The sequence below is a fragment of the Streptomyces sp. NPDC056224 genome, from assembly GCF_042267665.1.
In the GTDB taxonomy this organism is placed as follows: domain Bacteria; phylum Actinomycetota; class Actinomycetes; order Streptomycetales; family Streptomycetaceae; genus Streptomyces.
Genome location: NZ_JBHJTK010000002.1, coordinates 1 through 115,343 on the forward strand (window position 1 = coordinate 1; position 115,343 = coordinate 115,343).

Here is a 115,343-nt window from a genome sequence, read left to right on the forward strand (position 1 = left end):
CCGGCCACCGACCTGGCAGCCATCGCAGCGGCGACCTCACCCCTCAACACCCCTGCCAGCCCGCCGTCAACAGGACGGAACCCCAGCCGCCAAAAATCATGACACGCCCGGTCGATCCGATCCGCGAACTCCGGAGTCGGGTCCGCACCGCTGCCTTGCAGGCACGACGTCAGCGTGGTCAAGGCGATCTTGGGTTCTCCAACCCCGCGCCCTGCGTTGAGTTCCCCGACCACGGAGGCCAGAGTTCCCGCCACTTGGACCAGGTAACGCACCCTGGCCGTCAGGTCATACGCGGGCACAGCAGCGACAGCGGCGGACACCTCGGCACGCGTCGGGAGGGGGCCCCCGACTCTCGCGCTGAGCAGGCGCTCCAGGGCCCTGATCCGGTCGCCGATCTTCTTGCGCGGCCTCTGGAAGCCCGATCGCATATACCGCACCGATGAAACGTTCACACCGAGCAGGTCTGACAGGGTCGCGGCCCCTCCCACACCGTCCAGCAGGGACACCATCGTTTTCTGGAGCGGAGTCCAGCGGGCACGGACGCGCTCGGCCACCGCCTCCGCGGTCACCGCGGCCCCCTCCTCGAGCAGGCCGTACGCCGCATCGATCCGCTCGACGACCTTCGTGTCCGGAGCCTTCACCCGGCCGCTCAGGATGGACGAAACCTCCTGCGCGGTTACCTCCAGCAATCGGGGCAGCTCTCCTTCCCCCAGACTTTCCCGCAGACAGCCTGTCTTGACCTGGACCGCGCTCAGCGTGCCGCCCGTGGGAAGCCCGGCCTTCTCAGCCACGTCGTCCAGTTCCCGATACAACACGTACAGGTCGTCCACCCGTTCGACGACATCCATCGGCGGGTTCGCGTCATAGTCCGGGTCCTCATACCTGCGCACCGACCTGCTTGAAATGTTGAGCGTGGCGTCTGAGGCTGTGATCTCATCAACCAGCGCCTCCACTCCCCCCAGCTTCCCTCGCAGATAGGCCAGCTTGCCCGCGAAGTCCACCCCCTCCGCGCCGCGGTACCGGGTGACCTCGGCGTCCACCCGAGCGGGGGTCAACCCGCCCTCTCCCGCCTCGAACAGACGCTTGAGCGCATTGATCCTGTCACCGACCTTCATGGTCGGCGTCATCGCGCCCCATCGGTACCTATAGACCGATGCGTCCTGACGCAGGCCATGGAGCAGGTCGGACAACCGCACTCCCTCGGCTGTTCTGCCGGGTACTCCCGCCTGCTCCATCAGATACACCATCGTGGCCTGGAGAGGAGTCCAGCGGGCACGGACACGCTCGTCCACCGCCTCCGCGGTCAGCGCCGCACCCTCGTTGAGCAGGCCGAAGGCCGCATCGATCCGTTCGCGGTGCTCCCCGGTCACGCCGGTCTGCTTCACGCCGCCCACCATGCCCCGCACCCGGCCTGCGGGGATCTGCACCACCTCGGCCAGCCTCTCGACCGGGTCCACACCATCGACCGACCCCAGAGCGTCCCGCACCCGCTCCAACTTCAACTGAAGAAGCGACCTGGCAGGACCCCCGTCCTGGGCAGCGCCGGCTCCGGCGGCAACCTCACCCCCGGCAGCCTGCACGGCAGCAGCCGCCTCCACCACCGGCCGGCCACCATTCAGCCGACGACGCTTCACCCCACGCGCCGCCACTACATCCGCATCCGCCCCACCACGACCACCACCGGCAACGGCCCCGTCCTGAGAACCAGCGTCACCCACTACGAAAGCGCGCGCCATGGGTACGCCCTCCAAAGACAGCGCCCCCTCCTCGCCCCCGGCTCCCTCATCCGACGCGACCGGCTCCACCTCAGACTCCGAAGCAGAATCCGACTCCAGCGCCGACGACACCCCCGCCCACTCATCCGCATCCAGCTCCGAAACCACTCCACCCCACGGCACCGGCTCCGCCACAGCCTCCGAGGCAGAATCCGACTCCAGCGCCTCGAGCACCCCCGCCCACTCATCCGCATCCAGCCCCGAAACCACCTCATCCGACGCGACCGGCTCCACCCCGGATTCCAGAGCAGGATCCGACTCCAGTGCCTCGGACAGGTACCTCAACTCATCCGGGTCCAGACCCTCCGCCAGGTAGTTCACCGCGGGCGCCACCTCGGACATCCCCCGGCCCCCGGGCGCAGGGCCGGACACAGCACCCCTGGCGTTCACGGCGTCATCCACATCGGCCGAGGTCAGGCCGGTACGTCCTGCCTGCAGCAGCCGCCACACCACGTCGATCCGCTCACCGACGGCCTCCGACGGCACCCTCACACCCCTGCGGAACCCATCCACCTCCGCAACACCAACACCCAGCAGGTCCGCCACCGAACCATCCCCCGGCCCCACCGGAAGCCGGTCCAGCAAGTACCGCACCTTCACCCCAGACCGAACCCGACCATACGGAATCCACCGGTCGGAATCCGCCTGGCCCGACCCCAGCAACGCCTGCTCAGCGCTCACGCCGAAGCCGCCCGCAACACCACTCACCACGGATTCGCCCACAGCCCCGGCCGGCGCAGAAGCCGAGTCGGTGGACCACACCGCGTCGACACCGTTCCGGCCCTGAACAGCCGTATCCATCGGGCCGTCACCGGCAGAAGAGCCGGACACCGTGCCGAATCGGCCCGGCCGCCGAGCCTCCTCCTGCCCGTCGAGCTCGTCCTGCTCGTCCTGCTCATCGTGCGCGTCGTGCGCGCCACTGGTGGCGTGCGTGGTCGCGCCGCCGGACTCGGTGGAGATCCGGCCGGGGGACGCAGACGGCTGACTCGCCGTCCGGCCAGAAACGGAGACCTGATCAGCCGACTGACCCGAGGCCCCGTCCGCTTGATACGCCGAACGGCCAGGCAGCGCAGCCGGGCTGACCGTTTGCGAGGCCACCGCCGAAGGCGCGGCCACACCCTGGAACGGAACAGCCCCCACGGACTCGCTCCCCCTCCAGGCCGGCTCCACCGACTGCTGGACCGCCACACCGCCCTCGCCTGTCACCGGATCCCCCGAGACAGCCCCAACAGGCCGCGAAGCAGAATCCGAGACAGCCGTGGCGGACCCCGGGACAACCGTGTCCGAACGAGGTGCCGCAGCGGCAGAGGACTGCCCCTCCACCAGACCCCGCCCCGGGAAAACCGACGGCTGATTCGTCGTAGCCACGGCATCCGGAACCTGCCCGGCGACCTGCCCGGGGGTCTGCCCGGAAACAGCCGCGGACCGGTCCGCCACCACCTCCGCAGGAACCGCCTCACTCAGGTCCGCCGCATCAGCGAAGGCAAAGCGCGAGGGGGTCGACGGCGCCGTCGCCGCCGTGGCTGTCTCCACCGTCCGCACCTGCTCCGCAGCCGGCCCGGCCGCAGCCACCAGGTCCTGCTCCCCACGCCTCCCATGATCTGGCGTCAGGTCACTTGAGGTGGTCTGCGCAAGCCGCGACGGAGCAGACGAGTCCAGTCCCATGCCGGATCGCGGCCCGGCAGCCATAGAGGTCTCGGCGGGAGCGGCCGCCACGGTCGCGGCCCGGACCGCACCGGTGTCCTCCGCTCCAACCGCAGAACCGGCCTGCCCGGTACGGATGTCCGGCACACTGCCTGCCGTACCCACCGTGGATCGCGGAACCGACGCCCCAGAGATGGTTTCACCAGCCACCGGGCCCACCACGGCCACGCCGGACGACACACCATTGGCGCCAGATACCACAACTACCCCAGGGACACCCGGTGCGGCAGCGGCCCCGTGCCCGTCACCCAGGCCCACCACGGGGGCCGGAACAGCGCCCGCGTCGGCGGCCTGGTGTTCCAGGGCATCGCTCTGCCGGCCTTCCGCATCAGAGCGTCCCGTGTCCGAACTGCTCACGGTCGCGGCCGGCGGAGCCAATGCCGGACCGGTCACCTGCCCGCCGCCCCCGCCATCACGGACACCGGGCGCGAAGGCACCAGACACGCCCTGCCCGGCCCGCTCCTGCCCGGCATCCGCCGTATCCGCGGTGTCCGGGGCCGGGCCGGTGTCCGCCACACCATCCGCGACAGACGGGCCCTGCACCGAGAACGTCGTGTTGATCCACGTCCCCGAAGCCACCGCACCACTGTGAAGCTTCTGCGTGACCTGACCACTGATACCCGCACCGAAGAACGTCGCGGCAGAAGAACTCCAGTTGCCGTGGAAGAGCCCACCGCTCAACACCTCGGCCAAAGACTCCGAACCACCCTCGGCCAGGAACCCACTCACCACCCCAGGACGCTGATACCCACGCCCCGCCACCGCGACGTCCCCCGCACCGCCCTTACCGCCGGGCACATGGTTCACACCCGCCCGATCCACCGCAGCCCCGACCTTCGAGGAGACATCACCCGCGACGTCCTTGACCACAGCACCCCGCCCCAGACCACCCCGGATCGCGGCGAAAGACCCCTGGCTGCCCTTCGCGATGACCGGGAAGAACGCCCCCATGAACGCACCCGTCGCCGCGTCCTGCGCGATCTGCGTCCAGTCGAAACCCTTCGGACTGAACTCACCAGACGTGAACGCGATCATCCCCAGCCGGACCGCGAACGACTGGAAGGCCTCCTCGAACGCCTCACTCAAAACAGGCAGCGCGTGCATGCTCTTGAACAGCCTGTCCATCACCGTCAGCACCACCACACGGCTACGCGCCCTCGCCACCGCAGCCCGGCCCGCAGCCGCCCCGGCACTGAACACCGACAACGCGAAAACAGCCAGCAACTCCATCATCAGCCGGATCACCTCGGCCAGGATCTGCCACTTCGCTTCCATCACCTGATACGAAGTCTTGACCCGACCGTCCGCGACAACATCCAACTGCCCCGCGAACTGCTTGAGATGGCCACCCTCACCCACGAACGGACTCATCGCCCGCGCGTAATCGTCCCCCACCCGAGGCGGCAGCGCATTACGAGCACGGACAATCGATTCCTCCGTCAGCTCCGACAACTCCCGGAGCTCCCTGCTCATCTGCCGAAACGGCTTGTGACTGCCATGAGCCAGGTCCTCGTTAGCCTCAATCAGCTTCTCGCCGACCAAGACGAACAGCATGTCATTGACGTGCCCCGGGGCCTGAATCGCCATGAGAGATCAGTGCTTCTTCCTCGTACCGTCACTGCTGGTGGCGCCATGAACCGCGCTGCAGAGAAAGGTTGGCACGAGCTTATGGCTCACATTCCTCGGCAGCACTCAGTCGAGGAACATCTGAGCAAAAGGTCCCTGGAAATGTGCCCGTTCGTACATCACTCCGCGCCGGATCCCCCGATCCTCACCCGGACCCGGGAGACGGGGACTTGCTCCCTTCCCCCGGAGCCTTCCCGGAGGGCAACGAAGGGCCGTTCGCCCCTCCAGAGGTCTTCCCGCAGGTCGGGGGCGTGATCGTCGGAGTGCCGCCGCCCGCGGCCGCGCCCGGGTCCAGGTCCGGTCCCGACCGCAGCATGGACAGCAGCGGCGAGGGCAGCTTCACCACGTCCGAGTCCGCGTACCCCAGTGCCTTCAGCGCGCCGCCGGAGGGCACGCGGTACTTCACGCCGTCCTCGGCCACGAAATAGGTCGTGTCGCCCACCGCCGTACCGCCCGCGCCCAGTGCCCCCACCAGGGCACCCCGGCCCGGCCGGACCACGACGGCGTCCACCGGCAGGCATGCCTCCGCCGATTCCCCGGGCGTCGCCTGGGTCACCGGGGTCAGCGAACCGCTGGGCACCAGCACGGTGCTGATGCGGACCAGTCCGTCCACGGAGCGCACGTGGGCGCAGGCCTGCATGCCCTCTGGCACGCCGACCGCCCCGGGCGGGGAGTCCGGGAGAGCCGCGGAGGCGGCGGACCCGGTCCGGTCCCCCGGGGCCAGGTGTTTTCCGAGGACGTCGGCGCCCAGCGGCTCGGCCTCGGGCGAGCGGCCGCCGTAGGCGTTCTCGCGGGTGGCTGGGTCGCCGAGGACGAGGGCCGCCGCGGTGGCCGAGAGAGGCTCCAGGCCCTCCTTCTGGAGCAGGTAGTACTTCGGGGCGGAGCCGGGCACCCTCACCGCGTACACACGGCCCACCGTGCCGCGTACGTCGCCCAGCGAGGGCCCGGCAGTGCCCCGGTCCGGCACGGCGGGCGGTGCGAGGTCCGTACCGGGGGCCAGGGCGTCCAGGAACGCGGCGGACACCGGGCGCGGGGTCACGGAGCTGTAGCCGAGGGAGACGGCCGCGCCGGAGGCCGTGTCGAGCCGGAGCCGGCTGCCCTGCCAGACCAGGTACGCGGTCTTGTCGGGGCCGGTCACGACGATCGCCTGGTCGGCGGCCATCGCCCGACCGTCCGAGGGGGCTCCGGCGACGAGCGTGGTGGCAGCGGTCCCCGCGGAGCCGAGGGCGGAGCAGACCTGCCAGGCACCGCCGTCCAGGTCCTTCGCCACCGGTACGGAGTCCGGGGCGCCGGGTATGCCGACCGGGGTCCCGACGGGCGTGCCGCGCAGTGAGGCGCTGCGCACATCGGTGGTCTTCAGCTTCCGCCCCCCGATCAGCAGGGCGGAGGCGTAGTTGCGCACCGGCCTGAGGCGGCCGTCGAGGTACAGGTACCGGCCGCCGGTGTCCCTGTTGACGATCAGGGTGTCCGAGGTCCGCCACGAGGTGTTGCCGCCGGGCGAGACCAGCCCGTACACCGCCGCGCCCGCCCCGATGATCACGGCGATGACGACACCGATGACCGTACCCCGGGTGGTGCGCGCCAGCGGGCTCTCCGGGGCGTCGGGGTCGGCGAGCAGCATGCCGGAGGTGAGCCTGCCCATGGCGAAGGTATGGGCCTGGACCTGGTCGCGTTTGGACTGCATGGGATCGTGTTTCCTTCCGGTTCTCTGGGCCGGTCAGCCGTTGATCGCCCGGAGGGCGCCGAAGACGCCGAGCACCCACAGCGTCAGCGACAGCAGGCCGATCGCCAGAGTTGAGTGCAGCAGTTCGGCAGCCCGGCCCCAGTACGGCACCATCCGCCGGCCGGGCACCGTCCAGGAGGCGACGGCCAGGGCGGCGGCCAGGGCCAGCAGCGTCATGACGAGCGCCGGACGGTCGGCGGGAGACAGCCGGGCCCCGGTGGCGACAGCCAGCAGCACCGCCCCCCACAGGCCCGGAAGCACCAGGGCCAGACGCTGCCACACGTTGACCATGCCGCGACCGTGCAGCAACAACAGCAGCGACAGTGTGCCTGCGGTCAGCGCCTGGGGAAGACCGGGCGCTTGGACGAGGGCCGTCAGGCAGCCGGCGCAGACGGCGCCGGTCGCCCCGTACAGGGCCGTCATCCAGTTGCCGGCGAGTTCGGTCCGGGTGGCAACGTCGCTGCCGCTGTAGGGGTCGATGCCCTCCTGCAGCTGCTGGGGGCTCGTGGGCAAGGGGGGCATCCGCATGCCGGCGAGTTTGAAGGACAGGGCCGGTACGAAACCGCCGAGGACGACGGCTGCCGCGGCTGCCGCGGCGCCGGCGCCGTCCTCCCGCACATCGAAGACACTCATCAGGGCTCCGGCGGCGGCCGAGGCGATCGCGACCGTTGCGGTGGCGACGAAGAGCGGCGTGTACACAGCCGCCGCGGCCACCGCCAGCGCGGCCCCTCCGGCGGCTGCCGCTCCCGCGGCCAGCAGCCGGGCGCCCAGGACATGGTGGGCGTCGGGGCCGGAGATCGCGCCGCCGGGCAGCAGCCAGCCGGCCAGCGCCAGGCAGGGCACCGCCAGGAAGCCGAGGGTCGCGCCGGCTGCCGCGTCCCCCACCGCCCGGCTGGCCGTGGCCGCCCCGGCCAGCAGCAGCAGTCCGGCCACTGCCGCCATCACGGAGCGGGGAAGAACGGTGCCTCCCGGCCAGGCCAGAACCACCAGGGAGGTCAGCACGCAGACCGCCACGGCGCCGAGGAGCAGGCGGCGGCCGGCCTGCGGACTCCAGCCGTGCAGCCGCTCGCGTGTGACCTCGGCGATCCCGTCGACCAGGTCGTCGAGCCGCACCTCGGGTATCGCATCGGCGGGAGGACGCAGGTAGAGGACCTCGCCGTCCTTGAGGTCGAGCGACTCCAGGGTGCCTTCGTCGTCCAGGGGGCGCTCGCCCAGTCGTTGCAGCACCCAGCCGCCGTGGTCCAGGCCGTTCTCCTCCAAATCCTCGCCGGAGTAGCGCAGCAGGGTCGGCAGGAGGTCAGCGACGGGCACGTCGGCGGGAACCGCCAGGTCCACGGTCTTGGCGGGGGTACGGACGGTGACATTGCACAGGGCCGTCCCCGAGCTGTCAGTCATTGCAGAGACCACACTTTCCCGGGAATTTCATCCGCGAGCTTGGTATTGGGAGTTGTACGCATGCAGACTACTGACACCCCGAAGTATTGCTGAACGCACGGGGATTATTGCTCTTGGCCCGACTCATGGTCGTGTGCCACGGTTAGGGAGCCCATTTCTTGAGTGCCGTCCTCTTCCGCCGCCCTGCCCGCAGGCGCGGGCCAGAAATGCCCGAGGGTGAATTGGCCCTCCAGGAACCACCGACGCTGCAGGAAGTAGTTCCGGACAGTTCGGCGGTGTGGACCTATCTGCCGATGGCGATGATGTCCGGCTCGATGATGCTGGCGTACATCCGGCCCGGAGGCGGCGGAGGGGCACTGACGTACGTGGCGATGGGCGTGATGGTCCTGGGGTCGGCGGTCATGATCGTCGGCCAGGTGATACGCAAGAGCGGCGAGCGGAAACAGCGCCTGCGCGGCGAGCGTCGGGACTATCTGCGCTACCTGTCGCAGACCCGCCGGAAGGTCCACCGGGCGGTGATCGAGCAGCAGTTGGCGCTCGCCTGGCGCCATCCCGCGCCTCACACCCTGCGTTCGATGGTGCGGACGACACGGCTGTGGGAGCGGCGCACCAAGGACGACGACTTCGCCGAGGTGCGGGTGGCCGTCGGGGATCAGCAACTGGCGATGCAGCTGTCCCCGGTGTCGGCCAAGCCGGTGGAGGACCTCGACCCCCTGTGCGCACACGCGCTGCGCCGGTTCATGCGGGCCTACAGCGCGGTGCCTGATCAGCCGATCGCAATGTACCTGCGGTCCTGGGCCCGGGTGCTGCTGCGCGGCGACGAGGCGGCGGTCCGCGCCCTGGTGCGGGCGGCGCTGTGCCAACTGTCCGTTTTCCACGCCCCGGAGGACCTGTGGATCGCGCTGTGCGTGAGCGACGAGCGCCGGGCGGAGTGGGACTGGGTCAAGTGGTTGCCGCACAACCTGCACCCGCACGAGCAGGACGGCGCCGGACCGGTCCGCAGGGTGGCGTCCGACCTGGACGCCCTGCAGGGTCTGCTCGGCGCGGAGTTCACCGAGCGGCCGGGGTTCGACCCCGAGGCCGTGCCCGGCCGTGAGGAGCCGTTCACCGTGATCGTGGTGGACGGAGGCCAGGTGCCCGCCGGTCACCGGCTCGACGGCGCGGGCTTCCGCAACGTGGTCGTACTCGACCTGTCGGAGGCCCTGCGCTGGCGTCCGGGCCGTACCACCCTGCGGCTGGACGTGCGGCCGGACGGGGTGCGGCTGGTGCGCACCGACCGCAGCCGCAAGGAACAGTCGACCCTGCTGGGCCGCCCCGACTCGGTCGGCCCGGCCGGAGCCGAGGCACTGGCCAGGATGCTCGCGCCGTTCCGGATGAGTCTGACCGCCGACGCCGTGGAGCCGCTGACCACGGACATGGAGCTGACGACCTTGCTGGGGATCTCCGACCTGCACCGCCACGAACCGGACGCGTTGTGGCGGCGCAACACGGGCGCGGCCCGGCTGCGGGTTCCGGTCGCGGTGGGCGCCGACGGGGCCCCGGTCGAAGTGGACATCAAGGAGGCGGCGCAGGGCGGCATGGGACCGCACGGCATGCTGATCGGAGCGACCGGCTCGGGCAAGAGCGAGTTGCTGCGCACCCTCGTGGTGGCTCTCGCGCTGACCAACTCCTCGGAGACGCTGAACTTCGTCCTGGTGGACTTCAAGGGCGGGGCCACCTTCCTGGGTCTTGACGGCCTGCCGCACACCTCGGCGGTCATCACCAACCTGGCGGACGAGGCGGCCCTGGTGGAGCGCATGCGGGACGCCCTCCACGGCGAGCTGATGCGCCGCCAGGAGCTGCTGCGAGCGGCCGGCAACTACTCCTCCACCCTCGAGTACGAGAAGGCTCGTGCTGCGGGAACGCCGCTGGCGCCGCTGCCGAGCCTGTTCATCGTGGTCGACGAGTTCAGTGAACTGCTGGCCGCGCACCGGGACTTCATGGAGCTCTTCGTGATGATCGGCCGGCTGGGCCGGTCCCTCGGTGTGCATCTGCTGCTCGCCTCGCAGCGTCTGGACGAGGGGCGCATGCACCAGCTGGAGAGCCATCTGTCGTACCGCATCGGTCTGCGCACTTTCTCGGCCATGGAGAGCCGCGGCGTGCTGGGGGTCCCGGACGCCTACCAGCTGCCGTCGCAGCCGGGCGCCGGCTTCCTGAAGAGCGGCGTGGAGGAACTCACCCGGTTCCGGGCGGCGTATGTGTCGGGCGTCTACCGGTCACGCCGGGGCGCGGTGGTCCAGGCGCGGGTCGCCAGCCAGGTGGTGCCGTGGACGGCGGACTTCGTAGTTCCCCGGGCACCGGCCGCGCAGCCCGACCCGGAGCCGGAGACGGAAGCGGAGGAGGAGAACGCGGCCACCCTGCTGTCGCTGGCCGTGGAGCGCCTGTGCGACGCCGGACCGCCGGCCCTCCAGGTGTGGCTGCCGCCGCTCGACCTGCCGCCCACCCTCGACGGGCTGCTGCCCGGCCTGTCCGAGGACCCGGAACGCGGACTCGCCAGCGCCGGCTGGCCGGGGACCGGTCGGCTGAAGGTGCCGGTGGGTCTGGTGGACAAGCCGTTCGAACAACGCCGCGAGCCGCTCGTGGTGGACCTCTCGGGCAGTGGTGGGCACATCGCGGTCGCGGGTGGCTCGCAGAGCGGAAAGTCGACGGTGCTGCGCACCCTGATCACCGCCCTCGCGCTCACCCACACCCCTCGCGAGGTGCAGTTCTACTGCCTGGACCTCGGAGGCGGAACGCTGGCCTCGCTGGCCGGGCTGCCTCACGTCGGTGGCGTGGCGAACCGGCTCGACGCCGAGCGGATCAACCGTACGGTGACCGAGGTGAACACCCTCCTCAACCAGCGTGAGCAGCTCTTCCTGAGCCACAACATCGACTCGATGGCGACCTACCGCAGGCGTCGCGCGGCCGGCGAGTTCCAGGACGAGCCCCACGGTGACATCTTCCTGGTCGTGGACGGGTGGGCCACCCTCCGCCAGGACTTCGACGCGCTGGTGCCCGCCATCAACCAGCTCGCCGCCCGGGGTCTGAACTTCGGTGTCCACCTGGTGGTCGCCACGGCACGCTGGATGGAGCTGTCCAGCCAGGTGCGTGACCAGGTGGCCACCCGGCTGGAGTTGCGGCTGGGCGACGCCATGGACTCGGTGGTCGACATCCGCAAGGCGAAGACGGTGCCGCGCAGTCCGGGCCGTGGCCTGACGGTGGACGGCAAACTGCATTTCCTGGCGGCGCTGCCCCGCATCGACGGCCGGGAGAGCGCCGACGACCTCACCGAGGGCGTGGCCGATCTGGTGGAGAGGGTCGCCGGGTGCTGGTCGGGCCCCTACGCGCCGCCCGTGCGGACGCTGCCGCAACGGCTGCCGGTCTCGGACCTGCCGGAACCGGAACTGGCGGACGGGCTGCGGGTTCCGCTGGGTCTCGACGAGGAGACCCTCTCGCCGGTGTGGCACGACTTCAGCCGTACGCCTCACCTGATCGCCGTCGGCGACACGGAGAGCGGCAAGACCAACCTGCTGCGGCTGGTCGCCTCGGCGATCACCGCCCGTTACAGCCCCAGCGAGGCCCGCATCCTGGTGGTGGACTACCGTCGCACGCTGGTCGAGGCGATACCGGAGGCGTACCGGATCGGGCACGCGGTGTCGCTCGACGCCCTGCGGGAGCTGGTGAGCGGTTCCATTCGGGCCATCAAGACCCGGGTGCCGGGGCCGGACATCGCTCCGTCCCGGATGCGCCTCGCGGACTGGTGGAAGGGGCCGAGGCTGTTCGTGCTCGTCGACGACTACGACATGGTCGGCGGCGGCCTCGCCGCAGCCCACCCCTTCGACGCGTTCTTCGACCATCTCGCCCTGGGGCACGAGGTGGGGCTGCACATGGTGGTGATGCGGTCCGCGACCGGTGCCGCCCGGGGTATGAACGACCAGCTGCTCAGGCGCCTCGACGAGGTCAACACCCCAGGCGTGCTGATGTCCTGCCCGTCCTCGGAGGGTTACGTCTTCGGCAACATCAAGCCGCGCAACCTGCCGCCCGGCCGGGCGCAGTACATCGCCCGACGCAAGGCCGTGCTCATGCAGACCGCCCTGCTGGACGAGCCGGACGTGGACGAGCCGGGCGGGCGGTAACCGGGCGGGAGGAACAAGGCGCACAGAAGCCGGGCGGCAGTGGCCTCCCGCTCGGCGGGAGCGGCCCGGCGGAGTTCCGCCGGGCCGTGGGGGACGCCCTCTTGTCCGGCCGCGGTGGGGCCGCGGCGTCCTCGCCCGTCCCGGACGCGCGGCGCCTCCGCCCCGCCGGGCGCGTTCCTCGCCGTACAGCCGCCTCGCCCGGCACGGACCTGTGGACGGGAATCCAAGCGGGCGCGGAGCCGGCGCCGAGCGCGAAGGGGCCGCCCCGTCCGGTGGTAGTCGCCCTACCCCTCAGCGGGCGGCGACGCCTCGTTCCCGGCCGGACGCCACCTGCGGGCACGGCCCTTCGGGACGACAACGGCTGCCCAGGAGACCACCAGGAGCAGTCCGACGCCCGCACCCGCCGACACGAGGGCGCGTCGCGTCGCGCGGGCGCCCACCTGGTCCGTCTCCAGGCGCACCGGCCGGGAACCGCCGGCCTGCGCCGCGGGGTCGGAGGACGCGCCCGGCACCGTGGTCAGCGCACCGTACGGGTCGAGGCGGGGCACGCCCGCCGGGTACGCGGTGGTGATCAGTCTGCGTGCCGTCTCAGCGGCTGAGAGGCCGGGGTGGGCGGACCGCACCATGGCGGCTGCCGCAGCGGTGTAACCGGCGGCGAGAGACGCTCCGGAGCCGATGAAGTGGCCCTGGCCGCTGGGACCGATACTCAGCACGCCGTCGCCCGGGGCTGCGAGGTCGGCGTGCCGGGGCGGGTACGCGCCCAGCGGGCGCTGCCCCCGCACGTCGACGTCGACGACGGACAGGACGCCTGATTCGGCCGCCGGCCAGTAGTCGGCCGGCGGCGGGGCGGAGGACGTGGCATCCCCGGCGGCGTCCGGCACCGCGGCCGCCACGATCAGCGCGTCGTGCCGGGCCGCGTAGGCGACGGCGTCGTGGAGGCCGGAGGAAGTCTGCGTCAGGGCCGGGGAGACCGCGATGACCCGGGCCCCGGCGTCCACCGCCGCGCTGATGCCGGCCGCGACCGTGGCGGCGGTCGCCGTACCCCGTTCGTCCGTGCCCCGCACGGCCACGACGTGTGCCTGCCGGGCCGCTCCGGAGAAGCCGACCCCGTCCACGGGGGCGGCGGCGATCAGCCCGGCTACGAAAGTGCCGTGGCCCACGCAGTCGTCGCCCGCCCCGCCCAGGGCGGTGACCCGGCCCGCCAGAGCGGGCGCCTTGAGCGACACGCCGGTGTCCACGACGGCCACCGTCACCCCGGCACCGGTGCCGAACCGCCGGCTCCGGGTCAGCTGCAGGTTCTGCTGCTCCCAGGGCACGGCCTCGGCCACCGTGTCGGAGCCACCGGTGCAGGAGGCGCCGGACGCCAGCCGGGACGGCAGCACGGGCAGTCGTACGGGGTCCCCCGGCGCGGCGCCGGCCTGGGGTGCCGCCCCGATCACCACCATGGGCGCGCAGAGCACGGTGACAAGGGCCGGCAACGCGTGGTGGAGCCTGGGGCGGCGCATCGTGTTCATCCTCGGAACGGAACGGGCGTGGAACGACCCCCACGGGGCCCGCTCCGGGGCCGGGGCGGGAACGGAGGCTGTTCCAGGACTCGGGTCACCGGGACACCGCTTCCCCGAACAGCGCTTCCCCGAACAGCGCATCCTGGGGAAGCAGCAGACGCAGGTCCTCCAGTCCGGGGGCGGCCATCGCGCTCAGCCGGCCGGCCTGACGCGTCATCATGCCTTCCAGTACCTGGCGGGCGAGTCGCGCGTTGCCGAAGGCCCGGTCACGCGGAAGCGACTCGAAGTACGTGCGCAGCGCCTGGCCGGTGCCCGGCCCACACTCGTATCCGGCGGTGACCGCGTGCTGGCGCACGATGGTGACCAGTTCGTCCGAGGAGTAGTCGGCGAACTCCACCCGCCGCGAGAAGCGGGAGGAAAGGCCCGGGTTGGAGGTCAGGAAGCGCTCCATCTCCTCCGTGTAGCCCGCGACGATGACCACCACCTCGTCGCGGTGGTCCTCCATGAGCTTCAGGAGCGTGTCCACCGCCTCCTGCCCGAAGTCCGATCCGGAACCCGGACCGGTGGGAGTGAGTGTGTATGCCTCGTCGATGAACAGCACTCCGCCCAAGGCTCGTTCGAAGACCTCCCGGGTGAGCTGCGCCGTGTGACCGACATACCGGCCGACGAGGTCGGCACGGGCCACCTCCACGAGCTGGCCCCGTGGCAGCACGCCCAGCGAGACCAGCAGCTCGCCGTAGAGCCGCGCCACCGTGGTCTTTCCGGTGCCCGGCGGACCGGTGAAGACCAGGTGGTTGCTGATGCGCGGTGCGGGCAGCCCCACGGCCTCCCGGTGACGGGTGACGGACAACAGGTTGACGAGGTCCGTGACGTCGCGCTTGACGGCCGCCAGGCCCACCAGGTCACCCAGCCGCGCCAGCGGGTCATCGTCCGGACTGCCGGCGTCAGCGGTGACCTCACGAGCGGCTTCCTCCCCGATGTCCTCGGGAAGCAGTAGCCGGAGGTCCTGGTCGGTCATGTCCGTGAGCGTGGACAGCCGGGACGCCTGGCGGTCGACCATCTGCTCGAACACCTGGCGGGCCGCGCGGCCGTTGCCGAAGGTCGCGTCCTTGGGTATCCGCTCGAAGTGCACGGCGAGGGCCTTGCGGGCGGTGTCCCCGAGTTCGTACTGGTGACCGGCGCACATGCTCTCGACGATCGCCACCAGTTCGGACACCGCGTAGTTCTCGAACTCCACTGTCCGGGAGAACCGCGATGCCAGGCCGGGGTTGGACGCCAGGAACGCCTCCATCTCGGCGGAGTAGCCCGCCGCGACGACGACCACGTCGTCGCGGTGGTCCTCCATGAGCTTGAGGAGGGTGTCGACGGCTTCCCTGCCGAAGTCGGCGCCGGAGCCGCGGCCGTCGGAGAGCAGGGTGTACGCCTCGTCGATGAACAGCACGCCCCCGAGGGCCCGGTTGAACGCCTCCGTGGTCTTGATGGCCGTTCCACCGATGACCTGCGCCACCAGATCGGCCCGCGAGACCTCGACGAGGTGTCCCGAGCGCAGAGCGCCGAGTTCGGCCAGGATCGCCCCGTACAGCCGGGAGACGGTGGTCTTGCCGGTGCCGGGTGGGCCCGCGAACACCAGGTGCCGGCCCATCGGCGGGGCGGGCATGCCCAGTTTGGCGCGGCGCTGGGCCATCCGGGTGAGGTTGACCAGCGTACGCACCTGTTGTTTGACGTTGTCCAGGCCGATGAGGGCGTCAAGGGCGGCGAGGGGCCCGTCCGCTCTGCCGAGCCGGGCGTCCTCGCCCTCGGCGCCACCCTGCCCGGCGGCGCCCGCGCCGTCGGAACCGGAGGAGCCCCAGGCGTCCCGCTTGCCGTTGCCGGTGCTGGTCAGTCCGTCGACGGCCAGCCGGTCACCGGGCCGGGACTGGACCAGGCCCCCGCCGCCGCTGTCCCGGACAGTGCAGTTGACCACGGATACCGGGTCGGTGGAGTCGACGCGCAGGCCGTCGTCCGCGCTCCCGCCGATCTCGCAGGAGTTGAACGAGCCGCGTCCGCCGTCCGAGACCAGGACACCGTGGCGCCCGCTGCGAGCTACCCGGAGCCGGGTGGCGGTCATCTCCCCGCCTCCCTCGACGGTCACGCCCGACTCGACGGCCTCGGTGATCTCCAGGTCCCGCACCGTCATGATGCCGTCGTCGCCGACCGACAGGCCGCTCGCGCCGGGCGAGAGGACGGCTCCGCCCCCGATGTATACGTTGCCGTCGTCCTCGGCCCTGATGCCACAGCCGCCGGCCCGCTCCACGGTGCTGTCCTCCAGACGGCCCCGGCCGTCCTTCACCACCTCCACGCCGTGGCCGCGCGGCGCGTTGATACGGGCACGCCTGACCAGCGGGTTGGCTCCGGTGCGGATGGAGATGCCGGCGCCCAGGGCGTCGGTGACATCGAGCCGGTCCAGTTCGGCGGCCGACTCCTCCTCCAGCAGTACCGCGGTCGTCGCGCAGTCGCGGACGGTCAGGCCGACCAGGACCGGAGAGGCGTGTCCGTTCACCCGGAGGGCGGGGGCCTCGGCCGCGTCCAGCCAGCAGTCCTCGTATGTCCCCCGGGAGCGGTCGGTGACCAGGAGGCCATGGCTCTTGGTGCGTGCCGTACGGCAACGCCGGACCACCGGGTCGCTGCCGCCATTGACCACGATGCCGACGCCGGTGGTACCGGTGACGCGCACGTCCTCAAGTTCCGTGGCGGCCTGGCTGGCCAGCTGGACTCCCGTGCTGGTGTCGTGCACCACGGTACGCAGCACCCGGATCGAACTGTGCTCCTCCAGAGCGATCGCGGGCTTGTCGGTCGAGGAGATGTCACACTCCTCGACCGATCCCTGGGCCTCTCCGTTGGCAAGGACACCGTTGCCGCGGGCGTCGCGGACGACGCAGCCGCGCAGGGTGATCCGGCCGCGTTCGCCGATGACCACACCGGAGGTGCCGAGGTGTTCGATGGTGCAGGACTCCAGGGAACTCTCCACGGTGGACGTCACCACCACTCCGGCGCCGCCCGGATTACTGACCCGGCAGTCCCGAAGGGCCAGCGAGCCGCCGGCCCGGGCGAGCAGAGCCGTCCAGGCAGAGCCGGTTATCTCGCAGCCTTGCATGGCCATCTGGCCGCGCGGCGCGTCGATGACCGGCAGTTCCTCGTCGCGTCCGCGCAACACCAGGTCGGTGAGCATGACCGCTTCGGCCTTGAGCACCAGCGCACTTCCACGGCGTGGGGTTATCTGCACACTACCGCGAGCCTGTGCCGCCACGATGGTGACCGGGGTGGTGATGGTCAGGCTCTCCGCGTACGTCCCTGGAGCCACACTGACCACCGCGCCACTACGCGCCCTGGTCAACGCCTCACCGATCGTCCGAAAGCCGTCGGGTCCCTCCGGGCTGACCGTAAGTACCTGGCGTGACAAGCGTGTTCCTCCTTACATGTGGCCCCGCAGGACCACGAGCCCCCGATTGCCTGGCGGCGCCGTCACGCAACGCTCAGCCCCTCGCATCGGACCGGTGCGCCACCGACCACCAGCACCGCACGGCCTTCGGCGTCCGGTCCGACATCGTGGCACCGGGACCCGTTTTCGGCACCGAGTTCACACAACACCGCCTCGTAGTTCCGCAAGCCGCTGATATTGGAGGACGGCCGAAGAGCACCACTACGGCACGCAGGACTGCCTGCCTGTGCCACGCAGCACAAGTCGGGCATGCGGCGCGGGCTCTTTGAGGGTTCGAGGGTGGACCCGGGATGCCGACCAACAACGGCCGCCCTGGGACCGGGGGAATAGCCTGGGGCGACCGACGAACAACACCGTACGGTGCCCATCAGGGACTCATGGGCAACCGGCCCCAAGAGGGGTCAGAGGGGCAAGCTGATCGTCCCTTCCGGACATGATCGGACCTGACAATCCCCTCGAACTGTGGAGTCCTTCCTATGCGGCCAGTCTCACGACGGTTGAACCGAGCTTGCATCGCGTGAGCGGCGGCGACGCCTGATGGCCGCCACCGCCGCGCAGGCCCCCGCGCCGTCCTGCGTGAATCCCCGCCGGAGGCCCCGCGGCACCTGGCCGGCCGAGGAGTACGCCTCCGACGCGCCCGGGGAACGCGGGCGCAGGGCTGCTCACGGGGTGGCTGGCAGTTCAGCGCTTGGGGTAGACGCTGAGGACGGCGTGATGGGCGAGGTCAGCCGCAGGGTCTTTGTCGTTCTGCGGCGCCGACTCGTACAGGGCCACATCGCCGGATACACGGGTTGGAAGGGTGACGCCACTGAGTTCGGCGTGGCTTCCGGTGGCGATGTCGACCGAGACGGGTATGCCCGTTCCGCTCGGTGTCCTGGCCTTGCCGTATGCGGTGCCGGCGTTGTCCACCCCCACGAAGTCCACCCGGGCGGTCTCCTGGGTGCCCCCGAAGCAGTAGCCCTTCTTGGCCTGGAGGTCGAAGGCCGTGTAGGCGGTGACGAGATAGCGCCCGTTGTCACTGAGTACGGCCTGGTTCTCCGAGCCGACCGCACTCTCGTTCAGGCCGTTGCATGGCAGCGCGTACACAGGGTTGCCCCGGCTTTCGTCATGCAGTGCCCACACATAGTTCATGGGCAGTCCGAGCGCGGAGTGTGCTTCGTCCTTGGACGGCCACTGGGCCACGACATATCCGCCGCGTACACCGTGCGATGTTCCGCTTTCGATCCCGCTCGACTCTTGCGCTCCAGCTGGGACGATTGCCTGCCCTGGCCACGCGTCGGTCAGCTGGAAGGTTCCGTTCACGGACCCGGTGATCCTAAGCAGGTAGTCCCGACTGCGTGAGTCCTGGGGTGCGGCAAGCACTCCGGTTGTCACGTCGACCAGTGTGACTTCCTTATCGTTGCCGAACGCGAGAGTGCCGTTCGCGTCATGAGGGCGGGCGCTGCTCCCAGCCCCGGGGATGCTCACCTGCCGTGCCGGAGCCACGTCCTTGCCAGAGGAATCGGCCGCGAAGACCGAGGCCTTGGCGATGCTGGTGCCGCGCGAAATCGCATCCTTCCCCTCTTGGAGCGCGGCCACGAGGACCGCATAGTCCTTGCCGTCTTTGCTGGTCACGAAGAGTTTCACGTCATCTTCCTGGAAGTCGGCCGTGCGCTCACTCGGCTTCCAGGGTGCACTCGACCAGCGGACGGCTCCGGTGGTGGCGTCGCGGGCTTCCACACCAAACGCGGTGCCGTCCTCGTAGGCCTTGCGGAACAGCACCAGCTGAGAGTGGGGGGCAACGGTCGGCTGCGTTAACCGCTCCGCCTGCACCACGGCCCACCCTTTACTGCCGTCGAACGCGGGCGGAACCTTTGCCTGCTCGGCCCTGTGCGCCGAAGACGCCGGTTCACCAGTTGCGGACGGTATGCCGTCCCGGGGCTGGGGTGCGCTGTTCTTCTGCGACGAGCCGCAGGCTCCTAACGCCGCCATGACCGCTGCCGCCAGCACAACACTCTGGAACTTCTTCATCTTGGCCTTCGCTCTCCGGATACGGCATGTCCTCGCAAGCTATCCGTCTACCGCGCCCCGCACACAACCCTTATGAAACTCAAGTAGGCAAGGTCGTAGACGCCCACCTGCACATCCATCTGCCGCGCGTCCTTCAGCCTCCTCGCGCAGTCGGCGGGCCCACACGGTGCGCGTGCGGCACGCCCTGCTCCGCGTCGCGGAGACGGTCCTCCCCGCCGTCCCGGGGTGGCCCCCGGCCGGCTCACGCGGCGGCCCGAGTCGGGCGCGGGCCCGGTCGCCGGCCAGGGCCGGCGGGCGGGCCCGCGCCGTCGCTCTCAGCGGCCCGGGGCCGCGGGGGTCAGAGCATGTTCTTGTAGATGTTCCACCCGGTGCCGAACTTCACCCGGGGGGCGAAGGTCGCGGTGCCGGTCTTGCCCGTCGAGGTGTACGTGTACACGTCGCCTCCCGGGAGCCGGGCCATCAGGTCGCCCTTGCTGTCGCCGTTGATGTCGCCCGGGACGAACAGCGTGTCGTACTGGTTGAAGCCGCTGCCGACCTGCTCCCGGGCGGCGAACGGCGCGCTGGCCGTGCCGGTGCCCTTGTAGAGGAAGAGACCGCCGGCGGTGTCCCGGGCGAGCAGGTCGGGCCGCCCGTCCCCGGAGTAGTCGCCCGCGCCGACGAGGGTGTTGTAGCCGTTCCAGCCGGTGCCGACCTTGATGCGCGTGCCGAACTTCGTGTACAGCAGGCCGTCGCCGGGGTGCAGCCACAGGACGCCGGCGGAGTCACGGCTGACCAGGTCGCCCTTCCCGTCGCCGGTGAGGTCGCCGGGGCCGGCCATCATGGTGTAGTTCCACGACGTACTGACCTTCACGCCGCGGACGTAGAGGTCGGTGCCGATGTTCTGCACGTAGCTGGCGTGGTTGTGGCTGTTGAGGCCCGTGGCGTACGTGTTGCGGGAGCCGGGCGTCTCCTTGCCGGCCGCGACCGGCGGCGACAGGTAGTCGCCGTTGGCCAGGGCGTAGTACTTGGCCAGGACGTTGTCGGCCTGGGTCATCACGTTCTGGCCCTTGCCGAAGAGCGATGTGGTGCCCGCGCCGACGATGAACTTGTTGAGTTCGTAGCCGCTGCCGAAGTAGGCGGGGGCGGCGAACTTGCCGCCGCCGATCGACTTGAACCAGTACTCCACGCCGTCGTGGTTGCGGGCGAGCAGATCGCTGCGGCCGTCGCCGTCGCCGTCGTCCGAGCCGGTGATCACGTTGTACGTGTTCCAGCCGGTGCCGACCTTGACGCCGGGCTTGAGCGGGGCGGTGGCGCTGCCGGCTCCCTTGTGGAACCACAGCTCGCCGGCCAGGGTACGGGTGAGGACGTCGCCGATGCCGTCGCCGTCGACGTCGTTGGCGCCCACGACCTGGTCGTAGATCCCCCAGCCGGAGCCGACCTTGACCCGGGAGTTGAAGGGCTTGCTGACCGTCCCCGTTCCGGTGTACAGCCACAGGTCACCGGCGGGGTCCCGGGCCAGCAGATCGGGGCGGCGGTCGCCGGTCAGATCACCGGTGGCGATGAGCCGGTTGTAGATCTGCCAGCCGCGGCCCGACCACAGAGGCGCCGAGGTGCTCTTCACACCCGCCTCATAGAGCGTGAGCACGCCGTCGAAGGTGAGTGAGAGGAGTTCGGGCTTGGTGGTGCCGCCGACGTCGCCAACCGGCAGCAGGTCCTTGAACGAGGCCTCGGGGTCGGGATCCGTCTTGTAGATCGTGTAGTCGCTCCAGGCCTTGATCGACGACAGGTAGACGGCCGTGACCTGGTCGTACTCCATGACGATCATGTCGCTGACGCCGTCGCCGTCGACGTCGTGCCGCGGCTTGGCGGCAGCGGCCACCTGGGCCGGGACCCTGGTCGGCATGACGACGGTCGGGAGCCCTTGGCCTCCGGCCGTTCCGGTCACGGCCGACGGCCCCGGCGCCGGCACGGCCGGGCTCGGCACGGCCAAGCTCGGCGCGGCGACGCTCGGTGCGGCGGCCAGAGCGCCGACGGCCAGGATGAGAACGCTCCCGGCGGCCAGGGCGCGCAGCCGTCTGCACTGCGGTGACGTGCGGTGCGATGTAGTCAAGATCCCCCCTGAGGATCGAGCCGTGGGGCTCTGCCCTGGCACACGTCATGTGTGTGTCCGGGATCATGCATCCGTGCGTGAACGGCCCCCCGCTTCCGTCCGTGCACGCTAAGCCCCGTCACCGACGTTCACGTCGGCACGATCACTCCGGTTCCCGTTCCCCGCACATCAGTTGGGCTTCCGGCACCGGGCGAGTGAGGACGACGTGCCGGCGCGTCCCCTGCTCAGGGCCGGCGGTCAGGTGCAAGTGGACGGTCTTGCCGCTCTCGGCGACCGGCCGGACCTCCACCGCGTCGGCCAGCCGGTTGATCAGCGGCCAGCCGTACCCCTCCCCGCCGTCGGCCGGCCGGCGCCGGCGCGGCGGGTCGGGCCGGCGTCTCTGGCGTCGACGCCGCGCAAGACCAGGCCTTCTTCACCACCCACTTCACCGGCGCCCGAGCCGCCGCCGACGAACCCGACCAGGCCGCCATCACCGCTTCGGCGAACGGATCGACTGCGGGCTTGGACGGGACGGGCGTCATGCGCGGTACCCCGGTAACGGCCGCTGGCCCGACCGGGCCACGGGCCGCCGCCCGCGGCGTTGCGGTGCGTGCGGTGCGCGCCGGGCCCGACCGGGCGGCGGTGCGCCGGCCGCAAGGGCCGCCGGGCGCAGCAGCGCAGATCAGCGATGGCGACGAGGTGGTCGCCCACGGGGACTTGGTCCCCGACTCGCAGTTCGGTGGGCGGGCAGTCCACCGCCACATGCCCCGGCGGCACCCGCACCGCATCCCGCCCCGCCCCAGCTCCCGCACCGCTGCTGCCGGCCGTTCTCCGCCCTTTGACACGCCACGGTGCGCGCGATCCAGTGGAACCCGCCCGCGTCCGCGAGGCGGACCACGAGCGGGGACGGATAGAGCCCGACGACCTCACCGTTGGCCTCCCGGTCACGGTCGAACACTGCATCTCCGACCGTGAACCGGCCGCCCGTCACCGGTGGCCTTCCTGCGCGCAGCGCTTCATGAGCACCTGCATGTCGGACCCAGGCCCGATGGCGCGCGATCACCGGCGCCCACCTCGTCCCGCTGGTCCGCGCCGGGGCCCGCTTCGAACGCGGTCAGCTCGTCGAACGCCCCAAAGACCTCGCAGCATGAACGTGCTCGGCTGACACACTGAGGCCGAAGCGCAGAACCGCACAGAGGACCCGGACGCCCGTGCTGAACCCGTTCGAGTCACCACAAGCCTGGCGGGACATTCTCCGCCGACAGGTGACCGACGGCATCATGCAGCCCGCCAACAGGTGGCCGGACGCCAACCTGCGCACGCCCGCCGAGATCCGGCAGGCAGGCGAACTCGCCGAGCGACGTCCCGTGGGACGAGGCCGAAGGGTACGCCCTGCCAGGGATGCGCGACGCGGACCTGATCGCCGAGCTCACGGCGGTCCACGGCGGGAAGGTGGCAGCGGGATGAGGGAGGAGAGCGCGGGGAAGGCCGCAGAGGCAGGGCGTCGAACCGGTGGTGGCGCAGGTCCGGTACCGCCCGGGCGTCCGGCGCTGAGCTTCTCGCCGCGCGGGGTGAGGGCATCACGGACCTGTTTGTTCAGTGCACTGAACTCTGCGGCGGAAACCTTGGGCACGGCGGAAGGGTCGTACACGCCGGATGCCACCGCTGTGGCAGCGGCCTGCCGGTGAGTCCCTCTGGGACTGCGAGGAACGGGTCCGGCTCCTGGGCATGGCCCAGGAGCCGGACCACCCCGAAACCCTGGAGCGGATCACGGCGCTGCGCGACGGCCCGATGGATACCCCTGATGTACGGGCTGGCGCCGAAGCACGGCTGGCCGCCACGACCACCCCGTGCTTGCCCTGGCCCGATCTGGACAGTCAGGAGCCGCGGTGCCTCCCGTTCTCGCGAACATCGGCCGCGGACGACGACGGAGAGGACTGAGCCAGGCCAAAATCGGCTGGTTCCGTCCACAGCCGCAGGGGGTGGCGTGGCAATGGCTGCTCCTTCGGCGGCTCGTACACGAGACGGGAGTGACAGGACGTCTCCGAACTCACCATGGGGTCCAAGGACACCCTCAGCGAGGCAGCGTGACGAGCCCCATTTCATAGGCGGTGATCACGAGCTGGACCCGGTCCCGGGCGCCCAGTTTGGTGAGCAGCCGTGACACGTGCGACTTGGCGGTGGCCACGGTGATGAAGAGGTCTTCCGCGATCTCGGTGTTCGACCTGCCGCGTCCGACCAGGGTCAGCACTTCCCGTTCCCGTTCAGTGATGCCCTCGATTGGCCGTGGGGGGCGCTCCGGGACAGCTTCGGGGCGCCCGACGAAGTCGGCGATCAGACGGCGCGTCACGCCCGGCGCGATCAGTGCGTCGCCGGCGGCGACCACGCGCACCGCCGCGAGAATGTCGTCCAGCGCCATGTCCTTGACCATGAAGCCGCTCGCGCCGGCCCGGAGCGCGCCGTAGACGTAGTCGTCCTCGTCGAAGGTGGTCAGGACGAGAACACGGGTCGTCGCCGGGCCAGCCATGATCAGGCGGGTGGCCTCGATCCCGTCCATGCCGGGCATCCGGATGTCCATCACCACGACGTCGGGGCTGACATCTTGGACCAGCTGGACCGCCTCAGCACCGGTGCAGGCCTCACCGACGACCTCCAGGTCGGGGTGATCGGCCATGAGTACGCGCAGGCCGGACCGCACCAGCGGCTGGTCGTCGGCGAGCACCACCCGGACGGTCATCGGGCCTCCACCGGAATTCCGACGCGTGCGGCCAGTGGCAGCCTGGCCGCCACCCGGAAGCCGCCCTCGGTCCGCGGCCCGGCGCTGAGGTCACCGCCCAGCAGGGCGACCCGCTCCCGCATCCCGATGATGCCGAAGCCGCGGGCCGAGCCGTCCTCGGTGGCGCCGCGCCCGTCGTCGACGACCTCCAGGGACAGCTCCTCCGCCTTGTAGTCGATGGCCACCCGGCAACGCCCGGTGCCCGCGTGACGGACGACGTTGGTCAGCGCCTCCTGCACGATCCGATAGGCGGACAGATCGATGTCGGCGGGCAAAGGACGCTGCTCCCCGCTGCGGCGCACGTCAACGCGTACCCCCGCATCTGCGGTCGCTGCCGCCAGCTGTTCGACGTCCGCCAGCCCCGGCGAAGGTGCGAGCGGTGAGTGCTCCGATACGGTCGCGCCCAGGTCGGCCTGACGGAGCGAGACCAGCGTGCGCCGAAGACCCGACAGAGTCTGCCTGCTGGTGGTCTCGATGGCGCGCAGGGCCTCGCGGGCCTCGGCGGGCTGGGTCTGGATGACCCGGCTGCCCACACCGGCCTGGATGGCGATGATGCCGATACTGTGCGCGACCATGTCGTGCAGCTCCCGTGCGATCCGCAGCCTTTCGGCGGTCACGGCCTTGGCCACCTCCTGCGAACGTAGCGCCACCGCGTGCTCGCGGCGCTCGCGACTCAGCAGACCGACCGTGCAGGATGCGGCCATCGCCAAAAGGGCGATCACGACGTTGACGGTCAGGTTGTCCCCGTGCGCGAAGACGCCGATGACCAGGAGCTGCACGGCGAAAGACACAGCCACGGCGGCGAGCGAGGCTCGCCGAGTGCAGGTGGCGACGATGAAGCCCAGGACGAGATCCACCGCCAGAAACGACAGGAACTGGCCCTGATAACCCACCGACATGTCCGCATGGACGGAGCTTGGAGTGCCCACCACCACGGCGGTGGATCCGAAGAGTGCCATGGCCAGGGCCGGCAGCGGCCTCCGTCGCACCACGCCGACGAGCAGGCTCACGGCCAGCAGCGACCCGACACCGTGGACCGTGCTCGATGCCCGCGGGGCGCCTCCCACCAGCAGACCCACCATGAGGAGGTAGAGGGCACCCCCCGCCCAGGCCACCGTCTTGGTTCTCGTCATCGGCGGCGTGCCCCCGTCTCGGGAGCAAGGCCGCGGTGCGCGACACGCACAGGCAAGGGGGTGATCGTTATGAGGTCCACGCCGCGAGACTAACCGGCCCGCCGCCCGCGCGGCATCAGCCCCGGGACGTACGCCCACGGGCCAACCCGGCCGCACGATTGCCTCCCACGGCCCCATGTCCGGACGGGGTCCTCTCGGCAGTGTGGGTGCCGTGATCGAAGTCAACGAACTCACCAAGCGCTACGGCAGCAAGACGGCCGTCGACCATCTGTCCTTCACCGTGCGGCCGGGCCAGGTCACCGGATTCCTCGGCCCCAACGGAGCCGGCAAGTCCACCACCCTGCGGATGATCCTCGGCCTGGACGCGCCCACCACCGGCTCCGCCACTGTCAGCGGCGTCCCGTTCCACCACCACCCGCGCGGACTGCGGCACGTCGGCGCCCTCCTCGACGCCGGACAGGTCCACGGCGGCCGCAGCGCCGCCGCCCACCTGTCCGCCCTGGCCCGCAGCAACGGCATCCCGCGGCGCCGGGTGGACGAGGTGCTCCAGGAAGTGGGGCTGGCCGGGGCGGCGGGCCGTCGCATCGGCGGATTCTCCCTCGGCATGAAGCAGCGGCTGGGGATCGCCACCGCCCTGCTCGGCGACCCGCCCGTGCTCATGTTCGACGAGCCGATCAACGGCATGGACCCGGAGGGCGTGCTCTGGGTACGCCGGCTCTTCCGGCGCCTGGCCGCCGAGGGGCGTACGGTCTTCCTCTCCAGCCACCTGATGTCGGAGATGGAGAACACCGCCGACCAGCTGGTAGTCATCGGCCGGGGCCGCCTCATCGCCGCCGAGTCGCTACGGGACTTCGCGGCCCGCGGCACCCGCCGCAGCGTCGTGGTCGCGACACCACAGGCCGCCGAGCTGGCAGCCGTGCTGACCGCGGCGGGCGCCACGGTCGAGCCGGAAGGCTCGGCGGGCGCCGAGAAACTCGCCGTGACCGGGCTCCCGGCGGACCGCATCGGAGCGCTCGCCTTCGAGAACCGCATCCGCGTGGACGAGCTGACCACCCACACCGCCTCACTGGAGGCGGCCTTCATGGAACTCACCGCCGACAGCGTCGAATACCAGGCAGGACAGCCCCGATGACCACACTCGCCTCCGTCTCCCCGACCGCCTCGGCCGCGCCCCTCGCCGGGCCACCCGCCCGCTTCCGCGACCTGCTCGCCTCCGAGTGGATCAAGATGCGGTCCCTGCGCTCCACGCCATGGACGATCGCCCTCACCGTCCTGTTCGTCATCGGGTCCTCCGCCGTGGCCACGCTCGCGGACAACGCCGCCCGTTCCGGCCCCGCTGACTTCCTGCCCTACGACGCCTATCCGCCGGCCGGCTACTGGACGCTGATGCTCGTCGCCGGCACCATGGGCGCCCTCACCGTGGTGAGCGAGTACAGCAGCGGCCTGATCCGCACCACCACCGTGGCCGTCCCCGCCCGCGGCTCGGTGGTGCTGGCCAAGGCGGCCGTCACCGCCGCGCTGTGGACCGCGGTCGGCACGGTCATCTCCACCGGTTCCTTCCTGGTCTCCCAGGCCATCCTCAGCGGTCGGCACGCCGGGGTCCCACTCACTCACCCCGGGGTGTTCCGGGCGCTGGTGGCATCCGCCCTGCTGGCCCCGGTCTGCGCACTGATCGGGCTGGGCTTCGGCGTCCTGCTCCGGCACAGCGCTGCGACCATGGTCACCAGCGTCTTGACCCTGCTCATGCTGCCGCCCATGTTCTCGGAGAGCGATCGCTGGTCGGCGGACATCAACCACGCGATGGTGTCGGCGGCCTGGAAGCGCCTGGTCCAGAGCTGGGAGCCGGATCCCGGTTCTCTGGGCTACACCGCCACGGTCCCCGGCTCCTGGATCGTGTACGCGCTCTGGCCGCTGATCACGGTCGCACTCGCCGTGCTCGTCGTCAGGCGCCGCGACGTGTGAGCGTGCCTCCAGGACGCGTACATCGTGCCGTGAAGGCATTCTCCGGAAGCAAGGCCCCGGTAGGACCATCGGAACCGAAGCCGGCGACAGCCTCCGTCGGCCCTGGCAGGCGGCTGACGGAGCGTCGACTGCGGTGCGATGCGCTCAGTCTCTGAGGCAGGCAGCTTCGCGGCAGACGAAGACGTAGCCCAGCTGGCCGCCGAGGTTCACCGCGGTCTGCGCGCAGATTCCAGCATCGTGCGGTCCACTCGGTGGACGATGTTCTGCATCGTCACCACAGCCAGGGCGCGCGCATCGCGGCGGAGGCCGTCGACAACTTCACCGCTGTGAAGGCCGACAATGCCCGCCTGCGCCGCGACAAACGCGAGCTCGCCGAGCCGCTCGAACTCGCCATCGCCGCCATTCAGCGCCTCACCGTGGACAACGACCGGTTGCGAACCGCACTGCACGAAGCACGCTCCATCGCCCCACTACCCCGGCGGCCACGCTGACCGCTCAGTTTGCCGTTTGACCGGCTGCCCATCCTCACCGAGGGATTGCAGGTCCCCGATCCACTCGAAGCGTGGTACTCAGGCTGGGCCCGCCGAGCCTCGTTCGTCCTCAACGTGGACGACGTGAAGCTCGGTGCCGTCCCGGTGGCGCTTGGAACGTCCGAACAGCCCTACAGCGATGTGTGACTGGTCCTGCGGCTCATCGGGGCCGACATAGGTAAGGACGTCGCTGTGATGACCGGTGACGACCCATCCCGCGACGTCCTTGAGGTCGATCACCTCAAAGTCTCCTGCCGAAGATCCGGCGTGCGCCGGGCCGAACTTCTTCAGGAGGTCGGTGGCGTGTTCGGCAAGCTGCCCGTCCGGAGCGGTCAGCACGACACAGGTGCCATGCTCGAACAGCACCAACGACTTGCGAGGGTCGGCGAGAAGCTGCTGCCAGACATCCAGTCTCTCGGTGCTCACGCCGATCATCATGCCGCAGGGCATCGACACAGGGTGACGATCGGCCGACAGCTCCTGCGCATACGCGACTCCTGACCATGCGGGCCTACCAGTCCCAGGCCGGGATGGCGCCCCGCAATCGGCTGAACCCGGTCAAGCGGTCAGCCGCGAACCCTGTCCACAAGATCCCTTGTCGCTAGTTGTCGTCGGTTGTCCTCCCTAAGGGGGAGGGGACTACGAGTGGACGGGCGGGTCCGTCCCGGAAGCCCCGGCGGATACGGGGATCTTGAGGATGAGTCTCGGCCACGTGTCCGGATTTCAGGTGGTACGCGCGGGGGACGGAAGATCCGTTCTTGGGAGGGATCCGGTCTGACCTGCTCGTCCAACACAGTGGAGGCGCAAGCGATTTCACCCGACGAAGGAACGTGACCACGCGCATGAAACGTCTCCCACGGCTGCTCTCCACCGCCGGACTCCTCGCCGCCGCCCTTCCCGGGCTGGCGACGCCATCGGCCTCCGCCGCCCCGACCCCCGCGTACCTGCGACAGACGCCGGCCTGGCACCGCTGCAGCCCCGATCGGCCGGCGGCGTACGAGTGCGCCACCCTCAAGGTGCCGCTCGACTACCAGCGTCCCGAAGGGCGCACCCTGAACCTCGCCATATCCCGGATGAAGAGCGAGAACCCCGCCAAGCGGCGTGGCGTCCTCCTCCTCAACCCCGGCGGCCCCGGGACCTCGGGGCTCTACCGGCCGATACGGACGAATGCCGAGATGCCCAAGGACGTCCGCGACCGCTACGACCTCGTCGGCTTCGACCCGCGCGGCGTCGGCGAGAGCAGCCCGATCGGCTGTGGTGATCTGAGTGAAGCGGAGGTGGGCGTCGGCGGGGCCTACCGGCCCGAGACCTTCGCCTCGGACGTGTCCTGGGCGCGCGGAATCGCCGACAAGTGCCGTGAGAAGTCGGGCGATGTGATTCCGTACATCACCACCCGCAACACGGCGCGCGACATGGACGTCATCCGCGCCGCACTGGGGGAGCGGACGGTCTCGTACCTGGGCTACTCATACGGGACGTACCTCGGCGCGGTGTACTCCCAGATGTTCCCGGAGCGCACCGACCGGTTCGTCCTGGACAGCGGCGTGGACCCGGGGCGCGTCTGGCGCGGCATGATCCAGGCGTGGGGGACCGGAGCCGAGCCCGCCTTCGAGCGGTGGACGCGGTGGGCGGCGGAGCGCTCGGACACTTATGGGCTCGGCGCCACACCCGAGGCGGTCTCGGCCACCTTCTGGGCGCTGGTGGCGCGGGCCGACCGGGACCCGATCATCCACTACGGGGAGAAGGTGACGGGTGACTACATCAGGGCCGACCCGTCGCTCTTCTTCGATCCCCACGGTGCCTCGGTCGTCGTCAAGTCCATCAAGGCATCGGCCGACAAGGCGCCCCAGCCGCCGGGTGGCACCGCTCCGGGCGGCATGGCTCCGGGTGGCACCGCTCCGGGCGCGAGCGGGAAGGGCGCCGACAGGAAGGGGCCCGGCGCGCAGTCACCGCTCGGCGGCGTCCGGGCCGCCGGCCCGGACGTCGACGCGGGAGGGGCGTCGGAAGGTCCGGACGCCGTTCCCGCCAGCAACGCCACCGCCGTGTACTGGGCCGTGGTGTGCGGGGACACGGACAGCTGGCCCCGCGATCCGGAGCAGTACGCGCGGGACGCGGCGCGGGACAAGGTGAAGCACCCCCTGTACGGGGACTTCGCGTCGAACATCAAACCGTGCGCCTTCTGGCAGCGGCCGCTGGAGCCCGCCACGCCCATGAAGACCCGGGCCGATGTCCTGACCGTGCAGAACGAGTGGGATCCGATGACCCCGCTCAGCACCGGCCAGGGGCTGCACCAGGCGCTCAAGGGGTCGCGGATGGTGCTGGCGCTGGGGGGTGAGGGGCATGGTGTGTATCTCTCCAACCCCACGGCCTGCGCCAACATACCCGTCAACGCGTACCTGTCGACGGGACGACTGCCCGCGAAGGACGTGACCTGCCACAACCCGCCGCCCACCCCGGATCCGGAGGGTGCCGGAGCCCGCTGACGACAGGGCCCGGCCGCCCGGCCCCGCTGCAATCGGCTGAACCCGGTCAAGCGGTCAGCCGCGAACCCTGTCCACAACAGGCCCTCGACGCCGGACACCTCGGTCCAGGACTCCAGCCACTCCCGGGCCTTGGCCAGGTCTGTCGTCATGGGGCAGAGCATCCAAGGGGCCGTCAGCCGGTGATCGGTGAACAGGCCCTCCAGCCGGGCGCGGCGTTCGGCGTAGGGGCGGTTCAGCTGCTCTTCTCCGTCTTGTTGCAGGACGTCGAACGCGACGAGGTAGGCCGGCCAGCGGGCGGCCAGGGCGGGGGCGCCGCGGCGGGCGGCGGCCCGGCGCTGCAGCGACTCAAACGACAGCCGGCCCGCCTCGGCATCCCAGACCAGTAGCTCGCCGTCGAGGACCAGGCCGTGCGGCAGCTGCTCGGCAGCTGCTCGGCAGCTGCTCGGCGGCCGCCACCAGGTCGGGGAACCGGTCCTGGATCATCGACCCGCGCCGGGTCTGCAACAGCACCCGGCCGCCCGGCCCGGCCGGGGTGAACAACAGCGCCCTGGGGCCTCACCCCGATCCCGAAACGCTGGGCAGTCGAACGGAACTACGGCTGGCTCATGCTCCGCCACCGCCTGGCCCGGGACTACGAGACCCTTCCAGCCCTCTCCGAAGCCGCGATCCACGTTGCCATGACCGCCTGATGGCACGCCGCCTCACCGGCGAGCACCGTCACTGACGCGATCCGACACCACAGGCCAAACACCTGATTCCGCGATAAAGCACTGGGAGAAAGCGACCTCTCACTCCTCGACGTACAGGAACTCCGGCCCGTATGTCTTCCCGCTGCCGTCGGGCAGCTCCAGCTGAACGAGCTTCCGCGCCTCGGTGCGCATCCCGCCCATGTGGCCGATCGCCGGGAACAGCATGTCCGAGTCACCCGTCAGCCAGGCTGCCTCCAGCGCCCGCAGCATTTCGCTGAAATGTGTGTTGAACGCTGCGAGCACCTGCTGAACCTCGGGCGTGGGCGCGTTCAGCCCGCCGTTGACCCAACCGCCCTCGGGCACCCGCCCCATGGGGAAGGCCGGGGGCAGCGGGACATCGTCGCCCTTGAAGTCCCAGACGGCCGGATTCTCCGACACCTTGATCAGCTTCTTGCCGCGGAACATCTCCCGGAACACATAGAAGTGCGCCAGCTCGCCGGGCTTGCCGGGGAAGGGGTTCTCGGGTGAGGCGGAGGTGCCCTCGCCCTGCTCCCTGATGATCTCGATCGCGGCTCGCACCTTCTCGATGCTGTCGAGCGGAACGATCTTGTTGCCCTGGCCGTGGCTCTCGAGGGAGAAGTCGATCTGCCGGTCGCCGCTGATCAGGTGCTGGTGCGCCTCGAAGGCCTCTTCGATCGCGGTATAGAAGGCCCCGATGGTGGCGAAGGTCCCGAACTGGGCGACCGGGTGATCCGGGCGCTCGATCTCGGAGAACATTTCGACCGAGTCCTTGGTCAACCCCTCCAGGAAGACGATGAGTTCGGGCCGCACGCCCCCCGGCAGCGCGTGCTCGTACTTCGGCACCACCTTGGGATCGGCGAGGACCGGCGTCCCTCCGATGGCGGTGAGCATGTTGCACACCAGTCCCATATGGGTCATCTCATCGAAGATGATCTCCCGGATGCTCTTGGCAACCGTCGCGTTCGATTCCTTGATCGACCACAGGGCACTCGCGTACGGACCGATGGTCGCGATCTCCACCATGATCGCCTGCTGAAGGGAGTTCTTCAGCCACTCCGCATCGCGGTCCGCCGGGAGAACGCCCAGCAGCTCGACGATGGCGTTGCTCTCATACTCAAGGACCTGGGTCATGCCACACCTGCCTCATTTGTATACAGACAGGATGAAACGCTATCCGTCCGGCACGCCGGGCGGGCGAGGTGCGGGCGAGCCCCCGGACGGTTCACCCGATCGGGGCAGGCCGCCTCGAAGCCCGCGACCACGAACCCACCTTGGCTCGCCCCCCCGTTACCGTCTTCGTTGGCTCCGCAACGGGGCTACCAGCTCCCGGGCCCGGCATAACTCCCCCCTCGTTAACCATGGTCCGGGGGACGGCGGCAAGGGCGAACACCACGCCACCACCGTCACACCGGCGGGCAAAAGCGCGTTCGACAAACTCCTGCCCGACACCGAGCCCAAACTCCGTGAGCTCTTTGCGAAGTTCCAGGCCACGCACGGAACCGCACTGGTCGTCGTCGACCAGCTAGCCTCGATCGGGGCCCTGCCCCTGGCAGTGGCCCGGGACATGGGCTGCCCGGTCGCCTACCTGCCCGGACTAACGAGGGGCAGATCGCCGACCTCTCCCCCGGCGAGGCCAAGACTGACGCGAAGGACGCGTTCATCATCGCGGACGCCGCCCGCGCGATGCCCCACACGCTGCGGGCCACCGCTCTCGAAGACGAAGCGGTCGCCGAGCTGGAGATGATCGTCGGGTTCGACGACGACCTGACCGGCGAAGCCACCCGGGTCGCGAACCACCTCCACCGGCCTGCTCACCCAGATCCATCCGTTCCTGGAACGAGTACTGCAGCTGCGGTTGCAGCACCCCGCCGTCCTGGCCCTGCTCGAACGGTTCGGGTCACCGGCCCAGATCCGCAAAGCTGGCCGACGCCAGCTGGTCACGCTGCTGCGGACGAAAGCACCGCGGATGGCCGAGCGCCTGATCGAAGACATCTCCACCGCCCTGGACGAACAAACCGTGGAATTGCCTGGCACCGAGAGCAGCCGCCCTGATCGTCCCGAGCCTGGTCGGATCCCTCGCCGCCGTCCTTGACCAGCGCAAACTCCTGGCTGGGCGCATCGAGGAATGGCTGGAGAGGCCCACCCTCTTTCCAAAATCCTGAAAGAGCGCCCGTTCGAGTGCTTTTCTCCTCGCCGGTTCGCTGCGGATCGCGGTCCGCCTTCGCCGCCCTCGCCGACCCTTCCTCCAGGGCCTACTACGACAAGAAGATCAGCCGGGGCAAGCACCACACCCGAGCCCTGCTCTGCCTCGCCCGCCGCAGGGCCGGCGTGACCACCCGAACAGCTTGACCAAACTCATAGGGCCACAGCCCCCGACACCTCTCCACACGGACACACCACAACTGTGACGCGCGCCACAGCGCTCCTGCTGATACGTATAGGGAGAGCCGAACCGAAGGTGGAGCGATGGTCAGAAGCCGACGGGACATCAACTCCCTGAGCCCGAGCGAGCTGAGCGACTACATCCATGCGATCGACATCCTGCGCGCACGCTCGGCCGCCGATCCGGACGACGTGAGCGGGTACGACTTCCAGGCCGCGCTCCACAACGACGGGTCCGTCGGCCCGTGCGAACACGGCAGCGACCTGTTCCTGCCGTGGCACCGGGCTCACCTGCACTACTACGAGCAGCTGCTGCAGGCGGCGGACCCACCGAGAACGGCGAATGTCACCGTGCCGTACTGGGACTGGATCCACCCACAGGCGACGGGCAAGTTCCCGGCCGCGTTCTCGCAGCCCGGCCTGGACTCCGGTCGTAACGAGAACCTGTCGACGCCGCTGCCGGCGAACACCCTCGACATCGTGCTCCACGAGAGCATCCCGGCCGAGTTCGCCGGCTACGTGAAGGGCTCGCCGATCGGCAACAAGGGCCGGCTGGAGCGGGGCCCGCACGACTACATGCATCCCAACTTCATCGGCGGCCTGATGTCGAACCCGACCACGGCCGCGATGGACCCGATCTACTTCAGCTTCCACTGCTTCATCGACCTGCTCTGGGCCGAATGGCAGCGGCGCCACGCCATGCCCGCCCCCACCTCTCCGCAGAGCAAGCTGCGCGGCTTCCTGACGCAGCCCAAACACAAGGTCGCGGACTTCGCCGACACGCTGGCGCTGGGCTACCGGTACGAGTACACCGCTCAGCTCAACGCCGCGTTCGACGTACTCGCTCCGCCCACCCCGCTCCCCCTCCCGCCTCCGATCCTGGAGACGGTCCCGCTCACTCCGGTGTCCGACGCCGGGCTCGTAACAGAGCTGCGCGAGAAGGGACAGGTGCAGTTCGGCGTCGCTGCGGCCGCGTCGCACGCGGCACGGGGCGGGCGCGTGGGCCTGCGCCTGGAGGGGGTGAAGATCCCCCTGACGGGGAGCTATGTGCTACGGGCGTTCTTCCATCCGGTCGACGTCCCATACCGGCGCGACGACGAGGAGTTCGCAAAGCGCTTCGACATCGGGTACCTGGCGATGTGGCAGGCCCACCCGCACGGCGCAGGCACCGGACACCCCGGACACGACCACAGCCACCCCGGGACGGACACGCACGACCACGGCCACGCGGGACACGGAACGGAGCCGCACGACCACACGACCGTGGTCACCGCACGCTTCGACGTGACGACCGTGCTCGCCACCACGGCCGAAGCCGAGGAGCACCTGCTGACGCTCCAGTACATGGCCTCCCCCACGCCGGAGGGTGAGCCACAGCAGCCACCCGAGCTGATCGGGGAGATCACACTCAACAGCGTTCTGATGGAGGTGTACGGCTAGCATGCGCACTCCCGTGTTCGAGCTCCACATCCGGCCGATGTTCCGCGCCACCGACAAGGCCCACATGGGCTTCGCATTCGATCTGTGGGACTACAACGACGTCGTGGCGAATGCCGACACCATCCTGGCGCGGCTGCAGAGCGACATGCCGCCCACAGCGACCGGCGGCCCATGGCCGGAGGAGTGGATCACGCTCTTCCAGCGCTGGAAGGACGGCGCCCGCAAGCGTCTGGACCTCGGCACGGCCGCCTTCGCCCTCCAGCAGGGCACCACGAAGACCACCATCACCGCGACCGGTACCTTTCCGGCTGCCGGGGTCGTGGGCTGGCTGCAGCTGGAGAGCGAGACGGCCACCTCCAAGACCTACGTCCTGTACTTCGAAGCCCCGGACACCCCCGCGGGCGGCACGCCCCAGGCCTTCACCCTGAAGGAGAGCTACCCTTCCACCGACAGCCGGTCCGTCTTCGTCCATGACAGCGTTGGCACCCAGCAGCTTCACTGAGAGGTCGTTTTCACCTGTGCTGCCCGTGTATGCGGTGATTCCCGAAGTGCGGGATTGTGGTACGGAAGCGGCTGCAGATGTGGTTGGGGCCTGCGGGTCGGGTGGGGTGACAGGCGGGGCGGGATGCAGCTTGCGCCCGTCTCATCCCAGGACGCCCCACCCTCGCGGCTGTGTGCCTCCGTTGTCGTTGTCGTTGTCGTTGCCGTGCGCCTGGGCGCACTCGGCCCGGAGCGGTACGTCAAGATCATGCCGACGCGACGCCCGTATCCGAGTGATCTGTCCGATGCGCGCTGGGAGTTGATCGAGCCGATCCTCTCGGCCTGGCGCTTCGAGCGCCGCGGCAGAGCCCTGGACTTCGGCCGTCCGCCCGAGCACGACCTGCGCATCATGGACGCGATCTTGTATGTGGACCGCACCGGCGTCCAGTGGCGCTACCTCCCGCACGACTTCCCGCACTGGAACACGGTCTACGGATACTTCGCGAAGTGGCAGCAGGAAGGTGTGTTCGCACAGCTCAATGGCCTGCTCAGGCGACTCCTGCGGCAGAGGGAAGGGCGGGAGGCCGAACCTTCGGCCTGTGTGATCGACGCGCAGAGCGTCAAGACATCCTCCAGCGTCCCCGCCTCCAGCCAGGGCATCGACGCCGGAAAGAAGATCGTTGGACGGAAGCGGAGCATTGTCACCGACACGATCGGCCTCCTGCTCGCGATGCTGGTCACCGCGGCCAGCGTGCAGGACTCCGTCGCCGGCACCCAGCTCCTCGACCAGGTCGCCGCCGAACACCCAGGCATCCGCAAGGTCTGGGTCGACGGCGGCTACCGCCAACACCTCGTCGAGCACGCCGCCACCCTCGGCATCGACATGGAGGTCACCGCCCGCAAGCCCGGGACCAGGGGATCCACCCCCATCCCGAAGCGGTGGGCAGTCGAACGGACCTACGGCTGGCTCATGCTCCACCGCCGCCTGGCCCGCGACTACGAAACCCTGCCCGCCCGCTTCGAAGCCATGATCCACCTCGCCATGACCGACCTCATGGCACGCCGCCTCACCGGCGAGAACACCATCTCGTGGCGCGATCCGACACCAGCGCATCAAAGCCGCATCCAGGGATGAAACAACAGGATGAAATGACCTCTAAGAAGCACCGTTCGCCATGACAGTCCGCTCTCCGGAGGTGGACCGCCCCATGACAGTGACAACACGCCTGGACACCACCCACATGTCAGAGACGAACCTGCCTCCTGGTCATACAACCAGCACAGACGTGCCTGACTGACGACCTGCCACTGCCGGCAGCCCACTGACATCAAACCGGAATATCACACGAAGCTGGTCGGCTCATGTGTGAGCCCGGCCGCATTGAGGTCGGCCGGGCTCGGTGGTCACCCCTTGTACGGAAACGGGGGCGGCGGCTACCAGCTCCGCCACGCCGGGGCGGGGTAGCGGGGTGCGCGCCGCTTGCGGGCTTCGAGCCCGAGGAACGTGGCTCCCGAGGCGAGGGTCGCGAGGAACGACACCAACATGGCCAGCGGGAGCAGGACGCTGGCGGGTTCCCCCAGGCCCAGCCACAGCGCCGCCGTACCCATCGCCAGGGCCACCAGCAACGAAACCCTCGCCGTGAGCGACAGCCTGCCGCTCACCGCGACGAACGCGTACCCGACGAGCAGGCCCGGCGCGACGGCCACTATCAGGCCCAGGAACAACAGGAACAAGAAGACGAGCAAGGCGATGATCATGTCGTACCGACCTCCGGATCTCATGGCCAACTCGTGCCGAAAGCAGACGAATCGACGTCCCCCCGGTCCGGCAGGCCCTTCCGGACGCCATGCTGTCAGATTTTCTGAACACGTTCAACGCAGCTCGTGGACGGTGTCAACGAAGGCGCGGATCCGGGCGGTCTCGCCGGCCTTCGGCCCCAAGAACCCGTACTCGACGGGAGGGGCGTCAATGAAGGCGGACCCAGGCGATGTCGGGGCGACCGTAGTAGCGCTCCGCGCACTCGCTCGCCGGGGAGACGCCCTCGCCGACGCCGATGAGGTTCAGCAGTTCCGCCCAGTACGAACTGGCCCGGCCGAGCGGGACAGGCCTGCCCAGCGGGCCTGCCGGGGGTAGTGGTGGTCCAGCCAGTACCGCGGCACGGCCCCGACGACGGGGAGCAGCGTCGCCTCCGCGAGGTCCCCCAGTGACACGGCCGCGCGCCGACCGAGGGGGTGCCCTGCGGGAACCATCAGCACGCGGCGCTGGGTGAGCACGAGGGGGCCGCACCATGTCCGGTTCGATCACCGGGTGCTCGCGACCTGGAGGTGGACCTGGCCGCGCCGGATCGGCCCGAACGGATCGGAGACCCGACGGATCGGAGAGCTGCACCTCCTGGATCTCGACCTCGCAGTCTGGATAGCAGGTACGGAACGTCTCGGTCCCCTCGCACCACCCACCCGGTCACTCTCCCGCCGCCGCCCCCCGAGCGGGCCGCGGCCGACCGAGGGCCCCCGACCTGCGCTTGCGCTGGTCGGGCGGCCTTCGATCGTCAGGCGTCGTTGCGCTTGAGGGTGTAGTAGCCGCCGGCCAGGGAGGCCGTCGCCCAGAGCGCCATGATGGCGAGGCCTGCCCATGGGCCGTACGGCGGCCCGTCCGCTTGCTGCACCACTTGCATGACGCTCGTGCCCGCCTGGTCGGGAAAGAAGTAGCCGACCTTCCTGGTCGCGGGCACGAAGTTGAAGATCGGCGCGATCATGAAGAAGTAGGCCATCAGGACGCTGAGGGAGAGCACCGCCTTGCGCAGCATCGTGGCGACTCCGACTGCGAACAGCAGCATGAGCGTCAGGTACACCCCGGCGCCGGTGACCGCCCGCAGCACCCCGGGGTCGCCGAGGGAGGCGCCGTGGTCGCCGAGGAGCGCCTGGCCGACGAAGAACGTCGTGATGCTGGTGGCCATGCCCACGGCCAGCCCCGGTAGGGCGGCGGCCGCGGCCTTGGCGAAGTACATCAGGCCGCGCTGCGGCACGGCGGCGAGCGTGGTGCGGATCATCCCCGTGCCGTACTCGCTGGTGACCACCAGCACGCCGAAGGTGATCACCGCTAGCTGACCGAGGCCCATGCCGATGAAGCTGGTCATCACCGGGTCGAAGGCGGCCTGTTCCGCGGCGTTGAGGGTGTCGAACTCGCCGCCCAGGATGACGCTCAGGAGCGCACCGAGGCCGATGGTCGAGAAGAACGCGGCCGTCAGCGTCCACATCGATGAGCTGATGGTCCGGATCTTCGTCCACTCCGCCCAGAGGACGGCAGTGGTTGCGGCCATGGTCATGACTCCTTCCCGGTGCGGGAGAGGGCGAGGGGGGCGTCCGTAGTGGCGCCGGCCCGGTACTCGAGCGAACCCGCGGTGAGCCGCATGAACGCCTCCTCCAGCGAGGCGCGCTGCGAGCCGATCTCGAGCAGCGGGATCCGGTGGGCGGCGGCGAGTTCGGCCAGCACCTCGGCGTTGCCGTCCTGGATCTCGAAGGCCCCGTCCCCGGTGAGGACCGGCACGATCCCCTCGTCGGCGAGGACGTCGAGCAGCCGCTCCGGCTGGGTGGTGCGCAGCCGGACGACGGAACGGGAGTTGTTCTCGATGAAGTCCGCCGTGGAGGTGTCGGCGAGCAGCCGGCCGCGGCCGATGACGATCAGGTGGTCGGCCGTCAACGCCATCTCGCTCATGAGATGGCTGGAGACGAAGACCGTACGACCCTGGGCCGCCAGTTGTTTCATCAGGTTGCGGATCCAGAGAATGCCCTCGGGGTCGAGTCCGTTGACGGGCTCGTCGAGCACGAGCGTCTCGGGGTCACCGAGCAGTGCGGCGGCGATGCCGAGGCGCTGGCCCATGCCGAGGGAGAAGGCGCCCGCGCGCTGGTGGGCCACGTCGGCGAGTCCGACTGTCTCCAGGATCTCTCCGACCCTGCGGTCGGGGATCCTGTTGGAGCGCGCCAGCCACAGCAGGTGGTGATAGGCCGTGCGGGCGGGGTGAAGGGCCTTCGCGTCCAGCAGCGCGCCGATCTGCTTCATCGGCTCGCGCAGGTCGCTGTAGCGCTTGCCGCCGATGGTGACGCTGCCACCGGTCGGTCGGTCCAGGTCCAGCATCATGCGCATGGTCGTCGTCTTGCCCGCGCCGTTCGGGCCCAGGAAGCCGGTCACCGCGCCGGGGCGCACGGTGAACGTCAGGTGGTCGACGGCGATTTTGTCCCCGTACCGCTTGGTAAGCCCACATAACTGGATCACACGCCGCAATATATTTCGCGTGCGTGCCGTGAATGAGATCTATGTGGATGTCTATCCAGAGATGCTCCCCGGGTGACAGGGGTGAGAGGAGGGGGATCCCTCACGGGCGGTTTCCTCAGCAGGGGGCGCGCAAGGGTTTGTGACGGCACGTCGGCGGCCGTGGCGAGTCGGCGGGTGTGCGCTTCACACTCCCTTCCACGCACGCGCCGTCGTGCGGCTTCCGTGAAGCCGTCGTGAGGAACTCTGCGTGCGAGAGGCCCGCGGCACAGCCTGGCCGTGCCCCCCACACAGCTCCAGCAGGGCCCGCCGCTGCTGACAATTTCGCGGCGGCCGACCATGCCCAGGATGTCGCCAGCGGGACCCACTCGATCCGGTCCCGCCCCAAGATCTGTGCCTACACATCCCGCCCTGGGCGGCGGGCCTATCCACCTCGGCTACAACGCCACCACGCCCGTCGATCCCCGAGTCGCCGACACGGCACTCCCCTACCTCGGCGCCCAGTTCGGCAACCCCTCCGGCGCATCGTCACGCAGAGCGCCGAACACCCCGGCGTCCTGGAAACCTGCCGCGCACTGGAACGCCTCCATGGCATGGACGTCACCCACCTCCCGGTCGACCACGAAGGCCGAGTCCACCCGGCCACCCTGGCCGCCGCCCTCACCGAGCACCCCGTGCTCGTCTCCGTCATGGCGGCCGACAACGAGACCGGCGCCCTCCAGCCGATCACGGAACTGGCCCGGATCACCCGGGCTCACGGCGCGCTCTTCCACTGCGACGCGGCCCAGGCCATCGGCAAGATCCGCACGAACGTCGCTGAGCTGGGCGTAGACCTGCTGACCGTCGTCGGCCGCAAGATGTATGCGCCCAAAGGCGTCGCCGCCCTCTACATCCGCACCGGCACCCCCCTCGAACCCCTCGTCTACGGAGGCGGCCAAGAGCACGGCCTGCGCGTCGGCACCCGAAGCAACCCGGCAGGCGAGGCCGGACTCTTCACTACAGCGCGCGCTCGTAGGAGACCGTGGTTTCCGGGCAGTCTTCCACCAGCCCCAGCAGCGCTTCGCGCTCCTCCTCGTCCGCGGCCAGGTCCCAGCGCAGCGTGGTCGCCACCCGTTCCGCGGCGTACTGGCAGTGGTAGCCCCCGGCCGGCGGCAGCCACTGCGCCGGGTCCTTGTCCGCCTTGCTCCGGTTCGACTTCGCCGTGACCGCGATCAGCGTCAGCGGGGACGCCTGGTCATTCGCGTACGCCTCCCGGCGGAAAGCGTCCCAGGCGCAGCCGCCGGCACACCCGTCAATGGAGCTCGGGAGGTAGTGCGGTCAGCGCCTTCCTGGAGGTGCGCTGCTTAGTCGCAGGACGGGGATGCCAGCGATGTCTTCCATGGTCAGGTGGATGCGCCCGCTCCCTCACCCATCGCCGGCCGGGTTGGGTGAGCCGTGCCGGCTGGTGGGGGCGGGGGTGTGGGGCGGGTCGTGAGGGAGGAGCACCGCGGCGGTGAGGCCGATGAGTCCGACGGCTGCGAGGGTGATCATCGCGGCGGCGTACGCGTGGCTGGTGAGGCCGGCGACGAGGATGGTGCCGGCGATCGCCGTGCCGAGGGAGGAGCCGAGGTTGGAGATGCTGCGGGACAGGCCGGAGATCTCGCCCTGCTGGTCCTCGGCGAAGCTCGACTGGACGATGTTGACCGAGGGGGTGAGCATCACGCCGAGTCCGAGGCCGATGAGGAGCAGTCCGGGTGCGAAGGCCCAGGGGCTGGGGGAACCGCCGACCACGAGGATCAGGACGACGATGCCGGCGATGGTGGTGGCGAATCCCGTGAGGATGAGGGTGCGCTGGGCTCGGCGTTTGGCGAGGCTTTCGGCTGCGAGGGAGGACACGAGGATTCCGAGGGTGGCGGCGGTGAAGATCACGCCGGTCTGGATCGCGTCGTAGCCGCGGACGACCTGCAGGTATGAGGCCACCGTGAAGGACACGCCCATGAGGAGCAGCCACTGGGTGTTCTGGGTGACGAGTCCGAGGTTGGAGGTGCGGATGCGGAACAGACTGGTGGAGAGCAGCGGTTCCTTGCCCGCACGTTCCCTGGCGCGGACCCAGCGGAAGAAGGCGAACAGGAAGAGCGCGCCGAGGACGAGAAGGGCGAGCATCAGCCAGCCGTTGTCGTCGGCGGCCAGGATGCCGGTGACGACCAGGACGAGGCCCACGGCGGACAGGACGGTGCCGACGGTGTCGAACGGGCGGGTCGGGTCCGGCGGGAGGGGGTCCTCGATGCGGCGGCTGAGGACGATGATCACGACGATCACCAGGGCCTGGAACACGAAGGCGGCCCGCCAGCCGATCGCGGAGGTGATGAGTCCGCCGATCAGCGGGCCTGCCGCGGCGCCGATGCCTCCGAGCGCCATGATCGTCCCGAATGCGCGGGCGCGTGAGGTCATGTCCGTGAAGAGCAGCGTGGTGAGGATGTAGACGGGCGGGATGAGCAGGGCCGTGCCGACGCCTTCGAGGATCGAGTTGCCCAGGATGAGGACGCCCAGGCCCGGTGCGGCGGCGCTGAGCAGTGCGCCGACGCCGTAGATGACGAGGCCGGTGAGCAGGCACCGTTTGCGGCCGTAGCGGTCGGTCAGTTTGCCGCCGGGGATCATCAGGGCGGCCATCACCAACAGGAAGATCGTGATGGCGACCTGGACACCCTGCACGGTCGTGTCGAGGTCCTCGCTGATGTCGTTGATCATCACGTTCATGTTGGAGCCGGCGAAGCTGCAGATGAACTGGGCGAGGGCGAGCGGGGCGATGACCCGTCGCAGGGCGGCAGGTGTGGCCGGGGCGGGATCAGCCATCGGTGCCGCCGCGTTCCGTCTTGTCGAGCTGCTCGTCGAGGGCGATGGCCGCGGCCACCAGGGCGAGGTGCGTGAACGCCTGGGGGAAGTTGCCGATCTGTTCGCCGGACGGGCCGATCTCCTCGGCGAACAGGCCGACGTGGTTGGCGTAGGTCAGCATCTTGTCGAAGGCGTAGCGGGCCTGGTGGAGGCGACCCGAACGGGCCAGTGCCTCGACGTAGAGGAAGCTGCAGAGGTTGAAGGTGCCCTCGGAGCCGCGCAGTCCGTCCGGGGAGGCCTCGGGGTTGTACCGGTAGACGAGGCTGTCGCTGACGAGCTCCTGATCCATGGCGTCCAGGGTGCTGAGCCAGGCCGGGTCCGTGGGAGAGAGGAATCCGACGCGGGGCATCAGCAGCAAGGAGGCGTCCAGGACGTCCGTGGCGTAGTGCTGGACGAAGGCCTGCCGCTGCTCGTTCCAGCCGCGTTCGACGATCTGCCGGAACACGGCGTCGCGCGCCTGCGCCCAGCGGGCGGTGTCGCCGGGCCGGGAGTGGAGGGTCGCGAGTTTGATGCCGCGGTCGAAGGCGACCCAGGTCATGAGGCGGCTGTAGGTGAATTCCTGCTGCCCGCCGCGGGTCTCCCAGATGCCCTCGTCGGGCCGGTCCCAGTGGTCGGCGAGCCAGTCCAGCACGTCGGCGAACGTCTTCCAGCCGCGGATTCCTCCCATCTCGCCGGCCTGGGCCAGGGCGTCGGCGGCCTCGCCGTAGATGTCGAGCTGGATCTGGTCGGCGGCCGCGTTGCCCGCCCGCACGGGCGCCGAGCCCTCGTAGCCCTCCAGGTGGTCCAGGACTTCCTCGGTCAGGTGGGGGTCCCCGTCGATGCGGTACATGATCTGAAGGGGCTCGCCCGAGGCGGTGCCGCCGGCCTCCAGGCGATCGCGCAGCCATCGGCGGAAAGCTGCGGCCTCTTCGGTGAACCCGAGGTCGGACAGTGCCCTGACGGCCAGGGAGGAGTCACGGACCCACGTGTAGCGGTAGTCCCAGTTGCGTTCGCCGCCGATCTGCTCGGGCAGCCCCATGGTGGCGGCGGCGATGGGCGCGCCGGTGGGGGCGTAGGTGAGCAGCTTGAGGGTGATCGCGGAGCGGTTGACGATGTCGCGCCACCGGCCGCGGTAGGTGGAGGAGCGCAGCCACCCGTGCCAGAACGTCCGGCACGCCTCCAGCTCCGCCCGGATGTCCTCGGGTGCCGACTCCGCCGGGGCCGCGGCGCCGCTCGCATCGGAGGTCAGGACCACGGCGGCGGTCTGCCCTGCGGTGAGGGTGCAGCGGGCGGTGAGGTCGTCATCATCCGGGTGGAGCACGAAGGGGCCGGTGACCTGCAGGTGCAGGTCGGTGCCGGGGCCGTGGAAGACCGCGGCCGCCTCCCCGGTCCGCTCCAGGGTGTGCGAGGCGCGGCCGTAGTCGAACCGCGGCCGGCAGGTCAGGCGGAAGTCCATGCTGCCCCGCACCACCCGCACCACCCTGACCAGGCGGTGCCGGTCCGTCGGGGTTCCGGTGGTCAGGGGGGTCATGAAGTCGGCGACCTCACCGACGCCGCCCGGCGCCATGAAGCGGGTGACCAGGACGGCGGTATCGGAAAGGTAGAGCTGGCGGACCACCGGCTCCTGCCCGCCGGGGAGGTGCGCGGCCAGCCGGCAGTACCCCCCGCGCTCGCTGTCGAGCAGCGACGCGAACACGCTGGGGGAATCGAACCGTGGCGTGCACCACCAGTCGATCGTCCCGTCGGAGGACACCAACGCGGCCGTCTGGAGGTCACCGACCATCCCGTGATCGGCGATCGCCGGGTAGGCGCTCAAAAGAATCTCCCGTCGTCCGTTGAAGCCGTGGCGGCGTCCGACGCCTGGACGGGAACTTCAGGGTGCGCCTGCGGGAATCATCCGGACCCGAGAGATCCGGACGCAACACACGTCCTCGCGCCCCGAGTCGGGCCCGCCTATCCGGCCGCCCGATCACACCTCCCACGAGATGCGACTCCGGCTCGTCACGCCCGCAGGCGCATTCTGCCCCGAGATGTCCGGCAAAAGCCGGATGCCGCGCGGTGAGCACACGGGATGACTCTGCGCGAGAGCCGCCGGCCGCCGCCCCCACCCGTGGCCGGGGTGGCGGACACCCCCATCGCGGCCAGTCCAGAGATCATCCGGGCCGCCCGCGACCTGGTGCCCGGCAATCTCGCGCAGCTGTCGGGCGTGACGGTGGCGGTGTCGTCCCTAGGCGCAAGGCGCAACGCGTCCAGGGGTGCGGTCCACGAGCTGCAGCCCGGTTCCAGTGCGCAGATGATCGAGCAGGGCCACCCGGGAGCAGGCCGGAGGTTTTTGAGCCTTTCGAGCCTCTTGAGGATCCCGGGTCGGCAGTCATGTACCCACGGCCGCCGGCCCGGCTCACAGGCCGTCCGGAGGGCCCCGCAGGCGCCCTCAACCGGCGACGGCACGGTGATCCGTACCCTTACCGAAGCCCTCCGGCGTGAGAGCACCACCGACCGCGAGCGCGTCCAAGGACTCGCACAACGACTGGCCGTCGCGCACGGCGAGATCCTGCGCCTACAACGCGTGATCCAGTCACAAAACCCGAGGCCGTGACGGCACTCGCCCGGCAGAGCTCACGATCCAGAACGCAATCCCAGGACACTGTGCTGCACCACACCCGAGGGAAGATCGCTCCTTCCTGAAGCCCGAGCAGTCAGCTCCACGAGACCGGCCCGGAGGTCGGCAGCTGGCTCACCAAGGACAATCGCACTGATGATCAGCTCCATCATCAGACGGTCGTACTCGTCGCCCATGTTCCGATAGCGTTCCCCATCGGCCTCCACCACAGCAGAGGCGATCCTCCTTCCACCACCAGTCACGGGGGCAAAGGACGCCTCATAGACGCCGTGACCGGTCCAACTCCGGTGCATGAAAAGGACATTGCCTTCGGCGAAGATGTTCCACTTCTCGTCCATGTCTCGGGCTCGATATCCGCGCTGGATCCGGTCCCAGTCCTCGTCAGTCCAGAGACGATCGGGCAACTGAGACACCGGCCTGGGCGTGGTAATCGGCTGGAGGCGCCGGAACGACTCTCGGGTGAGCGGGGCATCGGCAGTCATGACGTGATCCTACGGATGAACCACTCCAACAGGACAGCGGGTTGTCTCCAACAGCAACCCAGGCTGCGTCGGGCAGCGCCGGCGGCATGAACCCGGTGAGCCCGTCCTCGGCGGCCAGTTCCCTCAGCCAGTCGGTCTCCGCGGACGCGGCGAGCGGCCGGCGGACGGTCGCCAGAGCGGCGGAGGTCTCGTGCATCAGCTCAGGATATGAGCGCAGATCCGGTGCTGCTCAGGCGCCTGCACGCGTCCAGGCCAGGCAACTTCCGTGCAGCCGTCTGAGCAGTGCAGGGCTCTCCGCGCGCACAGCCCTCGGAGGGACGGCAAGCGGGTTGTCACAGAAGCGCAGTCAGAACCAACTGCGGCGCTCGCTCAAGTGGCCCCAGCCCGGCCGTCATGGCGTCGAGGTGTTATCGCTGTCCGACATGCCGTGGTCCGACAGGGCTCTCCGGGTTTTGACATCGCGGTAGCGATACGTCGCGATGGTCAGGACACACACCGCGTGGAAGAGCAACTGGAGCGTGTAGTGGCTGCGGTACATGACGCCGTCGAACCAGCCATCCCCAGCCCACGAGCCTTGTTTGTCGATCACATCCACCACGAGACCCACCACGATGACCGCTGCGGCCGCGTACCCCGTCCCGCGCGTCAGCTTTGTGGACCGCGATGTGAGTACTGCCGTCAACACCGAGATGACCGCCATGGCGACGGACAAGCCGAATCTGTTCTCGGCAGCGATCAGCCAGTTGAAGAGCAAGAACAGGACTGCGGGAAGGACGAACCGCGTCGCGATGTCCAGGCCCACAAGCAGTACGCGAAGGCGTGCCGGAGACGCCGATGTCGCACCCGGCCGTGGGGGGACCTTGTTCGCGCCGGGGGTCGAGACCACTGGCGGTGGCGGAGTCGTGCCGGGCCCTGTGGGCAGGTGGGGGCGGTCGGGTTCTGGCGGCGCGAGCTCGGGTGCGTGGTCGAGTCGTCGCAGTGCCCGGGAAAGGTCGGCGGCGTTCGGGTACCGCTTGTCGGGGTCTTTGTCCAGCAGGGTCAGCAGGAGCTCGTCCCAGGCGGACGGGATGCCGGTGGTGAGCGAACTGGGTGCGGGCGGCTCCTGGGTGAGGTGTGCGGAGAGGTAGCCCACCGTGTCGGGGGCTTGGAACGGCAGTCGGCCCGTGATCAACTCGAAGAGCAGACAGCCGAGCGCGTACTGGTCGCTGCGCGGTTCCGGGAAGCCACGCGCCTGTTCGGGCGCCATGTAAGGAGGCGTGCCCACGATGAAGCCCGTCTGCGTGAGGCGGTCCGCGGTCGCATAGGGGTCGGCCGCCCTCGCGATACCGAAATCGAGGACCTTCACCAGGCCAGAGGCAGTGATGAGGATGTTGGACGGCTTGATGTCCCGGTGCATGACTCCCATGTCGTGCGCCGCGGCCAGAGCGTCGCATATCTGCGCGCCCCATCGGGCCGTGTCCGGCAAGGGGACGGCGCCTCGGCGCAGCATCGCGTCCAGGCCCTCGCCCCGGATCAGCTCCATCACCAGGAACGGCGCCTTGTTGTCCTCAGTGCCGGCTTCGCCGAGGTCGTGGATGGTCACGATGTTGGGATGCTGCAACTGGGCGGTGATCCGTGCCTCTCGCAGGAACCTGGCGCGCGCCTCGTTGCCGCGGCTTCCACCGCCGGCGAGCAGGGAGATCACCTTGACCGCGACAGGCCGGCACAGCGTCTCGTCCAGCGCCTCCCACACTTGCCCCATGGCGCCCTCGCCGAGCTGTCGCACCAGCCGGTAACGACCTCCGAGAAGCTGGTCTCGCACCGCCGCGCCTCCCCGTCCCGAACCTTCCTGTCCCTCCCGCCGACGAACCGGCGTGATAGGGATCATGACGTGATCCCGAAGGAGATACCCCCGATACGCGGAAACCCGACACAGGGCAGGGCGATCGCCACGGCGGTCCCCCGGTCCGGATCATCCTTCCCGCCCAACTGACCGCTCTTCTGCGAAGGCCCAGACTGCCGTCCGTTCCGAGGGCTGTGCGCGGCGGAGCCCTGCACTGCTCTGACGGCTCCACGGAGGCTGCCTGACCCGGACACGGCCCGCCCTTCTGGCGTAGCCGTCTGGGCTTGATCCGCTTTGACGGACATCTGAGATCAGGGCTTCGGTCCTGGAAGGATGATGTTCATCATGGAGAGCATGGGGAAGAGGAAGGCGCGTCCTCGGCGCTCGTTCACGTCGGAGTTCAAGGCCGAGATCGTCGAGCTGTGCCGGCGGGGTGACCGGTCGGTCGGTCAGGTCGCCAAGGACTTCGATCTGACCGAGACCGCGGTCCGCGACTGGGTGAAGCAGGCCGAGGTCGACGCGGGCGAGAGGGACGGCCTGACCAGCAGTGAACGCGAGGAGCTGGCCGCACTGCGGCGGGAGAATCGCAGGCTGCGGGAGGACGTGGAGGTCCTCAAGCGTGCGACGGCTTTCTTCGCGAAGGAGACCCGGTGACGGTGCACCCGTTCATCGAGGTGGAGAAACTCGCAGGTCACAGCGTCAAACGAGCGTGTGAACTGCTCCAGGTCTCCCGGACCGCCTACTACACCCGCTGCACCGGTGCTCTTGGCCCCCGGGCGGTGCGGGATGCCGAGCTGACCGAACAGATCACGGCCGTCCATGAGCGGTCCCGCGGTACCTACGGGGCCCCACGCGTTCACGCCGTCCTGCGGAGTGAAGGTGCCGGCTGCGGACGTCGCCGGGTGGCCCGGCTGATGAGGCAGGCAGGGCTGATCGGCCGGCACAGACGGCGTCGGCATCGCACCACCACCCCCGACCCTCACGCGGTCACCCGCCCTGACCTGGTCCTTCGTGACTTCCGGCCCGACCCGGCAGCCCTGGATACCCGATGGTGCGGAGATATCACCTACATCGCCACGGACGAGGGGTGGCTCTACCTCGCCACCGTGATCGACATTGCATCCCGGCGCGTGGTCGGCTGGGCCACCGCCGACCATCTGCGGACCGAACTGGTCGCCGAGGCCCTGCGAACCGCCTGCCGGACCCGCCGTCCGTCCGGCCCGGTGATCTTCCACTCCGACCGCGGCTGCCAATACACCAGCCATGAACTCGCTGTCCTGGCAGGTGAGTTCGGTGTTCGCCTGTCGGTCGGACGCACCGGTCAATGCTGGGACAACGCCCTCGCGGAATCGTTTTTCTCCACCCTGAAGAACGAGCTGGGCGACAGCCGCCCCTGGCCCAGCCGGGCCGCTGCCCACACCGCCATATTCGAGTGGATCGAGAGCTGGTACAACTTGCAGCGGCTCCACAGCAGCCTCAACTACCGCAGTCCCGCCGAATACGAGTCCGCCCTCGCGGCCTGACCACCACACCAAAGGTGTCCGTCAAAGCGGAACAAGCTCAGTCACGGAAGAGCGGCCAGAACCCGCCACCTGGCCCGGATGGACAACACCGATGCTCGGAATCGGCCAACAGCCGCCGCGCATCGGGCGGCGCCCAGACGTGGCGAGCGGCCGGGCTCCGGTCCTATTCGTGCCGGACCGGCGGGTGGCATGCGGCGCGGGTGTCGCCTTCCTCCGTGCGCGGCCAGTACCGTCCTTCCAGGGCCTCGGCGCTGCGATTGAGCCGGACCAGGACGTCCTCCAGCTGCCGTACTTCCTCAGGGGACCAGTCGGCGACCACCCGGGCCAGGCAGGACCGGTTGACCTCACGGTCTTCGGCGAGCCGACGCCCGCCTTCAACGGTGATGCGCAGCTTGCGGGCCATGCCGCCGTCCGGGTCCGCGGCGCGCTCGGCCAGTCCGCAGCGCAGCAGTGCGGCCGTCTGGCGGTTCACGGTCGAGGTGTCGAGCCCGAAGGCCTCCGCCAACTGTCCGATGGACATGGGTCCTTGTGTGTCGATCCGGCTGAGCAGCAGGTACGCCGACCGCTCCAGGCGTTCGGGGTCGCGCTCGCGCCGGGCAAGCACCTGGTGCCGCGAGAGCAGCATCAGCTCCCGCTCCAGTTTCTCCAGCACTTCGCCTCCCCACTCCTTCCGGCGCTCCATTATCGCGGACCTGTGAACCAGCGGACCGTCGGCCCCCTGCACGGCTCGGCCTGCGGACGGCTCCGCGCGAGGGCCGGGCGGCAATATGCATGATACATAGCATGTGTACTATGCACTCCTCGTTGTCACCCGACGAGCCACAGCCTCAACCCGGAGGACCCGCATGCCCGTCACCACGTCCACCGCCTCCCGCGCGGCCGAGATCCTGTCCCGGCCCGTCAAGCTGAACGGCCTGACCGTCCCCAATCGCATCGTGATGGCCCCGATGACTCGGATGTTCTCCCCTGGCGGCGTGCCCGGCGAGGACGTGCAGGCGTACTACGCCAGCCGGGCCGCCGCGGGCGTGGGCTTGATCGTCACCGAGGGCACCTACGTCGGTCACGACTCCGCCGGGCAGAGCGACCGGGTGCCGCGGTTCCACGGCGAGGACCAGCTGGCGGGGTGGGCGAAGGTCGCCGCGGCCGTGCACGAGGCGGGCGGCACGATCGTGCCGCAGCTGTGGCACATAGGCATGGTGCGCAAGCAGGGCGAGGCACCGTATGCCGACGCCCCCGCCGTCGGCCCTTCCGGCATCCGCGTCGACGGCACCGAGGGGACCGGCAAGGCGATGACCCGCACCGACCTCGACGACGTCATCGGCGCGTTCGCCGACGCCGCCGCGGAGGCCGAACGGATCGGCTTCGACGGCGTCGAACTGCACGGCGCTCACGGCTACCTGCTCGACCAGTTCCTGTGGGAGCGGACCAACCGCCGCACCGACGCCTACGGCGGCAACGCGGTGGCCCGTACGAAGTTCGCCGCGGAGATCGTGGCCGCGGTCCGCGAGCGCGTCCCGGCCGACTTCCCGGTGATCTTCCGCTACTCCCAGTGGAAGCAGGAGGCCTACGACGCACGGCTCGCGCAGACCCCGGAGGAGCTGGAGGCGATCCTGGCCCCGCTGGCGGCGGCGGGCGTCGACGCGTTCCACGCCTCCACCCGGCGCTACTGGCTCCCGGAGTTCGAGGGCTCGGACCTGAACCTGGCGGGCTGGACCAAGAAGCTCACCGGCCGGCCGACCATCACCGTCGGCTCGGTCGGCCTCGACGGCGACTTCATCCGCGCCTTCGTCGGCGAGGGTGCGGCGCTCGGCGACATCGACAACCTCCTGGACCGCATGGAACGCGACGAGTTCGACATGGTCGCCGTCGGCCGGGCGCTGCTCCAGGACCCGCAGTGGGCGGCGAAGGTCCTCGGCAACCGCTTCGACGAGCTGAAGCCGTACGACGCGGCGGCGCTCAGGTCGCTGAGCCGGTAGCCGGAAGCCGGCAGCCGGCAGCCGTCCGGACGGCCGGTCCGAGAACGCCCCGTCACGTCGCTCCGCCGAGGTCACGGGGCGTTCGCGCTCCGGTCAAAAATCGCCGGGCCTCGCCGGTGCCACTCATCGCCAACCTGCGGAAACCAATGGGCTTGGCACTCCGCCGCATGTCCCAGCCGGAGGACGAGGGCAATGCACAAGACGCCAAGTCCAATTGCTCATGGGACAGATGCGGTGCTCAGTCACAGACGGCAGTCCGACACGGCGAGATGCCACCAGGTGTATTGCCCTGTGAGGTTGGGGACGCGGCTGGCGGGTGGTTTGCCTGCGAGCGCGGTGTGTCCGCGGTGGTGATTGTAGGAATGCAGCCAGCCGGGGAAGGCGTCGCGCCGTTCACGGTTCAGTGCTCGCAGAGGGAGAACTCCCTTTCGTAGAGCTGCTCGTTGTGTTCGTCGACGAAGAACTTCCTCTCCTTCATGAGTTCCTCGCGGTACGTCCTGGCCTGCTCGAGCGTCATGGTCGATGTGTCGGACCAGGGCTGCTGCGGCGGTACGTCGGAGGTCGAGACGATCTGCTCCGCCGGGTCGACCAGGAAGAACGCCAGGATCTTGCGGTGTCCCGGGCGGGTGGGGTCCGCGAGGCGGAACGCGTCCACGCGGTGCTGCAGGACGTTGGGAAACACCAGGCAGCGGCCCGCCGGGGTCGGTACCGAGCCCAGCACCTGGTTCAGCGCGTCCTCGTCCTGAAGGCCATATACCTCGCGCAGCCCGGCGTCGTCGTTCTGTTCATAGTGCGGGTCGTCGAGTGCGGTCCGGAATCCCAGCCGGCTCTCGGTGATGTTCTCGCTGTCCCAGTAGTAGATGCCGGTCGAGACGATCCGCTCGTTCAGCATGCCCTCGACGTGCCAGGAACCGCCGGGGTATTCGGGCTCGTCCGGGGTGAGGTGGACGGTGGCGAGCTTGACGATGACCTGGAGCCGGCGGCCGCGCAGGTCGACCCGGGCGGAGGCGTCGGGCAGTGCAGGCGGGATGAAGGCCGGGGCGTCCGGGACGATCGGGCGGCGGTTCTCCCACCAGGCCTCATAGGCCTCTTCCCACGCAGCGCGGGCATCCATGTAGGTCTCGTTGTCACTGTAGGACGACTGGCGCGGATACTCCGGTTCCGAGTCGTACCAGCCGTAGGGATCGGCCTCGATCCGCAGGGGCCGCGGGTGCCGCAGATCGGTGAGCACGTTCTCGAACAGGGGGCGCAGGCGCGCGAACACGTCCGGCAGGACGGACGCCAGTGCACGATGCGCCTCGGGGTGGACGTTATTGACGTACGAGCGGAAGGCGACGGCCCCGTCGTCACTGACGTCGACGTCCGTGGGCAGCCACTGGAACCTCTCCGAGAACTCGTACTTCGAGTAGTGGTTCGTCGGGTTCTGCCAGGCCCGCTCGGGCCCTCCGCTCGCCTCCCTCACCAGGCAGAACAGTGAGGGGTGCACGAGATCCAACACCTGGCCGTCGGATCCGGGATGCCAGTCCCGCTCCGCTTCGGGCACCTGTTCCAGGACCCGGACCGCCTCACGCAATCGGGACCTGAGCTGCTCGTCGACGAGGGTGTCCGACTGCCAGACCCCGTCGACCGCGGACACCTCGATGCCAGTGCGCGCGTCCCGCAACGCGGCGTAGTGCCCCAGCTCGGCGAGAATGTAGCGCACCTGCGCTTCGGTCAGGCCCTGCGCCACCGCTTCCTGCGTCCACCTGGCGACGATGTCGGCGTCGTTCATCTTGTCGAACCACACGGGCTTGGCGCGCAGGTGCGAGCTGCACTGCATCATCTGCAGCTCCCGCAGCGTCCGGGGCGTCGCGAACGCCGGGGAACGGGAGGTCTGGAAGGGCAGCGGGAAGGCGGACAGGCCGGTCACTTCTGGTGGTCCTCACGATCGGTGTGCGGTGCCCGGAAGAATAGCCCGGCCCACTGACACCAAAGCCGCGGCCCCCGAGCCGGGACGACCATCGCGGTCGCCCCCCGCCCGGGAGCCGGACACCGTGGAATGTCCGGCTCCCGGGACCGCGCGGGTCAGGCGTTGTCGCCGGTGAGGCCGGCGTGCACCTCGCAGGCGGCAGCCACCAGGCTCTTCCAAGCACGCACTTGTCCCGGGCCAGCCGCGGGCTTTCAGGCCCCCGGTCGGGGTTGACCCCCAGCCGGCCGGCGCCTCCTTGTCGACCTTGGCCAGGATCCTCTTGCATTCGGCGGCCCAGCGGCGGCGGTGAGCAGGGAGCCCGATGACGTGAGCCGGGCCGTGCAGGGCCGCGCGAACCCCTCCTCGGAGTGAGGGGTCGGCGGCCTCCCCCACTGCCCCGCGTCCGGCGCCGGAACCAGCCCGGACCCGGCCGCCCGCCCACCTACCCACCGCGGCGTCGGGGCGGGTGACGACCGTCTCCGTCATCTCGAACTCCCACGAGCGCGGCAGGCCGCCCGCCCGGCTCATCCGAGCGCGGCGTGATCGTCGGATCAGATGACGCCCTGCGCCAGCATCGCGTCCGCCACCCGCTCGAAGCCGGCGATGTTCGCGCCGGCGACGTAGTCCCCCGGGGCGCCGTACCGCTCGGCGGTCTCGTACGCGACGGCGTGGATCGAGCGCATGATGGCGGCGAGTTCGTCCTCCACCCGCTGCGCGCTCCAGGCCGTCCGGCCGGCGTTCTGGCTCATCTCGAGGGCGCTGACCGCTACCCCGCCCGCGTTGGCGGCCTTGCCGGGCCCGAACGCGACCCCGGCCTCCTGCAGGATCCGTACGGCCTCGGGGGTGGTCGGCATGTTGGCGCCCTCGGAGACCGCTTTGACCCCGCCGGCGACGAGCGTACGGGCGTCCTGCGCGTCCAGTTCGTTCTGCGTGGCGGAAGGGAAGGCGATGTCCGCCGGCACTTCCCAGACCCGCCCACCGGGCACGAACCGCGCCGAGGATCCGCGCCGTTCCGCGTACTCGCTCACGCGCCCGCGCTCGACCTCCTTGACCTCCTTGAGCAGGGCCAGGTCGATGCCCTTGTCGTCGACGACGTAGCCATGGGAGTCCGAGCAGGTCAGCGGGTTCGCACCAAGCTGCTGGAGCTTCTCGATCGTGTACAGCGCGACGTTGCCGGAGCCGGAGACCACCGCTGTCAGCCCCTCCAGCGACTCGCCCCGGACCGCCAGCAGCTCGGCGGCGAACAGCACACTGCCGTAGCCGGTCGCCTGCGGCCGGATCGCGGAGCCGCCCCAGCCCTGGCCCTTGCCGGTGAGGACGCCGGCCTCCCAGCGGTTGGTGATGCGCCGGTACTGGCCGAAGAGGTAGCCGATCTCACGGCCGCCGACACCGATGTCCCCGGCGGGCACGTCGGTGTGCTCTCCGATGTGCCGGTGCAGCTCGGTCATGAAGGACTGGCAGAACCGCATGACCTCGGCGTCCGACCGGCCCTGCGGGTCGAAGTCGCTGCCGCCCTTGCCGCCGCCGATCCCGAGGCCGGTCAGGGCGTTCTTGAAGATCTGTTCGAAGCCGAGGAACTTCACCACGCCGATGTCCACCGACGGGTGGAAGCGCAGACCGCCCTTGTACGGTCCGAGCGCACTGTTGAACTCGACGCGGTAGCCGCGGTTGACGTGGACCCGGCCCCGGTCGTCCTGCCACGGGACGCGGAAGACGATCTGCCGCTCGGGCTCGGTGAGCCGCTCCACGAGGGCGACGGCCGGGTCGGCGTACTCGGGCCGGGCGGTGAAGACGGGGGCCAGGGTCTCGAGGACCTCCCGTACCGCCTGGTGGAACTCGGGCTGCGCGGGATTGCGGCGCTCGATCTCGGCCCGCAGTGCTTCCAGCCTGTCCTTCGAGTCCTTCACGTGTGTCCCTCCAGGCAGTGCGCGGTGCGCCGTCTACGGCAGGTCCTTGGTGTCCGCGGGCCGCGCGTGCCGGTCGTTTCCAGTGCGGCACGCTCCGAACAGGCGCGTTCGGAAGTTCTTCCGGAGCGCGGCCCGTTTGCGGAGGCTACCGCGCACGGCGCTGCTCCGGAGAAAGCTTCTCCCCAGCGGATAAAAACGTCCCGCACGCCGGTGTTTCGCCCGCTGCGGGACGATCGCTCTGGCGGCGATGACCGAAACCCTCATGTCGGGCCTCGCGGGACGCTTCACGACCTTGTCACCCACAACCGGGCAGACGACGAAGGCGGCATTTCCAAGGCGGCCGGCACCATCACCCGGAACGGCGGGGCCATCCGGGAGAACCGGCCGAACAACTGCTCTCCGGCCCGTGCAGTAGTGGTAGTGGTAGTGGGCTGGCTCCCACGGGCCGCCCGCCGTCGGCACGCCGAGGTGTCAGGCCGTTCGGGACGGAAGGCGGTCGGCTTCATCCCGAGCGTGTCGGGGTGGAGGGCGACGCCTCTGCGTTCACCGGGGAGGCTGGGACCGAAGACGGCTGGTGCTCGATGACGGCTGGTGCTCGATGACCGGCAGGCCGACATGGGAGCGACCGGCAACGGCGCGGCGGCGGATGGCCGTTGATCCTCGGGATCTGCGTAGGTGGTGCACAGTAGCTGTCACCAGATCGGCACGGCACCGGGCACCAATCGTAGGGTCGGCACGGTTGTTGTCACTGATCACGCCGACACTTCAGCCGGCGAGGTGAGCGTCCCCGATGTTCCGGCAGAACCGGCTGTCTCGCTCAGCCATCTGCGTCCGCGGACCGGCTGAGCGCAGGACGACGTCCAGGACCCGATCAGGATCGGCGGCATAGCTGTTGCTGAACCACGCCATGTTCGCCTCGACCACCGCCCACTCGTCGGTGGCGCCGTGCTCAGGTGTGGCCAGGAGCCCGATGTCCACCACCACCGCGCTGGGCAGGCCACTGCCGCACGTGGCCAAGAGATCATCCGCGAACTCCAGGACAGCGTCTTCGTAGCGGTGCCCGTCCAGCCGCTCGGCGTCGAGACGGCCGAAGGTGGCGTACTGCGAACCCGTGCGGACCTCGCCGTCCAGGAGGTACAGGCGAAACTCCGCTGCCCAGGTCACCACGTCGCTGATCTGTACTGGCACGTCCAGTGACAGCTCCGGCCCTGTCGGGAGGCAAGTACCGCTGGCGTAAACGGCGGCCGGGAAGCTCTTGTCACTCGGCGGCTTGACGAACGCCGGTCGGGACAGACAGCGCGCCTCGCCCAGGCTCGCCATGGCAATGCGCCGTCCGGTGTACTCGTAGGGCAATGTGGCCAGCCAGTCGTCCGACGGCTCCAAGAGCGCGACCTCAAGGGCATCCGCGACGCGAGCCGCGAAAGCGGGGCCGCCATAATAGTGGCCACCACGCCTCCCCATGGCAGTGCCCGCACCGCCATGGGCGGGAAGTACTTCCACATCCATCCCCCGCCGATGGGCCGACATCGAGAGCAGCTCGGATGTCGTGGTGTATTGCGGCGCCAGCGCCAGGAAACCATGCTTCGTCACGATCGCTGACGATGCCACCGATTCGGCCGAACAGTCCACAGCGTTCGGGCCCACACCTCGGGGCACCCAGCCGACCAAAGGACTCACTGGCGCTCGGTCTTACCCGGAGCGGTGATCATCGGCCGTTGGTGTCAGGCCATTCGATCCGGTGGCATCTATCGCGACCACGCAGCGATCGGAGCCGAGTCGTCGATCTTGGTGAATCGAAACCGGAACCGACTCCTCAAGCCTCGCCAGCACCCGAGCCCGAGCCGAACAGACCGCAGCGGGCTGACACCCCTGAATCCGTTGGACTGCTGGTCATAGCACCTGTCAGGCTCCGACTCGTGGAGATACTCGATGTCCTGACCGACATGGTGAAAACGGCCCGCCTGGGCCCGGACCCTTGCTTGACCACCCCGACGACTTCCACGTCGCCCTGCACCGGAACCTCGTCGTCCTGGCCGGGCATCATGCGGCACATCTCGGATATCTGCTGGTGGCCAGCGGCGGACCTGCGGCCCGTCAGGCTTTCTGGGATGACGTCTCGGTACCGGGCAGAATCGACCCGGTCGCTCTCCGCGCGCTGCGAGACCTGATGACCGCAGACGGCTGCGGGTCCCAACCGGCCCGATAGCCGCAGATCAGGCGCACCAGCCGACATAGTCCACCTCCCCAACACGGCCGGCCGACATAGTCCACCTCCCCAACACGGCGGCCCAGCGGTCGCCGGGCTGGTTGATCAGGTCCTCGAAGTCCACGCTGGGGTGACGGCAAGGCCAGAAGTCTCACGCCGCGCCGTCCGGAGCCTTGGCCCACATCGTCGGCCTGCCACCGTGCCACATGATCGGCGGCCAGTCCCCTTTGCGAGCCAGCCTGCGCAGGAACTCGACCACATCTCCTATCGAGAAGTCCACACCGAGTATCGAGTCAGCCCTGCGGATGTGGGGTCACCCTGCGGCCGCCGGTCGGAGTAACCGGGTGGACGGTGACGTGGGTCTGATCGGATCGACCGTGCCTCCAGCCTGAGCGGGCCGGCTATTCGTGCGTGCACGCCTCGACCTCGTCTGCGGGAGCCCGACGCACGGCGTCCCGGTCCGCCAGCAGGCAGCACGCGAGCCTCTTCCTCACGCGTTGAGAAGATACGTCGAGGTCCCGACTTTTGTCCGCGGACAAAAGTCGGGGAGCCTCGACGCACTCGGCGAGCTGGCTGCAACGATCCGAGGGGTGCAGCCGAGGTTCGAGGTGCGCCCTACCCCGTGTGGCCGGGGGCAGGGCGCACGCGCTCCTTCACCTAGGAGACGTCGGCGCGGAAGCTCTCCCGGCTGATCAGCCCGTCCTGGTAGGTCACCGTCTTTGCGGTGAAGTCGCCCTTGCCGGTGATGATGCCGGTGACGTTCTCGCCTGGAGCCAGCTTCACGGTGTCGATCTGGTTCTCGTCGACGGCGAGCTCTGCCACGTGCTTCGTGCCGTTGGTGTCGGTGATCGCGAAGTACAGCGGATTGACGCTGATCTCCTTGCCGCTGTTGTTGGTGACGGTGACCGACACGCTCGTGTAGTCGCCCTGCGCCAGGATGCTCGGCTTGAACGTTGCCTTCGTGGCCGTGACGACGACCGCGGCCTTCTTCTCCGGCTTTGCGGACGACGGAGCAGGCTCCGGAGCCTTCGCCGGAGCTGAGGAGGTGGCAGCCGACGCCGCGGCCGGTTCCTTCCCCGCCTTGTCGGTACTCCCTCCGCCGACGGCAGCGCCGAGCGCGGCGAGGAGAACGACGACACCGACCACGCCGAGACACGAGAATCCGACGATCTTCCCCGCGCTGGACTTCTTCGGCTGCGGCTGCGGCTGCGGCGGGTAGCCATAACCAGGCTGCGGCTGGCCGGGCGGCGGGTACCCGTATCCCGGCGGGGGCTGCTGGCCGGGCGGCGGCGGAAACTGGTTGGACACGAAAACCCCCACGGGACTGGTGCGAATCAAGTCACCGTATGGGCCTGGGCGCGCGAGCGAGCAGGTATGTCCGAACCGTGACATTCGAAGGTTCAACTACCTGTCGCTAGTGACGTCTGGGGCGGACATCCGCCTTCCGCGCTCGGGCTTTGACGGCGCAGCCGAAGGAGCCGAGAGCAAGCAGGGCCCCTGTCACGAGATCGCCGATGACGCTGGCGCCGTCCGCGCCTTTGGCTGCACTGATCAGGCCTGCGATGGACAGGTGGCCGAGGAGGGTGGCGAGGATGATCCAGAAGGCTCACTGCAAGCCCCCAGCAGTAGGGCGGATTGGTGGCGCCAAGCTAGCGGGTGCTGGTGAGTCCCGCGTTGTTGGGGCCAGCGATCCGGAACTGCCCCTGCTATATGCCTACCGGCCGCCGCATCCGCGTGCCTATGGTGTGGCTCCGGACCATCCCGGGCCCAGCGCCCTCCCGGCTCCCCACGGGAGGGTCGCCGCGCGCCTACTGCGCGGGCAATCGCATGCCGATCCGGGCTTGGAGTACGCCCGCAGCCAGCCGTAGATCCTCGTCGGCGTTCTGGGTACGGACACTGCTGACGCGGTGCGTCACAACACAGGCAAGTTGCCTGGAAGGTCGACGGCCCATGCACTGGACATAGGGCGTGATCTTCGAGCCGTCTGGTGTCGGCCACTCCTCTGCCACGGCGGGGTGCTGTGCCCGGTGCTCTCCGCAAGCGACTGCATCCTTTGGACTACTGTGTTTTCGGCCCTGCGGAGGACGATCTTGCGGCACAGCCGCGAGAGGGTTGATCCGTGCGAACAACCATCGGATACACCGTCGAAAGCATCGGCTACGTCGTAGGAGCCCAGGGGCTTGTCAGCTTCGCTTCGCAGACCATCTTCGGCACGGAGTGGGGCTGGATGCACAAGGTCGTCGACCTTCCGTCCACCGCTTACCTCGGCATCGTCGCCGTGGGGCTGGCGCTCATCGTCGGCGGGGTGAAGGCGCGGAAGGCGCCCGAGCGCCGGGAGGTCGCCTGACCGGCGGGCCTTTCAGCCCGCGACTCCCAGTTCGTGAGCTGCGTCGGAGCGGTCCGCAGGGGTCGAGAGCTGAGCAAGGGCATGGAGGTTTGCCAAGCCGGCCAGAACCGGCGCTCCGCGGACTTCATCCAGACTGTCAGCCGGGCGAACATCGTCATCGTCGGGGAGGCGTGACGCTCGCGCAGCGGGGCGTCCACGTAGACGGCGAGGGCATCGCCGTACTCCTCGTCGTAGGCCCACAGGATCCGTCCCGCACAGCCGGTCTGAAGCCACAGCGGCCGCAGGAAGCAGGGGTCCTCGCTGCCGCCGGGCATGGTGCCGACCAGACCGGCGCCCCGCTCCCCGGCCGTCCAGTTGGCGACCGCGCCGCAGTCGGCGCAGGTGAGAGGCGGGGTTGGAAGAGCAGGGCGCTGAAGTATTTCGGCGCTGCGAGGCCGGGTCGCGGTACGACGTGCGCGCGGCCACCGCACCTCGGGCAGACCACGAGGACCCGGCTGGTGAACTGGACGAGCCAAGTGCCGTGGTCGGAGTGGCGGACCGGTTCGGAGCTCATGACGGACACGCTGCCACGTGTTGCGGAGTGATCGCCCTGGCGGGGTGGCTTTGTCGGTCAGTGGCGGCTCTGGTCCACTTCCTGTGGTCGCGTACATAGCGTGACTGTTGATCTTCGGCGGATGCCGTGCGATGTCGCCCGGAAATCGCCTGCGGTGAGTGGGGGCTGGACGACCCTCGGCGTGAACGAAGTACGGATAAAGCTCGAAGAGGTACTGCTCGCATCGGTTGAGGGCGTCCACGTGGTGGCGGTCGAGGCGGCGGAGGCCTGTGTCCGGGTGGAGGCCCGGTCCACGACGGGCGGGGCGTTCTGTCCGAGCTGCGGACGGTGCTCAGCGCGAGTGCACGGTTCGTACCTGCGGTTTCCGCGTGATCTTCCGGCTGCCGGCCAACGGTGCGGCCCTGCTGGTCACTGATCGTGGTGGTCTTGATCGTGTTCTGCCTGCGCTTGCCGGAGATGAAGGCCCGGCGCCCGGGACAGTGCGCTTTCGGGCGGCGAACCTGGGTCTCGGTTCCGTCGATTCGCAATGTGATGTTCTCGGCCACCGCATAGGAGCACGTCCGCCAGAGTCCGCAGCCGAGTACCAGGCCGGTCAGGCACCGCGAACCCGCGCTCGGCAAGCAGCGGGCGAATCTCGCTGATGGCGCGGCCGATGGTGGAGGAGCTCACCTTGTAGACGAATAGCTCAAGAAGAGCCAGCCGCTCTGCCTGATCGGCAACTCCGGAACCGGAAAATCCCACATGCTGATCGCGCTGGGAACCGAGGCAGCGATGGCCGACTACCGGGTCTGTACTTGCGACGAAGCTGGTCAACGAGCTCGTCGAGGCCGCCGACGAGAAGCAGCCGACCAAGACGATCGCCCGCTACAGCCGCGTCGACCTCCTCTGCATGACGAACTCGGCTACATAGAACTCGACCGCCGTGGCGCCGAACTCCTCTTCCAGGTCCTGACCGAACGCGAGGAGAAGAACAGCGTCGCCATCGCCTCCAACGAGTCGTTCGGCAAAGCGCACATGTTCCGGCGAACCCGTGCGAGGTGGTGCCGAAACTTCACGGGTTCAAGTAGATGGGGAGGCCATCTCGGTCACCGCGTCAGGGATCAGGGCAATCAGCTGCTGAGACCAGCAGTCCGACTGCTGTGTCGCGACCTCCGCTCCGCAGTTGCCGCAGACGAGGTTGGGGCCGTCCAGGCCGTCGAGTCCACAGCATCCGTTGCGGCGCCTGGGGTCAGGGTGTCTGGTCACCCCCATGATGTCGTCGGGGTTCAGGACCAGTGCGCCAGTGTGGGAACTGACCGCATACGACCCATGCGCCAGAAGCGGTGGCAGGAATCTGTGTCCCGGGGCTTCCTCGATGACCGGCGGCGGCATCGGCACTTTCCGGAGATCAGGACTGATCCGCTGCTGACAGTTGGTGCAAGAGAAGGCGCTCATGCCCGCAATTCTGTACGAGTTTTCAGCGCGGCTTCCTGGTATTTCGGCTGCCATCCGGAAGGGGGAGCCGCCCCTCGTCGACGTGATCGGCGAGATAGATCATGGTGGCCTCGGGGTCCATGCCGAACGCGGCGGCGACGAGCTTGGGGCCCATGGTGTTGACCAGGTCGAGCAGTCGAGTGCAGCGGATCATGCGGGGCGGGAAGCCGCAGGCGTCGAGGACATGACTGACATGGGCGGTGGACGCCGGGCCCCGGCCGGACTTCGTCTGGCGGGTGACCATCACATGCGGGTTGTCCGTCTTCTGGTCTTCGCGGTGGGCCAGGCAGCGTTCCACTGCCGCCCAAGACGGCGGATCCAAAGGAACCGGATGCGGGCGGTCGCCGAGCCGGACGGTGCGGGCGCGAAAGTCGAGGTCAACGGCCTGCAGCATCTTGACCTCGCGGCTTGAGGCGCCATGCAACAGGGCGAGCATGCCCAGCAGGGCTTCGTGCGGGTGGACGGCCGGATCCGTTGTCCAGCGGCGGAACAGCACACGTTGCTGGTCAAGCGTCAGCGTCGCACCGGTGAAGCCGCTCGGTCCTCGGGCTGTCAGACCTTGGGCGGGATCGATGAGGACGATCTTCCGGGAACGAGCGAAGCGGAAGAACTGCCCGAGCACCACCAGCCGACGCTTCCGGGCCTTGGGCGAGCCCGCCAGGAAAGCTTCGAGATCGTGCACGTCGGTCAGTGCCCAGTCCCGTTTGCCGCGCTCACCGACGAGGAACAGGGCGAGGTCACGCACGATGGCAAGCGCGGCTTCGATGGTGGCATCGGTGCGGGGCAGCGTTCCGGCACGTCGGGATCGTTCACGCGAACGGATCACGAAGTCGGCGAAAGCCTCCACTGCGGGTTGCAGGGGGTCGGGGACCGCGAGGATGCGGCGTTGTCGGCGGCCGACCGCGAGCCGCTCGGCCTGATCGGTGGCCATGGCCAGACCGCGACTGGTGAAGAAGGTCTCCAAAGCACGAGCGAGGGAGCCCATCGAGCGGCCCGGGCAGCGGGAGCGTTCGAGTACGGACTGGGGGAGGTTGGGCTGGCTGTCCAGGAGAAGCCGCCCGAGGGAAGTGATCACCGTGCAGGCCCGGCCGACGGAGTACTTGGCGGCGAGATCTGTCGTGAAGTCCTGAAGCCAGTCGGGGGGAGCGTCGAGTTCGGCGATGAGGTTATCGGCTCGGACGAAGGGGCGGTCGGGGTGGCGCTGCCAGCAGGCCGAGCACAGTCCCAGCCCTGCGTGTTTCCGTACTCTGCCGCATTGCTCGCAGGCACGGGGTGGCTGTTTGGCCTGCCGGGGTCGCGAGCAGTGCCCGCACCAGCCGGTGTCCTTGCGCAGATATCCGGGCCAGCTGCAGCGTGGGCATGGATCCTTGGCGGCGTCGCGTTCGGACTCCCGCATGCAAGTGCGGCAGAGAGCCGAGGATTTGCTCGGCACCGGGTGTCCGCATGCGGTGCATACGCGTGAGCAGGTGATGCACCGGCCGGTGTCTGCTTGGAGGACGCGCTGCTGGCCGCACCGGGGACAAGCGGACCGGGTCGCGGCCTCTTTCTGTTGGGCAGTGCAGCGGCAGCAGTAGTGCCGGTCGATGAAGCCGACCGGGGCTCCGCAGCCGGTGCAGTCGCTCTGTTTGACGCCCACAATGCCGCCCTCTCCAGGTCACAGAGGCGGCATCGAACGGCCCCGCGCGGAGACTGCCTTCGGCAGGTCGGCGACCGGCCGAATCGGGGCCGCGGGACGTTCGACGGGGGCGGTGTCGACCTCGAAAAGGTCGTTGGGGGTGCAGTCCAGCGCGGTGCACAATGCGATCAGCGTGGACATCTTCACCTGGGAGGGCTCTTTGCTGAACAGCGCGGACACCGACGCGGAGGAGATTTGCAGCCCGGCGCGTTCGGCCAGCAGCCGCTTCAGCTGGGTGCCGGTCCAGACTTCGCGCTGAGCGGCGGCCATCCGCAAACGCCATCGGATCTTCATGCCGAGCTGTCCCCCTCGGCGGTCAGTTCGCCAAGCGTGGTGGTCACCGCACGGCGATAGGCATCCTCGATGAACGTCGCGGAGGGACGGACGTATCTCATGGTCGAACTGACCGTCCAGTGACCAAGGAGCTGCTGGATTGCCACCAAATCCACACCGCGCTCGTAGTTGTGCGTCGCGCAGGCCCTCCGCAGGGCATGCGGACTGAACCGGTCGGTCGCCGGGTGGCCTTCGAGTTCCATCAGATAGCGCAAACGGTTGCGGATCGTCCCACGGTGCAGACTGCCTCCGGACTCGTCCGCGAATAGCACCGGTGAGTCGGGGAACTTCCCGCGGACGTCGTCGAGGAACCAGCGCAAGACGAGGTCGAGCCCGTCCAGCATCGGCACCCAGCGCGGCCTGGGCCCGGAGGTGCGGGCGCCTTTCCCGAACCGGACGTGGAGTTTCCCGAACGGGCCCCGCGTGAAGTGGAGGTCCGGGCGGTCCAGAAGCGACGCTTCTTCCGAGCGCAGGCCGGCGTGATAGAGGGTCCGGAACATCGCATAGTCCCGGGCGGCGGGTGCGTACTTGCGGGCGGTGGCGATCCGGGCCTTGAGGAAGTCGAAGAACTCTGCGACCCGCTCGGGGGTCGGCGGCGGCAGCTGGGCTGGGGAGTCATCACCGACATGCCGGGCCGCGTTGAACTCATCGACCGGGCAGACCAGGCGGACGCCGAACCCGGCTTCGATCTCGACGGCCTTGCGGACCTGCAGGAACCGGTGGAAGCCCTTGAAGATCTGCACATACTCGCGCCGGGTCGAGGCAGCCCGCCCGGCAAGGGCCAAGTCGCCGACGACACGGTCGATGTCTTCGGGAGTGACATCCCACGCCGGCCGGCCCAGCGCGGTCAGCGTCCGTTCCAGCAGTCCGATGTCGTTCTCGACCGTCACCGAACTGAACCCACGAGCCCGCCATGAGGCAACGAACGCCTCAACGCAGTCGGCCTGGAACTCCCACGGATCGGCGGTCACCGGCTCCAGTAGGACGGCACCACCCTGGACCACCCTCAACTGGGATGCCACCGGCACACCTTCCTCGCACCTGACCGTTCAAGGCGGCACCTGGAGAATCCGGGCACCACCACGAAGACCAACGAGGACAGCAGAAGATGGATACGGGCCGGTGGCAGCGGCGATCCACGAAAAGGAACATGTGCCAGCCCCAGATGGCTGGACCAAGACTTCACCGACCCCCGCCTCTGCGCGGCCATCGTCGACCGCGCCTCACCTTCAACGGCACCATCATCGAGACCGGAACTGACTCCTACCGTCTCGCCAGCACCCCAGCACGCGCCGAGCACGCTGCAGCCAGCTGACCGGAGCCCCCCGTTGGTCCGCTGCCCCAGGGGGCAGCGGACCAACCAACCCTCATGAGCTGCTTCATTCTCCGAGTGCGAACGACACCCGTTCTTGCCAGTTCACGCCGTCATGCACCATCAGTTCCACCGACGCGACGTGAGACGTGAACGGGAGCCTGCCTGCGAGGTCGGCCTCGATCTCCTCCAGGACGGCGTCTTCCTGACCTTGAGCGATGGTCAGATGCGGCACGATCTCGGCAAATCGGCCGCCATACGGCGGAGCCTCAGGCCAACGATCAGCGATCGCCTCCGTGAGCCCCCGCAACTGTGTGTCAGGTTCGGGGGCGAGATACAGCACCTCCGGGAGCCGTCCACACCTCTCGAACCACAGGTCAAAGGCCTGGTGACTACCCAGCACGTCCGCGAGAGCGGAGTAGACGAGCGCATCGATCCGGCTCTCATCGAGGAACGGGAAGAGCACGGTGACGTGGGCTGGAACCCCGGCCTGGGCTGAGGGGTCGAGCCGCTCACGCCACCCGCGGACGGACGGCTCCGCCTCCGGGATCCGGACGATGAGCGCCGTCTGGCCCGCGTGAAACGCACTGGTGCTGTCATCTGCCATGACACCGCATGGTGTCACCTCTGCCGCAGACTGCACGGCTCCTTTTTCGCTGAACGATCACGTCGATCCGTGAAGCAGGTAGACGAGCGGGACGAACAAGACGCTCCGTCATTTCCCGTGAACATCCAGAGTGCCGATGATCGCTGAACGCCGCCGAACCCAAGAGCAAACTGTCAACCTAAAGTGGCAGGTCAGCAAGCTTGCTCCCCGCACATGCGGGGTTGAACCGAAGACCGTGGCTGATGCCCTGGCGGCCGGCCTGGCTCGGCATGGAGCCCGGCGGCGTCTGGCGCCCGGGCTCAGGTGTGCCGCATGCCCGGGCATCGGCCGAGTACCAGGTCGGTCGGGACGTTTCCCCGGGGCAGGGTGCGCGGCGTGGTGTGGACGGGCTACGCCGAGAGCCATTGCTGTTCCGGGGCGATCGACTGGTGCGCGGCAGCGTCCAGCATCGCCCGCGGCACGGGTGTGCCCGCGCGGTGCGCGGTGGCCAGGGGGCGGCTGCGGTCTTCCGCTCAGACCCCATCACCGCCGAGTATGCCTCGGTCAGGGATTCGACCCTGGCGTGAGTGAACGGGGTAGCCGGCCCTGGTCGAGGCCGGGCGGGCAGTGGTCGGCGGAGTCGGTCACCAGCCTGGCCTCGACCCGCCGGACGACGCACGGGGCGGCGGCCATCTGCCAGCCTGTGGCGGAGAGCCGGTACGCCGAGGCGGTGGCCAGGGCACCCTCTCCTCCGGCGTCCGCGACGATGTCGGCGGCCGGTCGCGGAGCCCCGGGCGATTGTTCGGGTGTCCACTGCGGTCCGAACAGCAGCCGGCCCGGGGCACGGCGCTGCTCCGGGAGATCGCCACGGCGGGGTGGCGGTCGATTGACGGCATCTGTACGACCACTGGTCGACGCAGCCCGAGATCATGCTGGGCCGTCCGGGTGGCGGACCGACTCGCAGAAACGATCACGTGTGCGGCGCGGACGAACAACCGTGGCGAAACCCGCAAGGATCAACGGACCAAGATCCCCTTTCTTCGAAGGAGAAACAGCACGGCTGTGCGCTCCCATCTTGCCGTCCTGGCCGCCGCCAGCGTGACTTTCGCCCTGGCAGGCGCGGGTCCCGCCGCGGCCGATTGGTTCCCGAACCAGGCCCGGACCGGTCCCGAGCTCCGCGACCGCCGCTGATCCCCTCCGAATCCGGATGAGAAGGACTTCATGAGCAGCAGCGCCAACGTCCAGGCACCCTCCGGGCTCCTGGCCGACATCAAGCACCGAGCCGACGGCAGCCACCGGATGTTCGGCATCCACCTGCGGTGGCAGATCGGTGGCAACCGGCCCGACCACGGGACCTGGCCCCCGCCGGAGGACTGGAACAACGGCGACGCCCCGTACCCGCACGTCTACGAGGTGTGGATCAACGGTGAGGCACGGCAGACGGTCTTCCTCCACTGGCCGGCCTGGGACTGGTCACCCTCCAATTCCCACTGGGTGGACCTGGGCGAGGAGCCCGACGCCGAATACCGGGTGAAGATCCGGGCCAAGGTCGACGGCTCGTTCACCACGTTCACCAACGAGGTCAATGTGACCCCGAACGCCGCGGTGCCCTGGTCCGCCCCCCAGAAGACCGAGGGCGCGCGGTCCGGCGTCGACTCCTCTCCCCGCCACGGCACGGTGGACCACCCGCGCAGCCGGGCCGCCGCCGCGATCAGGGACGAGGACCAGGCCCCGATCTGCGCGAAGGCCCGGGCCGAGAACACCAGCACCACCTGGCAGGAGGTGGTGCCGGGGGCCGACCGGATGCTGGCCGACTACCCCTGGAACCACGCCCTGGGCTACCTGGAGTACCGCAAGTTCTTCCAGGGCAGCACCGTCGCCTCGACCGGGAACCCGGCGTTCGCGGGTCTCGACCTGGCCCCCACTGCAGACCTCGGCGACTGGCCCACGACCCGTCTGGACGCAGGCGCCGAAAGTCACGAGTTCTCGTACGACTACACGGCCTATCACACGAACGAGACCTGGTCGCACCGCTGGTTCATCACCCGCGAAGGCTGGGAGCCCCGCGGCGGACTCTCGTGGGAGGACCTGGAGCCCATTCCGTTCCTGGTCGAGGTCCAGGGGGCCCCACGGGAGGAGGACTCCACCCATTGGGAGTTCGCCACCCTCCCGCCCCGAGGCGGGCGTGCCGCGATCGTGGACGTCTGGGGCGGTCATGGCGGCCCGGACACCCCTGACGGCGGCAACGGGCGCAAGACCGGCGAGTTCTTCCTCTCCGTGTGCGACGTGGAATTCCACTGACGTCTACCCGGTCCGCGCGACCGGTGAGGGGACGCGGAGCGGGTGAGAGCCCATGAGCGGGGCGGCCGTGCGGAGCCACGGCCGCCCCTACCCGCCACCTGCCGCACGAGGTTACCCGGGGCACCTGGACTCGCTGCCGAGCGGCTGCGGGCGCTGCCCGCCGATCAACGGCAGCACCTCCTGAACGAGACCCCCGGGACATCGACGCTGCGCCCGTCGAGGTGCTCGACGTCAGCTGCCAGCACGCCTGGACCGAGGCCCACGTCGCCGCCTTCCGCTACTTCGGCGGCGTCCCGCGCCGGCTGGTGCGGGACAGCCGGCGGACCGGCGTCGACGAGCCCGATCTCTACGACCCGGAGATCAACAAGGCGCATGCCGAGCTCGCCACCCACTACGGAGCACTGGTCGATCCGGCCCGCGCCGCCCGGTCCAAGGACAAGCCGCGGGTCGAGAGGCCGATGTCCTGCATCCGGGACTCGTTCTGGCGGGGTCGGGAGTTCACCTCGATCGAGCACATGCAGAGGCTGTGGCCTGGAACCAGAAGGTGGCCGGCCGACGGCAGTGCCGGCCGTTGCAGGGCGCTGCCCGGATGGAGGTGTCGAGGCCGTCGAAGCCGAGACGCGCGGCGAAGGCTCCTGCGGCGGCCATCTGCTGTCGAACGGACAGGGCGACAGTTGCGCCGACCGGGACACCGTCGCGTTCGACGTCGCCCGGCCGTGGCGTGGCGTGGCGTGGCACCTGGCCCGCCGAGGTGGCCGTTGAAAGGGTGACGACCGCAGCCGATGAGGCTTGGGAACAGCCACGCTCGTAGCAGCCAGCCACCTCCCAAGAGGCGCCTCACTGCAGCAGCCGGGTCACTCCATGACAGCCATGGTCAGAACCGCTGCACGGTGCGAACGGGCACAACCACCTCAACCTGGCTGACGCCCACCCGCCACCAACGCACCCATTCACGGGTCACCTGACCGACGACATCGGAAATGTCGCCGAATATCACGCCCTGTGCCAGGCAGCGGACCACGCGCTCCGGTGCCATGCTGAGAGGGGGCGCGGAGGCTGCGAGACCGGGTGAACATGCCAGGAGGAGCCTTGACACATCTGGCTCGGATTCCTTTGGGAGACGGGGGCTCCCTCTTGGTCGAGGCTCCGGCCGCGCCGACCGGTCCGGTGAAGGCAGGTCGCGTCAGCGATGCCATTCATGACCTGCCGGCGACTCTCCAAGAGGCTCTGAGCCCGATCACTGAAGCGGCGCACGCCACACTCGACCAGCTCCGCAAGGCCAGCCCTGATGCAATCACGGTCGAGTTCGGTGTCGACCTTGCGGTCGAGGCCGGAGCCGTGATCACCAAGAGCAGTGCCAACTGTCATTTGAAGGTCACCATGATGTGGAAGAAGGACGCGACCGGCCGCCCCGACGCAGCCAACCCCCTGGGGTGACCTCATGGACATGACCGGTACGCCCCCGGACGGGGACCACGGCGCCCAGGACTCTGACGAAGCGGGACTCTTCCAGGCCGTGGCCCAGATCCTCGGACCGGACAACCAGGTGGCCGGTGTCGGCTTCCTCGTTGCCGAGGGCGTCCTGATGACGTGCGCGCACGTCGTGCGCGCCGCCGGAGCCGAGCCCGGTGACCCTCTGCGGCTGGCCTTCCCGCACGTGGACGGCGCGCTCGAGGTTGAGGGGCTGGTCGTGGCGGACGCGTGGCGCGCCCCCGAGGACGAGGACGTGGCCGTCGTACGCCTGAGCACCGGCGACGACCTCGCTGCGGCCATAACCCCGCTGGTTCTCGGCTCCGCGGCAGGCTCCCGGGGCCACAGGGTGCAGTCGTACGGGTTCCCGGCCCAGGCCCCCACCGGCGGCCACTTCGGATATGGCAAGGCCGGCGGAATGCTGCCGGCCAGCGAAGGCCGGGGCGCTCACCTGCAGCTGACCGAAGCCAACGACCTCACCACCGGGTTCAGCGGCGGGCCGGTCATCGACGAGGTGACCGGCCTGGTCATCGGCATGCTCACCGAGATCACCGCCCCCGACGAACACGAGCGGGGCCAGGGCATCGCCTACGTCACCCCGACCCAGGTCCTGCGGGAGGTCTGGCCAGAGCTGATCGAACAGAACGTATACCCCTACCGGGGACTGGAGTCGTTCACCGCGGAACATGCCAAGTGGTTCGAGGGCCGCAAGAATGCCGTCGGGCAGGTCCTGGCGAACCTCGCCGAGCAGCAGCGGGTGACGCTGTTGCTCGGCCCCTCCGGGTCGGGCAAGTCGTCGCTGGTCCAGGCGGGCGTGTTGCCCGCGCTGGCGGCCGGCCAGCTGCCCGGCAGCGACCGCTGGCTGCCCATCGTCACCCGTCCGCAGCAGGACCTGCTGGCCGAGCTTGAACGCGCCGGGCTGCCGGGGGCCGACAGCATCGGGATCGCCGAAGCCGTGACACGCAAGCTAGCGGCCGAACCCGGCCACCAGCGTGTCGTACTGGTCATCGACCAGTACGAAGAGCTCCTCGCGGAGCCCATCACCAGCCGGGAGCAGGAGCGCCGCCAGGCCGCCACCGACCAGATCACCGCCGCGATCACCTCCCACGCCGGGCTCCACGTGATCATGATCATGCGCGACGACTTCTACCCCCAGCAGGCCGCCCTAGCCCCCCAACTGCTCGAAGCGGCGATGCCGGGTCTGCTCAACCTGCCGAGCACGCTCAGCCAGGACGACCTGCACGACATCATCACCCTGCCCGCCCTGAAAGCCGGCGCACACTTCGAGCAGGGCCTGCCCGAACGCATCATCGGCGCCGTCCTGGCCAGCACCCTCGACGGAACCACGACCCGCCAGGCACCGGTCACCGTCCTTCCCATGCTCGAACTGACCCTCGACCAGTTGTGGCAGCGACGCCGCGAGGGCTTCCTCACCCACGACGCCTACCGGCGCATCGGCGGCGTCACCGGCAGCCTGACCACCTGGTGCGACTCCGCACTCGACCATCTGCCGCCCGGCGGCCGGCCCATCGCCCAGCGCATCCTGACCTCACTGGTCCGCTCCGCCGAGCCGCGCCACAACATCCCAGCCATTCGCCAGCGGGTCCCCTTGCAGGATTTGCGCGAACTGGCAGCCGATGTCACCGGCGGACCCGACAGCGGCAAGCAGATCGACGAGGTGCTCGCCGCCCTCACCCGCCACCGCATCATCACCACACACACCCCCCACGTCTCCCTGGTCCACGGCGCGCCTCCCGCACAGCCGGTGGCCGAACTCGTCCACGACTCGCTCATCCGCGACTGGGGCACCCTGCGCGAATGGGTCCGTCAAGACCACCGCTTCAAAGAATGGCTCGACCACACCGGCATACGGCAGGTCCGCTGGGCCGAAACGAAGGACCTGGGAGACCTGCTCGGCGGAACAGCACTCGGGGAAGGCCTCGAATGGTCACGGCGACGCCGCCTGCCGGGCGACATCGCGGCCTTTCTGACCGTCAGCAAGAAGCATCAGCAAGAAGCCATCCGACGCATCAGACGCCTCAACACAGTCCTGGCCAGCCTGCTTGTGCTCGCACTCGTTGCCGCAGGGGGCGCCGTGTGGCAGTGGCGCGCGGCAGTCGCGGAACGGCAGGCAGCGCTGTCGGAACAGCTCGCGGCCCAGTCCAACAACCTCATCAGCGTGAACCCTGAACTAGCCTCACTGCTGGCCGTCCAGGCATACCGCACCAGCCCGACGTCCGAATCGGTCCAGAGTGTACAAAACGCCGCATTCCTCCCGTCGCACAAGCGATTGTCTGGTCACGCCGACTCGGTGGTTTCGGTGGCGTTCAGCCCTGACGGCCGCATCCTCGCTACCGGCAGCAACGACAAGACCGTGCGGCTGTGGGACGTGGCCACGGGCAAAACCCGCACCACCCTGACCGGACACACCGACTGGGTGAATGCGGTGGCGTTCAGCCCCGACGGCAAAACCGTCGCCAGCGCCAGCGGCGACAAGACAGCGCGGCTGTGGGACGTGGCCACCGGCAAAACCCGCACCACCCTGACCGGACACACCGACTCGCTGCTAGGGGTGGCCTTCAGCCCCGACGGCAGAACCCTCGCCACCGCCGGCACCGACACGACCGTGCGGCTGTGGGACGTAGCAACCGGCAAAACCCGCACCACCATGACCGGACACACCTACTGGGTGGAAGCGGTGGCGTTCAGCCCGGACGGTGAAACCCTCGCCAGCGCCAGCAACGACGAGACCGTGCGGCTGTGGGACGTGGCCACCGGCAAAACCCGCACCACCCTGACCGGACACACCGGCTGGGTGAATGCGGTGGCGTTCAGTCCTGATGGCCGCACCCTCGCTACCGGCAGCGGCGACAGGACTGCGCGGCTGTGGGACGTGGCCACCGGCAAAACCCGCAGAACCCTGACCGGTGGACATAATAACGCGGTGAATTCGGTGGCGTTCAGCCCCGACGGCAAAACCCTGGCCACTGGCAGCATGGACCACACGGAAAAGCTGTGGGACGTGGCCACTGGTGTGGCCCGCACAACGCTAATCGGACACACCGACTCAATATATTGGTCAGCTTTCAGTCCTGACGGCCGCACCCTCGCCACCGCCAGCGACGACAAGACCGTGCGGCTGTGGGACGTAGCAACCGGCAAAACCCTAATCGGACACACCGACTCGCTGCTGGGGGTGGCCTTCAGCCCCGACGGCAAAACCCTCGCCACCGCCAGCATTGACAACACCGTGCGGCTGTGGGACGTAGCCACCGGCAAAACCCGCACCACCCTGACCGGACACACCGACTCGGTGAATGCAGTGACCTTCAGCCCCGACGGCAAAACCGTCGCCACCGCCAGCGACGACGAAACCGTACGGCTGTGGGACGTAGCCACGGGCAAAACCCGCATCACCCTGACCGGACACACCGACTGGGTGAATGCGGTGGCGTTCAGCCCCGACGGCAAAACCGTCGCCACCGCCAGCGACGACGAAACCGTACGGCTGTGGGACGTAGCCACCGGCAAAACCCGCACCACCCTGACCGGACACACCGACTCGGTGCTTGGGGTGACCTTCAGCCCCGACGGCAAAACCGTCGCCACCGCCAGCGACGACGAAACCGTACGGCTGTGGGACGTGCCCACCGGCAAAACCCGCACCATCCTGACCGGACACACCGACTCGGTGCTTGGGGTGACCTTCAGCCCCGACGGAAAGACCCTCGCCACCGCCAGTTTCGACTACACTGCGCGGCTGTGGGACGTGGCCACCGGCAAAACCCGCAGAACCCTGACCGGACACACGAACTCGGTAAATGCGGCGACCTTCAGCCCCGACGGCAAAACCCTCGCCACCGCCAGTTTCAGCAACACCGCGCGGCTGTGGGACGTAGCCACCGGCAAAACCCGCAGAACCCTGACCGGACACACGAACTCGGTAAATGCGGTGACCTTCAGCCCCGACGGCAAAACCCTCGCCACCGCCAGCAGCGACAAGACAGCGCGGCTGTGGGATGTCGTCCTACCCAAACCTTCCGCCGCGATCCACAAGATCTGCCGTGCCGTCAACCGAGAGCTCACTCCACAAGAACGCACGACCTACCTGCCAGGCCAATCAATAGACGCCGTCTGCCCGACCCAGCATTAGTACTGCGGGGTCTGTAAATGATCAAGAACCAGACCGCAACGAAGACTGGCCGCGCCAGCAACCACTGGAACAGCACCGCGCCGCGCGGGCAGGACGCGCCGCTGGAGCGTCTCCGCGTCGACCGGCAACTCGATGAGGTCCTCACCCACTGGCCCGATCCGCTCCACCTCGCCCAAGTGTTCGCCCTCCGTACGACGAGAAGACCGCGATGCGATATGCAGACTCCGCGCGGGCCCTGGTGGAGCAAGCTGCCGAGCAGAAGCACCAGTGAAACCTGTTCGACCGGGACCGCGATCGAAGCGAACATGGGCGGATGTCGTCGACCGAAGCAGCAGCCAGCGAACTACAGGACCGCGCCACTCTCTGGAGCGTGGGCGAGATTTCCGCAAGCGAAGTCGTCAGCGCGGCCTGTGAGGCGCTCGTCGCTGGCCTAGACGGCCCCGGACTTCGGGTGCTGGCAGCCTGCACACGCGCCGAGGCGGACTACGACGTGCACGACTTGCTCCCCGAAGCGCTCGATGAGCTCGGCCTCATCTTCTATCCGGCCGCCAGCGAGGCCGGCCAAGAAGCCGCCGCGCGAGCGCTCGCACGACGCATGCTGGCCGGCGAGCTGAAACCTTGGGAGCTCACTTTCCGGATCAACCAGCGCTACGGGCATGAGCTGCCCCTGACAGCACGGCTCGCCGAACTCGATGACGAGTACGCCTTCCTCGAATTCGGCGGCGGCAAAGCCGTAGCTCAGATCGATGCTGAGGTCACGGCCGAAGCCCGCCGCCTCGCCACATTCCACCCCTCCGTTCCCGCCGAACCCACGGACGGCCCCACCTGACGTCCAGGGACGGACCCGCAGGTTCCCACTGAACAAGCTTCACTTTCCCTGAGTCCAAGGGGCTCTCCGGGTGTGAGACTGGCAGGTCCGCTCGTCGCGGGCCTGAAGTTACGTCACCGGCTTGCAGAGCACCCCGCGGAGACAGAACACCCTGGCCACGAGGACACGGAATCAGCAGGGCTCAGAGGAACTCGCGGGATGTCGCACAAACGGTGGCGCCGGCGGGCCGGGCGCCACCATCCGTCGGGGGCCGTTACGACGTGATCCGGCCGGTGACTTCGCCGAAGCCGATGGTGGCGCCGTCGGGGCCGGGGGCGGTGGCGGTGATGGTGACCTCGTCGCCGTCCTCGAGGAAGGTGCGGGTGGTGCCGTCGGGGAGCTTGACGGGCTCTTCGCCGTTCCAGGTGAGCTCGATGAGCGCGCCGCGGGTGTCGGGTTCGGGGCCGCTGACGGTGCCGGAGGCGAAGAAGTCGCCGGTGCGCAGGGAGGCGCCGTTGACGGTCATGTGCGCGAGCTGCTGGGCGGCGGTCCAGTACATGGCGGCGAACGGGGGCCGGGAGATGGGGTGGCCGTTGAGCCGGACCTCCATGGCGAGGTCGAGGCCCCAGGGTTCGCGGTTGCGGTCGTCGAGGTAGGGCAGCGGTTCGACGTCGCGGGCGGGCGGGGCGATGCGGGCGTGTTCCAGGGCTTCCAGCGGGACGATCCACGGGGAGAGGGAGGTCGTGAAGGATTTACTGAGAAACGGGCCGAGGGGAATGTATTCCCAGGGCTGGATGTCGCGGGCGGACCAGTCGTTGACCAGGCAGACGCCGAAGACGTGCTCGTGGAAGCGGTCCTGGGGGACGGGGGTGCCGAGCGGGGACGGGGTGCCGACGACGAAGCCGACCTCTGCCTCTATGTCCAGCCGACGGGTGGGGCCGAAGGACGGGGCGGCGGCCGCGGGGGCCTTGTGCTGGCCGTGCGGGCGCACCACGGGGGTGCCGGAGACCACGATGGTGCCGGAGCGCCCGTGGTAGCCGATCGGCAGGTGCTTCCAGTTGGGGGTGAGCGGCTCGCTGCCGGGGCGCAGGATCCGGCCCAGGTTGGCGGCGTGGTGCTCGGAGGCGTAGAAGTCGACATAGTCGGCGACCTCGAACGGCAGGTGCAGTTCGACCTCGGCGAGCGGCAGCAGCAGCGGCGCGAGCGCGTCCCGGTGGGACTCCTCGGTGAGCCAGCGGGTGAGCGAGGAACGCACCTCATGCCACACCGGCCGACCGGCGGCCATCAGCGGGTTGAGGGTGTCGGCGTCGAGCAGGACGGAGGGTTCCCCGGCGGCGCGGGCCGCGGCCCCGGCGTCGAGCACGAAGTCGCCGATCCGCACGCCGATCCGGCGTACGCCGGGCCGGTCGGCGGCGGTGAAGACGCCGTACGGCAGGTTGTGCACGCCGAAGGGGGTGTCGTTCGCGCTGGTGAGCCAGCTGCGGGCGGTGGTCAACGGTCCTCCTGGACGGACGTGTCGGGCGACGGCAACAGGCCGAGGGCGGCCAGGTCGGGTCCTCCAGCGGCTCGGCGATGCTGCAGGTACCGAAGGCGAACGAGTCTGCGAACCAGCCTAACGCGGTGCCCTGTCAGCTCAGACAGCAGCTCACCGGCACAGGAATCGTCTTCCCTCCGGGTGACATCGGCTCCTGCCGTGTTCCGCGGGACGGTGCCACCACGCCTTGCGGTGGCCTTCGGCGCCACCTTGCCCGGTGGGGGGGGTGGCTTGAGCTGCGGGTGCCAGGCCGCCGCGAGGGCCGTGTAATTCGTCGTTCAACACCCGGCGTCGAACGCTGCTCGTACTTGATCGGCTTTTTCACAGTTCAGCGGACATGCAGGCGGCCTTCGGCTGATCCTGTGCTCAGTCACAGAGGCATGAGATCAGCACGAAGGCCGCGGTCGTGAGTGTGGTACGCCAGGGCGTCTTGAGGGATGCGTTCGCGGAAGTGTCGCGCTTCCGGATGGGGTTGTACGCATGTCTGACCGCACGCGGGGATGCATGGTTCGAGCTGGCCGACGCGCTGTTGTGTACGGACGCGCCCGTACGGACATTGGTCGATCTTGCGCTGGTCCCGGAGCACCGCCGCGGTCACTGTGCTCTCTGCGGCGGGCTGAATCAGGACCGGATCGAACAGACACTTGGCTGGACCAAGCCCCGGCCCCCGCCGGACTCGAGCGGGCGTCGGTTTGTTCGGCGGGGCTGGCCTCTGAGTCCAAAAGCCTCCGCGGGAAGACCGGCTCTCCAGCCGGTGCACCAAAACCGTCCCAGCCCGGGGAGACGAGGTCGACTCCCTCGTTCGCGCCGGGCTTGCCCTTGCGGAGGGCAAGCCCGCGGTTAGGGATGCCGTTCGCCGTCCTTGGGGAAACCGGTGTTGTCGACCATCCATACCTCAAGTCGCACCGCCCGCGAGGCCCGCCATGCCAGCCGGGCCCGCACCTCCCCGACCGGCCAGGTCGAGGAGGTCGTGAACTGCAGCAACTGCTGGTGATCTGCACCAAGGCGCTCCGCCATCGGCTGCATCGACTTCCACCGGCCCTCCGGCGACGGGCCTCACCAATACAGCTGGCCCTTCGCCCGCCGGTCCCGCCGGACCAGCGGCGCGAACACCTCCCCCGGCGAGCTCCTCCAACCAGCCTCGACACGGCGCAAGCTGACCCACCCTCACACAAGCAGCGGACTATCGAACACCAACCGTGACAAGACCGGCTAGCAAAGCACTACTAGCTGCCGAGCAGCGGCAGGGCCGAGAACGTGTGGTCCTGCCAGATCAGGTGGGAGGCCTCCTCCGGGTAGGGGGCGATGGCCGAACGGGTGTCGAAGAGCCGTACGAGACGCTGCCCCGTGTCGTACGCGGGCCAGCCGGGGTCGCCGTGGGCGGCGAACGCCGTCCATGCGGCCCGCATCCGTTCGGACAGCTCTTCCGCCTCCGGGAACGGGCTTTCGCCGATCAGCGTGGCGGGTTGGCCGCGGTCCAGGTTGCCGAAGACGAGCGGCACGTCGAGGCCGTGGCAGGCACCGAGGGCACCGCCCATTCCCGGGGCGGGCCAGGTCAGCTCGTAGACGTGGGCGCGGCCGCCGGCGGCGGTCTGGGCCCGGGCGAGGTGGAGGGTCGGCATGCGGAACAGCCAGTCGGAGTGGACCAGTTCGTACAGCTCGTCCGGGCTCGCGGTGGGAAACGCGTCGCGGTAGTGGCGTGCGGCGTCCCGGCCGGGGCCGAAGACGTCCATGGCGGTCTCCGCCTGCTCCGCGGTGACCTGGCCGAGCAGGCCGTCGAGCGCGGTGAGCAGCCGTGCTTCGTCGCGGGTGTGGCCGACGAGGAGTTCGACGTCCCGGCCGGCGCCGTCGGCCAGGGCCTGCCAGGGCGTGACCGGCAGGACGTCTCCGTCGACGACCGGCGAGAACGGGATCGCCCGGTGCCCGACCGGACCCCAGCGATCCGCCCACCGGTCCATCTTGGCGCCGACCGCATCACCGGCGGCGGACAGCCGGACGGGGTCCACCCCGGACAGGTCGCCCACCGTGGGCCCCATCCCCAGCTCGGCGGCACAAGCGGCGGCGATGTCGGAGGCGAGCTCCGGCGAGAAGAACGTGCCCTGCACACTCTGTGCCACGGCCCGGCCGAAGAGCCCGGCCGCTCGCGGCATGGCCAGCAGCGCGGCGACCGATCCGGCGCCCGCCGACTGGCCGAAGACCGTGACGCGGTCCGGATCGCCGCCGAAGGCCCGGATGTTGTCGCGCACCCATTCCAGGGCGGCCACCTGGTCCAGTAGGCCCCGGTTGGCGGGCGCCCCCTCGATCTGCCCGAAACCCTCAAGGCCCACGCGGTAGTTGAACGTCACCACGACGACACCGCCGTCACGAGACAGGAGGCCGCCGTCGTACTCGGGAAGACCGGACATACCGATCGAGTAGGCACCGCCCTGGATCCACACCATCACCGGCAGCACCGCGCCCGGACCCGTTTCGGGCGACCAGACATTGACGGTCAGCCAACCGTCGCCCGCCGTGTCCCGCGCGAGCGCGTCCATGCCGAAATGACCGCCCTGAGGGGGCGGCGGGCCGAACGCCGCCGTCGGCAGGACCCCGTCCCACCCTCGTACGGGCCGTGGCGCAGCAAAACGCAGCGGGCCGACCGGCGGCTCGGCGAACGGGATGCCGCGGAAGACCGCCACACCCGCCTCGCGGCTGCCGCGCAGCACCCCGCCCGCCACGCGGACCTCGGGCTTGGATGCGGACGGCTTGGACGCGGTAACGGTCATCACGGCTCTTCCCTGGGCGGCCTGGACGTTCCGGGATCATCCCGTTGCCGCACGATGCGTGCCAGTCATTTATGGAGGGCACAGCAAGAACCTGAAGAGACAGCCTAGTTGTGTTGTCCCGGGACGTTGGTGACACGCGTGCTGGGTGGTGGTTGAACCGGGTGAGGGCTTTCCGGCTCGGTGTGGATTGCGACATCTGCACCGATCCGAGGAGGCCCTCGTGCGCCACCGTAATGCCCCGCTGACCGAGACCGGAGGACTGTGCCCGGCCCGCTCTGTCGTGGACGACGGCTGACCCGTGCGGCGGGCCGCGGAACGCTTCCAGGTCAGCCAGCCGCACCACCGCTGCCCGCTGGGAACTCGGCCGGATCCCCGACGGCGGCGGCCACCAGGCCCTCGGCCGGGCCGAAAGCCGGCGGAACAAGATCGCAACCGACCGGGCCTACGCCATGAACACCTGGCGCGACACCTGCCGTGAGCTGGGCATCAGCCCACGATGGCAACTACGGTGCGGTCCGCCTGTTCGTGGTCGGCACGCGGACGAAACGTGCGGACGGAGCTGTCGGTCGAGGGCTACAGGCGCAAAGGAGGTTGGCCGGGCATCGATGCGTAGCAGTCCTCACCATCCTGTCCAAGATCGTGCTCCACACCGGCAAGGAACTCCACCACTTGGGTGTCCTCGCCACGGACGTGAGTCCACGCGCCGCCGTCCGGCTGGGTTAGCTGACGACCGGGGATCAGGCCGTCGGCCCGAACGCCTCGGGTCGTCGGTAGCGAGCCGACGACCCCGGGTCGGGCGTGGTCAGTAGCCGCTGCTTTCGTAGATCCGCTGGCCGTCGTACTTGCCGCCCTCGCAGTACCAGTAGCCGTTGCTGTGCTTCACCTGGTAACCGCCGCCGTACTTGCAGTCCGCCAAGGACACCTGGGGTGCGGCCGCCTCGGCCGCGAAGGACCCGGTGACGCTCATTCCTGCGAAGGCCACGGTTGCGAGGGCCAGGCCGAGCAGTCGTCGAACGCGCATGGCTTGCTCCTCTCGGGGTTAGCCCGTTTGGGTCTTTCCAGAATGACCGCGCGGCGTGTCCGTGGCATGCGCAAGTATTCCGATCGGGTGGCCCTGTGGGCAGCAGGGTGCTACGCCCAGCCGTCACCGATGTCCAGTTCGCCGTACCCGAAGAAGAACTCGGCAAGGGCCCGGCCGCCCACGGCTTCAACGATGAGGGTTGGGCCCCTGGCACGGGTCCGGACCGTGGTCCGCCGCCGTTCGCGGCTGAGTCCGTCGGTGGCGACGGTGTGGCGGCTGGAAACGGCACGACTGCTCCCCTGGCAGGCGCAGGTAGGCTGCTTCGCCCTCCTCTGGTGCCGTCAGCACTTGCGCCGGCTGCGGCGCATGAACACGAGCACGAGGAGGGCGATCCCCCCTGTGAGCAGGAGGGCCCACTTGGATCCTGCCGCGTGCGCCGCCTGACCAGCCCTTTCACGGACTGCGTCGGGGGTCTTGTCGGCTGCGAGATGTCCCGCTCGGGATGCCGTGTCGCGGACGTGCGCCGCCGTGTGCAGCAGTGGCTCGGGGGTCTTGCTCTTCGCCAGCTCAGTCACATGGCCGGCCTTCTCGCGGACCTGGGAGGTGGCCTGTTTGGCTCTGGCGATGGCGTGTTCCTTGGCTACGGCGGTCTTCTCTTTGGCCGTCGTCTTGCCGTCGGGTCCGGCCGCCGGCCCGTCGGCGTGGCCCCTTTCGCCCTGGGTGGGCTCGGCCTCCCGCGGCTCTTCGGAGGGGGTAGAGGACTCGTTACCGTCATGCTGGCTGGTCATCGGTGTGCTTCTCCATCCCGGCCATATCGGCCACGGCTTCGTTGTTGGTGCGCTCAGTGCTTCGGCTAGTGGTCCCGAGCCTCGAAGGGAGCCCGCGGTCGAAGGACCTCTGCTGTGATGATTGCGCGGCGAGCAGCTGGATGTTCGGCGCCGAGCTGGGGCTCTACTCCAGTCGGGCGCAGTCAAGACACCAGGTGAGCCGTGCCAGCCAGGCTCTGGCCGGTCAGCTCAGTGGTCGCATGGTCGGCTTCTCCGTCCGTGAGTGGACCACCAACGAGCCCGGGGGTGCTCGGAGGGTGGAGCCGTGTCGGCTACATCCCGCCCACGGCGCTGACGGGGGCGCCGTACGGGTGGCGTCGCCCGTTCGCCCGTCGAATAGGGTCGGGAACGGCGAGGAGGCGTGCTGTGCTGCGTACATGGCCCGAGGGGCCGTGAACGGGAGGCGGGACCGGCCGGATTCGTGGGGCCGGCCTGCCGGACAGCGGAGGAGTACTGATGTCTCGTATCCAGGACCGCCGGCGAACCGGAAGCATCATCGTGGCGCTGCTGTGGGCAGTTCTCGTATGTCAGGGGATACTGACCGCTTCCAGTGCTCATGCGGCCACATCATCGAAACCTCGCGTCAACTGGGACGCGATCGCCCGGTGCGAGTCCGGTGGCAACTGGCGTGCCAACACGGGAAATGGGCACTACGGAGGTCTGCAGTTCACCCGGTCGAGTTGGAAAGCCGCTGGTGGCCTGAGGTATGCGGCCCGAGCAGATCTGGCCACGAAATCCCAGCAGATCGCTGTTGCCAGGAGGCTGGCTGTGATGCAGGGCATGGGTGCCTGGACGTGCGCCCGCCGGTAGGGAGCAAGCAGGCGGTACGGCATCCGGCATCCGGCATCCGGCATCCGGCATCCGGCATCCTGAACTAGCCCTCCCCCAGTCGGGGGTGTTTGGCAACTCGCGCCGCGGCAGCGGATAGGGGCCACGCACGGAGGCACGTGAGGATCCGCCCGTGGAGTGCGGTGAGGCGCACGGGCGACGTCTGTGGACGGGCGGATGTGGCGATGGCCGGCGCTGCCGACGGCGTGGGAGGAGGAGATCTGGTCCTGCTCCCGGGCCACGCCGCCGCCGAGGTACGCGGCAAGCGTTGAACGTCTCGCGACCGCCGTACCTGTTGCCCACGGGATGCGCTCGGGAGAGGGCCGACACTCAGGGCCTTCCCGCCGCCGTCTCCCATGCCGTCGGTACCTGCGACGGGACGCTGTGCGGAATCCGGCCCTGCGGCGAGGCGCTCTCCCCTGAGGCCCGCGCAGATGTGCTGATCCGGGAGCAGCAGCGGATCGCGGGCGAGAAGCGTCGCACTGCCGCGCTCCCCCGGGGCCGGTCATCCAGCGCCGGTGGAGGAGCCGAACCGAGCCAGCGTGAGGAAGCCGCGGTCGAGCAGGCCGCGGGGGAACAACCCTGCTGGTCGGGATTCGCGTCAACTGCCAACCGTCGGCCACGGCTGGCCCAATGATGCGCCGGGCGTGGCCGAGCCAGGACCCGGCGCAGTCGCTGACCGGCAGAACTCCCTTCGCACCGGGCCCGTTTGGATCCGGAGATCCCGATCAAACGAGGGGAGACGTTCCGGGTACGCCATCGCCGGCCGGTGGTCGTGCGTGTCGGGTGGCGAGAGGGCCGCCCCAAGGGGGCAGAGCTCGCGAGGAGTGAGGAGGGGCCGTATGACGGTATCGCGAGGGCGACGGCGCGAGGCGGGCGAAGGCGCGGCGTCGGTGGGGCGTGACGTCGTGTTGGCAGTGGGGCTGGTCGGAATCGGCCTGGGAGGTTCGGCCGTGTTCGTCAGGACGGCCGTGGTGGCGGGCGGCGGTATATCGGTGATGCCGATCGTCACGATGATCGTCCTCGCTGCCGGGGTGGCGCTGGCGCGGTGGAGCGTGTCTCCAGGCAGACGCTGCTCCCCCGCGCGTGGGCCGGGCTCGCGCGGGCTGGTGGGGTCAGGCGGGCCGGTGGGGCGGGTGGGATTGGGCTCGTCGTCACCCTGCGCTGCGTCAGCGGCCGAGGCGGAGGCCGTTCCGGAAGCGGCCGTTCTACCCGAGGTAGGCTCCGATGCCCTGGACCACACGGAGGTGGACGCCGATGGCTTCGAGCACACGGTCGCCGCGTTGTGTGCCCGGGACGGCTGTCCCCATGTGGAAGTGGTGGGCGGTGCGGGGGACTTGGGGGCCGATGTGATCGCCACGACGGCGGAGGGTCTGCGCGTGGTCCTCCAGTGCAAGCACTACGGCGAGGGCAACCGGGTCGGTTCGCAGGACCTCCAGCGCTTCGGCGGCACCTGCTTCGCGGTCCACGAGGCCGATGTGGCCGTGGTCGTGACCACCAGCGCCTTCACGGCTCCGGCGGCGGAGTATGCCGCCGCCTGCGACATCGTCTGCGTCGACGGCGACGGCCTGGCCGCTTGGACGGAGTCGCGGACGCCGCCTCCGTGGGAGGCGGCCGCAACGGCGCGGGCGGAGGTAAGTGCGCAGGGGTGACGGCTGCCGGCGCCTGAAAAGCGCGTCTTCGCCCCCGGGGTGTTCGGAAAAACCGAGTTCTGGTGCTCAGCGCAGGTTCAGTGGCCTGCGCACGCCCAGAGTCCTGCAAGAGGACGGTGGTGGGCGTTTGAAGGCTTCCGAAGCCGTGGGCCGGCTGATGTAGGTGGTGCCCACATACGGCTGGCGCCGTATGTGGGGCCGGTGCTGTGTCGGCCCTGTGCAGGTGCGCCTCAGGCGTCGTGCTGGGCGAGGAAGTCGGAGATGAGCCGCTGCCACTCCTCGGGCCGCTCGACCATGGGCAGGTGGCCGGTGCGAATCTCCACGAGCTTGGCACCGGGGATGCCGTCGGCGAGCTGGCGGTGCAGGCGGGTGGAGGTGAACCCGTCCTGGACGGTGGAGATGACCAGGGTGGGCGCCTTGACGCGTGCCAGGTCGTCGCGGACGTCGATCCGGGGGGCGAGTTCGGCGTGTTCAGGGGTGCCGTCGGCGCTCGCGGCGGCGGTGAAGGCGAGGGCCTGCTGGAGCTGCTCGTCCGGCATCGCCTCCAGGGCGTCGGCGCCGACGGTCATCATCGTGAGGTATTCGGCGAGCAGTTCGCGGTCGCCGATTCGGCCGGCTTGCGCCAGATCGAGGTGGCGAGGACGAGGTGGTTGTCGCGATGGGGGAAGGTGGCGGTCAGTACGAGGGCGGTGACGCGCTCGGGGTGGCGGGCGGCGAGGCCCTCCCGGATGGGTCCGTAGGTCCCGGCGGTGCTGCTGCCGACGCCGTGGGCGAGGCCGGGGCCGGAGCCGGAGCCGGAGCCGGAGCCGGAGCCGGAGCCGGAGCCGGAGCCGGAGCCGGAGCCGGAGCCCAAGGCGGTGCGGGCGTAGGTCGCTTCGGGCAGTATGCGTGCGTGACAAGGCCGGCGTCGAGGAGTTCGCGCAGCCGGTCGGCGGGCATCCTGCCGCCGGTGCGGGCGATGGCGGTGCGAAGCCCGCCCGTCTCCTGTCGTGCCGGCACAGCTCGTGCCCCGGCCCTGGCCCCCTGGCTGCGGCCCTGGCCGCGGCCCCGGCCGCGGCCCCTGGGGATCAGCTCCGGCCCCGCCCTGGGGATCGGAGGCGGGCCGCAGCCGGCGGAGGCGGTGCGGGTGCCGGCTGCGGCTGCGGGCCGCCTCGCCCGTTGTATCGCTGCGAGGCGGCGGGACGGGGGTCAGGGCAGGAGGACGGCCTTGCCCTGGTTGCGGTGGGCTTCGAGGTCGGCATGGGCCTTCGCGGCGTCGCCCAGGGAGTAGGTGCGCCAGACCGGGACGGTGAGCCGCCCGTCGGCAGCCAGCTGCACCAGTTCCGGCAGGGCCTGGCCGCCCAGGTCAGCGGTGCCGGCGCTGAAGCGCACGCCGTGCTGCTGGGCGGACATGTCGGCGATGGTGATGACCTTGGCCGCATCGCCGGTCAGGGCGACGGAGTCGGCGAGCACGCCCGCGCCGGAGGCGTCGAAGACGAAGTTCACCCCACCCGGGGCAACGGCCCTCACCCGCTCCGCCCAGCCGTCGCCGTAGCGGACGGCGGTGGCTCCGAGGGCCGTGACGCGCTCGATGTCCTTGTCGCCGACGGTGCCGATGACGGTGATGCCGCGGGCGACGGCCAGCTGCACCGCGATGAAGCCGACGCTGCCGGCCGCACCGTGGACGAGCAGCGTCTGGCCCGCCTCGGCGCCCAGCTGGCCGAGGACGCGGTGTGCGGTCCGGCCGACCGTGACCAGCGAGGCGGCGACCTCCCACGACAGGGCTGCGGGCTTGGCCACCGGGCGCTCCAGCAGGGCGTACTCGCTGTAGCTGCCGCCGACGGTGGCGCCGAGGACCTCGTCCCCCACGGCTGCAGCCGCTCCCTCGCCGACCGCGTCGACGACACCCGCCGCGTCCACGCCCGGGATCACCGGGAAGCGCGCGGGGGCGGCCTTGGTCATCAGGCCGGACCGGATCTTCAGGTCGAGCGGGTTCACGGAGGCGGCCTTGACCTTGATCCGGACCTGGCCCGGGCCCGGCTCGGGCGGGGCGACTTCGGTCGGGCGCAGCACCTCGGGCGGGCCGTACTCGGCGAAGGTGATCGCAGTGGACATGGGGAACTCCCAGGTAGAGGTAGGTGGAGAAGGCGAAGCGCACGCGCTGTGACTCACTGTGCGGCCACGAGTGCGGACCGTGCCGGTGGCCTCGCCGCTCAGGCGTTGAGAGTCGGGTAATCGGTGTAACCGCGGTGGTCGCCGCCGTAGAAGGTGGACGTGTCCGGGCTGTTGAACGGGCCCCCGGCGGCCAGGCGACGCGGCAGGTCGGGGTTGGCCAGGAACAGCGCCCCGTAGGCGACCATGTCCGCCGCCCCGTCCTCGATCAGCTTCAGCGCCTCGGGGCCGGTGACCTCGGGGTAGGTGAACGGGTTGAGGACGAACGTGCCGGGCCAGGCCTTGCGGAGCCGTGCGGTCAGGTCGCGGTCCGGGCCCTCCATCAGGTGCAGGTAGGCGAGGTTCAGGTCGGCGAGCTTGGCCAGCAGCGTCTCGTACACCTCGGACGGGTGGGGCTCGGCGATGTCGTTGTACGGGTTGCCGGGCGAGATCCGCAGGCCCACCCGGTGGCTGCCGACGGCCTCCGCCACGGCTGCGGCGACCTCGACGGCGAAGCGGATCCGGCCCTCGACCGTGCCGCCCCAGGCATCGGTGCGCAGGTTGGTGGCGGGGGCGAGGAACTGGTGGATGAGGTAGCCGTTGGCGCCGTGGAGCTCCACGCCGTCGAACCCGGCCTCGACGGCGCCCCGGGCCGCGGCGGCGAAGTCGGTGATCGTCTGTCGGATCTCCGCCTCGTTCAGCTCCGTCGGCGTCACGAAGTCCTTCGGTCCTTCGTGGGTGTAGACCTGGCCCTTGGCGGCCACCGCCGAGGGCGCGACCGGCGCCAGACCCTCGGGCAGCAGGCTGGGGTGGCCGATCCGGCCGGTGTGCATGAGCTGCGCGAAGATCACCCCGCGCTCGCGGTGCACCGCGTCGGTCACCGTCCGCCACGCCGCCACCTGCCCGGGCGTGTGCAGTCCGGGGGTGTTGGGGTAGCCCTGACCGACCGGCGAGGGCTGGATGCCCTCCGTGACGATCAGCCCCGCACTGGCGCGCTGCGCGTAGTACTTCGCCATCAGCTCGGTCGGCTCCGCACCCGGCCCGTAGGCGCGGCTGCGGGTCATCGGCGCCATCACGATACGGCTGGCCAGGGTCTTGGCGCCCAGAACGATCGGATCGAAAGCAGTGGTCATGATCTCTTCCCTCGAGAGTGGATGGGCGGTGGCCCCGACACATCCAACGTAGCAGTTACCTGTCCGAACAAGTAAATACCCGAAAGCCATTCCCCGGCCCTCGAGTGACGCGCATCACGCCTGCCCATCTGCAGAACCGCATTGGGAGGACGGGCAAAGCCCTTGGGGGTCCACGTCGCGCGGTACCGTTGGTTGACCGATCAGGGAAGCGAGGAAGAGATGACACAGTCCACCCCGACGGCCGGGCAGGATCCCGCAAGGTCCGGGCAGGAGGCCAGCGTCCCGGTTCCGGCCGCGGCGAGCGGCGGACCCATCAGCCACGCGATCTTCCGCCTCGCCAGGCTGCACCGCATGTACGCCGGACAACTCCTGCGCCGCATCGGCCTGCACCCGGGCCAGGAGCTGGTCATGATGCACCTGTGGGAACTCGGCCCCCAGCGGCAGACCGACCTCGTACGGCTGCTGGACTCCGACGCCGCCACCATGACCCGCACCGTCCAGCGCCTGGAACAGGCCGGCTTCGTCCGCCGCCGCCCCTCCCCCACCGACAAGCGCGCGTCGCTCATCGAACCCACGGCCGCCAGCCACGCCCTGCGCCGCGAGGTCGAGAAGGCCTGGAGCCAGCTCGAAGACCTCGTCGCCGCGGGCCTGACCTCCGACGAGCGCACCGCCGCCCTGCACACCCTGGAACGCCTGGAGCACAACCTCGTCCAGGCCGCCGCCGATCCCGGATGCGCAGGGACGGAGCGTTAGCCGGCCCCGGTGCGGCGATCAGGCCACTTCGGCCGGACCGGGGTCCGCCGCCTCAGCAGGACGTTGCCGTGGACCAGGGCGGACTACAGCAGGTGTAGGACCAGGGCAGCCGCCGACCTCCTGGCTTTCCTTGTCCGCTCCAGTCAGGTCAGGTCGCCGGTCGCCGCCCTTGCCGTAGAACAAGTCGTGGTTGGCGGAGTTCCAGTCTCCGCCGCCTGCGGGCCGTCGTGAATCTCCTGCCGCAGGTCGACGTCCGCCGGGCAGCCGCAAATGAACGCCGTACGCACGGCCCCAGCCGCCACAGTGATCACGAAGGCGGGAATCAACGCACTTGGATGCCTGCGCCGTACGGCGTGCCGCCACTGTGGCAGATGGCGGTGCTGGTGGTACCGACCCGGCGCCACGTGGGGTCGTAGACGGTGTAATCCTGCGCCAAGGGCCTGTCGCACTTCGTGTACACGCGGAACTCACCGGTGCCGTTGGTGCACGTACCGGCCGCGGTGGTACGGGACTTGTACCACGTACGGCAGTCGTACGGGTCTGCGGCCGCAGGGCTCGCCGCGGCCAACGCCAGTCCGGCGCCCAGGACCAGCGAGGTCATCAAGGATCCGACGCGCTTCATCCACGGCCCCCGATCGAGAGGTTCATCTGGGGGCGCATCGCGTCGCTCTCGCGTCGGAGTCCCCGAATGCCTCCACTATCCGCACGTCGTCCGGCCACCACAACCCCGCACAGAGGAACACCGGGACGCCGGAACGCCGGAACTCAGGGCCGGCTCGGCGAACGGTGAGGCCGCGGTGGCGTACCAGCCCCACCCACGGCCCGGGGTTCCGCGGGCTCCAGGTACCCGATGTCGCCCTGGACGACATGCCGCCGGAGGGCGACGCCGCTCGGGCCCTGACGACGGTCAGCCAACCGGCGGCGTTTTCCGGACGTTCATACAGCCGGGATCCTTCTCCGTGACAGCGGGCCGGTGTTCGGGGTATCCGGGGCAATGGCTGCGACGTGCAGACCATACGAACCCACGGGGAACAGGGAGGAACAGCCATGCTGATCACGGTCACCCGCTCCGGAGGCTTCGCCGGCCTCGAGAAGCTCCGCGCACTCGACACCTCGGGCCGCGTGGACGCGGCGGAGCTGGAGGAACTCGCGCTACGGGCCGTCGCCGCCGGGGCCGACGGCTACCACTACCGGATTACCGTCGACGACGAGGTACTCGACCTGCAGGACCCCTGCCTCTCCGACGCCCAGCGAACACTGATCCGCACCGTCCTCGGCGAAGGCGCCTGACCGGGCCTGGGCGTCCCCACCTTCCACCGTCTACTCCCGGTGCGCGTAGGCGCGTTGGCGCGTTGGCGCGTTGGCGCGTTGCTCCAGGAGATCAGCGCGGAGAAACGCGGCCGCGGCCAGCCCGCGCGCTCGCGCATCACCACGATGGCTTGCACGGGGGCGACTGGCGAATCCGGGGCCGTCCGCGGTACCAGCCGCGTTCCCGGCCGGGTACATCAGACGCTCAGGACCCTGACACCCACGGCGAACGCGTCACCCTCTGGCTCGCCGCAGGGCCAGGGCCAGGGCCAGGGAATCGCCCATCGCCTCATGCGATCGGTGTCTGCCCGACGCGATCAGGCCCCTCCGCTGCCGCCAGGGGTAATGGGGAAGCCGGAGAGGTGGTCAGCCTCTCCGGCGTCTACTGTGGGCGGCTCGCCGGGACGTAGTCCCCGGGGGCCTACGAGGCCGTCCGCCCTCACTTACCGAGCTTCGCCTTCAGGTCCGCCTTGAGCTGCTTCTTGATCTGCCCCTTGTTGACCTTGTTCACGGTGCCGCCCGTGCCGGTGCCGTTACCCCCGGTGGCCGTGGCGTCACCCAGGTTGGTGGCGTCGGCGCTGGCGTTGCCGCCGGTGGCGTTGCCGGTGGTGATCACGCACTTGCCCTTGCAGCTGCCGACACCGGAGTTCGCGGCCCCACCGGTGGCCGTGCCACCGACCGTGGTGTTCTCGGCGTTGGCGTCACCACCGGTACCGATCCCGTCGGCACTGTCGCCGTGGGCGAGGGTGACGGCCTGCTGCGGGACCGCGGCCGGGGCGGCCATCGCCGTCGCCGGCAGGGCGATACCGCCACCCACCAGCGCCAGGGAAGCTCCGGCCAGAACAACACGACGATTCGAGAACAGCTTGTGCATGGGAATTCTCCATTCGGAATGAAAGAGGTTTGGAAAACCGCCCCACAAAACAGACCTGGGGTAATTTTTCGGCCTCACATTTTCCGGGAAATCCCTGGTGAGGACGTGCTTCAAATAAACCCTTCAGAGGGGCGTGCGTCACGCCCCTTCAATACGTGACTGGACATACAGAACCGATCTTGGTAAAAGTCGCCGCCGTGTCGGCGCAGGCCGTCCGAGTCGTCCGGGCATGCGGCGTCCGGCCGCGGCATTCGCCCGGGTACTCCCGCCGATCCTCCGCCACGGCCAGAGGTAAGGGCCCGGCTCCGCGGACCGAACGGACCAGGTCCCTGCCGGATGGCCACGGTCAGACGATCACCGTCCGCACGGTCGCGCACCCTCACCCGGCTGCTCGTGTCCGGCCCGCTCGCCGGTGAGCCGACGGCCGATCCGGCGTCCGGCCGGGTGACCTCCGCCCCGTTCAAGGCCGTGTACCGCAGCACCGGCATCACGCACAGGCGAGGATGAACGAGCTCGTTCCCCGTTTCTTCGCGTCTGGAGTCTTCAGTGCTCGAACGCAAGCAGCTCAAGGGCCGTACCCAGGTCACCTTCATCCTCCCCGCCGACACTCCGAACGGGCCGGTGAGCGTCGTCGGAGACTTCAACCACTGGAACCCCGCCGCTCACCCCCTGGAGCCCCGCGGCGACGGAACCCGCGCCGCGACCGTCGCCCTCCCCGCCCGCAGCGCGCACTCCTTCCGCTACCTCGCGGCGGACGACCACTGGTTCAACGACGAGCACGCCGACAGCCACGACGGCCTCAACAGCCGCATTCACACCTGATCAGCAGCCGACTGCCCCGGCCGCGCCCTGAAGCGGCCGGGAGCCGGCCACCCCTTCGAAGGTTCTGGACGACAAGGGCTCGGGGCCCGGGTGTGTTGTGCGAGTCCGGGTCCGGGTCCGGGTTGGAGACGGTCATGGTCCACGGTCCCCGGCTCGACGGGCACTCCGCGTGACGTACCTCAGGTCCGCGCTCGAACGTGCGACCGGCCGTGCTGTGGCCGGGAGGGGTTTGCCGGGTCACGGCGTTCCCCCAGCTACCGCTGGGAGGGGCCCCCAGCGCGGTGCATCGCAAGGCGGAGGGCCGCGACCCGGTGAACCTTGCCGGTCACAGCACTAGCGACCCCCGGCCCCCCGGCCTCGATGCTCCACGGCATGGAGGGCAAGGCCGGCTACGGCAGTGGCGGTGAGGAGGCCCGCCGCCATGAACCCGTCGCGTGAGTGCCAGGACAACACCGACCAGCGGGAACGCGCGGAAAGCAGCGACCCTGTGCTGAGCCAGGAGGCGGCGGAGAGCAGGGAGAGGGAGGACCCGATGGATGCGGCAGAGAGAGCGGAACCCACGGATCCGATCGACAGGACCGAGCCCACAGAGCCGATGGACAGCACGGAGCCGACCGAGCCGATCGACAGCACCGAGTCCTTGGACCAGAGCGAGAGGTAGGACCGGTCGTCCCGGCACCACGAGTTCGCCAACGCACGCGGTTCGATCATGCGCTCATCCTGTCTCACGCCGGCGGTTGTGGAAACCCGTCCACAGGACCACTTCTTCGGCTTCCGCGCAGAAACGATCGCCGCAGCCTCTTGCCCCTTGGCTCTCCTGGGTGGATGGCGGCCATCCCCGGCCGGCAGCCGGGCCGGCCCGTTGGGGACCCGCGCCAGCCGCTCCGCTCCGCGCACGCAGCCAGATGAGGCAGCACTCGCTCGTCCGGGCCGGTTCGCCGTAGCTTGGCCGCACTCGTCGCCGCCGGCGTCACGCGGCGCCCTACACGTCCACCCAGGCCATCGAGCTCATCCTCCAGCCTGCGGACGTCCGGACGAACTGGGTGGTCTTGCTGCCTGAGCCCTCGAACCAGTCACCGTTGAGGAAGCCCGACTTGCGGTATTCGCTGAACCGGTGCGCGATCGAGCCGAGGATTTCGGTCCGCTCGGCCACTTCCCATTCGGAGAATTCCGTCAGCGTCCCATCGGTGAGGATCTTCTGCCGGGGTTCGATGAACCCGTCGAGGTCGTAGATCACGGGATCGTCCCCGACGTTGCTGACAATCGTTCCTTGCGGAATGAACACCTCACGGACGACGGCGACGTTCGGCCGGCTGCCTCCGGTGTTGGTGAACGCCCCCAGGAAGACGCTCATCAACCGGTCGAGCTGGGCCTTGACGTCGGGCGCGGGTACCCGGCCGACGGGTGAGACGCCGGACCACTCTTCGGCGAGGACGGACCAGATCTCCTTGTCGTGCCGCACGCCCCGGTAGGGATGACGCTGCCGCAGCACACCGTCGCGTGTCATCCCGAGTCGGCGCGCGGCTTCGATGCTGCGGTGGTTGCCCGCCGCGACCCACCATTCGACGCGGCTCATCCCGCGTTGCCCGAAAGCCCAGTCGATCAACACGCGGCAAGCCCGGGTCGCCAGCCCGCGGCCTGCGGCACCCGCTTCCAGCCAGCAGCCGATCTCGCAGACCCCGGTGGTGGCGTCGAAGTTGGTGAACATGACACCGCCGACCAGTGTGCCGTCCAGCCAGATCCCGCAGATCCGGCGGGCGTCTTTGGCCTGCTCGTCCGCATAACGCTGGAGGGTCGCCGTGGCGGAGGCGAGGTCGGTGCTGAACGTCGCCCAAGGTATCCAGGGGTCCACATACGGCCGGGCGCGGTCCATGTGGTCGAGGAACTCCTGCGCGTGCCAGGGCTCCAGGGGGCGGAGCTGAGCATGGTCACCGAGCGGCAATTCGAACACGGATCCCTCATCCCACTGGTACGTAGCGAGCGTTCGGTAGGTAAGGTAGCAGCATGCCACCCGCACCAGGAGATCGTGAAGCCCGCCGCCAGGACGTCTCCCAGGCCGTCTGGCACGTCCTCGCCGACAAGGGATTCGGCGGGCTGACACTGCGCGCCGTGGCCTCGGCGATGGGCGTCTCGACGGGGATGCTCATGCACTACTTCCCGACCAAGCGGGCCTTGGTCGCGCACGCCCTGGACCTGCTGGAGAAGCGCACCGCGGAACGTCCCCGACGCGAACGACCCGCCGAAGGCCTCGGCACCGTACGGGTCATGTTGCTGGACATCCTGCCGCTGACCGCGGACGACACCGCCCGCAACCGCATCTGGGTCAGCTCCTGGGACCTCGCCCTCGCCGACGACGGGCTCGGCGTGGAGCAGGCCGACCGCTACACCCGACTGCGCTCGACGATCCGCCCGCACTTCGAAGCCGCTCGTAGCCTGGGGGAGCTGCCCGCGACCGCCGATCCGGAGCGACTCGCGGCCACCGCGGTCGCCTTCGTCCACGGACTCGTCGTCCAGGCCCTCTTCGACCCCGGCCGGTTCCCCGTGGACGTACAGGCCTCCATGCTCGACGACTTCCTCGCTTCGATCGCGCCGGCCGGGCCTGACGCAGCCGTCGCCAGGCCGGTCCCTGACCAGTAGGGCACACCAGCCCCGGAGCATCATGCCGGGCCGTCGACGCTCCCCGAAGGGAAGAACGCCGCCGGCGAAGGGTTCGAGGCCGCACCCCTACGGGCATCCGCCGAGGAGACAGGCTGCCCAGCGCGAAGTCCGACGGACCGCTGCCGACCCTGCTCACAGGCCTGCGTCCGGGCCTGCGTCCCGGCCTGCGAAGTCCCAACCACTGCTTCCAGCCGCCTATACGGGCTGCTCTTGGGCCTGAGTGCTCGAGCACCGCACAGCAAGGACCGCGACGTCATCCTCAAGCCTTCCGCCACTGTAGTGAACCAGGGCCCGGTGAAGCCGGTCGAGCAGCTCGCGGGGCGGCGTCGGGCTTTGCTGACGCATCCACTCCGGCAGCGGGAAGAAGTCGCCGTCGCGATCCCTGGTCTCCGTGACCCCGTCCGTGTAAAGCAGCAGCTGGTCGCCCGGAGCGAAGAAGAGGGTGTCGACGCAGTAGTGGTCTCCGATGAGCGATGCGAGGTTGAGGGGCGGGGACGGGGTGGTCGGGTCCACGACGCGGATCTCGCCGTGGCGCACGAGCAAGGGCGGGGGGTGCCCGCAGTTGAGAATCCTGACGCAGCCTCCGCCATGCGGGATCTCGGCGACAACAGCGGTCGCAAAGCGTTCTGGGAGGTCCAGAGCGGGGATCGCAGCGCTGTGGCGGGAGATGCTGGCTTCCAGGCGATGGACGATGCCCTTCAGGTCGGGCTCGTCGTACACGGCCTCCCTGAAACTGCTGATCACCGCTGAGGCCGCTCCTACCGCGGACAGACCCTTGCCGCGTACGTCGCCGATGAGCAGCCGGACCCCGAACGGCGTGCCGACCGCCTCGTAGAAGTCTCCACCGATCCGGGCCTGCTCCTGGGCCGCCAGGTAGAGCGACTCGATCTCGACGTTCTCGATGCGGCGCGGCAGTGGGCGCAGCAGTACTTTCTGGGCTGCGTCGGCGACGAGCCGGACGTGGATGAGCGTCTCCTCCCGCTGGAGTCGGACATGGCTCGCGTACGCGGCAGCCAAGGTGACCGCGATGATCGCGGCCGCCGTGTACGGCGTCCCCAGGTCGGCGTAGGCGAAGCTCAGGCCGATCATGACCAGCAGGCAGAACGTCCCCAGCAGGATCGTGGGGAGCACGGGCCACATCGCGGCAGCGAGGGCAGGCGCGGCAGGCAGGAGGCGACTGAAGGCGAACTCCCTCGGCGTGGAGAACGCCAGAGCGGTGATGAGGACGGTAACGATCACCGGTGACAGCAGGGCAGCGTCCCACCGGCCGCCATAGAGAGGGTGACGGAGCCCCGACCGCCTTGGCCTGATCACAGAATGAATCATATCGGTGCAAAATGAGCATCGGGTCGCGGCGAAGCGCGCCGTTCACGCTGGGTGATCAGCCGCTTGCGCCTCAAGTGCGCCGATCCGCTCGATCGAGGCCGTGATCACGGCACCGTCCCAGGCGTGGCGGCCCGATGTCGCAAGCGGCGGCACCGGGCCGAACGGGTGGCGAGCCGAACGGGTCGAACGGGTGATGGGCGCCGCCGAGGTTCGCAGCGGTGACGGACATGCTGTCGCCGGCCTCCACCACCAAGAGCTCGGGACGGACCGAGGTCACGTCCAAGGCGGGCTACGCTCCGGTGGGCTCGGTGGCCGGCTACGCGAAGACGCCCGGCCGGGATGGTCCTCGGCCGGGCGTCTTCGTGTGTCTGCTGTCTGCTGTCTGCTGTCCGCTGGTGGCTTAGTACCAGTGGTTGGCCTGCCAGAAGTTCCAGGCACCGACCGGGCTGCCGTAGCGCTCGTTCATGTAGTCCAGGCCCCACTTGATCTGGGTGGCCGGGTTGGTCTTCCAGTCCGAGCCCGCGGAAGCCATCTTCGACGCCGGCAGAGCCTGGACCAGGCCGTACGCACCGGAGGAAGCGTTCGTGGCGGTGGGGTTCCAGCCGCTCTCGTGCGAGACGATCTTGTCAAAGGCGGCGAACTGGGCCGGGTCCTTGATCATCTGCTGGGCGATCGCCTTGGCGCTCGTCGGGGCGGCCTGCGCGGGAACCGCGGCCAGCATGGAACCGGCGACACCCAGGGCGACGACGGAACCCGCGAGGGTCTTCCTGGAAGCGGCGATGCGGCGGATGACGGCGTTGGACACGGATGGGCCTTCCGAAGGGGACAAGGGCGGTCGCAGGCATGCCGAAGACATGCGTGAGCCACTCACGCGAAGGAGAGGGGTTCGACGGCGGGAGGGTGAAGTACCGAAGTACCCCTGCCGCCCTGCGACTCATCCAGTTCTACAGACCCCACCAGACCCTGGCAACGAGCCCGCCTACTAGCGAACCTCGCAGCCCGGGCACCGCAGCCCCCCTCCCCGCTCACCGGTATCGGTGCAGGTGGAGGGGCTGCGGAAGGGGTGAAATGCCCCTGAAAAGGGCTACTATCCCATTTCGTATGTGACGTGGGCCCTATGGGACGGCTCACCGCCACGAGCCCCCGATCTCACGCAACGTGGCCGGCCGTGCACCTTCGAGGGCACGGCAGAAAGCGGACTAAACGTCCGAATCTAAGGAAATCGGGCATCGGAGGCGGTCCATTACGCGCCGCCCGCCCCAGCACCGTCAGCGGCCCCTCGCGCTGGCCTCACGGCCGCCCCGCACCCGGCGACGGCCAAGGGCGGCGACCGAGGGGATGGCGCACTACCGCCGCGGCCCCACCCGCCGCTCGGCAACAGGCCTCGGGTCAGGACAGGCCGAGAACCGCGGCGGCCTGGGAAGGCCCACGGGCGGGAGGCCAGTGGAGCCGACGGCGGCACAGCCAGAGCTTCTCGGGCAGCGTCCACACGCCCTGGGTGCTCTTCGCGGCGCGGCGAGGTCCAACCTGCCCGGCAACTTCCCACCCGCCTCTTCGCTGTGCCCCGATGCGTCGCGGTTCACCGGATGGCCGGCAGCGCCCACCCCGGATCGCGCCCGCTCAGCCCGACTGCCCGGTCCAACAGCGGGGCGTCGTCCGGTACGGGCACGATGGCTCCGAAGATGCCCCCGCCACGGCTCTCGTCCTCGGCAGCCGCCAGGAGGAACGCGTGCGAGGCGCGCAGGGCGGCCTGATCGGGTGCGTACTCCTGGCCGGTGGCCCGGGCCAGGTCCCAGCCGTGGATCACGAGTTCGTCGACGGCCACGGCAACCGCGATTTCGCCGGGCAGATCCACACCGCCCGCCCGGGTCATGCCGGTCCAGGCCGCCGGATCCTTCCAGGCTTCGGCCAGTTCGCCGAGTACCCGGGGCAGTTCCTCGCGCCAATCGGCGGGCAGGGAGGGCTTGGCTGAGCCGGGGGCGGTGTCCGTCGTGGAGCCCAGGTCCTTGCGGGCGGCGTCGCGGAACGCGGCGGCGAGGCCTGCGAGGTGACCCAGCAGGTCGCTGACCGTGTACTCGGGACAGGGCGTCCGGCCGCCGAGCATCGCGTCCGGGACGCCCGCCACGAGACGGGCCACGATCCGGGCTTGTGGTCCGAGGTCGAGAGTCGTCGTATCGGTCATCTGGCGCTCCTCCGGGTCGATGGGTTTGAAAGGTCTGAAGCGTCTGAAGGGTCTGAAGGGTAGACCGACAGCGGGGCCCGGACTCGTCGCAACGCGGGCCGGCGAACCACTCGCCGACGTCAGGTGCCCGGGACGCCGTGACCAGTTCGTCGACCGGCCGACGTCGACCGGCCAACACGGACGCGCCGACGCGGCGCCGGCCGATTCCCGCGCGGCCCGCCAGCCGCACTCCGCACGGAACCGCCCCCGCCGACGTGCCGCCCCGGACACAGCACTGCCTGCCCGTCATGAGGCCCCGCAGCTCCGGCACGCGCCGGGCCCACCCCCCGGGGCCGGCAACTCTGCGGCGACGGCGCGGTCCTCGGCGTGGACCCGCGCGATCACCGCGAGGGGGATCCGCAGTTCCTGGTGTCGGCGGCGCAGGAACGGCACCGCGACCTCGGAGCGGAGTCCGAGGCCCCGGCCGACCCCGACGGGCCGCATTCGCAAGCCTCAAGGCTCGGGGACTGTGGTCAGCCCGCGGCGTCCCAGGCGGTCGTCAGCCCGTCGAGCCAGGCGGGCGGCAGCTCCGCAGCGTCCCACTCCTGGCGCAGTTCCTGCGGCGCGGCGACGAGCCGCTCCAGCGCGGCGAGGCTCGTGGCGGAGTGGAGGAGTGAATAGCGGCCGTGAACCGTGATGGCGCTACCCGGTCCGAACATCGCGAACAGCCGCTCCAGCCGAGAGCGGTGGGCCGCTGCGAACTCGGTCAGCCGCCCGGCGTACCCGGCCCGCTGCCGGGGGCTCATCGTGCCGAGGATGGCGACGAGCACCTCGTCGGTCACCTCCGGGTCCAGTTCCGATACCGCGGTGAACGACAGGTACAGAGGCGTGAGCGCCACCCGCGCCCGCTCCACCTCCATACGCCCGGCCCGAGGACGCTCCCCGGCCTGGCCCGGCTGTCCGTCCGCCCCCAGGACCCGTACCAGGCTCCGCTCGGCGATGACGCTGAGTTCCTCCAGGAGGTGCCCGGCGCCGTCGAGCCAGCCCGACTCGTACGCCTCCCCCTTGTCCCCCGGCGCGCGCCGGCTGCCGCCGCTCAGCTCCTCGTGTGCGAGAGTCAGCGCTCCCACCTCCAAGAGCCCGACCAGTTGCCGCGCGTCACCGGAAGGGACCCCCGCCCGCGCGAGGAGCTGCAGCAGCGTCGTCCTCGCGTTGTCGACACTGGCCTCGTCCGGCCATTGCCGTCCCTCGTCGGCCGCGCTCATCGGGCCCTCCTCATCACTCGGGTAGTGCGGTGTGTGCAACGAAATCGCTCCCTTCGACAGTCCAACGCCCCACGGCCGGGCTGTGCTCCCCAGCAGCGGAACAGTACCGACGCGGCACGCGCCCTCAGCAGCTGCCACCGCGGCCGGAGGAACCATTCGGGAACAGGCTCGGGTTCACGCCGCGCCTCGACCGACCGCTGCAAACCGGCCGCTACGACCGTCCGCTGCAGACCGACGGCGCACACCCCCTTCCGGCGGATGGTTCGCGACCCAACGCCTCCGGCCCAGCGGGTCGCGCCTGACCGCGGTCGTGCTCGTGATCCGCCGCACCTGCTGTCGCCCGGCGCACGCACCGGGGCGGTGAACATGAAGCCGCTGTGCGGGCCCGGCCCCGCCCGGCCGCCCCGAGCGGGGTCATGGTCCTGTGCCGGGGTCCTGTGTGTTCCGTACGCTGGCGGTATGCGCATGCGCCCCACTCTGAGCTGGACGCCTACCGATGACCTGCGGCCCGGCAGCACGGATCCGGAGCCGGTCGCCGATGCGCTGAGGGCCGGCGGTGTGCTGGTGCTCAGCGGGGCGGGCATATCCACGGAGTCGGGCATCCCCGACTACCGGGGTGAGGGCGGGAGCCTGAGTCGGCATACCCCGATGACCTATCAGGAATTCACCGCCAGTGCTCGGGCCCGGCGCCGGTACTGGGCGCGCAGTCACCTCGGCTGGCGCACGTTCGGCCGCGCCAGGCCCAACGCCGGGCACCGGGCCGTGGCAGGGTTCGGGCGGCACGGTTTGCTCTCGGGTGTGATCACCCAGAACGTCGACGGCCTGCACCAGGCCGCCGGCAGTGAGGACGTGGTGGAGCTTCACGGAAGCCTGGACCGGGTCGTCTGCCTCTCCTGCGGCGCCTCCGGCTCGCGCCGTGACCTCGCCCGGCGGCTGGAGGAGGCCAATGCGGGCTTCGAGCCGGTGGCCGCCGGACTGAACCCGGACGGTGACGCCGACCTCACCGACGAACAGGTCGGCGACTTCCGCGTGGTGCCCTGCTCGGGGTGCGGCGGCGTCCTCAAGCCCGATGTGGTGTTCTTCGGCGAGGCCGTGCCGCCGCGGCGGGTCGGGCAATGCCGCGAACTGGTCGGTCAGGCGACCTCGCTGCTGGTCCTGGGCTCCTCACTGACAGTGATGTCCGGGCTCCGGTTCGTCCGCCAGGCAGCCCAGGCCCGGAAGCCCGTGTTGATCGTCAACCGGGACCCGACCCGGGGCGACCGGCATGCCGCCACCCGGGTCGCGCTCCCCCTGGGGACGACCCTCACCGCCCTGGCCGCGCAGCTGAACATCCCCGTCGACGGCCAGTCGGCGGTCTGAACCAAGCCGCGACGGGTCCCGGGCCCACTGTGCGGCTGTGCGGCCGCGCGCCACCCTCCCGGACATCTGTACGACACCGTCCCTCACCGTCACCATCACCATCACCGTCTCCGGCGGTACGTCACCGGCAGGTGTCACGGCGCGGCGGCACCGTCTCAGGGGTGTGGTCCGGCCACCGGGGCCGGACCACACCAAGGAGACAGCATGCCGATCCAGCGGATGGACAACGCCCTCTGCGGACCCCGGACGGTCACGGCCGGATCGAGCTGGCGATGTTCCACACGCCGAAGGCGATCAGCGCCGGACCGAAAGACACACCGGCGAACACGCTGGGCATTCGTCGCATCATGTTCGCGGTCGACGACATCGAGGACGTCGTAGCCCGCCTGCGCACCCACGGCGCGGAACTCGTCGGGGAGTTGGCGCAGTACGGGGACAGCTATCGGCTCTGCTACGTCCGCGGGCCCGAGGGCATCATCGTCGGGCTGGCCGAGCAGCCCGACTGAAGGCCGCCGAGGGAACCGCTTCTGACTGCTCGCCGGGAGTTGCGCGACAACGCCGTCAGAGGACGTCGTGGGTCGGGCGCGTCGCAGTCGACGTCGGGGGCACGCTCCACTGCACCAGCGTGCGCGGCACTCCGCCGGTGAACAGCGGGTGTCCCGGCGTCCAGCACGATGGGCGCGAAGTGCAGCGTCAGCACATCGACCAGCCCGGCGTCGAAGGCCCGTCGACCACGTCGAAGAGTCGGCGGTCGAGGACAACGGCGCCCGAGCGGGCGGTCGCCACGCGCACGACCCGGCGGTCCGCGGGGTCGTCGGAAAAGGTGTACAAGGCCGGGTGCGCAAGGCCTGGCCGCCGGTGCCCACCGTTGCCGGGACCGGGGCGACCAACGCAAGGACGCCCGGCCGGGAACCATCCCGGCCGGGCGTCTTCGTGTGTCTGCTGTCTGCTGTCCGCTGGTGGCTTAGTACCAGTGGTTGGCCTGCCAGAAGTTCCAGGCGCCGACCGGGCTGCCGTAGCGCTCGTTCATGTAGTCCAGGCCCCACTTGATCTGGGTGGCCGGGTTGGTCTTCCAGTCCGAGCCCGCGGAGGCCATCTTCGACGCCGGCAGAGCCTGGACCAGGCCGTACGCACCGGAGGAAGCGTTCGTGGCGGTGGGGTTCCAGCCGCTCTCGTGCGAGACGATCTTGTCGAAGGCGGCGAACTGGGCCGGGTCCTTGATCATCTGCTGGGCGATCGCCTTGGCACTCGTCGGGGCGGCCTGCGCGGGAACCGCGGCCAGCATGGAACCGGCGACACCCAGGGCGACGACGGAACCCGCGAGGGTCTTCCTGGAAGCGGCGATGCGGCGGATGACGGCGTTGGACACGGATAAACCTTCCGAAGGGAACAAGGGCGGTCGCAGGCATGCCGGAGACATGCGTGAGCCACTCACGCGAAGGAGAGGGGTCCGCCGGCGGGAGGGTGAAGTACCGAAGCACCCCTGCCGCCCTGCGACTCATCCAGTTCTACAGAGCCCCCGGGGACCTGGCAACGAGCCCGCCTACTAGCGGACCTCGCAGCCGGGATGCCGCGGCCCCCCTCCCCGCTCACCGATATCGGTGCAGGTGGAGGGGCTGCAGAGGGGGGTGAAGTGCCACCGAAAAGGGCTACTACCCCTTTTCGAATGTGACGTGGGCCCTATGGGGCGGCTCACCGTCGAAGGGCCCGGATCTCACCGAGCGTCATCGGCGGTACCCATCGAGAGGCTCTGCGGAGGCCCGAGTCAGGCAGGATTCGAAGGAAAGGGCGCCTCGAAGGCCGCCACCCTTGCGGCCTCCTTGACCGCGAACCCCTTGCGGCAGCGCAGGGTCGACGCGTCGACTCCCAAGACGCAATCCCGCGCCGGGCCCTCGAAGGCATTCCTGCCGCCGCGGCGGTCGCCCGCGAGGACGAAGACGAGCGCGACACCGAACGCCTCCCGGCCGTCGCCGGCACAGCCCACAGTCCACAGCCGTCAACTGCCACCGCCGACTCACCGAATGAGACGACACCCAAGGCCCGCCCTGCCGTTCAGTCTCCCATCGAAGTGACCACCATCACAGCCTAAATGGCGAAATAAGGGCTTCCGACCGAGGGGGACAAACCGTCGGCCGCCTAGCCTGGACGAGCACGAGAGTCCGAAGGGCGAGGGCAAGGGAAGAACGCATCCATGAGCACCACCACCTCCGGAGGCCGTCGTCGGGCGCGCTTCACCGTGACGGCAGCCGTCCTGGGCCTGCTGGCCGCAGCCGGCACACCGGCGCTCGCCGCGACCGGAGGCACCGGGGGGCAGCCGCCGGCCGCTTCCCGCTCCGGATCCGGATCCGGATCCGTACAGGCGCGGCCTCAGGCGCCGGAGGCGGCGATCAAGAAGGTGCCGGTGGGGATATCCCGCCTCGCCCAGGGAGCCGGCCACGACATCGCCATCACGATCGACGACGGCCCCGACCCCCGCTGGACCCCGCAGGTGCTGGAAGTACTGCGGCGAAACAAGGTCAAGGCCACCTTCTGCATGATCGGCACCGAGGCGCAGGCTCACCCGGAGCTGGTCCGGAAGGTCGCCGCCGCGGGACACCGGCTGTGCGACCACTCCGTGGACCACGACGTCACGATGGATCAGAAGCCCGTCGCTTACCAGAGCCGGCAGATCCTCGCGGCCAAGAAGATGATCGAGAAGGCGGCCCCCGGCGTTCCCGTCGACTACTACCGGGCACCGGGCGGTGCCTTCACCCCCGCGAGCCGCGAGATCGCGGCCGCGAGCGGGATGCGGCCCCTCGGCTGGAGCGTCGACCCCAAGGACTGGAGCAAGCCCGGCCTGCCCTCCATACTCTCGGCCGTCACGAAGGGGCTGCCCGCCCAGCCGACCGTGCTGTTCCACGACGGAGGCGGCGATCGCTCGCAGACCGTCGCCGCGCTGGCCCGTTACCTGCCATGGCTCTCGGCCCAGGGCTACACCTTCACCTTCCCGGCCCGTACCACTTGACCCCCCCAACCCCGGGCCCTCCACCTCCGGCACTGCGGAAGGGTGGCTTTCCGCACCTCACGAACGCCGCGTGCCCGCAGTGCGGTGAGCACGGGTGTCACACATGAGGGCTAACGTGCGGCTATGGCTGACATGTACGAGCTCATGCTTGCGCTGGACCTGCACGACGAGTTGTCGGACGAGGAACTCGCGGAGCTCCGGTGGCATCTCGGGCTGAGCCCCCAGCCGCGGTTCCTCCGGATCGTGACCGAGTTCCCGTTCGCGGTCGAGGATGACCGTGGAGTGCCGGTCATCGAGGACCATCCGGAGTCCCTCCTGGGCCAGCACGGCGAGGCCTTCAAGATCGGCGGCGTACTCGTCTCGTCCCTGCTGCGCCGGGGGGAAACCTCGCCCGGCGCCTGGGGCTTGACCAGTCGGCAGGAAGTCCACCCCGACGATTTCGAGCGCACCGGCAAACTCCTCAGCTGGCTCGCGGGCAAGGCCGCCGGGGGGCACCGGGGTCACGACGGCACTGTCCACCTGGGATGGACCCGTTTCCATGAAGAGCGCGAGCCCAAGCCGCTGGTGGTTCAGGATGGCTTGGTGATCTGGCCCTCCTGAGTGTTCGGACTGATCTGGGCAGTCAAAAGGCCGTGCTCCTTCAGCCGGTGTGAAGGGTCCGAAAGCGATCGGGTCGGGACGGATCTCGATCAACGACTTCGACTGGCGCCCAGGCCCATTGCCACACGCTGATGCCTGGCGGGCGGGAGAACCGGATCCGCCCGCGGGTGCCCTCGACCGCTACTCGCGGCCAGCATGCTGCGATACGGGCCCGGTCCGCGCCGTGGGAACGCAGCACATCGGCGAGTACGGCGACCGTGTCGTAGCCCTCGAAGGCGACGAAGGAGGGCGCTTCGGCCAGCCGCTCGCGCAGGGCCGTCTCGACTCGTGCACCGAGTGGACTGAGGCGCTCGGGCAGGTAGCGCAAGAACGGGATCGCTGCGCCGTCGTCGCCCAGCAACGTCGCCCATTCGGCGGACTCCGGTTGTCCGGCGGGAGCACCGATCATGACCTCGGCGAGGCGCTGGTCGCGGCGGATGGACTTGACGATCGACACTGCCGGCTCCGGATGGCCGACCAGAAGGAGGACGGCCGTCGCACCATGGGCGACGAGTTCGTCGCACACCGCCGTGGGGGACAGCCCGCGCATGTCGAGCTCGATGACGGTGCCGCCACGTGGAGCGAGGTAGTCGCGCAGAATGCGGGCCCCGGATGCCCAGTAGACACTCGACTCGGCCGCCACGGCGATTCGGACGTGGCCGGCGCCGAGGAGGAAGTCTGCGTAGATCCGCCAGCCGTGGGACTGGGCCGGGGCGAGGCGCGCGACCCAGTCCGTCGGCTGATCGGTGAGCGCGTCGAGAACCGCTGACGAGCAGAGGAACGGCAGGCCGAGGGCGTCGGCCCTGGCGGCAGCGGCGCGAGCGACGACGCTGTGGTACTCCCCCGCCAAGGCGGCCACGCCCAGGCGGGCCAATTCGTCTACGACGGCCTCGGCCCTGCGTGGATCGGCCGCAGTGTCCCGGACCACCAGCTCGAGCGGTCTTCCGACGATCCCGCCGGCGTCATTGACCTCGCGTACGGCCAGTTCGAGTCCAGCGAGCAGGTGCCGGCCTGCCGCGACCCAACCGGGCCGAGTGAGCGGAACGAGAGCGCCGATCCGGACGGATGATCCGTCAGTCCGCTCCGCTCCTGGTGGCGTTGGTGGCGGTGGTGGCGTATTCATGCGCTGGCGTCTCCCGTGGGGCGATTCGGTTGCAGGGTGTCCGGATCGCAGAGAGGCGAGGCCCGGCAGTACGCGTTCGCCCCAACTCGCCGTGGCGGGCGTACCTGGTACCCGTGCCGGACATTCCATCCAGCACCGTCGTCGGCGGGCAACCGATTATCTGTGCGCCGAGCTGCCGGGCTCGTCGCCCTCCCGGCAGATGCACACCTAGGCCGCCGCCCGCGCCCGGTACCGCCCCGGAGTGATACCGAACTCGCGGCTGAAGGCGTGCGACAGCGCGTACGGGGTGCCGTACCCGACCTTGCGGGCCACCGCCGACAGCGGGTCCCCGGTGTCCCGGAGCAAGGTGGCGGCGAGGTTCAACCGCCACCAGGTGAGGTACGCCATCGGTGGACGGCCGACCAGCGCGGTGAACCGCCGGGCCAGGGTCGGCCGGGACACCCCGGCCTCGGCCGCCAGGCTCTGGTTGGTCCACGGGGCCGCCGGGTCCGAGTGCAGCGCGCGCAGGGCGGCGGCCGTTACCGGATCGCCCAGTACGGCCGGCCACGCCCCCGTCCGGCCCTCGGCCATCCACGAGCGGACCATGTAGACGAGCAGGAGGTCGAGCAGGCTGGGTACGGCGATGCAGGCGCCCGGCCGCCGCTCGTCCACCTCCCGGCCCAGCAGGCCGATGGCGGCGCGGAGTTCGGGATGGGCGCCCGTCCGGTTCGGCAGGTGCACGACCTGCGGCAGTTCCGCCATCAGCGGGTGCGCCCGGCTGCGGTCGAGCCGGTACTTGCCGCACAGCATCTCCACCGCACCCGAACCGTCCCCCGGCGGCCGCTTCGCCACTCCGGCGGCCAACCGCACGAAGGGCACGGCCCGTTGCACGGCCGCCGCGTCCGAAGGGCCGTCGGCCATGACGTGCCCCGTCCCGTGCGGCAGCAGCACCGCGTCACCTGGGCCCAGCACGACAGGGGAGCCCCCGTCGGGCAACAGCCAGCAGCTTCCCTCCAGTACGACGTGGAAGCCGGCGCCGTCGTAAGGGGCGAGCCGCGTGCACCAGCGGCCTTCCACGCGCAGCCGGTCGGAGGAGGGCCGCCCGATCCGCACGGCCGAGATCGCATCGCTCACGACGTCCATCGGCCCAGACTAGACGAGACGGTTGCGTATTCCGGTGAGCCGAACAGGCATTGAGAGCCTCACCTGCTCTTCCTAGGGTGGAAGCCATGAACAGAGAGAGCGAGAACGAGAGCGAGAACGTGCAGCGCACCGTGCTCGGAGACATCGAGGTCATCCGCATCGTCGAATGGGCCGGCCCGTTCGCCCCCGCCCGCGGCCTCGTCCCGGAGTCCGGGACGGATGTGTGGAGGGACAACGCGGACTGGCTGGCCCCGGACCACTGGCAACCGGAGGAGGACCTGGCGGTGGTGGCCCTGCAGACCTGGGTCCTGCGCAGCGCCGGACGGACGGTCCTCGTCGACACCGGAGTGGGCAACGGGCGCGAACGCCCCGGCTCTCCGCGGTTCCACCACTGGCAGGGGGACTTCCTCGAACGACTGGCCCAGGCCGGAATCCGCCCGCAGGACGTCGACACCGTCGTCAACACCCACGTCCACGGCGACCACGTCGGCTGGAACACCCATGACGTCGACGGGCAGTGGACGCCGACGTTCCCGGGCGCCCAGTACCTCATCCCGGCGGCCGACGACTTCCACTTCGGACCCGGCAACGCGTACGGCAAGGAGTTGCGCCAGGACGACCGGCTCATATACGAGGACAGCATCGCGCCCGTCCACCGCTCCGGGCAGGCCGTGCTCTGGGAGGGCGCGTACCGCATCGACGAGCACCTCACCCTGGAGTCCGCTCCCGGCCACACCCCGGGCTCCAGCGTCCTGCGCCTCGAATCAGGCGACGACCGGGCGGTCTTCGTCGGCGACATCCTGCACAGCCCCGTACAGATCCTGCGGCCCACCTGCAACAGCTGCTTCTGCATGGACGCGGATCAGGCGGTGGCCACCCGGCGGCGGATCCTCGAACGGGCCGCGGACACCCGCGAGCTGGTGGTCCCCGCGCACTTCGGCGGGGTGGGCGCGGTGGAAGTCCGCCGGGAGGGCGAGGCCTTCGCCCTCACCCGTCGAGACCGGTGGTGAGCAGCTCGAACACGTGAGCCGCCTCCGGGGCCACCAAGTCCGCGATCTCGTCGTTGCCGCGTCCGGCGAGGGTCAGCTCCTGGATGCGCCGGAACAGCAGCCGGTCGCCCGCCGCGAGGAGGGCGGCGGCCGCCCGGGCCGCGATGTCCGGCCCGCCCTCGGGAGCGGTGTCGGCCAGGGCCGCGGCGAGGGCCTCCTCGCGCTGGTCGTGGAGCTCGCGCAGCCGGGCTGTGAGCGTGGGGCTCTGCGCTATCATGCGCGCGAACTCGGGCCCCGCGAACCCGGCGACGGGGCTGCGCTCCGCCAGGGCGGCGCCGAACTCCCGCCGCAGCGCGCCGTGCGGGGACTCGCCCTCGGCGCGCTCGGCGACCGCCCGCGCCAGCCCACGGGTGAACGCCTCGTGGTGGTCGAGCGCCAGGTCCTCTTTGCGCGGGAAGTAGTTGGTGACCGTCTTCTTGGCGACGCGGGCCGCGGCGGCGATCTCGGCGATGGTCGTCTGCTCGAAGCCCTGCTCGATGAAGAGCCGGGTGGCGTGGTCGGAGATCAGCTGCCTGGTCTCCTGCTTCTTGGACTCGCGGAGCCCCATCTCGATACCCATGGAAAAAATCTTACACCCGTGGCAAAAATAACCTTGACCTATCCACACGGGGCTGCCAAAGTTACGTCCGAGGCAAAATTACTCCCGACCTAATAAGGGGTTCGCTTGCGTAACCTCGGCAGCCGCCGCCAGACCAGCCACCTGCCCGCCGCCCCCGGCGGGCACCTCGGCCCGAAACCTTCCGCCCCCACGCCTTCCGGTCCCAAGCCCCCGGCCCTCAGGCCCTTCGTCCGCATCCGCCACCAGGCCCCGCGCCGCACTTACTGAGACCAGGAGCACCGTGAACGTCATCACTTCCACCCTCTCCCTGACCGTCGCGGACGTGGACGCCTCCCGCGCGTTCCTCCAGACCCACTTCGGCTACCAACTGGCCGCATCCGCCGACGGATTCGCCTCGCTGACCCGCGAGGACGCGGCCGTCGACATCGTCCTGCTCCGCCGCGGCACCGAGATCCTCCCCGCCGACCAGCGCGACCGGCAGGCGACCGGCCTGATCCTCGCCCTCACGGTCACCGACCTCGAAGCCGAGGAGGAGCGCCTGCGCGCCGAAGGCGCCCCCATCACCATGCCCCTGCGCGAAGAACCCTGGGGTGAGCGCCTCTTCCAGACGACCGACCCCAACGGAGTGGTCATCCAGCTGGTCGAATGGACCACCCCCGCCTAGCGGGTGGCGGGGGCCCCTTCGGTGTCGAAGGTGTAGAACTTGCGGTGGTCCAGCATGTCGGCCGGCGTCACGTTGTTCCACGGCCGCATGGCGCCGTGCAGGTCCACCACGTTCGGCGTCGGGGCGGCCGGCAGGTAGCCGGACTTCGGATGCCGGACCTGCCACTCGGCCCAGAGCATGTCGCTGAAACGCGTGGTGCATCCAGAAGACCGGGTCGTTCGGAGATGCCGCGGAGGCCATGTGGCCGCCGATCCACACGTGGACGCGGTTGTGCAGGTTGGCCCCGCGCCACCCCTCCAGGTGGTTGCGGAAGCCGCCGGAGGAGCTGTTCCAGGGGGCCATGTCGTATTAGGGCATCGCCAGGACTGCGTTCACCTCGGCCTTCGTCGGCAGCTCGGGCACTCCCGTACCGAGCCTGCGCCGAAGGTACTGGCGCTGGTCCACGCCCACGGTGATGGCCCACTTGCCCGCCGCGTAGGCGAAGGGTCCGTCGAGCACCTGCCCGTCCCGCGCGGCTCGTGCCGCCCATGAAGTCCGCGGCCCAGAGGGAGGAGCCGGGGGTCCGGTCGACGGTCCAGTCCCAGTACGGGAGCGACACCTTCGGATCCACCTTCTGCAACGCCGCTTCGAAGTCCAGCAGGAAGCGGCGGTGCCAGGGGAGGAACGAGGGGGCGCGGTGGCCGACCCGGTCGCCGAAGTCGGAATCACCCATGAGGACGGCGTTGCGGGCGTTGACATAGCGGTCGTACACGCCCGTCCGCTTCAGTTCGAGCACCGCGTCGGTGAAGGCGCGCTTCTCCTCGGCGGTGAGTTTGGCCTGATTCTTTCGGACGGTCACAGAGTGTCCCCCCTTCGGAGCGAACGGAACGAGGGCTGCACCCTGGAGATCGCGGATGGCCGCGCGGGCGGCCGAGATGGGGTCGGTCAGCCCGAAAGCGGTGGCTGCGCCGACGGTGATGCCCAGGGCATCACGGCGAGTGATCTTCTTCATGGCCTGAAGTGCCATCAGAAGCCCGCGAACGGTTGATCACCGACCCGGACTTCCTCGGATGGGGCCGCTTCCCGGGCAACGGCCGCCCAGGTCGCGCGCCCCGCCCCGGTCGCGCGCCCCGCCCCGGTCGCGCGACCGGTCCGGGAACCGGGAGCCGGCCGCCCGCGCGGCTCGCCGTAACGCCGCTCCGCGAATCCGCCGCACCCGGCCCCGCAACCCGCCGGCTTCGGACACGGCTCCCCGAGTTCGCTGCCCCATCCAGCCGATCAGTCCAGCGTCAGCTGGAAGTGCGCAGTCTCCCGGAACCCGGCGTCCGGCGGGTCGACTTCCACGGTGACCGGGATCCCCTTCGCGCTCGGCTTGATGCGGAGCGGAACGGTGCGCTTCTTCTCCGTGCCCAGCGGTGGCATGAGGGCGGCGGCGGACTCCCGCCGGTTCAGCCAGGACAGGCTGTACCCGGAGGCGTAGTCGTCGAGCGACTTGCCCGCGCGGACGACGAGCGGGGCGGAGCCGTTCGCCGACACGCTGGCCTCGAACGAATCCCCGCCGGGGCGGAGCTCTTCGTCAGTGTCGTTCTCGTAGGTCACCGTGAGGCTGTAGGTGCCGTCGGGCTCCGCGCGCGGTCGGCTGACGGTTACCTTCAGGCCGTCCTCGTACCGGGCGGTCGCGCCGGGGGGAAGGGGGTCTGCCACAGATCCGGAAGGCCCGCTCTGTTCCAGCTGTCCGTAGCCGTCGAGGCCCTTCTCGAACTCGGCCAGTGCCCAAGCCCCGAGAGCGACCAGGGCGGAGACGACGAGGAAGGCTATCGCGCAGCCGTTGAACCACCGCGAGTTGGCGGCGGTCGGGGTGTCGGTGGGGGTCGGCTCCATGTCCATACGGGTCACGGTAGGGAAGGGCCGGCCCGCAGATCATGGGCGCACATACTCAAAGACCTGCTGAGTAGCCCCGGACGACCCGGCTGACCGGTCGCGTCGCGACCCACTCCCCCGGCCGGGGCCGAGGACGCCGCGTCACAGCCGCCAGTACGTGCCCGAACGGGAGTCGACGTGCACCACGTGCCGGCCGACGCGCACCACGTGGTGGTCCGGACCGGACCAGGAACCGGTGGCACCGTCGGCACCGGCCAGTGGGGTCCAGACCTCCAGGAAGGTGCTGCCGTCCGGGTTGGTGCCCCGCTCGACCAGGTTCGCACCCTCCCACCGGAAGGTGCCGGCGTCTTCGCCTGGCTCACCCGTGAGGTGGTGGAAGTGCACCTGGGAGCCGTCGAACGAGGTCGCGCCGGCGAAGCCCCGGCTGTCGGCGTAGTACGGACCGGCCTGCAGCCACACCACTTCGCGGTCCTCGAGAAGGGGCCCGCCGTCGCGGCTGATGCCGCGCCGCAGCCAGGCGCCGTGCGGGGGCACCGGGACGCCGGGGCCGACCGGAATGCCGGGGCCGACCGGGACGCCGGGTCCTACCGGCCCGCGGCCCGCCGGCCCGGGCTCAGGCGCGGTCATCGGTGGCGGGGTCGTCCACGGCCACGAGCGTCAGAGGTACGTTGCCGCGTACTGCCTGCGAATACGGGCAGACCGCGTCCGCCCGGTGCAGCAGGGGCTGGAGGTCCGCCGCCCGCCACCCCGGCAGGCTGACGGTGAGGACCACCGCGAGGCCGTAGCCCGCGGGCGTGTCCGTCGTCCCGAGTTGCACTTCGCAGGCCACGCGCGCGGCGGAGGCGTCCGCCCCGAACCCGGTGGCGACCTCCGCGAGTGCGGAGGTGAAGCAGGCGGCGAAACCGGCCGCGAACAACTGCTCGGGGTTGGTGGTGCCGGGCACCTTCTTGCGCGGCGGCGCGAGGCGGACGTCCAGGCGCCCGTCGTCCGTGCGGACGGATCCGGTACGGCCCCCGGCGGCATGTGCGGTCGTCCGGTACAGGCTGCGGGTGAGTGGCACGGTCATGGCGTTCGGCCCATCTTGCTCGACGAGGAAGCTGTCCCGGGTGCGGACAGCGGACGGCGCTGCTCGTGCAGCACCTCGCGCGTCGTCGTGCGTAACCGGGTACGGCGCATCTCGTCCGGGGCCTTGGGTCCGGCCGCCGGAAAATCTAGCAACGGAGACGGCCGGCCGGGGCCGCGCCCGTGGTGACGTTCCTCACCAGCCGCCGGCCGCCGCTGCCGGTCCGCGACACCGCCGCCCGGCCCGGACGCGGCTTCGCCGTCAAGGGCGGCAGCTACGTCTCCGCGCGGTGGCCCGGCGACTTCCACCGCCCGGCGGCGGAAGGGACGCGGACGCCGGCGGCGGGACCTCGGTGCCGGGAGCATGTGGCCCGCCCGACGGCCCCGGACCCACGGGTCACGTCACGGGGGGACAGTTCACCGGGACCGGCGCGCAGCGCCCGGTCCGCGGATACCCAGCCTCTCCGCAGGCGTTGCGGGCGGCTTCCTCCTGCCTTACGGGCAGCCGGTGTTGGGCAGCCGCGGCGCGCGGGAAGCATCACGGGTGTGCGCCGAACCCCTGCCACCCTGGCCGTCCTCGCCGTCACCGCCGCCGCGTTCTGTGCCCTCGTCCCGCCCGGACCGTCCGCTGCCGCGGCCCCTGCCACCGAAGCCGTCACCGCTGCCGGGACGGTCCGGCTGACCAGCTACAACATCTGCGGCAACATGTGCAGCCTTCCCCCGTACGACCCTGCGCGCCGGATCGCCGCCGTGGCCGCCGAGGCCGATCCCGGAGGCTGGGGTGCCGACCAGCTCTTCCTCCAGGAGGTGTGCGAGCACCAGTACCTTGCCCTCCTCGACCGGCTGGGCCCGCTCGGCTACACCGGGTTCCACTCCGCCACCCTCCCGGCCGGGAACCCGGCCATCTGTGAGGGCCACGCTTACGGGAACGCCGTTCTGGTACGCGGCCCGGTCTCGGGGACCGCCGAACTCGACCTGACTGCAGGAGGCGAACGCGAGCCGATCACGGTGCCCTGCGCCCTGACCCTCCTGGCCGACCGGCCCACCTGGTCCTGCTCCGTCCACCTCTACTGGGACGACGGCACCCTCGCCGTGCCGGAAGCGGACCGGCTCGCGGCGCAGGCCCGTCAGTGGCTGGACGAAGGATTCACGGTCGCCCTGGGCGGGGACTTCAACCACTCGCCGCGCACCGCCACCCTGTCGCGCTTCTACCGACCGGAGAGAGGAGACGGCGCCCACGGGTCCTTCGCCGAGGCCGACGAGGGCGACCCGGAGTACTTCGAGCCCGCGCTCTGCCCACCCGCCACCACGTCCGCATGCCGGTCGGGCGAGGCGACCTTCGGCACGAAGAAGCTCGACTACCTCTTCCTCAGCACCCCCCACTTCCGAGCGGCGAGCGCCGACGCCCTCCCCCTCGACACGGCCGTCTCCGACCACAACCTGCTGCGCGTCTCGGCCACCAGCTGACCCACCGCTGCCGGGCGGGGCGGCTTGCTCCTGCGCGGGAAGCTCAGCCGCCCGCGCCGAGGAGTCCGAGAATGAGCAGGACCTTCTCCTCGTTGAGGTGATCGCCGTTTTCGCGGAAGATCTGGTGGGCGGAGGTACAGGCCGTGACTGCCTCCTCAAGCCGATGTGACCGGCCCAGGGCAATGCCGAGGTTGGTCAGGGCGGCGCCTTCGTTGTCCCGGTCTCCGAGCTCGCGAAAGACGCGGACGGTCGCCCGTCCCACGGACACGGCCTCCTCCAAGCGGTCTTCCTCCCGCAGAGCGTCGGCCAGATGTCCGAGCAGCATCCCTTCACCGTGCCGGTCGGCAAGCCGACGGGAGAACTGCACGGCCGGCTGCAGGGCGACGATCGCCTCCTTGAAGCGCCCGAGGTGCACCAGCGCCATGGCCAAGCAGGTCACCGCAGCACCTTCGTTCTTGCTGTCTCCGAGGTCACCGAACAGCTGGATCGCCCGTTGACGAACGGAAATGCTCTCCTCCCAGCGTCCCAGTTCGTCCAGGGCGAACCCCAGGTTGTTCAGGGCGATGCCTTCGCCCGGCTGGTCCGCGAGCTCACGGAATGCCTGCGCAGCCGGGCGGCACAGGGTGACTGCCTCCTCGAATTCTCCCGATCGCCGCAGCGCACTCGCGAGATTGGTCATCGCCGTGGCCTCACCGTGCCGGTCGGACAGATCGCGGCAGATTTCCGCGGACTGCCGGTGGGAGCTGACGGCTTCGTCCGTTCTGCCCATCTGGAACAGAACGTTCCCGAGGCTGCCGAGCGCCACGCTCTGGCCGTGCCGGTCATCGGTATCCCGCAGCAGCTCCAGGGAGCGCTCCAGCGCGGTGACTGCCTCGTCGAAGCGTTCGGCTTGCTCCAGGGCGAGTCCGAGGTTGGTCCACGCCCGTCCGCCGCCGCGATCCCCGAGTTCGCCGGCAATTCTGACATCCTCCCGGTGAGCCTCGAGCGCTTCCTCGAACCGGCCCACCCGTCGCAGGGAGTTGCCGAGATTTCCCAGCATCATCCCTTCCCCGTGGCGGTCACCCTGGTCCTTGCAGATCCGTGCGGCGAGCGCGTGGGCGTGGATCGCCTCCTCGAACCGCCTCACGTGGCTCAGGGCGTTCCCAAGACTTCCCATGGCCATGCCGTAGCTGTACACCTGGCCGAGTTCCTGGAAGAGACGTGTCGCCGCCTCCAGGACGGTCACGGCCTCCTCGAACTGTCGTGCGGCTTGGAGGGAGTTGCCGAGGTTCGCCAGCGCCACCGCTTCGCCGAACTGATCATCTGCCTCATGGCACATCCGGGCGGCGCGCCGGTGCGCGGTAACGGCCTCTTGGACGCGCCGCACCTCGCGGAGGGCAGACCCGAGGGCGTTCAGCGCCCGGATCTGTCCGTAGTCGTCGTTCAGCTCCTGCGCAGCCTCCAGGGCCATGGTCTGGAGGGTGATCGAGTGGTGGAAATGCCGTCGCCAGTCGAGGAAGCGCTCCAGGATCAGCGGCAGGTCGCGGGCCGAGGCCGTGCGGCCGGCGTTGCGGGCGGCAAAGGCGGCTGCGGACAGGTTGGGATATTCGCCGTCCAGCCACTCCAGAGCCTCGTCGCGAGAAGGAAATGAATTACCCGTTGAACAATCGGCCGTAGGATCCAGGTGGGCGGAGGCGGCGCGCGCGGTGGTCTGGTAGTGGTCCAGGAGACTGGTGAACGCCGGTCCTCGTCCGCTCGCCTCCGTGCTGTCGGTGGCGTCCGAGGACAGTTCGTCGGCGAACAGGCGGACCAGGTCGTGCATGCGCCAACGACCGTAGACGCTGCCGCGCTCGATCAGGTGGGAGCGGGCGAGCGCCTCCAAACGCCTGCGCACGACAGCGTGCTTGCCTTGTACGAGGGCTGCGGTGGCCGCGGTGGAGATGTCGGGGCCGGGATTCACCGGCAGCAGCCGGAACAGCCGCGCCTCTTCGGCGGGCAGCCGGCGGTAGGACAGATCGAAGGCGGCACGCACGGCGGTATCGACGTAGCTGAGTTCATCCAGACGGCAGTGCTCGTCCTGCAGGTCGTCGGCCATGGCCGCCAGCGGCCGGGCCGGGTCCTCCGCCAGCAGTGCGGCGGTGATCTGCAGGGCGAGGGGGAGTCCGCCGCACAACCGTGCGATGGCGGCGGCATCGTCAGGACGGTCGGCGACGCGAGAGTCGGTGGGGCGGGCAACGGTGAGCGCCCGGTGCAGCAGCGCGGTGGCGTCGGGGACGTCCAGAACGCCGAGTTCCAGGAAGCGGGCGCCGAGCAGACCGAGGGTCTCGCGCGAGGTCACGAGTGCCCTGTTGACGCCGTCGGTGGGCAGCAAGGGGGCGGCCTGGCTGTGGTCGGAGGCGTTGTCGATCACGATCAGGAGGCGCCGGCCCTGCTCGGCGAAGGCGTCCAGGACGCTGCGATAGAGCCGGGTGAGGGCTTGGAGATCGGCAGGGATGTGCTCACCTGGCATGCCCAGGGCGCGCAGCATCTGGTCCAGGGCGTTTTCGGGAGACAGCCGGCGCTCGCTGTCGTAGCCGAACATGTCGACGAACAGGACGCCGCCCGGGAACCAGCCCGGCTGCCGGAGAGCCTGCGCCGCCACCTGTACGGCGAGTTCGGTCTTGCCCACCCCGCCCAGGCCGGTGACTCCGGGCGTCGGCGTCGCCGGCCCCGGTGTGGTGGCCGGCGGGGCGAGGCTCTGCAACAGGTCACGCACCTGATCGTCGCGACCGGTGAAGGTGGGGGCGGCGGCGGGCAGGCCGGACAGGGCGGGCGTGATCGCCGGGGGCAGGTGCACGGTGATGCTCCTGCCCATGAACACCTCGCTGAAGAACACCCCGCCCTCGATGCGGTTCGACACCGAGGCGTGCACATCGTCCGCGTGCCGGTCGTCCGGCCCGTTCACGGCTGTTCAGCCCTGAGCCGGAGGTGTACGGGGTGCGGGACCGTCCGGCGGCGGCCCGGCGGTGAAGGAGCCCCTGGAGAAGTCGCCGCCCTGGGCGACGGGACCGTAGAAGGTGCCGCCGCTGATCGTGTTGCGCACGGTGCCGCCCTCGAAGCGCAGGCGTCGCGCCTGTTCGTGCCATCGCTGAAGCTCGGCCAGGTCGTTCGGGTCCGCGGCGGCCCGTGCGGCCAGCGCCGCACTCAGCGCCCGTGCGGCTGCCGGGTCGGCCGGAGCCTGCTCCAGCTCCGCCAGCTCTTCCTCCCCGGGCTGGGGTTCATCCACGGCCCCGCCGCCATTCCTCGATGGCCGCCGCACGAGCGCGCGGAGCCCCAGCCAGGCCTCTCGCCCCAGCTCGCCGCCGGCACCACCGGCCAATGCCGCCAGCAGGCCCACCGAAATCGGATCCACCTGACACCACCCTCCGTACCACCGCACTTGCGAGGAGTAACGCCCGGGGATACGGCGTGGTTCCGTCATCAGGAATCCGGCGAGAACTTTTCTGACCGGCCGCCTGCCGCCGGGAGTACGGCGACGAGATCGCCGACGCCCGTCGCGAGGCCACCGACGGCGCGCGCGGGCCGGCACGGATCATCGGGGGTAGCCGGCCGGCCGATGCCCGGGGCGCTCGATTCGGTGGCGCACGTCCCGCCCTGGCGGCCGAGAGATCGCCCTGATCAGCGGTCGGTCGAGGGTTCTGCCCCTGACAGACCGTGAGGCGGGGAAATCCAAGTGCACCCGGCGATCAGCTTGGGGGACACTGCGCAGATGAGTGTCGAAGGCTTCCGGACACCGCAGGAACGGGCCCTTCGCCATGTCACGGAGCTGTCGTCGGGTCCTGCGGTGGATCCGGCGCTGCGGGTGACCCTCAATTTCCATCCTGACCGTCTGGCGTACGACAGGCCGTTCCTGGAGGTCTTGGGCGAGGACGGCAGCTACCGCTCGCAGTTCGTGACGGGGACGAGCAACGGTGGGCTGACCGCGTATCCCGGCGGAGACCGGTGGCGCTGGGAAAGCCGGATCTTCGACGGGGCCTACGACGACGCGCCGGCTCATGAACGGCCCGTATACGGTGCGCTGAACTTCCGCCGCAAGCAGGTCGGCGCGGCGCCGCGGTTCGGCTCCGCACACTTCCGGCTGACCGCCCGGACGCTGGCGCGGACGACGTTCTGCTACCCGGACAGCTTCTTCGAGCCGTCGGACTTCGGCGTCGCCGCTCGCATGCAGCTGGTCGAGCTCGCACAGGCTGATGCCCAGGACGCCCTCGACGACTACATCGAGGCGCAGGTCCATGGGCCTGTCCGGCTCGAGCACCATGTGGAGGCACTGGTCCTTGACCCTTGCTACCAGGGTACGGAGGTGGATGCGGCGGCCCGGCGTCTTGCCTGCCCTGTGGAATGGCACTCCGGCTTCCGACTCACGACCGAGGAACTCTGCCTCCACCCCGACTACCGTGGCCGGGAACACGTC

General features: G+C 69.8%; 91 protein-coding genes, 11 pseudogenes and 1 riboswitch (1 of these 103 running past the window's edge). Of the genes and pseudogenes, 42 read left to right on the plus strand and 60 right to left on the minus strand.

Features of this window, described 5'->3' with window-relative positions; all coding sequences use genetic code 11:
• The 3 genes from ACFCZ1_RS04085 to eccD all read right to left on the minus strand — a co-directional run.
• A partial coding sequence (locus ACFCZ1_RS04085; protein ID WP_376676794.1) for a hypothetical protein occupies nt 1-5,066 on the minus strand: 5,066 nt, incomplete at its 3' end.
• 184 nt (nt 5,067-5,250) lie between these two features.
• Complete coding sequence (gene eccB, locus ACFCZ1_RS04090; protein WP_376676795.1) at nt 5,251-6,789, minus strand: type VII secretion protein EccB; 1,539 nt, start codon at nt 6,787-6,789, stop codon at nt 5,251-5,253.
• Between the two features lie 33 nt (nt 6,790-6,822).
• Nucleotides 6,823-8,223, minus strand: coding sequence for a type VII secretion integral membrane protein EccD (eccD, locus tag ACFCZ1_RS04095; RefSeq protein WP_376676796.1), 1,401 nt, complete (start codon nt 8,221-8,223; stop codon nt 6,823-6,825).
• A 206-nt stretch (nt 8,224-8,429) separates the two neighbouring features.
• Here eccD and eccCa point away from each other — a divergent pair, with 206 nt between their 5' ends.
• The gene (gene eccCa / locus ACFCZ1_RS04100; RefSeq protein WP_376676797.1) at nt 8,430-12,377 is read left to right on the plus strand and encodes a type VII secretion protein EccCa; all 3,948 of its coding nucleotides are present in this window, start codon (nt 8,430-8,432) and stop codon (nt 12,375-12,377) included.
• A 284-nt stretch (nt 12,378-12,661) separates the two neighbouring features.
• Here the strand turns inward: eccCa and ACFCZ1_RS04105 are convergent, their stop codons facing one another.
• From ACFCZ1_RS04105 to ACFCZ1_RS04120, 4 genes are all read right to left on the minus strand, one after another.
• Entirely contained in the window at nt 12,662-13,891 is a 1,230-nt protein-coding gene (locus ACFCZ1_RS04105) for a S8 family serine peptidase (protein WP_376676798.1), read from the minus strand.
• An 85-nt stretch (nt 13,892-13,976) separates the two neighbouring features.
• Nucleotides 13,977-17,321 (minus strand): right-handed parallel beta-helix repeat-containing protein, encoded by a 3,345-nt coding sequence (locus ACFCZ1_RS04110; protein WP_376676799.1) that lies wholly within the window; start codon nt 17,319-17,321, stop codon nt 13,977-13,979.
• 720 nt (nt 17,322-18,041) lie between these two features.
• The gene (locus tag ACFCZ1_RS04115; RefSeq protein ID WP_376676800.1) at nt 18,042-19,370 is read right to left on the minus strand and encodes a hypothetical protein; all 1,329 of its coding nucleotides are present in this window, start codon (nt 19,368-19,370) and stop codon (nt 18,042-18,044) included.
• Between the two features lie 337 nt (nt 19,371-19,707).
• The gene (locus ACFCZ1_RS04120; RefSeq protein WP_376676801.1) at nt 19,708-21,459 is read right to left on the minus strand and encodes an FG-GAP repeat domain-containing protein; all 1,752 of its coding nucleotides are present in this window, start codon (nt 21,457-21,459) and stop codon (nt 19,708-19,710) included.
• 1,635 nt (nt 21,460-23,094) lie between these two features.
• Between ACFCZ1_RS04120 and ACFCZ1_RS04125 the strand changes: the two genes are divergently transcribed.
• Nucleotides 23,095-23,379, plus strand: coding sequence for a hypothetical protein (locus ACFCZ1_RS04125; RefSeq protein WP_376676802.1), 285 nt, complete (start codon nt 23,095-23,097; stop codon nt 23,377-23,379).
• A gap of 133 nt (nt 23,380-23,512) precedes the next feature.
• On the opposite strand, the gene ACFCZ1_RS04130 is transcribed toward ACFCZ1_RS04125, so the two are convergent.
• Both ACFCZ1_RS04130 and ACFCZ1_RS04135 read right to left on the minus strand, forming a co-directional pair.
• Entirely contained in the window at nt 23,513-24,175 is a 663-nt protein-coding gene (locus ACFCZ1_RS04130; protein ID WP_052873581.1) for a response regulator transcription factor, read from the minus strand.
• Nucleotides 24,172-25,224, minus strand: coding sequence for a sensor histidine kinase (locus ACFCZ1_RS04135; protein ID WP_376676803.1), 1,053 nt, complete (start codon nt 25,222-25,224; stop codon nt 24,172-24,174). Before ACFCZ1_RS04135 ends, ACFCZ1_RS04130 begins: the two co-directional genes overlap by 4 nt.
• 334 nt (nt 25,225-25,558) lie before the next feature.
• Between ACFCZ1_RS04135 and ACFCZ1_RS04140 the strand changes: the two genes are divergently transcribed.
• The 3 genes from ACFCZ1_RS04140 to ACFCZ1_RS04150 all read left to right on the plus strand — a co-directional run bounded on the left by ACFCZ1_RS04140 (nt 25,559) and on the right by ACFCZ1_RS04150 (nt 27,800).
• A complete protein-coding gene (locus ACFCZ1_RS04140; RefSeq protein WP_376676804.1) occupies nt 25,559-26,479 on the plus strand; it encodes an ATP-binding cassette domain-containing protein in 921 nt (306 codons plus the stop codon).
• A complete protein-coding gene (locus ACFCZ1_RS04145; RefSeq protein WP_376676805.1) occupies nt 26,476-27,309 on the plus strand; it encodes an ABC transporter permease in 834 nt (277 codons plus the stop codon). The genes ACFCZ1_RS04140 and ACFCZ1_RS04145 overlap by 4 nt, the downstream gene beginning before the upstream one ends.
• Before the next feature lie 251 nt (nt 27,310-27,560).
• On the plus strand, nt 27,561-27,800 hold the full coding sequence (locus ACFCZ1_RS04150; protein WP_376676806.1) for a hypothetical protein: 240 nt from the start codon (nt 27,561-27,563) through the stop codon (nt 27,798-27,800).
• A 78-nt stretch (nt 27,801-27,878) separates the two neighbouring features.
• Here ACFCZ1_RS04150 and ACFCZ1_RS04155 read toward each other — a convergent pair whose 3' ends face one another.
• A complete protein-coding gene (locus tag ACFCZ1_RS04155; protein ID WP_376677096.1) occupies nt 27,879-28,274 on the minus strand; it encodes a hypothetical protein in 396 nt (131 codons plus the stop codon).
• A gap of 407 nt (nt 28,275-28,681) precedes the next feature.
• Between ACFCZ1_RS04155 and ACFCZ1_RS04160 the strand changes: the two genes are divergently transcribed.
• Nucleotides 28,682-30,322, plus strand: a complete 1,641-nt coding sequence (locus ACFCZ1_RS04160) for an alpha/beta fold hydrolase (protein WP_376676807.1) — start codon at nt 28,682-28,684, stop codon at nt 30,320-30,322.
• Between the two features lie 137 nt (nt 30,323-30,459).
• Here the strand turns inward: ACFCZ1_RS04160 and ACFCZ1_RS04165 are convergent.
• Nucleotides 30,460-30,738, minus strand: a pseudogene (locus ACFCZ1_RS04165) (ATP-dependent DNA ligase); the annotation flags it as partial.
• 156 nt (nt 30,739-30,894) lie between these two features.
• Here ACFCZ1_RS04165 and ACFCZ1_RS04170 point away from each other — a divergent pair.
• A pseudogene (locus ACFCZ1_RS04170) lies at nt 30,895-31,046 on the plus strand (transposase); the annotation flags it as partial.
• A 64-nt stretch (nt 31,047-31,110) separates the two neighbouring features.
• Here ACFCZ1_RS04170 and ACFCZ1_RS04175 read toward each other — a convergent pair.
• Nucleotides 31,111-32,163 (minus strand): ferritin-like protein, encoded by a 1,053-nt coding sequence (locus tag ACFCZ1_RS04175; protein WP_376676808.1) that lies wholly within the window; start codon nt 32,161-32,163, stop codon nt 31,111-31,113.
• Nucleotides 32,164-32,401: 238 nt separating this feature from the next.
• Here ACFCZ1_RS04175 and ACFCZ1_RS04180 point away from each other — a divergent pair.
• The 4 genes and pseudogenes from ACFCZ1_RS04180 to ACFCZ1_RS04195 form a co-directional block, all read left to right on the plus strand.
• Nucleotides 32,402-33,381 (plus strand): annotated as a pseudogene (locus tag ACFCZ1_RS04180) (IS110 family transposase); the annotation flags it as partial.
• Between the two features lie 117 nt (nt 33,382-33,498).
• Entirely contained in the window at nt 33,499-34,854 is a 1,356-nt protein-coding gene (locus ACFCZ1_RS04185; RefSeq protein ID WP_376676809.1) for a tyrosinase family protein, read from the plus strand.
• A 1-nt stretch (nt 34,855) separates the two neighbouring features.
• Nucleotides 34,856-35,356: a hypothetical protein gene (locus ACFCZ1_RS04190; protein WP_376676810.1), complete on the plus strand. Its 501-nt coding sequence runs from the start codon at nt 34,856-34,858 to the stop codon at nt 35,354-35,356.
• Between the two features lie 246 nt (nt 35,357-35,602).
• A complete protein-coding gene (locus tag ACFCZ1_RS04195) occupies nt 35,603-36,469 on the plus strand; it encodes an IS5 family transposase (protein WP_376677097.1) in 867 nt (288 codons plus the stop codon).
• 299 nt (nt 36,470-36,768) lie between these two features.
• Here the strand turns inward: ACFCZ1_RS04195 and ACFCZ1_RS04200 are convergent, their stop codons facing one another.
• From ACFCZ1_RS04200 to ACFCZ1_RS04210, 3 genes are all read right to left on the minus strand, one after another.
• The gene (locus ACFCZ1_RS04200) at nt 36,769-37,092 is read right to left on the minus strand and encodes a hypothetical protein (protein ID WP_376676811.1); all 324 of its coding nucleotides are present in this window, start codon (nt 37,090-37,092) and stop codon (nt 36,769-36,771) included.
• A gap of 791 nt (nt 37,093-37,883) precedes the next feature.
• On the minus strand, nt 37,884-38,654 hold the full coding sequence (locus ACFCZ1_RS04205) for an ABC transporter permease (protein WP_376676812.1): 771 nt from the start codon (nt 38,652-38,654) through the stop codon (nt 37,884-37,886).
• 2 nt (nt 38,655-38,656) lie between these two features.
• A complete protein-coding gene (locus ACFCZ1_RS04210) occupies nt 38,657-39,607 on the minus strand; it encodes an ABC transporter ATP-binding protein (protein WP_376676813.1) in 951 nt (316 codons plus the stop codon).
• A gap of 233 nt (nt 39,608-39,840) precedes the next feature.
• On the opposite strand from ACFCZ1_RS04210, the pseudogene ACFCZ1_RS04215 reads away from it, so the two are divergent.
• Nucleotides 39,841-40,479 (plus strand): annotated as a pseudogene (locus tag ACFCZ1_RS04215) (aminotransferase class V-fold PLP-dependent enzyme); the annotation flags it as partial.
• A gap of 529 nt (nt 40,480-41,008) precedes the next feature.
• Here the strand turns inward: ACFCZ1_RS04215 and ACFCZ1_RS04220 are convergent.
• The 5 genes and pseudogenes from ACFCZ1_RS04220 to ACFCZ1_RS04240 form a co-directional block, all read right to left on the minus strand.
• A complete protein-coding gene (locus ACFCZ1_RS04220; RefSeq protein ID WP_376676814.1) occupies nt 41,009-42,436 on the minus strand; it encodes an MFS transporter in 1,428 nt (475 codons plus the stop codon).
• Complete coding sequence (locus ACFCZ1_RS04225; RefSeq protein ID WP_376676815.1) at nt 42,429-44,270, minus strand: glycoside hydrolase family 15 protein; 1,842 nt, start codon at nt 44,268-44,270, stop codon at nt 42,429-42,431. Before ACFCZ1_RS04225 ends, ACFCZ1_RS04220 begins: the two co-directional genes overlap by 8 nt.
• A 318-nt stretch (nt 44,271-44,588) precedes the next feature.
• Nucleotides 44,589-44,776 (minus strand): annotated as a pseudogene (locus ACFCZ1_RS04230) (transposase); the annotation flags it as partial.
• A 294-nt stretch (nt 44,777-45,070) separates the two neighbouring features.
• On the minus strand, nt 45,071-45,556 hold the full coding sequence (locus tag ACFCZ1_RS04235; protein ID WP_376676816.1) for a hypothetical protein: 486 nt from the start codon (nt 45,554-45,556) through the stop codon (nt 45,071-45,073).
• 391 nt (nt 45,557-45,947) lie between these two features.
• Nucleotides 45,948-47,357: a serine/threonine-protein kinase gene (locus ACFCZ1_RS04240; protein ID WP_376676817.1), complete on the minus strand. Its 1,410-nt coding sequence runs from the start codon at nt 47,355-47,357 to the stop codon at nt 45,948-45,950.
• Nucleotides 47,358-47,732: 375 nt separating this feature from the next.
• On the opposite strand from ACFCZ1_RS04240, the gene ACFCZ1_RS04245 reads away from it, so the two are divergent.
• Nucleotides 47,733-48,032 (plus strand): transposase, encoded by a 300-nt coding sequence (locus ACFCZ1_RS04245; RefSeq protein ID WP_376676818.1) that lies wholly within the window; start codon nt 47,733-47,735, stop codon nt 48,030-48,032.
• Nucleotides 48,029-48,901, plus strand: a complete 873-nt coding sequence (locus ACFCZ1_RS04250; RefSeq protein WP_376676819.1) for an IS3 family transposase — start codon at nt 48,029-48,031, stop codon at nt 48,899-48,901. The genes ACFCZ1_RS04245 and ACFCZ1_RS04250 overlap by 4 nt, the downstream gene beginning before the upstream one ends.
• Nucleotides 48,902-49,064: 163 nt before the next feature.
• Here ACFCZ1_RS04250 and ACFCZ1_RS04255 read toward each other — a convergent pair whose 3' ends face one another.
• Complete coding sequence (locus ACFCZ1_RS04255) at nt 49,065-49,583, minus strand: MarR family winged helix-turn-helix transcriptional regulator (protein WP_376676820.1); 519 nt, start codon at nt 49,581-49,583, stop codon at nt 49,065-49,067.
• 163 nt (nt 49,584-49,746) lie between these two features.
• Between ACFCZ1_RS04255 and ACFCZ1_RS04260 the strand changes: the two genes are divergently transcribed.
• The gene (locus ACFCZ1_RS04260) at nt 49,747-50,877 is read left to right on the plus strand and encodes an NADH:flavin oxidoreductase (RefSeq protein WP_376676821.1); all 1,131 of its coding nucleotides are present in this window, start codon (nt 49,747-49,749) and stop codon (nt 50,875-50,877) included.
• Nucleotides 50,878-51,277: 400 nt separating this feature from the next.
• Here the strand turns inward: ACFCZ1_RS04260 and ACFCZ1_RS04265 are convergent, their stop codons facing one another.
• From ACFCZ1_RS04265 to ACFCZ1_RS04285, 5 genes are all read right to left on the minus strand, one after another.
• Nucleotides 51,278-52,786 carry a DUF4246 domain-containing protein gene (locus tag ACFCZ1_RS04265; protein ID WP_376676822.1) on the minus strand — a complete coding sequence of 503 codons (1,509 nt, stop codon included), beginning with the start codon at nt 52,784-52,786 and terminating at the stop codon, nt 51,278-51,280.
• Between the two features lie 590 nt (nt 52,787-53,376).
• Nucleotides 53,377-54,732 carry an NADP-specific glutamate dehydrogenase gene (gene gdhA / locus ACFCZ1_RS04270; RefSeq protein WP_376676823.1) on the minus strand — a complete coding sequence of 452 codons (1,356 nt, stop codon included), beginning with the start codon at nt 54,730-54,732 and terminating at the stop codon, nt 53,377-53,379.
• Between the two features lie 765 nt (nt 54,733-55,497).
• Nucleotides 55,498-56,259 carry an ATP-grasp domain-containing protein gene (locus tag ACFCZ1_RS04275; RefSeq protein WP_376677098.1) on the minus strand — a complete coding sequence of 254 codons (762 nt, stop codon included), beginning with the start codon at nt 56,257-56,259 and terminating at the stop codon, nt 55,498-55,500.
• 830 nt (nt 56,260-57,089) lie between these two features.
• On the minus strand, nt 57,090-57,218 hold the full coding sequence (locus ACFCZ1_RS04280; RefSeq protein ID WP_376676824.1) for a hypothetical protein: 129 nt from the start codon (nt 57,216-57,218) through the stop codon (nt 57,090-57,092).
• Nucleotides 57,219-57,595: 377 nt separating this feature from the next.
• Nucleotides 57,596-58,246, minus strand: coding sequence for a DUF4352 domain-containing protein (locus ACFCZ1_RS04285; protein ID WP_376676825.1), 651 nt, complete (start codon nt 58,244-58,246; stop codon nt 57,596-57,598).
• 811 nt (nt 58,247-59,057) lie between these two features.
• Between ACFCZ1_RS04285 and ACFCZ1_RS04290 the strand changes: the two genes are divergently transcribed.
• Nucleotides 59,058-59,285, plus strand: a complete 228-nt coding sequence (locus tag ACFCZ1_RS04290; RefSeq protein ID WP_376676826.1) for a hypothetical protein — start codon at nt 59,058-59,060, stop codon at nt 59,283-59,285.
• A 1,294-nt stretch (nt 59,286-60,579) separates the two neighbouring features.
• Nucleotides 60,580-60,789 (plus strand): annotated as a pseudogene (locus ACFCZ1_RS04295) (AAA family ATPase); the annotation flags it as partial.
• Nucleotides 60,790-60,897: 108 nt separating this feature from the next.
• Here ACFCZ1_RS04295 and ACFCZ1_RS04300 read toward each other — a convergent pair.
• From ACFCZ1_RS04300 to ACFCZ1_RS04315, 4 genes are all read right to left on the minus strand, one after another.
• On the minus strand, nt 60,898-61,272 hold the full coding sequence (locus tag ACFCZ1_RS04300; RefSeq protein WP_376677111.1) for a hypothetical protein: 375 nt from the start codon (nt 61,270-61,272) through the stop codon (nt 60,898-60,900).
• 22 nt (nt 61,273-61,294) lie between these two features.
• Complete coding sequence (locus tag ACFCZ1_RS04305) at nt 61,295-62,275, minus strand: tyrosine-type recombinase/integrase (RefSeq protein ID WP_376677099.1); 981 nt, start codon at nt 62,273-62,275, stop codon at nt 61,295-61,297.
• A 690-nt stretch (nt 62,276-62,965) separates the two neighbouring features.
• The gene (locus tag ACFCZ1_RS04310) at nt 62,966-63,256 is read right to left on the minus strand and encodes a helix-turn-helix domain-containing protein (protein WP_376676827.1); all 291 of its coding nucleotides are present in this window, start codon (nt 63,254-63,256) and stop codon (nt 62,966-62,968) included.
• A gap of 20 nt (nt 63,257-63,276) precedes the next feature.
• Nucleotides 63,277-64,341, minus strand: a complete 1,065-nt coding sequence (locus tag ACFCZ1_RS04315) for a tyrosine-type recombinase/integrase (RefSeq protein WP_376676828.1) — start codon at nt 64,339-64,341, stop codon at nt 63,277-63,279.
• Nucleotides 64,342-64,486: 145 nt separating this feature from the next.
• On the opposite strand from ACFCZ1_RS04315, the pseudogene ACFCZ1_RS04320 reads away from it, so the two are divergent.
• Nucleotides 64,487-64,634 (plus strand): annotated as a pseudogene (locus ACFCZ1_RS04320) (ATP-binding protein); the annotation flags it as partial.
• A 64-nt stretch (nt 64,635-64,698) separates the two neighbouring features.
• On the opposite strand, the gene ACFCZ1_RS04325 reads toward ACFCZ1_RS04320, so the two are convergent.
• Nucleotides 64,699-65,238 (minus strand): 2'-5' RNA ligase family protein, encoded by a 540-nt coding sequence (locus ACFCZ1_RS04325; protein ID WP_376676829.1) that lies wholly within the window; start codon nt 65,236-65,238, stop codon nt 64,699-64,701.
• A 1,041-nt stretch (nt 65,239-66,279) separates the two neighbouring features.
• Between ACFCZ1_RS04325 and ACFCZ1_RS04330 the strand changes: the two genes are divergently transcribed.
• The 3 genes and pseudogenes from ACFCZ1_RS04330 to ACFCZ1_RS04340 form a co-directional block, all read left to right on the plus strand.
• Nucleotides 66,280-66,408, plus strand: a complete 129-nt coding sequence (locus ACFCZ1_RS04330) for a hypothetical protein (RefSeq protein WP_376676830.1) — start codon at nt 66,280-66,282, stop codon at nt 66,406-66,408.
• 30 nt (nt 66,409-66,438) lie between these two features.
• Nucleotides 66,439-67,518, plus strand: a complete 1,080-nt coding sequence (locus ACFCZ1_RS04335) for a lytic polysaccharide monooxygenase auxiliary activity family 9 protein (protein WP_376676831.1) — start codon at nt 66,439-66,441, stop codon at nt 67,516-67,518.
• 239 nt (nt 67,519-67,757) lie between these two features.
• A pseudogene (locus ACFCZ1_RS04340) lies at nt 67,758-68,101 on the plus strand (IS21 family transposase); the annotation flags it as partial.
• Between the two features lie 291 nt (nt 68,102-68,392).
• Here the strand turns inward: ACFCZ1_RS04340 and ACFCZ1_RS04345 are convergent.
• On the minus strand, nt 68,393-68,554 hold the full coding sequence (locus tag ACFCZ1_RS04345) for a hypothetical protein (RefSeq protein WP_376676832.1): 162 nt from the start codon (nt 68,552-68,554) through the stop codon (nt 68,393-68,395).
• 98 nt (nt 68,555-68,652) lie between these two features.
• On the opposite strand from ACFCZ1_RS04345, the gene ACFCZ1_RS04350 reads away from it, so the two are divergent.
• The 3 genes from ACFCZ1_RS04350 (at nt 68,653) to ACFCZ1_RS04360 (ending at nt 73,970) form a co-directional block, all read left to right on the plus strand.
• Complete coding sequence (locus tag ACFCZ1_RS04350; protein ID WP_376676833.1) at nt 68,653-68,955, plus strand: CU044_2847 family protein; 303 nt, start codon at nt 68,653-68,655, stop codon at nt 68,953-68,955.
• Nucleotides 68,956-69,064: 109 nt separating this feature from the next.
• A complete protein-coding gene (locus ACFCZ1_RS04355) occupies nt 69,065-73,141 on the plus strand; it encodes a trypsin-like peptidase domain-containing protein (protein ID WP_376676834.1) in 4,077 nt (1,358 codons plus the stop codon).
• Between the two features lie 313 nt (nt 73,142-73,454).
• Entirely contained in the window at nt 73,455-73,970 is a 516-nt protein-coding gene (locus tag ACFCZ1_RS04360) for a hypothetical protein (RefSeq protein ID WP_376676835.1), read from the plus strand.
• Nucleotides 73,971-74,223: 253 nt separating this feature from the next.
• On the opposite strand, the gene fahA is transcribed toward ACFCZ1_RS04360, so the two are convergent.
• The 3 genes and pseudogenes from fahA to ACFCZ1_RS04375 form a co-directional block, all read right to left on the minus strand.
• Nucleotides 74,224-75,444 carry a fumarylacetoacetase gene (fahA, locus tag ACFCZ1_RS04365; RefSeq protein WP_376676836.1) on the minus strand — a complete coding sequence of 407 codons (1,221 nt, stop codon included), beginning with the start codon at nt 75,442-75,444 and terminating at the stop codon, nt 74,224-74,226.
• Between the two features lie 879 nt (nt 75,445-76,323).
• Nucleotides 76,324-76,515, minus strand: a pseudogene (locus ACFCZ1_RS04370) (transposase); the annotation flags it as partial.
• A gap of 194 nt (nt 76,516-76,709) precedes the next feature.
• Nucleotides 76,710-78,248: a carboxylesterase/lipase family protein gene (locus ACFCZ1_RS04375; RefSeq protein ID WP_376676837.1), complete on the minus strand. Its 1,539-nt coding sequence runs from the start codon at nt 78,246-78,248 to the stop codon at nt 76,710-76,712.
• Nucleotides 78,249-78,839: 591 nt separating this feature from the next.
• Here ACFCZ1_RS04375 and ACFCZ1_RS04380 point away from each other — a divergent pair.
• A complete protein-coding gene (locus tag ACFCZ1_RS04380; RefSeq protein WP_376676838.1) occupies nt 78,840-78,971 on the plus strand; it encodes a hypothetical protein in 132 nt (43 codons plus the stop codon).
• Nucleotides 78,972-79,050: 79 nt separating this feature from the next.
• On the opposite strand, the gene ACFCZ1_RS04385 is transcribed toward ACFCZ1_RS04380, so the two are convergent.
• A complete protein-coding gene (locus ACFCZ1_RS04385; protein WP_376676839.1) occupies nt 79,051-79,269 on the minus strand; it encodes a hypothetical protein in 219 nt (72 codons plus the stop codon).
• Between the two features lie 341 nt (nt 79,270-79,610).
• Complete coding sequence (locus ACFCZ1_RS04390; RefSeq protein WP_376676840.1) at nt 79,611-80,057, minus strand: hypothetical protein; 447 nt, start codon at nt 80,055-80,057, stop codon at nt 79,611-79,613.
• A gap of 495 nt (nt 80,058-80,552) precedes the next feature.
• Here ACFCZ1_RS04390 and ACFCZ1_RS04395 point away from each other — a divergent pair, with 495 nt between their 5' ends.
• Both ACFCZ1_RS04395 and ACFCZ1_RS04400 read left to right on the plus strand, forming a co-directional pair.
• Nucleotides 80,553-80,906: a transglycosylase family protein gene (locus tag ACFCZ1_RS04395; protein WP_376676841.1), complete on the plus strand. Its 354-nt coding sequence runs from the start codon at nt 80,553-80,555 to the stop codon at nt 80,904-80,906.
• A 1,265-nt stretch (nt 80,907-82,171) separates the two neighbouring features.
• Entirely contained in the window at nt 82,172-82,576 is a 405-nt protein-coding gene (locus tag ACFCZ1_RS04400) for a restriction endonuclease (protein WP_376676842.1), read from the plus strand.
• 230 nt (nt 82,577-82,806) lie between these two features.
• Here ACFCZ1_RS04400 and ACFCZ1_RS04405 read toward each other — a convergent pair whose 3' ends face one another.
• From ACFCZ1_RS04405 to ACFCZ1_RS04420, 4 genes are all read right to left on the minus strand, one after another.
• A complete protein-coding gene (locus ACFCZ1_RS04405) occupies nt 82,807-83,148 on the minus strand; it encodes an alpha/beta fold hydrolase (RefSeq protein ID WP_376676843.1) in 342 nt (113 codons plus the stop codon).
• Nucleotides 83,145-83,429 (minus strand): hypothetical protein, encoded by a 285-nt coding sequence (locus tag ACFCZ1_RS04410; RefSeq protein WP_376676844.1) that lies wholly within the window; start codon nt 83,427-83,429, stop codon nt 83,145-83,147. Before ACFCZ1_RS04410 ends, ACFCZ1_RS04405 begins: the two co-directional genes overlap by 4 nt.
• Before the next feature lie 335 nt (nt 83,430-83,764).
• The gene (locus ACFCZ1_RS04415; RefSeq protein WP_376676845.1) at nt 83,765-84,670 is read right to left on the minus strand and encodes an NADP-dependent oxidoreductase; all 906 of its coding nucleotides are present in this window, start codon (nt 84,668-84,670) and stop codon (nt 83,765-83,767) included.
• Between the two features lie 98 nt (nt 84,671-84,768).
• Complete coding sequence (locus ACFCZ1_RS04420) at nt 84,769-85,839, minus strand: alkene reductase (RefSeq protein ID WP_376676846.1); 1,071 nt, start codon at nt 85,837-85,839, stop codon at nt 84,769-84,771.
• Nucleotides 85,840-86,058: 219 nt separating this feature from the next.
• On the opposite strand from ACFCZ1_RS04420, the gene ACFCZ1_RS04425 reads away from it, so the two are divergent.
• Complete coding sequence (locus ACFCZ1_RS04425) at nt 86,059-86,592, plus strand: MarR family winged helix-turn-helix transcriptional regulator (RefSeq protein ID WP_376676847.1); 534 nt, start codon at nt 86,059-86,061, stop codon at nt 86,590-86,592.
• A gap of 322 nt (nt 86,593-86,914) precedes the next feature.
• Here the strand turns inward: ACFCZ1_RS04425 and ACFCZ1_RS04430 are convergent, their stop codons facing one another.
• Nucleotides 86,915-87,214 (minus strand): hypothetical protein, encoded by a 300-nt coding sequence (locus tag ACFCZ1_RS04430; RefSeq protein ID WP_376676848.1) that lies wholly within the window; start codon nt 87,212-87,214, stop codon nt 86,915-86,917.
• A 425-nt stretch (nt 87,215-87,639) separates the two neighbouring features.
• On the opposite strand from ACFCZ1_RS04430, the gene ACFCZ1_RS04435 reads away from it, so the two are divergent.
• Complete coding sequence (locus ACFCZ1_RS04435) at nt 87,640-87,882, plus strand: protealysin inhibitor emfourin (protein ID WP_376676849.1); 243 nt, start codon at nt 87,640-87,642, stop codon at nt 87,880-87,882.
• A 457-nt stretch (nt 87,883-88,339) separates the two neighbouring features.
• Here ACFCZ1_RS04435 and ACFCZ1_RS04440 read toward each other — a convergent pair whose 3' ends face one another.
• Entirely contained in the window at nt 88,340-88,774 is a 435-nt protein-coding gene (locus ACFCZ1_RS04440; RefSeq protein ID WP_376676850.1) for a hypothetical protein, read from the minus strand.
• Nucleotides 88,775-89,110: 336 nt separating this feature from the next.
• Here ACFCZ1_RS04440 and ACFCZ1_RS04445 point away from each other — a divergent pair, with 336 nt between their 5' ends.
• On the plus strand, nt 89,111-89,281 hold the full coding sequence (locus ACFCZ1_RS04445) for a hypothetical protein (protein ID WP_376676851.1): 171 nt from the start codon (nt 89,111-89,113) through the stop codon (nt 89,279-89,281).
• A gap of 39 nt (nt 89,282-89,320) precedes the next feature.
• Nucleotides 89,321-89,596 (plus strand): isoamylase early set domain-containing protein, encoded by a 276-nt coding sequence (locus ACFCZ1_RS04450; protein ID WP_376676852.1) that lies wholly within the window; start codon nt 89,321-89,323, stop codon nt 89,594-89,596.
• 333 nt (nt 89,597-89,929) lie between these two features.
• On the opposite strand, the gene ACFCZ1_RS04455 is transcribed toward ACFCZ1_RS04450, so the two are convergent.
• Both ACFCZ1_RS04455 and ACFCZ1_RS04460 read right to left on the minus strand, forming a co-directional pair.
• The gene (locus ACFCZ1_RS04455; protein ID WP_376676853.1) at nt 89,930-90,307 is read right to left on the minus strand and encodes a hypothetical protein; all 378 of its coding nucleotides are present in this window, start codon (nt 90,305-90,307) and stop codon (nt 89,930-89,932) included.
• A 271-nt stretch (nt 90,308-90,578) separates the two neighbouring features.
• Nucleotides 90,579-91,547 carry a GNAT family N-acetyltransferase gene (locus tag ACFCZ1_RS04460; RefSeq protein WP_376676854.1) on the minus strand — a complete coding sequence of 323 codons (969 nt, stop codon included), beginning with the start codon at nt 91,545-91,547 and terminating at the stop codon, nt 90,579-90,581.
• A 53-nt stretch (nt 91,548-91,600) separates the two neighbouring features.
• On the opposite strand from ACFCZ1_RS04460, the gene ACFCZ1_RS04465 reads away from it, so the two are divergent.
• On the plus strand, nt 91,601-92,233 hold the full coding sequence (locus ACFCZ1_RS04465) for a TetR/AcrR family transcriptional regulator (protein WP_376676855.1): 633 nt from the start codon (nt 91,601-91,603) through the stop codon (nt 92,231-92,233).
• 216 nt (nt 92,234-92,449) lie between these two features.
• Here ACFCZ1_RS04465 and ACFCZ1_RS04470 read toward each other — a convergent pair whose 3' ends face one another.
• Nucleotides 92,450-93,493 (minus strand): PP2C family protein-serine/threonine phosphatase, encoded by a 1,044-nt coding sequence (locus tag ACFCZ1_RS04470; protein ID WP_376676856.1) that lies wholly within the window; start codon nt 93,491-93,493, stop codon nt 92,450-92,452.
• A gap of 305 nt (nt 93,494-93,798) precedes the next feature.
• Between ACFCZ1_RS04470 and ACFCZ1_RS04475 the strand changes: the two genes are divergently transcribed.
• A complete protein-coding gene (locus tag ACFCZ1_RS04475) occupies nt 93,799-93,984 on the plus strand; it encodes a hypothetical protein (RefSeq protein ID WP_376676857.1) in 186 nt (61 codons plus the stop codon).
• On the opposite strand, the gene ACFCZ1_RS04480 is transcribed toward ACFCZ1_RS04475, so the two are convergent.
• From ACFCZ1_RS04480 to ACFCZ1_RS04490, 3 genes are all read right to left on the minus strand, one after another.
• Nucleotides 93,981-94,436, minus strand: coding sequence for a transglycosylase SLT domain-containing protein (locus ACFCZ1_RS04480; protein ID WP_376676858.1), 456 nt, complete (start codon nt 94,434-94,436; stop codon nt 93,981-93,983). The genes ACFCZ1_RS04475 and ACFCZ1_RS04480 overlap by 4 nt on opposite strands.
• 723 nt (nt 94,437-95,159) lie before the next feature.
• A complete protein-coding gene (locus ACFCZ1_RS04485; RefSeq protein WP_376676859.1) occupies nt 95,160-95,762 on the minus strand; it encodes a TIGR03086 family metal-binding protein in 603 nt (200 codons plus the stop codon).
• A 512-nt stretch (nt 95,763-96,274) separates the two neighbouring features.
• Nucleotides 96,275-97,006, minus strand: a complete 732-nt coding sequence (locus ACFCZ1_RS04490) for a hypothetical protein (RefSeq protein ID WP_376676860.1) — start codon at nt 97,004-97,006, stop codon at nt 96,275-96,277.
• Between the two features lie 459 nt (nt 97,007-97,465).
• Here ACFCZ1_RS04490 and ACFCZ1_RS04495 point away from each other — a divergent pair, with 459 nt between their 5' ends.
• Both ACFCZ1_RS04495 and ACFCZ1_RS04500 read left to right on the plus strand, forming a co-directional pair.
• Nucleotides 97,466-98,365: an NAD-dependent protein deacetylase gene (locus ACFCZ1_RS04495; protein WP_376676861.1), complete on the plus strand. Its 900-nt coding sequence runs from the start codon at nt 97,466-97,468 to the stop codon at nt 98,363-98,365.
• Nucleotides 98,366-98,526: 161 nt separating this feature from the next.
• Nucleotides 98,527-98,871 carry a VOC family protein gene (locus ACFCZ1_RS04500; RefSeq protein WP_376676862.1) on the plus strand — a complete coding sequence of 115 codons (345 nt, stop codon included), beginning with the start codon at nt 98,527-98,529 and terminating at the stop codon, nt 98,869-98,871.
• Between the two features lie 55 nt (nt 98,872-98,926).
• Here the strand turns inward: ACFCZ1_RS04500 and ACFCZ1_RS04505 are convergent.
• Both ACFCZ1_RS04505 and ACFCZ1_RS04510 read right to left on the minus strand, forming a co-directional pair.
• Nucleotides 98,927-99,247 (minus strand): annotated as a pseudogene (locus ACFCZ1_RS04505) (dihydrofolate reductase); the annotation flags it as partial.
• An 82-nt stretch (nt 99,248-99,329) separates the two neighbouring features.
• Complete coding sequence (locus tag ACFCZ1_RS04510) at nt 99,330-99,734, minus strand: transglycosylase SLT domain-containing protein (RefSeq protein ID WP_376676863.1); 405 nt, start codon at nt 99,732-99,734, stop codon at nt 99,330-99,332.
• A gap of 822 nt (nt 99,735-100,556) precedes the next feature.
• Between ACFCZ1_RS04510 and ACFCZ1_RS04515 the strand changes: the two genes are divergently transcribed.
• Entirely contained in the window at nt 100,557-101,369 is an 813-nt protein-coding gene (locus ACFCZ1_RS04515) for a polysaccharide deacetylase family protein (protein ID WP_376676864.1), read from the plus strand.
• Nucleotides 101,370-101,501: 132 nt separating this feature from the next.
• Entirely contained in the window at nt 101,502-101,969 is a 468-nt protein-coding gene (locus ACFCZ1_RS04520; RefSeq protein WP_376676865.1) for a hypothetical protein, read from the plus strand.
• Nucleotides 101,970-102,009: 40 nt separating this feature from the next.
• Here ACFCZ1_RS04520 and ACFCZ1_RS04525 read toward each other — a convergent pair whose 3' ends face one another.
• Entirely contained in the window at nt 102,010-103,131 is a 1,122-nt protein-coding gene (locus tag ACFCZ1_RS04525) for an ABC transporter substrate-binding protein (RefSeq protein ID WP_376676866.1), read from the minus strand.
• A gap of 207 nt (nt 103,132-103,338) precedes the next feature.
• Nucleotides 103,339-104,253: an AraC family transcriptional regulator gene (locus ACFCZ1_RS04530; protein ID WP_376676867.1), complete on the minus strand. Its 915-nt coding sequence runs from the start codon at nt 104,251-104,253 to the stop codon at nt 103,339-103,341.
• An 86-nt stretch (nt 104,254-104,339) separates the two neighbouring features.
• Between ACFCZ1_RS04530 and ACFCZ1_RS04535 the strand changes: the two genes are divergently transcribed.
• Nucleotides 104,340-105,263, plus strand: coding sequence for an MBL fold metallo-hydrolase (locus ACFCZ1_RS04535; RefSeq protein ID WP_376676868.1), 924 nt, complete (start codon nt 104,340-104,342; stop codon nt 105,261-105,263).
• Here the strand turns inward: ACFCZ1_RS04535 and ACFCZ1_RS04540 are convergent.
• Nucleotides 105,241-105,849, minus strand: coding sequence for a TetR/AcrR family transcriptional regulator (locus ACFCZ1_RS04540; RefSeq protein WP_376677100.1), 609 nt, complete (start codon nt 105,847-105,849; stop codon nt 105,241-105,243). The two genes, ACFCZ1_RS04535 and ACFCZ1_RS04540, sit on opposite strands and share 23 nt — an antisense overlap.
• A gap of 292 nt (nt 105,850-106,141) precedes the next feature.
• On the opposite strand from ACFCZ1_RS04540, the gene ACFCZ1_RS04545 reads away from it, so the two are divergent.
• On the plus strand, nt 106,142-106,525 hold the full coding sequence (locus ACFCZ1_RS04545; protein WP_376676869.1) for a VOC family protein: 384 nt from the start codon (nt 106,142-106,144) through the stop codon (nt 106,523-106,525).
• Here ACFCZ1_RS04545 and ACFCZ1_RS04550 read toward each other — a convergent pair.
• A pseudogene (locus ACFCZ1_RS04550) lies at nt 106,522-107,300 on the minus strand (tyrosinase family protein). The gene ACFCZ1_RS04545 and the pseudogene ACFCZ1_RS04550 sit on opposite strands and share 4 nt — an antisense overlap.
• On the opposite strand from ACFCZ1_RS04550, the gene ACFCZ1_RS04555 reads away from it, so the two are divergent.
• Nucleotides 107,202-107,552: a hypothetical protein gene (locus tag ACFCZ1_RS04555; protein WP_376677112.1), complete on the plus strand. Its 351-nt coding sequence runs from the start codon at nt 107,202-107,204 to the stop codon at nt 107,550-107,552. The pseudogene ACFCZ1_RS04550 and the gene ACFCZ1_RS04555 sit on opposite strands and share 99 nt — an antisense overlap.
• Nucleotides 107,553-107,782: 230 nt before the next feature.
• Here ACFCZ1_RS04555 and ACFCZ1_RS04560 read toward each other — a convergent pair whose 3' ends face one another.
• From ACFCZ1_RS04560 to ACFCZ1_RS04570, 3 genes are all read right to left on the minus strand, one after another.
• Nucleotides 107,783-108,391 (minus strand): hypothetical protein, encoded by a 609-nt coding sequence (locus tag ACFCZ1_RS04560; protein WP_376676870.1) that lies wholly within the window; start codon nt 108,389-108,391, stop codon nt 107,783-107,785.
• 135 nt (nt 108,392-108,526) lie between these two features.
• The gene (locus ACFCZ1_RS04565) at nt 108,527-109,012 is read right to left on the minus strand and encodes a hypothetical protein (RefSeq protein WP_376676871.1); all 486 of its coding nucleotides are present in this window, start codon (nt 109,010-109,012) and stop codon (nt 108,527-108,529) included.
• Nucleotides 108,999-109,451, minus strand: a complete 453-nt coding sequence (locus ACFCZ1_RS04570; protein WP_376676872.1) for an Ohr family peroxiredoxin — start codon at nt 109,449-109,451, stop codon at nt 108,999-109,001. Before ACFCZ1_RS04570 ends, ACFCZ1_RS04565 begins: the two co-directional genes overlap by 14 nt.
• A 76-nt stretch (nt 109,452-109,527) precedes the next feature.
• A riboswitch (guanidine-III (ykkC-III) riboswitch) is annotated at nt 109,528-109,584 on the minus strand.
• Nucleotides 109,585-109,993: 409 nt separating this feature from the next.
• Between ACFCZ1_RS04570 and ACFCZ1_RS04575 the strand changes: the two genes are divergently transcribed.
• Nucleotides 109,994-110,914, plus strand: coding sequence for an endonuclease/exonuclease/phosphatase family protein (locus ACFCZ1_RS04575; RefSeq protein ID WP_376676873.1), 921 nt, complete (start codon nt 109,994-109,996; stop codon nt 110,912-110,914).
• Between the two features lie 43 nt (nt 110,915-110,957).
• Here ACFCZ1_RS04575 and ACFCZ1_RS04580 read toward each other — a convergent pair whose 3' ends face one another.
• Both ACFCZ1_RS04580 and ACFCZ1_RS04585 read right to left on the minus strand, forming a co-directional pair.
• Entirely contained in the window at nt 110,958-113,747 is a 2,790-nt protein-coding gene (locus ACFCZ1_RS04580; protein WP_376677101.1) for a tetratricopeptide repeat protein, read from the minus strand.
• 96 nt (nt 113,748-113,843) lie between these two features.
• On the minus strand, nt 113,844-114,158 hold the full coding sequence (locus ACFCZ1_RS04585; protein WP_376676874.1) for a hypothetical protein: 315 nt from the start codon (nt 114,156-114,158) through the stop codon (nt 113,844-113,846).
• Between the two features lie 483 nt (nt 114,159-114,641).
• Here ACFCZ1_RS04585 and ACFCZ1_RS04590 point away from each other — a divergent pair, with 483 nt between their 5' ends.
• Nucleotides 114,642-115,343: the 5' portion of a DUF3626 domain-containing protein gene (locus ACFCZ1_RS04590; protein ID WP_376676875.1), read on the plus strand. Its footprint extends 201 nt past the window's final position; only the first 702 of its 903 coding nucleotides appear in the window; its start codon is at nt 114,642-114,644; its stop codon lies off the right edge, out of view.

Bases quoted from the DNA above. Each gene is read 5' to 3' on its own strand.
- eccB (WP_376676795.1), bottom strand. From the start codon at position 6,789: ATGCAGTCCAAACGCGACCAGGTCCAGGCCCATACCTTCGCCATGGGC.
- eccD (WP_376676796.1), bottom strand. From the start codon at position 8,223: ATGACTGACAGCTCGGGGACGGCCCTGTGCAATGTCACCGTCCGTACC.
- eccCa (WP_376676797.1), top strand. From the start codon at position 8,430: ATGCCCGAGGGTGAATTGGCCCTCCAGGAACCACCGACGCTGCAGGAA.
- ACFCZ1_RS04105 (WP_376676798.1), bottom strand. From the start codon at position 13,891: ATGAACACGATGCGCCGCCCCAGGCTCCACCACGCGTTGCCGGCCCTT.
- ACFCZ1_RS04115 (WP_376676800.1), bottom strand. From the start codon at position 19,370: ATGAAGAAGTTCCAGAGTGTTGTGCTGGCGGCAGCGGTCATGGCGGCG.
- ACFCZ1_RS04125 (WP_376676802.1), top strand. From the start codon at position 23,095: ATGCCACCGCTGTGGCAGCGGCCTGCCGGTGAGTCCCTCTGGGACTGC.
- ACFCZ1_RS04130 (WP_052873581.1), bottom strand. From the start codon at position 24,175: ATGACCGTCCGGGTGGTGCTCGCCGACGACCAGCCGCTGGTGCGGTCC.
- ACFCZ1_RS04145 (WP_376676805.1), top strand. From the start codon at position 26,476: ATGACCACACTCGCCTCCGTCTCCCCGACCGCCTCGGCCGCGCCCCTC.
- ACFCZ1_RS04155 (WP_376677096.1), bottom strand. From the start codon at position 28,274: ATGATCGGCGTGAGCACCGAGAGACTGGATGTCTGGCAGCAGCTTCTC.
- ACFCZ1_RS04160 (WP_376676807.1), top strand. From the start codon at position 28,682: ATGAAACGTCTCCCACGGCTGCTCTCCACCGCCGGACTCCTCGCCGCC.
- ACFCZ1_RS04175 (WP_376676808.1), bottom strand. From the start codon at position 32,163: ATGACCCAGGTCCTTGAGTATGAGAGCAACGCCATCGTCGAGCTGCTG.
- ACFCZ1_RS04185 (WP_376676809.1), top strand. From the start codon at position 33,499: ATGGTCAGAAGCCGACGGGACATCAACTCCCTGAGCCCGAGCGAGCTG.
- ACFCZ1_RS04190 (WP_376676810.1), top strand. From the start codon at position 34,856: ATGCGCACTCCCGTGTTCGAGCTCCACATCCGGCCGATGTTCCGCGCC.
- ACFCZ1_RS04195 (WP_376677097.1), top strand. From the start codon at position 35,603: ATGCCGACGCGACGCCCGTATCCGAGTGATCTGTCCGATGCGCGCTGG.
- ACFCZ1_RS04200 (WP_376676811.1), bottom strand. From the start codon at position 37,092: ATGATCATCGCCTTGCTCGTCTTCTTGTTCCTGTTGTTCCTGGGCCTG.
- ACFCZ1_RS04205 (WP_376676812.1), bottom strand. From the start codon at position 38,654: ATGGCCGCAACCACTGCCGTCCTCTGGGCGGAGTGGACGAAGATCCGG.
- ACFCZ1_RS04220 (WP_376676814.1), bottom strand. From the start codon at position 42,436: ATGGCTGATCCCGCCCCGGCCACACCTGCCGCCCTGCGACGGGTCATC.
- ACFCZ1_RS04235 (WP_376676816.1), bottom strand. From the start codon at position 45,556: ATGACTGCCGATGCCCCGCTCACCCGAGAGTCGTTCCGGCGCCTCCAG.
- ACFCZ1_RS04245 (WP_376676818.1), top strand. From the start codon at position 47,733: ATGGGGAAGAGGAAGGCGCGTCCTCGGCGCTCGTTCACGTCGGAGTTC.
- ACFCZ1_RS04255 (WP_376676820.1), bottom strand. From the start codon at position 49,583: ATGGAGCGCCGGAAGGAGTGGGGAGGCGAAGTGCTGGAGAAACTGGAG.
- ACFCZ1_RS04260 (WP_376676821.1), top strand. From the start codon at position 49,747: ATGCCCGTCACCACGTCCACCGCCTCCCGCGCGGCCGAGATCCTGTCC.
- ACFCZ1_RS04275 (WP_376677098.1), bottom strand. From the start codon at position 56,259: ATGTCGGCCCATCGGCGGGGGATGGATGTGGAAGTACTTCCCGCCCAT.
- ACFCZ1_RS04300 (WP_376677111.1), bottom strand. From the start codon at position 61,272: ATGAGCGCCTTCTCTTGCACCAACTGTCAGCAGCGGATCAGTCCTGAT.
- ACFCZ1_RS04310 (WP_376676827.1), bottom strand. From the start codon at position 63,256: ATGGCCGCCGCTCAGCGCGAAGTCTGGACCGGCACCCAGCTGAAGCGG.
- ACFCZ1_RS04325 (WP_376676829.1), bottom strand. From the start codon at position 65,238: ATGGCAGATGACAGCACCAGTGCGTTTCACGCGGGCCAGACGGCGCTC.
- ACFCZ1_RS04335 (WP_376676831.1), top strand. From the start codon at position 66,439: ATGAGCAGCAGCGCCAACGTCCAGGCACCCTCCGGGCTCCTGGCCGAC.
- ACFCZ1_RS04345 (WP_376676832.1), bottom strand. From the start codon at position 68,554: ATGGCACCGGAGCGCGTGGTCCGCTGCCTGGCACAGGGCGTGATATTC.
- ACFCZ1_RS04360 (WP_376676835.1), top strand. From the start codon at position 73,455: ATGTCGTCGACCGAAGCAGCAGCCAGCGAACTACAGGACCGCGCCACT.
- ACFCZ1_RS04375 (WP_376676837.1), bottom strand. From the start codon at position 78,248: ATGACCGTTACCGCGTCCAAGCCGTCCGCATCCAAGCCCGAGGTCCGC.
- ACFCZ1_RS04385 (WP_376676839.1), bottom strand. From the start codon at position 79,269: ATGCGCGTTCGACGACTGCTCGGCCTGGCCCTCGCAACCGTGGCCTTC.
- ACFCZ1_RS04390 (WP_376676840.1), bottom strand. From the start codon at position 80,057: ATGACCAGCCAGCATGACGGTAACGAGTCCTCTACCCCCTCCGAAGAG.
- ACFCZ1_RS04395 (WP_376676841.1), top strand. From the start codon at position 80,553: ATGTCTCGTATCCAGGACCGCCGGCGAACCGGAAGCATCATCGTGGCG.
- ACFCZ1_RS04405 (WP_376676843.1), bottom strand. From the start codon at position 83,148: ATGATGACCGTCGGCGCCGACGCCCTGGAGGCGATGCCGGACGAGCAG.
- ACFCZ1_RS04415 (WP_376676845.1), bottom strand. From the start codon at position 84,670: ATGTCCACTGCGATCACCTTCGCCGAGTACGGCCCGCCCGAGGTGCTG.
- ACFCZ1_RS04420 (WP_376676846.1), bottom strand. From the start codon at position 85,839: ATGACCACTGCTTTCGATCCGATCGTTCTGGGCGCCAAGACCCTGGCC.
- ACFCZ1_RS04425 (WP_376676847.1), top strand. From the start codon at position 86,059: ATGACACAGTCCACCCCGACGGCCGGGCAGGATCCCGCAAGGTCCGGG.
- ACFCZ1_RS04430 (WP_376676848.1), bottom strand. From the start codon at position 87,214: ATGAAGCGCGTCGGATCCTTGATGACCTCGCTGGTCCTGGGCGCCGGA.
- ACFCZ1_RS04435 (WP_376676849.1), top strand. From the start codon at position 87,640: ATGCTGATCACGGTCACCCGCTCCGGAGGCTTCGCCGGCCTCGAGAAG.
- ACFCZ1_RS04440 (WP_376676850.1), bottom strand. From the start codon at position 88,774: ATGCACAAGCTGTTCTCGAATCGTCGTGTTGTTCTGGCCGGAGCTTCC.
- ACFCZ1_RS04445 (WP_376676851.1), top strand. From the start codon at position 89,111: ATGGCCACGGTCAGACGATCACCGTCCGCACGGTCGCGCACCCTCACC.
- ACFCZ1_RS04455 (WP_376676853.1), bottom strand. From the start codon at position 90,307: ATGATCGAACCGCGTGCGTTGGCGAACTCGTGGTGCCGGGACGACCGG.
- ACFCZ1_RS04465 (WP_376676855.1), top strand. From the start codon at position 91,601: ATGCCACCCGCACCAGGAGATCGTGAAGCCCGCCGCCAGGACGTCTCC.
- ACFCZ1_RS04480 (WP_376676858.1), bottom strand. From the start codon at position 94,436: ATGTCTTCGGCATGCCTGCGACCGCCCTTGTCCCCTTCGGAAGGCCCA.
- ACFCZ1_RS04485 (WP_376676859.1), bottom strand. From the start codon at position 95,762: ATGACCGATACGACGACTCTCGACCTCGGACCACAAGCCCGGATCGTG.
- ACFCZ1_RS04490 (WP_376676860.1), bottom strand. From the start codon at position 97,006: ATGAGCGCGGCCGACGAGGGACGGCAATGGCCGGACGAGGCCAGTGTC.
- ACFCZ1_RS04495 (WP_376676861.1), top strand. From the start codon at position 97,466: ATGCGCATGCGCCCCACTCTGAGCTGGACGCCTACCGATGACCTGCGG.
- ACFCZ1_RS04515 (WP_376676864.1), top strand. From the start codon at position 100,557: ATGAGCACCACCACCTCCGGAGGCCGTCGTCGGGCGCGCTTCACCGTG.
- ACFCZ1_RS04520 (WP_376676865.1), top strand. From the start codon at position 101,502: ATGTACGAGCTCATGCTTGCGCTGGACCTGCACGACGAGTTGTCGGAC.
- ACFCZ1_RS04525 (WP_376676866.1), bottom strand. From the start codon at position 103,131: ATGAATACGCCACCACCGCCACCAACGCCACCAGGAGCGGAGCGGACT.
- ACFCZ1_RS04530 (WP_376676867.1), bottom strand. From the start codon at position 104,253: ATGGACGTCGTGAGCGATGCGATCTCGGCCGTGCGGATCGGGCGGCCC.
- ACFCZ1_RS04535 (WP_376676868.1), top strand. From the start codon at position 104,340: ATGAACAGAGAGAGCGAGAACGAGAGCGAGAACGTGCAGCGCACCGTG.
- ACFCZ1_RS04540 (WP_376677100.1), bottom strand. From the start codon at position 105,849: ATGGGGCTCCGCGAGTCCAAGAAGCAGGAGACCAGGCAGCTGATCTCC.
- ACFCZ1_RS04560 (WP_376676870.1), bottom strand. From the start codon at position 108,391: ATGGACATGGAGCCGACCCCCACCGACACCCCGACCGCCGCCAACTCG.
- ACFCZ1_RS04565 (WP_376676871.1), bottom strand. From the start codon at position 109,012: ATGACCGCGCCTGAGCCCGGGCCGGCGGGCCGCGGGCCGGTAGGACCC.
- ACFCZ1_RS04570 (WP_376676872.1), bottom strand. From the start codon at position 109,451: ATGACCGTGCCACTCACCCGCAGCCTGTACCGGACGACCGCACATGCC.
- ACFCZ1_RS04580 (WP_376677101.1), bottom strand. From the start codon at position 113,747: ATGGGCAGGAGCATCACCGTGCACCTGCCCCCGGCGATCACGCCCGCC.